Below are 85,341 nucleotides of genomic sequence, written 5' to 3' on the forward strand. Positions count from 1 at the left end.
TGAGTACATGCAGTTTAAATTCAAAGGTGTAAGGCAATTGCTTATGGATAAAACTATCAAAGCCGTTGATGCGATAGACTTGAGACCAGTAACGAATAAGGTTAGGTCGTACTTTAAACTTTCTACCTAAGGCTCCTGAACTCTCTTCTTGCGCTAGTCGCGCTAGCTTTAACTTAAATGCTCTGTGATGTTTTGACATAAAAAGACCCCCAGTAATTGGATAGTCCAACTATTGGGGGTCACTTCATTAGCGGCCTTTTTTCTTATTTAGCAAAACGTTATGAACGTTTCATGCGTCTACGTAGGTAAACTGCTGGAGCTAGTAACAATGCAATCCAGCCCATTGAACCACCACCTGATGTATCGTTAACACGAATTGTCACGGTTTCTGTTGTAGTGTCAATGCCGTCAGTTGCAGTTACTTCTACTGTTACTTGCTTCGCCTGTTCATGACTTGGCGCAGTACCAGTAATTGAAGATGTTTGCATACCATTTACGGTAATGGTTACATCGTCGCCGTCAGCATCAGTTGCTGTTGCAGTTACAGTGTAAGATGCACCCTCATCTACACTTGTTGGTGCAGAGATCGAGATTATTGGCGCGTCTTGTACACCCGCAACCGCGACGGTTACTGTACCTTCACCAACAATTTCACCTTCAACTGGCTCTTCGTTTTCATCAGTTGTGCCTTCTACACGCACTGTGTATGTGAATGAATCTTCACCGAAGAAGTCAGTATTAGGTGCGTAGGTTACTGTACCATCGTCATTCACTGTTACTGTGCCATTTGCAGGCTCAGTAGTTACTACAACTGTCGATGGGTCTATTTCATCTTTTGCAATTGTGATTGGCGTGAACGTGCGGAACTCACCAGATAGAGAGTCCATCGTGAATTTATTGATGATAGTGCTGTCCATTTCGTTAGCAAGAATGTTAGCCGTTACCGACGCATCTTCGTTAACTGTCAACATGTCATCCATATATTCGCTTGATGGAATTACCGTACCAGCGTAGCTGATAGTTACTTCATCACCTGCGTTTGCAGTAAGAACAAACTCATCACCTTCTACTGGAAGCGTACCTTGTAGGCCTGCAGATGTAAGTGACGCGAACGTAGTACCTACGCTACCAGAAACGTTTTCAGCACCAACTACAGTGGCGTAAACAGGCGAGTCCATTGGGCCGTAAACGTAGTTTACGTTACCTGTTTCATACTCAAACCATAGCTGGAAGTTAAAGCTTGTACCTTCTTCGTTCCAAATCTGCGCGTTTTCCCACTCAACAACAAAGTGACCTGTAGTTAGGCTAACAGCATAAACGTTACCTGTTCCAGCGCCGCCACCTGCTAGATCGAAATCTGTCCAGTAAGGTGCTACAACGTTGTTAGGCTCGCTTAGGCTTGGTAATACTTCAGCAAACGGTGTTGTAATATTGCCTGAGCTAGTACCAAGAGATACAAAACCATTAGATGAAATCTGCATGGTCGTGTATTCGCTACCTAGATAGGTAATAGTGCGTGGTAGGCTAACTTCAATTGATGCATCGTCACAAGAACCAGAACACTCTAGAGGTGTAACACCAATCGCTGACATTGGAAGGTAACGACCTAAACCAAAGCCTTCTAGCATGTCACCGATAGACGTATCTGGATTCATTGAGAATGATGCCGTATTTAGCGCGCCTTCCCAGTAAACTGTACCAGATTCTGCGTCATAGCTGATTGGCTCTTGGTTACCATTCTTAACAGCAGAAATTGTAGAAGGATTGATTGCATACTTATGGTCGATTTCACCTGTGATGCTGATCATGCCTGTAACGTCAGTGTTTGTTGCAAACGCTTCAGTTACTACCAATTCACCTTCAGCCGCAACTTGAGTGCTCACATCACTGTCAAACAATGATGGTTCGTCACTGCTAATAGGGTAAATTGCTACTGGAATGAAATAGTCAGTAGTTGTGTCGTCAGTATCAGCCCAGTTAATACCACCGAACGACCATGAACCTGTAGATGCTGTCGTTACGTCTACCGCAACCATTATCTCAGCAGATGCTCCAGCTGGAAGCGTTGCCATTTGTGGCGTAACTGTCGCAGAGATAGCTGGGTCGTTAAACATAGCTGTGGCATCAACAGTAACTTCTTCATCGCTAGTATTTGTTACAGTGATAGACATTTCACAGTTCAAATAGCAGTTACCGTCAACCAAACTTAAGTCGCTATACGTAAGCTCAACTGTAGTTGCACGAGGTAGATCTAAACGACCCGCACCCATGTCAAAGTTGTCTGCTGGAGTAGACGCGTCTTCTTTCAAAATATCGCGAATTGAAGAAGTAACAAGTGCACTCTTAATTTGTTGTGCAGTCCAATCAGGATGCATTTGTTTAAGAAGTGCAGCTGCACCAGCAACGTGAGGCGACGCCATTGAAGTACCGTTCTTAAACGAGAAGTTCTGGCCTTCGTGTCCAGGTGCATCTGGTGATTCACCAGAGAAGATACGAGTACCCGGAGCGGCAATGTTAGGCTTAAGGAACGTTGGATCGCCATTAGGACCACGAGAGCTGCTTTCGTTCATGATGTCAGCAAGGCTGTCTGAAACAACACGAACAATATCGCTGCCAATAGTTACATTTAGCGATTCATCTGTTGCTTCTGCAAGGCTAGCTAGCGCTTGACCTGGCGTTGCAGGTAGCATTAGTGAAGGAATAGTTTGTGCTTCACTTAGTCCGCCCATCAAGATTGGTGCTTCACCGCGTCCATCAACGTTGTGAATAAGTACCGCTTGTGCGCCCGCCGCTTCAGCATTTTCAATTTTGGTCACGAAACCACATGTGCCACGGCTGATAAGTGCGATAGCACCTTCAAATGCACCTGCAGCAAATGGCTCACAGCCTTCAACGTTTGAAGGATCAAGTTCACCAGCATAAACAACAGGCGCTGTAATTGGGCTGTCAAATACAATAGCAGGGTTACCTACCGAGTATAGAGCAGGAATAGAGCCAATTGTCGTATCGCCTTCAATCGTTACTTCGTTAGCAAACAATCGACCTGTTGTCGTATTGGCAACAGTAATTACGTCTTCTGAACAGCCTGGGCAGCCAATTGTTCCAGCACCTGGGCCATCGTTACCTGCTGCAAATACTGTAACCACACCCGCATCGTGCATTGCTTCAAGTACATCTTCATAAATAGAACCGTTCGGGTTGCCGCCAGCGCCGCCGCCCCAAGAGTTATTTACGATATCAGCACCGTCTGTAAGCGCAGCTTCAAGCATTGAAAGCAACATTGAAGACGCACCGCTTGAAGAAGCAGGGTTAGCTGGAGTGGCATAAAGGCCTTTATAAACCATTAGGTAAGCTGCTGGCGCAACACCTGAGATTTCAGCTTCTGCACCATCGCGCTCAGCCATTACACCGTAATTACCAACAGCAGTACCGGCAACGTGAGTACCGTGACCGTTAAAACCTAGTGGGCTTTCATATTCTTCTTCTACAACTGAGAAGCCTTCTACGATATCGGCTGCACGAGCTACGATAAGTTTGTTGTTACAAAAATCAGGAACTTCTGAACAGTAGTCATCAGTAGGAAGCGTTTCAGCATCTGGGGCTGTGAAGTTTTCACCACTGAATAGCGGGTTTTCTGGGCGAATACCGCTATCAATAATCGCAACTTTTACACCTGCGCCTGCACTTTCTTTACCACCAAGCTGTTCCCACGTTTGCACTGCACCGATAAGGTCCAAGCTCGCATCCATTTGGGCGTGATGAATAAGATCAGGGTACACAGCTTTTACAGTTGAAAGACTGGATAACTTATCAAGTGCACTTTTTGAGATGATACCCGCAAAGCCGTTGAAAGCCGCAGTATAAGACATGTCAGCTTTGAATGACTTGTCGAAAGACTTGATAGATTGAATAACCGACTGCTGTTGTGCTTCAAGGAAAGATTGATATTCCTTAGCTGCGTTAGATTTAAAGTTTACTTTTTGACCCTTGTGAGCCGCCATGCTGCTTACATTTGGGTTAACAGCGCTGAATTGCGCCATGGGTACATCGGTTAGCTGAACGATAACGCGTACACTATCATTGTTGGCTTGAATCGAGTTAGCAAGAATGTTCTTCTTGTCGAATGACGCCTCAATGGCATTGCGCTGTTCTACGCTATGGCCAGAAATCTGATTTGAAATTGCAAATGCACCGAAGGCAGAACCTGCTAGCGCCGTAGCAACAACTGTACTAAGGATTGTTTTTTTCATAATTATTCTCGTGTGAATAGTTCCCTGGAGCCCAACGATTTTTTTGTTTGCTTTAAAGGTCATTCGCCTTTTTTTAAATGCAACTTATCGTTGTGACTATCTATTACTAGCACACTTTTATTCCTTTTGTAACGAGTGTTTCTGCAATACACAATTTACACATTTTGTTACATTTACAGTCAAATATGCGTTGCCTACCTAACTTCTTTTTTTATTTGCAATTTCTTGTGAATACATACAAGAAGCGTTGCCGTCTAAAATAAAAGTAACCATATTTAAATGGGTGATGGAGAAATGAATGTCCTACGTGATTTTCATATTTTTTACATGAACTTTACGTTTTTAGGACGAATATCCTTTTCAATTCGACTAATTGAGTATGGCTATTTCACCCATCGAAAAAAACGCCCACGAATAAGTAGGACACTCCTGCATTTTCTCAACTAGCATAATGTAATCTCTATAAGTCGCTATTAACCCTCATATTTAAGGGGATCAAACGTGAAAGACAGAAATCATTTGGCCGAAGTAAAAACAACAAATAAGGTCGAAATTATTACTAAAGGGGTTGTTGACATCCCAATGCTGCAAATCCTTTCTGCCGAAGGTGAACTCATTGAAAAAGCAGTTGAACCTGACCTCAGCAAGGAAGAAGCATTAAAAATATTTAATACCATGCATTACATTCGGGTATTGGATGAACGTATGGTGGGTGCACAGCGTCAAGGTCGTATTAGTTTTTACTTGGCAAGCACAGGTGAAGAAGCGGCTTCAGTTGCAAGTGCTGCAGCACTATCAGACGACGACATGATCATGTCTCAGTACCGTGAGCAAGGCGCATTAGCGTACCGCGGATACACCACAGAACAATTCATGAACCAAATGTTTAGCAATAAAGACGACCCGAACAAAGGACGTCAAATGCCTATCCATTATGGTGACAAACCACTTAACTTCATGACGATATCTTCACCACTAGGCACACAGATCCCTCAAGCATCTGGATATGCCTATGGCCAAAAAATGTCGGGTAAAGATGTGGTTACTATCTGTTACTTCGGTGAAGGTGCAGCCTCAGAAGGGGACTTCCACGCAGGGCTAAATATGGCCGCTGTACTAAACTGCCCGGTAATCTTCTTTTGCCGAAATAATGGCTACGCCATTTCAACACCAGCAGAAGAGCAATTCGCGGGTGACGGCATTGCGTCTCGTGGCTTAGGTTACGGTATTAAAACCATCCGAGTTGACGGCAACGATGTGCTAGCTATTTATGCTGCTACCAAAGAAGCCCGTCGTATTGCCATTGAAGAAAAATGTCCTGTGCTTATTGAAGCGATGACTTATCGCTTAGCGGCACACTCTACATCAGACGACCCAACAGGTTATCGCTCTCGTGAAGAAGAAGATAAATGGCGTGCAAAAGACCCTATCGCTCGTATGGCGAAATGGTTAGAAAGCAAAGGCTGGTTCGACGAAGCTGAGAACCAAAAGCGCGTTGATAAAGCAAGACAAGATGTATTAGCAGCTATGAAGAGTTGTGAAAAAACAGACGTATGTGCCATTGAAGATATTGTTGAAGATGTTTACGACACACCACCATGGCATCTAAAAGAACAACTTAATGAATTGAAAGCGCATATCAAAAAGTACCCGAAGATGTACCCTAAAACAGCAGGGAGAGTAAAATAATGGCTAAGATGAATCTACTTCAAGCGATTAATAATGCACTCATCACAGCCATGACCGAAGATGAAAAAGTAATGGTCTTTGGCGAAGACGTTGGCCATTTTGGTGGCGTATTCCGTGCGACCAGCCATCTTCAGGAAAAATTCGGCAAAGCACGTTGCTTTAACACGCCGCTTACTGAACAAGGCATTATCGGCTTCGCAAACGGATTGGCATCACAGGGCTCTGTACCTGTTGCTGAAATTCAATTCGGTGATTACATTTTCCCTGCGTTTGACCAAATCGTGAATGAGACGGCTAAATGGCGCTATCGTTCAGGCGGTCAGTTCGACGTTGGTACGCTAACAATTCGTACACCTTATGGCGGCGGTATTGCCGGCGGCCACTATCACAGTCAATCACCAGAAGCATTTTTCGCTCACTGCCCTGGATTAAAGATTGTTATTCCTCGTGACCCTTATCAGGCGAAAGGTTTGTTGCTTGCGTCAATTCGCGATAAAAACCCCGTATTGTTTATGGAGCCTAAACGTCTTTACCGTGCTTCTGTATCGGACGTGCCAGAGGAAGATTACGAGTTGCCGCTAGGTAAAGCGGATATTGTTCAAGAGGGTAGCGATATTACCTTACTTGGATGGGGCGCCCAGATAGAAATACTGCAAAAAGCAGCAGAAATGGCCCTTGAAGATGGTGTGTCATGCGAAATCATCGATTTGCGCAGCATATTACCGTGGGATGTAGAAACCGTTATGCAATCTGTTATGAAAACAGGTCGCCTATTGATAAACCACGAAGCACCGCTAACGGGTGGCTTTGCGAGTGAAATTGCGGCAAGCATTCAGGAACGTTGTTTCTTATACCTAGAAGCGCCTATTGCAAGAGTATGTGGCTTAGATACGCCATACCCATTGGCACATGAAAAAGAATATATGCCAGATGAAACAAAGACGTACGAAGCCATAAAACGTACGCTTCACTACTAAACCGGGGGACGATGAAATGACTATTGAATTTATCTTACCGGACATTGGTGAAGGTATTGTTGAATGTGAACTTCTGGAGTGGTTAGTCTCTGAAGGCGAACACATAGAAGAAGATCAGCCCGTCGCGGAAGTAATGACCGACAAGGCTACAGTGCAAATTCCTGCAATGCATGCGGGTGTGGTTAATAAACTGCATTACGCGGTAGGCGATATCGCTAAAGTGCATGCACCGTTATTTTCTATGACGCCAGATGATGCCGACGCTAACTCAGATACTCAAGAAGACGCGCAAGCGGAAGTAAAAGATAATGCGGCTGAAACAGCGACAGCGAATGTCAGTGCTTCTTCAAGCGCTTCAAACGGCAAACACATTGAAGACTTTATTCTACCAGATATTGGTGAGGGTATAGTTGAATGTGAGATTGTGAAATGGAACGTAGCTGAAGGCGATGAAATAGAAGAAGACCAAGCCGTTGTAGAAGTGATGACCGATAAAGCAGTGGTAGAAATACCTGCTAAAAACGCGGGCACAGTGCATCGTCTTTATTACGCGCAAGGTGATATAGCAAAAGTGCATAGCGCATTATTCGCACTAGAAGTTGTCGGCGAAGCCTCGGCGACTAACAGCACAGATGACGCTTCACCATCGTCAGATACCGGTTCATCAAACGTTGCTTCACAAAGCTCAGTGCAAACGCAAACAACCGGTTTAAGCCAGCAATCAATGCAAGTGGCACCGTCAAAGTTCAGCGACGGCGAGTACGAGCCACCGATTGCTATAGAAGGTAAAGTGTTGGCAAGCCCCGCGGTAAGGCGCGTTGCGAGAGAAAAGAATATTGACCTTTCTTCGGTGAAAGGCTCGGGTAAAAAGGGGCGAATTCTTAAGTCTGACGTGCTGAATTTACAACAGCCTAGCGTTGGTAGTTCAACTCAAAGTGCACCGTCTTCTTCAAGCTCATCTACGTCACAAAAAGGCGATTCGAGTAGTGTAAACACTGTAGTTAAAGGCAGCGTTAGAACGGAAAAAGTACGCGGTATTCAGGCCGCTATGGCGAAGCAAATGTCGGCTTCGGTCTATACTATCCCTCACTTCACAGTAAGTGACGAGTTGGTAATGGACAACTTGATGTCACTACGCAAGCTGCTTAAACCTGAATTTGAAGCGAAAAACGTAAAACTCAGCTTTATGCCGTTTTTCGTTAAAGCAATGTCATTGGCACTTAATGAGTTCCCTGTAGTTAACAGTCAGCTTAACGAGGACGCCACTGAGATAAGCTACTTCGCAGACCATAATATTGGTTTTGCAGTTGACTCTAAAATTGGTTTGCTTGTACCGAATATTAAGCGCGTACAAGACCTCTCGCTTTTAGATATTGCTGTTCAAATGCAGGATATTATCGAACAAGCCAGAGCAGGACGCGTGGCTGGCGAGCACCTTAAAGGCGGTACGATTAGTATCTCTAATATTGGTGCGATAGGCGGTATTACCGCAACGCCAGTAATCAATAAGCCAGAAGCTGCCATTGTTGCTCTTGGTAAAACGCAGAAACTTCCGCGCTTTGACGACGAAGGGAATGTTAGCGCGCAAAATATCATGGCGGTTAATTGGTCTGGTGACCACCGTATTATTGATGGTGCGACTATGGTGCGATTCAATAATCTATGGATGAGTTACCTAACTCAGCCAGAAAAAATGTTGATGCATCTTAAGTGATATCATTCAAAGCAATTTGATTTGCAGTAGCAATATTTTAAAAGGGCCAATAGCAAAACTATTGGCCCTTTTTGTTTTGTATACCTCAAAGCGCGTTGACGTTATTATAGAGCACTATAAACAAACGAAAATTTTACTGAGGTTTTGTGCTTAGTTATCAACATGCCTTTCATGCGGGCAACCACGCTGATGTCATCAAACATCTTTGTTGGATTGGCGTTATCAACGCATTAAAGAAAAAAGATAAACCTTTTACGCTTTTCGACACCCACGCAGGCGCGGGCGCGTACGATCTAACCGACGCCATGTCATCAAAAAATAAAGAATATGAGACGGGTATTTCTCGTTTGCTTTTAGATGATAAAGGCGTTCAGGACTTGCCAAATTTGTTGGCCGACTATCTATCGTTGTGCGAACCATTTTTAGCGCAGCAGCAATATCCGGGCTCGCCTGCAATAAGCGCAAGAGCGAAAAGGGATGGTGATAACTTACACCTAATGGAACTTCATCCTGCGGAATTCGATAAACTAGACAACAACGTGTACCGTTTACGCACCCGTAATAGCCACGTACATAAACGAGACGGATATGAAGGTCTTCGCGCACTCACGCCACCTAAACCCAATCGCGGTGCTATTTTAATCGACCCTCCTTATGAGCGCGTGAATGAATATAGCGACCTTGTTAAGGGTGTGGAACAGGTATTTCAACGCTGGCAGCAGGCACAAATCGTAGTGTGGTATCCACTATTGTCAGAGAGGGCTGGCGCCAAAAGTGGTGCAAGTGAAGCTATGTGCGAGAAGCTTGCAGCATTAGGTAAACCCTGTTTTAAAGCAGAAATACATGTGGCAGAAAATACCCCAGATGCTGGAATGTATGGTTCTGGCGTATTCGTGTTAAACCCGCCTTGGCAATTAGATGCTAATTTAGAGAGCGCGCTAGAAAGCGTTGTTGATATGTTAGGTGCCGATGAAACGGGTTATCACGCTACAGCGCATGTTTCTTGGATAAACGAAGATAATTGATTGCTGTGCAGTTTAACAATGGTAAGCGTATCGCTGCTGATTAATCTGTTTCAAAAAGTCACTAAAAGTGTGAAGTAAAAAAATATGTCGCAACTCAAAGGCCTTAAACATTTCTATATACCTGATGAGCAGTCGATATATTTGCTATCCCATGCGGATGCGAAAAAACTAAAAGACTGGGTAAACCTTTGCATTTCACAGTTAGAAGGGTTGGGTTACAGTGACATCGAACTTTTAGGGAAAGGGGCCTTTGGTTTTGCGTTTGCAGGGAATGCACCAAGCGGTGAATCACGGGTATTTAAGTTCTCGCGTATAACACTACCGCAGCACGTGCAGGATAGATTAGAAGAGGAAGCATTTATGCTTTCTCATGTTAATCACGAGTTTGTGCCACGATTTATTGAATATCAACAAATACGTAAACAATCCATCTTAGTCATGGGGCGAGCGCCTGGCGAAGACCTAGAAAAAGTCAGCTTGAAAACAGGCCCACTATCGCCCCGTATTATCGTCAAAATCGCAGTACAAGTAGGCGAACTTTTATCAAGCTTTCGGCAATACAGTGAGAATGGCGAGATTAAACCCATCGTTCACGGAGACATCAAACCCTCGAACTTGGTTTGGGATACTGAAAATGAAACTGTAGGGTTGATTGATTGGGGCTCTTCAGTGTTCGCACAGACTGACATTAGCGGGCAATATGTGGGTAACAATGTCATGGACTTAATGTCGGGTGAACTGCATCAAACCAACGCCCGACTTGGTGATGTTTATTTTATTGGAGAAGAGCAACTTAATGGCGCACTTTCCAGCCCACGCTTTGATGAACAAGGCCTGGCGAGCACCCTGTATGCTTTGGCTTCAGGACAGTCGTGCCGTTATGGCAGTAAAGTTATTACGCCGTCATCCCTTGGACTACCCAAAATGCTCGCGAATATTTTGGAGTATATGCTTAGTGAAGATCCAGTAAAGAGAAGGCAGGGCGGAGATTACCTGTTTAATCATCTCCACGTTTTAAAGAATATGGTTTTCACACAAGACAAGCCACCGCAATACACTCCTCTAATACCTACGTGGCTGGCCCACTCTCAAAACCGTGCTGATATTGAAACCGTTGTTTACAGCTCTCGAAAATCTTACCTACGCCAACAGGCCAGATTGTCTGACTCATTAGATGAGAAAGACGTAGAGGAACTTCGCTATATAGACGACGCGCAATTCGACCGTTATTACAAAAATTACTTACAGGGAATGGGCGATACCGAAAAAGCTTTTGTTTCCGCAATCAGTAGACTGGGCCGTTACCCTGTGGTTGGCGGGATGGCTGTGCGCTGGGAGCCAGAAGGTATATATGTCGATTCAAGCCTGAACCTGTATGATGAATCGTTGAAAACTGCGTTTGATTTAGCAGTAAATAATGTCATTAACTTAGCAAGAGCTATTCATAAGCCCGCCGTGTTCAAATGCTGTATGTTCAACGCCAAAAACACGCTGCACATTGAACGCGAAAGTGAAGATGAAGACTTTAAACCTGCCAGCGGCATGTTTATTCCTTACGAATTATCAAGGGTTTCTGCACAAAAAGATGAAAGCCGTACTCACTCATATTTTGAAGATGGAGACGATCCAGACGAGTTGTTGAAGCTGCCGCAAGATATTATAGACACTATTGTTCAGCTAAATACCATTCACCATACGGGCTGCATCATTTTTGAAGCGCTACCTACCCATTTGAAGATACACAACTACTACACGCTGCTCGACCATAGCCTTGAAGAACGATTCAAAGCGTTGCTAGCACAACTTGTCGAGCAAATTCCCAAAATAAAAGGGCTAGGCATTTCAGGGTTTATGAAGTTACCCTATAAAGATACGCGCTTTTTCGAGCACAAAGCAAAATTGCCTGAGAAGTATTATCCGCGAAACCCAAAAGCAGTAATTGAAGAGAAAGTACAACATGTCTGAGATTAAACTATCATCACTTTTTGAACTCGAAACAGTGGAAGCTGGCATTTATCGAGGTCAAAGCTGGGATTTAGGCTTCCGTGCCTTATTTGGTGGACAAGTTCTGGGACAAGCGCTAGCAGCAGCATACGAAACCGTGGAAGCCGGTAGAGTGGCTCATTCATTCCACACGTATTTTTTACTTCCCGGCGATGCAAAAAAGCCTGTGGTCTATGATGTAGAGATTGTACGAGATGGACGCAGCTTTTCTGCTCGCCGTGTTAAAGCTATTCAAGATGGCAGAAATATCTTTTACATGACAGCGTCATTTCAAGTACCTCAAGACGGAATGGAACATCAAAACCCAACGATGCCTGATGTACCTGCACCGGAAGATGTACAATCTGATATTGAATTCTATGAAGCTAACTTCAATAAAATTGCGCGCCCAATGCAAGAAGCGCTGAGTTATCATAAACCGGTAGATATCCGTACTGTGGATGCAGCTAATTCATATCAGTCAGCCAAGCGCGAGCCAACCCGTTACATTTGGTTAAAAGCAAGAGATACCATGAATGCGCAGCTTTCTGTGCATCAAGCTGCGCTTGCTTACGCGTCAGATTATCATTTTCTTAGCACTTCATTACAGCCACACGGCGTAGCAGTAACTGATAAATCGCTTCGTATAGCCACTATCGATCACGCCATGTGGTTTCACCGCCCAATTAATATGAATGAGTGGTTGTTGTATGCAATGGAGAGCCCATTTAGCGGAGGCTCTAGAGGGTTAGTACGCGGACAAATATTTAACCAAAGTGGTGAACTTGTCGCGTCAACCATGCAAGAAGGATTAATGAGAAAAGTAGACGAATAGGGAGACAGTTATGCGCTACAAGTTAGGTTCAACATCGCCACAGGTTCACGACAGCGTTTTTATAGCACCCGGCGCCCACGTTATCGGTAACACTGAACTCAAAGCGGGTTCAAGTGTTTGGTTTAATGCGGTTATACGTGGCGATATGGATAAAATCACCATAGGTGAAAACACAAATATTCAAGACGGCAGCGTATTACACACCGACGCTGGCATTCCTTTAGTGTTGGGTAAAGGGGTAACAGTAGGGCACAAAGTTATGCTGCATGGCTGTGAAATAGGTGACTACTCTTTGATTGGCATTAACGCTGTTGTTTTAAATGGTGCAAAAATTGGCAAGTATTGCATTATTGGCGCCAATGCATTGATCACTGAAAACATGGAAGTTCCAGATTACAGCCTAGTTGTAGGAGCACCGGGTAAAGTCATCAGAACAATGGATGAGAGCGTTGAACCGAAACTTCAGGCGTCGGCTGACCATTACGTAGAAAATGGGAAGACCTATAAATCTACATTGCTTCCAATAGATAGTTAACATTGAACGTAGAAGCGTGAACTTAAAATCTTGTTTCCCCATAAAAAATGCCCAGAACATACGTTCCGGGCCTAGGGGAATGGCTCATTGCTGAGCCGTGCGCTAACTTTTACAGGGAGAGTTTAAATAAAATCTTTTAAACGGACAATGATTATAGAATACATTTGTTTATTTTATAAACAATTTCTGTGTGAATTTTATCTTACACTCTAAACGATAGTTAAATTGTAGAACTATTACGTTAGTTATCAATGAACTAAATACTGGTCGGATGTGATAATTTTAACTGCTAAAACTGTCCAGATAATATCCACATGTTGATCACAATTTATACACCCACAATTAAACGCTAGGTTATAGACGGGTTATATTAATCTAGATGCTTTCATTCATATTGATTATGTTCAGTACAGATGGTTGTTCCTTTCCGTTATCCTTGTAGTATGTCGTGATTCTACATGCTAAATAAGCATGATACTGACCATAAAAACAGGCCCTTACATTAATACGAGGATGGATTATGCACTCATTTTCTACTTTTATTCCCCCTGAACGTACCTTGATGGGACCGGGACCATCCGATGTTAACCCTCGAATTTTGAATGCGATGGCAAGACCTACGCTGGGGCATCTCGACCCATTGTTCATTGAATTAATGGATCAAACCAAACAGCTTCTGCAATACGCATTTAAAACCGAAAACGCACTGACTATGCCAATCTCAGCCCCGGGTTCAGCTGGCATGGAGGCGTGTTTCGTCAACTTAGTCGAGCCAGGCGATAAAGTATTAGTTTGTATAAATGGCGTGTTCGGCAATCGTATGGTTGAAAACGTTGAGCGCTGTGGTGGTGAGGCGATCACCGTTAACAATACATGGGGAGAACAAACGGATCTTAACGCCGTTGAAGATGCACTTAAAGCCAACCCTGATGTAAAAGTGCTTGCTTTTGTACATGCGGAAACATCAACGGGTGTTCGAAATGACGCAAAAGCACTTTGTGAACTAGCACAAAAATACAACTGTTTAAGTATTGTTGATGCGGTTACTTCACTAGGCGGCATCGAACTGGATGTAGATGGGTGGGGCATTGACGCAATCTATTCTGGTTCTCAGAAATGTTTGAGTTGCGTACCAGGAATCTCGCCGGTTTCATTTAGCGAAAAAGCGGTGCAGGTAATCCAAAATCGTAAAACAAAAGTTCAAAGCTGGTTTTTGGATATGAACCTAATTGTCGGTTATTGGGGTCAAGGCGCCAAACGTGCTTACCACCATACAGCACCAGTGAACAGCATGTACGCTATGTATGAAGCACTTCTAATCTTAAAAGAAGAAGGGTTGGAAAATGCATGGCAACGTCATGCTTCAGGCCATCAATCCCTTGCACAGGGTTTAAGCGATCTTGGTTTAGAGCTGACAGTAGATAGTGCTTATCGTTTACCACAGCTTAACGTGGTCAAAATCCCAGAAGGGGTTGACGATGGTGCCGTTCGCAAGCAATTACTTGAAGAATTCAATTTAGAAATTGGCGCAGGCTTAGGTGAGCACGCGGGTAAAGTGTGGCGAATTGGACTTATGGGCTATGCGTGTAAGCCACGAAATATCGATCACTGTCTTGCTGCATTGCGTACCGTACTTAAGTAAACAGCACAAATATTGCCACCTAATCTTATTCCATTATCGGAAAACCCGTGCACTCAAGGGCAATCGCCCTTGAGTGAACCTGTCTAAAATCCTTCATTACCTTAATCCCCATATAAGCTTTACCGCACTTCATCCTTGCCGTATAAAAACCGCAGTTCAGCGAACTTCTATCTTCTTTTCTCACCGTTCGATGCTAGTATTTTGTTCATGGTTTACATTCATAAACTATTCAGTATTAAACACTTATCCTTGCTACAACGTATCAGTGTTGTCACTAAATAAAGGAATCTCTATGAAATTGTTCACCCGTGGAAAGTCTAGTGAGTTGGCAAAAAGTGTTTTTGCAAAAGTAATGATAGCTTCAACGGTAGTTGTTTTATCAACATCAATATTTTCAGTACAAGCTGCACAGGACGCCGTAATTAATGTGCAGGGTGTAGGGGCGGTAGAAGTAACGCCCAATGCTTACTCGGTGACGTTGGTTGTTGAGGAAGAAGGAAATACCGTAGGAAAGCTGAATAACCAGCTCGACTCAGATTTACGTTCCATTGTTAAATTTTTACTTAGTGAAGGCATAGAAGAAAAGCATATTCAAAGTATGCAGGTACGACTGCAGCCTCGCTACATCAATACCCCCCAAGGGCGTGTGCAAGAAGGCTTTACGCTTTCTCGTGATATCACTGTAACTTCGACTGACCTCGATACTTACGACAAAGTACTTGATGGTGTGCTTAAAAGAGGTGTCGATCGTATCCAACAGTTTAATTTCATTTCTATAGGTGAAGGCGATGCTTATCAAAAGGCGCTTATTGCTGCTGTGAAAGACGCAAAGCAACGTGCACAGTTATTAGCGAAAGAATTGGGTATAGAAGTAGGCGAAGTTGTTGCAATCTCAGAATCTGGTGGCAATATGCCGATTCCAGTAATGCGCGCAGAGGCTTTTGCCAAAGACATGTCTATGTCTCTACCAGGGCAAGAGCGTGTAGAAGCGCGGGTTAATGTGTCTTTTAACATTGTTCAATAGCAGGAAATACGATTGAAAGAACAACAGTATGGCCAGTTAATTAGCCAAGCTAAGAGTTTGGTATCTGGCGAGCACGATCTTATCGCTAATATGGCAAATATAAGTGCGCTGCTTTTCAATAGCCTCGAAGAGGTGAATTGGGCAGGTTTTTATTTGTATAAAGAAGACCAGTTAGTACTGGGGCCATTCCAGGGGCAACCTGCATGTATTCGCATTCCTCTTGGAAAAGGTGTTTGTGGTACGAGTGCAAGTACAAGAACGGTACAGCGTATAGCAGATGTGCATCAATTCGAGGGACATATCGCTTGTGACGCTGCATCAAACTCTGAGATAGTTGTTCCTCTGGTGTTAAACGATACGCTTATTGGCGTATTGGACATCGACAGTCCTGTTTTTGAACGCTTTACCGAAGAAGACGAAAAAGGGCTAATTGAGATTGCTCAAATTCTTATGGATTCGCAGAAATAATTATGAAGTCCAGTGTTGATATTCACGTTGTTTTATCCACCTTTGAAGATATGGAAGACTTTCATGATGACCCAGATGAGGCATCTGAACGTTTAAATTTCATTCTTCACGGAATATATGACAATGCGGAAGAAGATATTGAAACACAGCGTTTAGAGCAAATTTTGCACTACGCATGGGAATCTTGGCAACAAGATAAGCATTTATTAGAAATAGATGACGACGAATTGCTTGATTGGGTTGACCACACGCTGGCAACTTGGGATGATGCAAGTAACGATGAAATCTCCTGAATAATTTAGAAAGTTAATGGAATCACCAGAGAAGTTTAACAACAGTAAGGAAGTAATAGCTTTCCTTGCAGAGACCTTTCCGAAATGTTTTAGCATTGAAGGCGAGGCCCGCCCACTTAAGATCGGTATTTTTCAAGATCTTGCCACTCGTTTAGAAGAAGAGGAACGTGTTAGTAAAACACTTCTTCGCTCTACGCTTCGTCATTACACCAATAGTTGGCGCTATCTTCATAGCATCAAAGAAGGTGCACATCGTGTAGATTTAGACGGCGTTGAAGGCGATGCAATTGAAAAAGAACACGCTGATCATGCTCAGCAGCAGTTGGAAGAAAGCAAAGCGAAAGCCGCTGAAAAGCGCAAAGCAAAGCTAGCCCAACAGCCTAAGCGAAAAGATAAACGTCAATTTAACCGTCCAAAAGGTGAAAAATCTGCAAATTCGGACCATGCTGATAGTAAGCGCGGAACTAAACCGAAAAATAACAGACCAAACAATACACCGCCTGCAAAATTGACGGACAGTGATTTACAGCAAGGTACTCAAGTTACCGTTAAGTTAGGTAAAGCACCTATGCCAGCAGTAATTACAGAAGTTGCTAAAGATGGCATTCACGTTCAATTAGACTCAGGCATGGTAGTTAAAGTAAACGCAGACGCTTTACGTTTGGCACGCTCCAAGAGGTCGTAAATATGAGAGACATCCTTCGAATTTCCATCGCCAGTGCTTTTCTTACCGTTGGGGTAGGAGCGGGCGCAGTTACGTCAACACCTGAAGTAGACGAGCTTCCTATCTTACAGCAGGAATCTCAACATAGTGTTGCGGCTAAGCGAGTAAGCGCACTCTTTACCAGAGCGCACTACAAGGAAATATCGTTGGATGATGCACTCTCAGCTCGAGTTTATCAGCGCTTTATCGATTCACTAGATCACAACAAGCAAGTGCTTTTGTTATCAGACGTAGTTGGTTTTGAGAAATACCGCACGTTATTTGATGACGCGCTGAGCAAAGGCAACCTTTCAGTTGCTTATGATATGTACAACGTTAGCGCTAAACGACGTATCGAACGTTATGAGTTTGCGTTAGAGTTGTTAGAAAAAGGTCCGTTCGACTTCGAAAAAGAAGGCGATAAGTTTTTTTATGACAGAGAAGATGCTGAATGGCCTGCTAACAAAGCTGAGTTAGATGAAATTTGGCGTCAACGCGTTAAGTACGATGCGTTGAATCTTATACTCGCGGACAAAACGTGGGAAGAAGCAAAAGAGCTACTTTCAAAGCGCTACACGCGCGCTATTAAACGCACTAAGCAAGCAAAAAGCGAAGACGTTTTTCAAACAGCTATGAATGCTTTTGCCCGCACAATTGAAGCTCATACCAGTTATTTATCGCCTCGTAACGCTGAACGTTTCCAGATGGACATGAATTTGTCATTCGAGGGAATAGGCGCTGTACTTCAGAGCGAAGATGACTACACCGTCATTAAAAGCGTAGTGCCTGGCGGTCCAGCAGATGAGTCAGGTGCGATCAAGCCAGAAGATAAAATTGTTGGTGTAGCGCAAGATGACGAAGAATTTGTAGACGTTATCGGCTGGCGATTAGACGAAGTGGTCGAGTTAATTAAAGGCCCTAAAGGCAGTACCGTCCGTTTGCAGGTTGAAAAAGGCGCGACTGACGCAAAAACAACGTCAGTAGTCAGCCTAACTCGCGATAAAATTAAGTTAGAAGACCGCGCAGCCAAGTCGGAAGTTTATATACCTGAGACCGGTCCTCACGCAGGTGAACCGCTAGGTGTCATTACTATTCCAAGCTTTTACAACAACCTAAGTATGGATGTTGCGAAAGAAATTGAAAGCTTGAAAGCGCAGAACGTTAAAGGCGTAATTGTTGATTTACGTGGCAACGGTGGTGGTTCTTTGACTGAAGCAACACTGTTAACGGGTCTATTTATCGAAAAAGGCCCAGTGGTACAAATCCGCTACGGTCAAAGCAAAGTTAGTGTTAATCGCGATACAGACGGCGAAGTAGCCTACGATGGTCCGCTAACGGTACTTGTGGACAGATACAGCGCATCGGCTTCAGAAATTTTTGCAGCTGCAATGCAAGACTATAATCGTGCACTAATTGTTGGTGAACAAACGTTTGGTAAAGGTACAGTGCAACAGCACCGCGGCTTAGGCAAAATCTACGACCTTTACGATAACCCATTAGGTAGTGTTCAGTTTACTATTGCAAAGTTCTATCGTATCGACGGTGGTAGTACACAGCATAAAGGCGTAATTCCAGATATTCTATACCCTTCTGCAATAGAACCAGCAGAGTGGGGTGAAAGCCAAGCAGAGAATGCGTTGCCATGGGACAGCATCAACCGAGCTAACTACACCACGTTTGCGGATGGTACTGCAGCCCTTGACGTACTCACTGCAAAACACAATAAACGTATTCTTCAGGACCCTGAGTTCTCTTATATTCAAGACGATATTAAAGAGTACAAAGAGAATAAAGATAAGAATTTCATCTCGTTAGTTAAGTCGGTACGTGAAGCTGAAAAGAAAGAAGCGGAAGCAAAATCGCTCGCACGTGCTAACGAACGTTTACAGCGAATGGGAATGGAAACAGTCACAACATTGGACGACTTACCTGAAGATATGGAAGAATTAGATCCATTCTTGGATGAGGCAGCCAACATCACATTCGATATGATCGAAACAGGCCGTTACGCTATCACAAGAAACTAAGTGATTAGAAAAAAGGGCTGGTCTAGGGCCAGCCCTTTTTTTGTGTCTATAAATTATTAAAACAATAATAAAGGGAAATAACATGGCTATCAGAGGCGAATTTTCCTCTCGTATAGGGTTCGTGCTAGCAGCGGCAGGCTCAGCAGTAGGACTAGGTAATATCTGGGGCTTTCCCACAAAGGTAGCAAGTAACGGCGGTGCAGCGTTTGTTCTCGTTTACTTATTACTTGCTTTCGTACTTGCTTATCCCGTACTTATGGCTGAACTCATCATTGGACGTAGCTCACGTTCAAATATGGTAGACGCTTTAGGTAAAATCTCAGGTAACTTCATTGGAAGGCTAACCGGGATATGGGGCTGTGTTACCGTATCGCTTATCCTGGCTTTCTACGCCATTGTTGGTGGGTGGATGCTGGTTTATTTCGCTGATGCTGCTGTAAGTATGGTTGGATTAACAAGCGCCAGCGACTGGTTACTTACATCCTCAGTTACGCGTAACGTTATTTTCTGCTTTTTATTCATGGGGTTAACTGCATTCATCGTAGTAGGTGGCGTAAAGTCGGGAATTGAAAAGTGGTCAGTGCGACTTATGCCTACTCTGGTCATTCTTATCCTTGCATTGATTGTTTATGTAAGTCTTCAACCGGGGGCGGTAGAGGGCTGGTCAGCGTATCTAGTACCTGATTTCTCCCGTGTTTTAGATCCAGACTTGCTTATTAATGCAATGGGACAAGCATTCTTCTCTATGTCATTGGGTGTAGGTACGATGCTGGTTTATGGGTCATACCTAAGCAAGAATGAAAACTTACCGAGTATTGGTGCTTCTGTTGCTCTAGTAGATATTGGCGTAGCGGTTATTGCAGGTATGTTAATTATTCCCGCTATGTACGTTGCGCTAAATAATGGTGTTGAAATCTTCACACCGGAAGGCGCATTGATTCAAGGCGACACACTTATATTCAAGGTCTTACCCGCACTGTTTGATACAATCGGAACAGTAGGGCTTTTCGTTGCGTTTACCTTTTTTGCCCTAATGGCAATTGCAGCAGTCACGTCGTCCATTTCAATGCTAGAAGTACCCGTTGCATTTATGGTAGAGAGTAAGGGCCTTCAACGCAAGAAAGCCGTCTTGCTGATGTCATCAGTAATTTTCGCACTTAGCTGCATCATTATTTTAAATTTTGACGCGTTGTTTGGTTTCGTGATTGCACTTACTACTGAATACAGCCAGCCTTTACTTGGCTTTGCACTTTGTATTTTTGCTGGTTGGGTTTGGCGCAGAGACGCGATATTAGAAGAACTTAAACAAGGCGACCAATTTGCTGAACACAGTATTTTCTGGAAGATTTGGCCTTGGTATGTTCGTTTTGTGTGTCCAGTGATTATTGCGCTAATGTTCTATCGCTCAGTATTCTAGCGCTAGGCTCAAAGATAATAGCTCAATCGTAGTCAGCACGCTCAACGCGTTAAAAATACAATAATAAGGTTTTTGAAATCGACATGACGAACAAAGAAATAAAAACACCGTCACTTCTTGATGCATTACTTCCTATTCTTGCATTAGTCGTAATGATGGGAAGCGCAGTTTATCTTTTTGCAGATAACTCTTCATATGGTCCTAACCAAATTGCTCTTCTTTTAGCTATGGGCTTGGCTGCCATTATCGGTATGAAAAATGGTTATAGCTGGAAGACAATCGAGAAGGGCATCGTTGACGGTATCTCTATGTCTTTGGGCGCCTGCTTAATTCTACTAGCCGTGGGTTCACTCATTGGTACGTGGATGCTTGCTGGAACCGTACCCACGCTTATTTATTTTGGTTTAGAGTTGCTTAACCCTTCGTTTTTCTATGCTGCTGCTTGTTTAATTTGTGCAGTTGTTGCAATGAGTATTGGCAGTTCATGGACCACTGCCGCTACAGTGGGTGTTGCGTTAATGGGCGTTTCTGCAGGCATGGAAATGTCGGCAGCAATCACGGCTGGGGCAGTGGTGTCTGGCGCTTATTTTGGCGATAAAATCTCACCTTTGTCAGAGACAACTAACTTGGCGCCAGCTGTTGCGGGTACCGATTTATTTGAGCATATTCGCTACATGCTTTGGACAACCATTCCAAGCTTTGTTATTGCACTTATTCTATTTACGATTCTAGGCTTTAGCGAAGTCGGTGAAGCCAAAGCAGAGCGCATTGAACAAATGCAGCTGCTGCTAAATGAGTCTTTTGATTTGGGCTGGCACTTACTTGTTCCATTAGTAGTTCTGCTAACGTTAGCCATTAAAAAAATGCCTGCATTCCCGGCAGTGTTCATGGGTGCCTTGCTAGGTGGCATATGGGCTGTTGTGTTTCAGTGGGACGTAGTTACCTCTATGGCAAGTAGCGACGATTCAGTGAATGTTGGCGCGCTGAAAGTGGTCTGGACTGCGCTATTTGATGGCGTAAGCTTTTCAACGCCCGACGAGAACTTAAATAGCTTACTTTCTCGTGGCGGTATGTCTTCCATGTTAAATACCATTTGGTTGATCATTTGTGCTATGTCGTTCGGTGCCGTATTAGAGCGTGTTGGACTATTAAAGCGTGCAGTTTCAGCCATACTCATTGGCGCTAAATCTGCCGGAGATATGGTGAGCCGAACTATTCTTACTTGTTTTGGTACTAACTTGGTTACTGCCGACCAATACATCTCAATTGTAATGCCTGGTCGTATGTATAAAGAAGAATTCAAAAAGCGTGGCTTAGACCAGCTGAATCTTTCTCGCAGCCTTGAAGACGGCGGCACGCTAACGTCACCACTTATTCCTTGGAACACGTGTGGTGCTTATATGCACAGCGTTTTATTAGTAAATCCATTTGATTACGTTTTCTATGCATTCTTCAACGTAATAAACCCGATCCTTGCTGTTGTTTACGCGTATTTAGGTATTAAGATTTTACGTATTACGCCACCGCATGTTGAAGTAAACAGCAAAGGTACGGTTTAACAACACGTTCCAACTAACCCCACGTAGGCTTTCTTCTAGGAGGATCTATGTCAGTTCAAGCTAAACGCCGGGCGGATTATCAGCCGCCCGCTTTTTCAATAGCGACAGTTGACCTACATATAACGCTTCACCCAACTCAAACTAAAGTTATTAGTACATTAGCGGTAACTCGCAGCGGCGAGCATAATAATCCTTTAGTCCTCGATGGCGATAATTTATCGCTAGATTCCATTGCTATTAACGGCACGCCTTTATCTACCAGTGAATACACAGTAACAGATAGTTCACTAAGCATTGTTACTGACCTGGATGACTTCGTATTAGAAATTACCAATACGATTGCCCCTGAACAGAATAAAGCACTGGAAGGTTTGTATTTATCAGGTGGTGCTTATTGCACGCAGTGTGAAGCGGAAGGTTTTCGCCGCATTACCTATTTTCTAGACCGTCCTGATGTTTTATCGGTCTACACAGTAACCGTGGTTGCCGATAAATCAGTGCCTATGCTGCTAGCAAACGGCAACCCTGTAGAGAAAGGCGATATAGACGAGAACACACACTTCGTTAAATGGCACGACCCACACCCGAAACCTTGCTACCTATTTGCACTTGTCGCCGGCGACTTTGATTTACTCACCGATAGCTACACGACTACGAGTGGAAAAAAGGTTGCACTAGAACTTTATGTTGATAAGGGTAAAAAGTCTCAAGGTGTCTTCGCATTAGAATCGCTCAAGCGGGCGATGAAGTGGGACGAAGATGTTTTTGGTTTAGAATACGACCTTGATATTTACATGATTGTTGCCGTTGACTTCTTCAATATGGGAGCGATGGAAAACAAAGGGTTAAATGTATTCAACAGTAAGTTTGTATTAGCTGATCAAAAGAGTGCGACTGACGATGACTTTTTTAATGTGGAGTCGGTAATCGCGCACGAATACTTTCACAACTGGACAGGCAACCGGGTTACCTGTCGCGATTGGTTCCAGTTAAGTCTTAAAGAAGGCTTAACCGTTTTTAGAGATCAACAGTTCAGCGCTGATATGACTTCAGCATTGAGCAACCGTATAAAACATGTTCGTGTCATGCGTGAACACCAATTTGCGGAAGACGCAAGCGCAATGAGCCATCCGATTCGCCCTGAAGAAGTTATTGAGATGAACAATTTCTATACGGTGACGGTTTATGACAAAGGCGCAGAAGTTATTCGCATGTTCCACACATTGTTAGGGGCTGATGGCTTCAGACGCGGAATGGATGAATACTTTAGACGGCACGATGGTCAGGCAGTAACGTGTGACGATTTCATTGCAGCTATGCAGTCTGCCACTGATTTAGATTTAACCCAATTTGCGCGCTGGTACAGTCAATCTGGTACGCCAGTAATTTCAGTTGAGCATAGTACTGAAGATGCTGAAAATGGCGCAGTGAAGCATACTTTCACACTGTCACAGCACACACCGGCCACCTCCGATCAAAGTGAAAAGCTTCCGCTGTACATACCAGTTAACATCGAAATTATCGACGAGAAGGGTCATACCTATACAGATAATGAGTCGGTCATTCAAAACGGAATGGTTATTCTCAAAGACGCCTCCATGCACTTCACTGTCAACGCAGAGACTGACCAATTGACGCCCGTAGTATTGGGTAATTTTTCTGCTCCAGCAAAGGTGGAAAATCCGCTGGGAATAGGTTCGTTACTTACTATCTTTAAATATGCTCAAGACCCGTTTAATCGATGGGACGCAATGCAAACTTTGTATGACCGCTGCGTTAAACAACTAGAAGAGTCACCTGGTTCTGCCATTAGTAATGACATCTGGGACGGTATCAAGCATGCGATAGCACAAGAGCAAAACAATCTTGAGTTGCTAGGTGAGTGTTTAGTTATCCCTTCATTTGAAACCTTATGTCAAAGCCGCAGCAATATTAACGTTTCTGCACTTTCGAAAGCGAGAAAGGCATTTTGCGACCAGTTTGCTCGTGCACTAGAGCAAGAATTATTACAAGTTTTCAACAACATCGAGAAAACGGCTTATCAATATAACCAAGAAGCTGTCAATCAACGACGTTGTAAAAATGTGGTGCTCGCTCACTTGGCGAGATTGTCACAGCATGAAAACCTCGTTGTGTCTCAGTTCGACACCGCCGATAACATGACTGACACACTAGGTGCATTGCGAAGTGCCCAGCACTGTAGTGCATCCACCTTTGATAGGTTAATGGAAAGATTCGAAGAAACATGGAATCATGATCCTCTTGTGTTGGACAAATGGTTCGCGCTTCATGCGACACAAAATCGAGACGATATTTTCGCAACTATCACTATGTTGTGCGAACACCCACAGTTCGCGATGAGTAACCCTAACCGCGTTCGTTCTGTTATAGGTAGTTTTGCATTCTATAATAGTGAAAGGTTCCACGCGCTCGATGGCAGCGGATACAAATTCGTTACCGACTATTTACTTAAGCTAGACGCAGTAAATCCACAGGTAGCGGCGCGTATTGTGACACCTTTAACCCAATGGCGAGGCTTTGCAAGCGAACACCAAGTTCACATGAAGCAGCAGCTTGGGCGCTTGCTTAATCACAAAGGCCTAAGTAAAGACGTGTTTGAAAAAGTAAGTAAAAGCCTTGCTTATGACAAGCATTAGACCGTCTGACTCCGTCTTTTATTTTTCTATAAACGCACCTTATCAGCAATGTGAGGTGCTCTATGTTCCGTCAATGCCGGACGTGGTAATGGTTAGTGAGTCAGGAATTAGCGTTCAGGTTCCCACTAATCGGTTGCGCCAGTTTGTGACATCGGATGGCATCAAAGGTCGTTTTAGGATGATTGTCGATGCGAACAAAAAAATTAAATCTTTCGAAAGGCTCGCTTAGGGCCTTTCTATTCCAAGCTCACCCTCCACATAGTTTTGGTTCTGAAATTCTCTTAAAAAAGCTTTAGTCAGTTAAAACTTCGAATCCCTTCGCTAATACGAAATTTGCCTCAACATTCCTTTACAACAAATTTGTACAATTTTCCTGCAAGTTTATAAATGCCTTTTATACTGACAATAAAGCAATAACTATTTGATACGACTAATGTTGTAAATTTTGTTAACTGGTAGGATTAGTTCTTGCGGTTATGGCAAAATGATGTAATGATTTTGTTAATCGTTATGGTTGGTCATGATGTCACGTATTAAGTCACATCGACTTGGGAGTATAAAAATATGAAAAACGGGCCTAGCGCTTTTAAGATATCACCGGTAGCAGCGGGAGTTCTCTCACTGCTAGGTGCTGCTGCAGTACCAGCACACGCTGCAAATTGGCAAGTAGGTGATGTAAGTATTTCTTTAGATTCAACATTTACATTAGCTACAAGTATTCGAACAGAGGCACGAGATTACAGCCTTATTGGTAACAGTAACCACCCTCAATTCGACTGGAGCGGTTATCACGCAGCTTTCAACCCTATATACCCAAGTGCCGATGTGTGGGCGCTGGCAGATGGCGGTTACTCAACTAACGGTGATTTGGGTAACCTTGCGCACGATCCAGGTGACGCATTTGCAACGCAAATTTCAGGAAGCCATGAATTAGACGTTAATTTTGGTGACTATGGTTTCTTCGCCCGTGGCTTTTGGTTCTACGACTTCGAGCAAATGGACGGCGATCGCCCATATTCTAACCCGATTACGGGCAACCAATACGACCTGTGCCAAGATCCTGAAGCAGAAGACCTACTTTGTACCGATGTACGTTTATACGATGCATTTTTCTACGGCGATTGGTGGATTGGTGACAAGCCGCTTACACTTCGCGTAGGTCGTCAGGTAATCAGCTGGGGTGAGAGTACTTTCATTCAGCATGGTATTAACACTACTAACCCTGTAGACGTTACCCGTGCACGCGCACCAGGCGCAGAACTGAAAGAAGTATTCCTTCCTGTAGGTATGGTATACGCGTCATTAGGTTTAACAGATACTGTTAGTATTTCTGGTTACTATCAATACGAGTGGGAACGCAGCTGGCTTCCAGTATCTGGTAGCTACTTTGCCGGTAACGATTTTGCGGGTGAGGGCGGTCAACGCCAGAATATTCAGCTTGGCTTCAGTGGTAACCCTGATATCGACTTAGATCACCTATTAAGTGCTTTAAATGGCTACGGTGACTTACTTCGTTCAGGCGCAAATCCTGCTGATATTTCGCAAGCTTACCTGGCTTATCCTACAAAGGTAGCTATTCGTGGCTTCTCGGATGAAGCGCACAACGATGCAGATGATCAAGGCCAGTATGGTTTGCGTTTAACCTGGTTTGCTGAAAACTTGAACGAAACTGAATTCAGTTTCTATCACATTAATTATCACAGCCAACGTCCGCTTATTTCTGGTAAAACTTCAGACTTTACTGCTGAAGGCATTGGTGCTGACTTAGCATTCTTAGCTACTAATACCGTAACTCGCGATAACATTACTGAACTGGGTGCATTTACTCAATCAGAGTTCTATTACCCTGAAGACATCAAACTTTACGGTATGAGTTTTAACACTAACATTGGCACTACAGCCCTCGCTGGTGAATTCGCTTACCGTGTAGACGAGCCACTTCAAATCGATGATGTAGAGTTGCTTTATATGGGTATGCCAGAACAGCTAGCAAACGCAGGCCTTCGTCCTGATTTAGCAGGCATCTCTCAACTAAACAATATCGGAAGAGCAGTGGGCCCAGGCGAAACAGCTGACGGCTACCTTTTCTCTGATACATGGCAAATGCAGTTTACCGCCTCTCATGTATTTGGCCCTAAATTCGGCTCTGACAACTTCGTGTTACTAGGCGAAGTAGGTTATGTAAACGTTGTTGATATGCCAGATCCAAACGTAATTCGTTTAAATGCGCCAGGTACATCGCGTACTCCTTCACTAGAGCCTATCAATGGCAACAATCGTGAAGGCCTACACCAGGCGTTATCTGACGGACCAGAGACAAACCCGTTTGCTACTAACGATGCGTGGGGTTACCGCTTACTTGCTGTCGCTGATTACAACGACATCATGGCCGGCATTAACCTACGTGCTCGTGCAACGTTCTCTCACGATGTAGAGGGTACAACACCAGATCCTCTATTCCTTTTCACAGAAGATGTTAAGTCTGCTGCAATTTCATTGACGTTCGACTACCTAAGCAAGTGGTCAGCAACGGCGTCGTACAGCGCTTTCTGGGGCGGCATTGGTACTACTAATGCGTTATCAGACAGAGACTTCGTTTCATTTAACATCAAATATGCAATCTAAGAGTGGTATTTATGATTAGAAAAGTAGGAATTATCGCTGCGGCTTTGTCACTTGCTTTGTCAGGTGCGAGCGCGATGGCAAAGGTGTCTGATGCAGATGCCAACAAACTAGGTAACGAGTTGACGCCACTGGGTGCTATGAAAGCAGGTAATGCGGACGGCAGTATTCCAGCGTGGACTGGCGGTATTACCTCTGCTCCAGCGGGTTATACGGTAGGTGATCATCACCCAGACCCATATCCTGAAGATAAGGTGCTGTTTGAAATTACTGCACAAAACTACAAAGAGTATGCAGAATTCTTATCTGAAGGTCAGAAAAAGCTTTTCGAAGCTTACCCTGAAACCTTCCGTATGCCGGTTTACCCAACGCGCCGTTCTGCGTCTAACCCGCAGGCTGTTTACGACGCAACTAAGGTAAACGCAACTAATGCAGAATTATTAGACGGCGGTAACGGAATTAAAGGTGCAGTACTCGGTATTCCTTTCCCAATCCCTCAAAACGGTCTTGAGGCAATTTGGAACCATATTCTACGCTATCGTGGTGAAGCGGTTCAGCGTAACGGTGGTCAAGCAGCAGTTACCACTGGCGGTGATTACAACGTAATTGGTTTTGATGAACAATTATTAATTAAGTACGCGGAAGAAGGTGCTACACCAGAAAAGCTAACTGACGAAAACGTACTTTTCATGTTCAAGCAAAAAGTAACTAAACCTGCACGTTTGGCTGGAACTGCATTACTTGTTCATGAAACGGTTGACCAGGTTAAAGAGCCACGTAAAGCATGGACATACAACACAGGTCAGCGCCGTGTTCGTTTGGCGCCAAACATTGCTTATGATACGCCAGGAACAGCGGCTGACGGCCTTCGTACTACTGATGACTTTGATATGTTTAACGGCTCTCCAAACCGCTACAACTGGAAGTTAGTAGGTAAAAGAGAAATGTTTGTAGCGTATAATAACTACGCGCTACATTCAGATAATGCTAAGTACGATGATATCTTAAAGCCTAACCACGTTAATCCAGACTTAACACGTTGGGAAAAACACCGTGTTTGGGAAGTGGAAGCTACCTTGAAAGACGGATTCCGTCATATTTATCAGAAACGTGTTTTCTTCATTGACGAAGACAGCTGGCAAATTCAAGTTGCTGATATGTATGATAATCGTGGCGAACTTTATCGCGTTGGTGTAGCGTATGGTGTGAACTATTATGAAGTTCCAACTCAGTGGTCAACGTTAGACGTTTACCATGACTTGAACTCACGTCGTTACCTGGCCATCGGCCTAGATAACGAAGAAGAGATGTACGACTTCACCGTACGTCCTCGAGATGTGGAATTCACACCTCAGGCGTTACGACGAGAAGGTATGCGCTAATCGCCTTACACAACAAACGGTTGGCAATTGCCAGCCGTTTTTGTATGCAGACAATTATAAATAGGGGGAATGGTTAATTATGAAAAAAACCATTGCAGCGTGCATTGCCGCCACTTTCGCAGTTAATTACTCTACAACTGCATTCGCCGAAGAAGCATTCATGGCACCATTGGTCGAGCAATCAGTTCTTTTGGACATAGACGCTGATAAATTTGTCGTTATTGTCGGTGAACGCGGTCACGTGTTAGTTTCAGAAGATGGTGAGGCATTTAATCAAAAAGCCGTACCAACACAGTCAACGCTTACAGCGACTACCGTTGTGGGTGATAATATTTGGGCAGTAGGTCACGACGCTGTCATTCTTCATTCTTCAGATAAAGGCGAGACGTGGGAGATTCAAAATTTCCAACCCGAACTCCAGCGCCCATTTTTAGACGTATTATTCTTTGACGAAAAGCAAGGTATTGCTACAGGCGCATACGGCTTGTTCTACCGCACATTAGACGGAGGTAAAACCTGGAATGCTGAGCGTCATGCCAGTTTACTTGACCCAATGGATCAAGAGTATCTAGAAGACATCCGCAAAGAAAACGAAGAATTCTATCAGCAAGAGCTTGAGTCTATTTTACCCCATTTAAATCGAGTTACCCTTGACGGTGATACGCTTTACCTAGCGGGTGAAGCTGGACTGCTAGCAAAAAGTAACAATATGGGCGAATCGTGGGAGCGATATTACGTCGACTATACTGGGTCTTTTTTCGATATTAAGCCGCTTGATGAAAATACCGTACTCGCCGTGGGCCTTCGCGGAAACATATTTGTAAACAGAAATGAAGGTGAGTGGGAGTATGTACAAACCTGTTCCACTAGCACACTTAATTCAATTCTAATTGGTTCTGAGTCTAAGGTTTATGCATTAGGCAACAACGGCATGATGGTTAGCGCACAGCGACCGCTTCCTACGAGTATGCGAGACCCTTACGCATCCGTTTCGGATTGCGAGGCAGACGAGGGCATTGTAGTTTCTCAAATTAAAGACAAAGCCGCGCTTCTTAATGCAACACAGTTTAATGGTAAAAACATAGCCGTAACTGCAAATGGCATTAAAACGTTGAATTTAAAATAGGGCAGTATAAGAACAATGACCCATTTTCTTGAAAAATTAGTATTTGGAAACCGCAAGATTGTCGTGGCCCTGTTTGCCATAGCGACAGTGTTCTTAGGTTACCAAGCTTCTCAAATGCGCTTAGACGCAGGGTTTGAAAAGAATATACCGTTAAATCACGAATACATGAAAACCTACATTGAGCACCGCCAAGATTTTGGTGGAGCCAACAACATCTTGGTTTCTGTGTGTGATAAAAACGATAATATCTATAATCAAAACTTCTTCGATACCTTAAAGAATGTTCACGACCAGCTCTTCTTCATAAATGGGGTGAACCGTTCGTTAGTTATTTCACTATTTTCTCCGTCAACTCGATTCACCGAAATAGTAGAGGGCGGTTTTGCGGGCGGACCAGTAATTCCTGCTGATTTTAATTCGGCAAGCCCTGAAGCGTTGGAATTAGTAGCTGCTAACGTTGAAAAAGCGAACATCGTTGGAAGACAAGTATCTAGTGATTACAGCTGTGCGATGGTAACCGCGCAACTTTTAGATATAGACCCCCAAACAGGCGAACCGCTTAATACCTTGGCGCTAGCCGCTGAGTTAGAAGAGCAGCTTCGCGGTCAATATGAAAACGAAAATACGTCTATTCATATTATCGGCTTTGCGAAAATGATCGGCGATGTGGCAGATGGTGCAAAAGATGTTCTGCTGTTTTTCGCTATTGCTATCGCCATCACTGCCATCATGGTTTACTTCTTCTCTAGAAGCATCATGCTAACGCTATTACCCTTGGTTTGCTCCATCATAGCGGTTATCTGGCAGCTTGGTCTGTTAACCTCAATCGGCTTTGGTATGGACCCCATGTCGATACTTGTGCCATTCCTTGTGTTTGCCATAGGTGTTAGCCACGGTGTGCAAATGATTAACGCGGTAGAAAAGCAAGCGGTGACAGGCATTGGTGCAAAACGGGCATCGATGGCTGCTTTCAGAAACTTGTTGGTTCCAGGCGGAATTGCGCTGCTATCTGATACGGTTGGCTTCATGACGCTGTTGGTTATCGACATCGGCATTATTCGTGAATTAGCCATTACAGCAAGTATGGGTGTTGCGGTAATCATTCTTACCAACCTATTATTGCTACCTGTTTTGATGAGTTTCTTGAAACTTGACCAGAAGTACGTAGAGAAATTCGCAGGCAAAGAGAATGCTAATTCTAAGTTTTGGCAAGTCATTGCGGCTTGTTCGCGCAAAAAGCCTGCTGCAATAATTTTAATCGTTACAGCCATCTTGTTCGTGTTTGGGCACTTCCAAGCTCAGAATATGAAAATAGGGGACCTGCACGCAGGTGCACCTGCACTACATGAGACGTCACGCTACAATCAGGATACTTTCCTTATCACCGACAAGTACGAAGTGACGGTAGACTACATTTCAATTCTGGTTGAAACCACACCAGAGGCCTGTACGTCACACAGCGTGATGAAAGCCATGGACGACTTCCAGTGGAAAATGGAAAACGTACAAGGTGTTCAATCGGCAGTTTCGTTGGCGTCTGTAGCCAAAATCGTTAACGCAGGTTACAACGAAGGTAATGTTAAATGGCAAGTACTTCCGCGTAACCAGCAAACTTTGGTGCAGGCTATTTCCCGCGTACCGACATCGTCAGGGTTACTTAACGGCGATTGCTCAGTCATGCCGATTATTCTGTTTATGGAAGACCACAAGGCGGAAACCATTTCTCGCGTTGTTGATGCTGTTAAAGCTTATCGCGATGAGTATCAAACCGACGATATGAAGTTTAGTCTTGCTTCTGGTCCGGTAGGTGTAATGGCAGCAACTAACGAAGCAGTGAGTGCAGCGCAAGATCCTATGATGCTATATGTGTTTGGCGCTGTTATTGCTCTGTGTCTAATTAGCTTCCGTTCTGTGCGAGCCACATTGGTAGTGGTCATTCCGCTGTACGTAGTGTCTGTACTAGCGCAAGCACTGATGACATACCTGCAAATTGGCCTCACCGTTTCTACGTTACCAGTTATCGCACTTGGCGTGGGTATCGGTGTGGACTATGGTATTTATATACTTTCTACCAAGAGCTTAATGCTGAAGAAAGGCGCGACCGTTCAGGAAGCATATTTTGCTGCGTTGAAAGAGCGTGGAAGCGCAGTGCTATTTACCGGTATTACGTTAGCAATCGGCGTAAGCACATGGGTGTTCTCTTCACTTAAGTTCCAAATGGATATGGGCATTTTGCTTACATTTATGTTCGTAGTGAACATGCTTGGAGCAATAATTGTACTGCCTGCACTAGCAAGATTCCTATGGTGGAACAAGAATGACCCTGATGCATAAAATATTTTTGCATAGCTAAGCATAAAAAAGGGCCTTTAGGCCCTTTTTTTTGGGTGTTTTCTGCATACTTATCTATGCTGTTAATATAAGGTTAAAAATGGGCTTTCATTAGCATCATTTATTAGGGAAAATAGTTAGGTACTCGGCACTTATACCAAGTCGGATTGGTATTACGACATTCAAAAAAGGTTAACAAATGACAGTCACCTCACAGCGACACTCAGTACTGCTAGACAATGTATTTGCACTTATCGACAAAAAGGTGGATACCAAGCAGAAGTCTCTTGTGCAGCAATTCGGACGTCTGTTGTATAAAAATATATCAAGCGATGACTTAGAAAATCGCAACGACAGCGACCTTTATGGTGCAACACTTAGTTTATGGAATGGTTTGGCGAAGTTTGAACATACAACGCCATACATTCGCGTTTTCAACCCTGAAATTGCCAAACACGGCTGGCACTCAAGCCACACAATCGTAGAAATTATTGTGTCGGACATGCCTTTCTTGGTTGATTCTGTGCGCATGTTACTAAACCGATTAAACATCACCGCACACTTGTTCCTTCATAGTCCCATTGGCATTAAACGCGACGGTGCGAATAAAGTTGAAGCGTTTGCAGAGCCAGGTAAATCTATCGAAGGTGCTAAAAAAGAAACGGTTATCTTTATCGAAATTGATACACAAACATCGAAAAAAGATATTGATGCATTAACTCAAGAGCTCCATTCTGTCGTTGATGAAGTCTCTTTAGCAGTGCAAGACTGGCAAGGTATGACGAACACCCTACAGGACGTCATTAAAAACAACGCAAAATTTAACTGGCCAGTATCTGCAGAAGCGAAAAAACAAACTAAAGCGTATCTTGAGTGGTTAGGCGATCACAACTTCACAATGATGGGTTACCGTTATTATGACGTTAAAGCGATTGAAGGTGACCATAGATGGATCCCTCAAAACGATACCAGTTTGGGTTTGCTCAAGAACTCAGTAAACGATCGTGAGCGTTTATTATCTCGCTTGCCTGCGTCGGCCCGTGCCGAAGCGTTGAGCAAAAACCCATTAATTCTGACCAAAACAAATTCACGCGCGCGAGTACACCGTCCTGCATATATGGACTATGTAGGCGTGAAGGTGTTTAACAAAGAAGGTCAGGTTGTTGGTGAGCACCGCTTCTTAGGCCTTTACTCTGCATCTTTTTATAACAACAGCGTAACTCAGCTTCCGATTTTACGTGAAAAGATCAAACGCATTTGTGAACTGTCTGGTTTTGAGCCAGGAACTCACGCTTATAAAGCCTTCGCGAATATTATCGAAACTTACCCGCGTGACGAGTTATTACAAACGCCAGCGGAAGAGCTAGCGCAAATCGTGATGGGTATTTTCCAAATGCAAGAGCGAGGTATTTCTCGTTTATTCATTCGAAAAGATATCTTTGGTCGCTTTTTCTCTTGTATGGTATTTGTACCAAGAGAACGCTATAACACCCAGTTACGCAAAGAGACCCAAGCGCTACTTAAAGCGTCATTAGGCGCAACAGAAGAAGTTGAATTTACTACGTTCTTCTCAGAGTCTGTGTATGCCCGAACGCATTACATTGCCAGAGTCAACGACAACAACGCGGAATTCGATGTGAAGGAAATAGAGCAAAACATTATTGAGTTGACGAAAACCTGGAATGACAGACTGGCGTCAGCTATTTCAGCGGCGCATGGTGAAGCATCAGGTAAAGCGTTAGAGCGTAAATATAACAACGCTTTTTCTCGCAGCTACATGGAGCACAACCTGCCATCAGCAGCGCTAGTAGATATTGGTAAATTAGAAACGTTAGACGACAACCACACACTGGATATGTTGTTCTATCGCCCTCAAGAAGAAGACGCAGACAGCCAAGTCGTTAAGCTTAAGCTATTCCACCGTGCAGAGCCTATTCATTTGTCAGACGTGTTACCCATGCTTGAAAACTTTGGGTTACGCGTAATCGATGAGAGCCCATATAAAGTCACGTGTTCAGAGGGTGAACGCAATTGGGTAATGGACTTCACCATGTTACATAAAAGTGGCCAACACTTTGACATGGAGAACGCTCAAATTCTCTTCCAAGATGCCTTTGCTAAGGTATGGTACAAAACGCTAGAAGACGACGCATTTAACCGTCTTATTCTTGGTGCAAATATGACTGGCCGCAAGGTAACGGTATTGCGCGCCTATGCTAAATATATGCGCCAGACTGGTAGTTCATTTAGCCGTGACTATATCGCGAACACGCTAGCTAACTATCCAGACATTGCTCGTTTACTTGTAGACTTTTTCGACCAGCGCTTTAATCCTAAGAAAAAGCGTAATGAGAAAAAAGAAGAGGCTTTACTGGAGACCATCAAGGAACAGTTAGATAACGTAAGCAACCTTGATGACGACCGAATTATCCGTCGTTACCTAGACATGATGTCTGCAACGCTACGTACAAACTTCTACCAGGCGGACGCCGCGGGCAACGAGAAGTCATACGTATCGTTTAAGATGATGCCTGAACTCATCCCAGACATGCCGCTGCCGTTACCAAAATTCGAAATCTTTGTGTACAGCCCTCGCGTTGAAGGTGTTCACCTTCGCGGCGGTAAAGTTGCACGTGGTGGTCTGCGTTGGTCTGACCGTCAGGAAGACTTTAGAACAGAAGTGCTTGGCTTGGTGAAAGCGCAGCAGGTTAAGAATACGGTAATTGTTCCAGTAGGCGCCAAGGGTGGATTCGTTTGTAAGAATTTACCAGTGGGTGAAGGCCGCGCGGCGATTCAAGCTGAAGGTCAAGCGTGCTACCGCACCTTTATCACAAGCTTGTTAGACATTACTGACAACATCGTAAATGGCGAGATTGTTCCACCGAAAGATGTGGTTCGCTTGGACGATGACGACCCTTACTTGGTTGTTGCTGCAGATAAAGGCACGGCGACTTTCTCTGATATTGCAAATGGTATAGCAGAAGAGTTTGGTTTCTGGCTAGGTGATGCATTTGCATCTGGCGGAAGCATTGGTTACGACCATAAGAAAATGGGTATTACTGCACGCGGCGGATGGGAATCAGTTAAGCGTCACTTCAGAGAAATTGGCATCGATTGTCAAACCACTGATTTCACTTGCGTGGGTGTGGGCGACATGGCCGGTGACGTATTTGGTAACGGTATGCTGCTTTCAAAGCACACGCGACTCATTGCGGCATTCAACCACTTACACATTTTCTTTGACCCAAATCCAGACGCGGCGGCCAGTTATAAAGAGCGTCAACGTCTGTTTGAAAATCCTAGCCTAAGCTGGGAAGACTACGACAGTAAGCTTATTTCAAAAGGCGGCGGCGTATTTAGTCGCGCGTCAAAATCTATCAAGCTTACGCCTGAAATGAAAAAGTGGTTGGGTACACGTCAGTTAACCATGACGCCTAACGAGCTTATTCACAATATATTGAAAATGCCTGTCGACCTACTGTGGAACGGCGGTATTGGTACGTATATCAAGAGCAAGAAAGAATCGCACTCAGACGTAGGCGACCGCGCTAACGATGATCTGCGCGTAAACGGTCGTGACGTACAAGCTAAAATTGTGGGCGAGGGCGGTAACTTAGGTCTAACTCAATTAGGTCGTATTGAGTATGCATCTAACGGTGGCCGTGTTAACACTGACTTTATTGACAACGTTGGTGGTGTTGATTGCTCGGATAACGAAGTTAACATCAAAATCTTGCTTAACAGTTTAGTTAACGACGGTGAGCTTACGCTTAAACAACGTAACAAGCTGCTTTACGATATGACTGACGATGTAAGTCGCATTGTACTGAAAGACTGCTACCGTCAAACCCAGTCTATCTCTATTACGGAGCTAGCTGGCGTGAAGCAACTTAAAGAACAGCTTCGCTTTATTCACGGACTTGAGCGTGAAGGTCAGTTAAACCGAGAGCTTGAATTTATACCGAGCGACGATGAAATTTCTGATCGCGTGGCCACAGATCAAGGTTTAACGCGCCCAGAATTAAGCGTACTTATTGCCTATGGCAAGATGGTGCTTAAAGATGCGCTTAATATCCCGGAAATTACTGATAACCCTTACCACGGTAAGTTGTTGGTAGAAGCGTTCCCTAAAGTGCTTCGCGAAAAGTTCGCAACACATATGCAACAGCACCCGCTTAGAAGTGAAATTATTGCTACTAAGTTAACCAATAACATGGTTAATGACATGGGCCTTAACTTCGTGTTCAGAATGCAAGAAGAAACGGGCGCAAGTGTGAGCGAAATTGCTGACGCCTATGCGATTGTTCACGGTATCTTCAATATGAAGACGCTGTGGGAGCGCATCGAACAGCTTGATAATGTAATTCCAGCGCAGCTACAACTTAAAATGCTGGATGAAGCGCGCAGAATTATGCGACGAGCGTCCCGTTGGTACATTCGCCACGGCAATAAAGCACAGTCGATTGAAGAAGCTATAGCAAGCTATCGCGGCACCTTCGATATCTTATCGAAGAACCTGCAAAACTATCTTGTTAAAAGTGAATATGCTCAGCTTGAAGCTGTAACGCAGAAATATATCGACAAGGGCGTTCCTGAAGATATCGCTTACCAGGTAGCAAGCTTCTCTAATATGTTCTCAAGCTTCGACCTTGCGCAAATTGTAGAGTCTGATAAACATGATACTGATGTTGTTGCTAAGCTTTACTATCAGCTAGGTTCTCGTTTAGAGCTACACTGGTTCCTAGATCAGATAAACAATCAAGCGGTAAGCAACCACTGGCAAGCACTTGCTCGTGCTTCATACCGTGAAGAGTTAGATTGGCAGCAGCGTTCAATTGCGGCAAACCTTTTAGCTTCTCGTGAAGACATTAATAATGCAGATCAAATTCTGGATGAGTGGATTGAAAGCAATCAAGTACTGCTTAAGCGTTGGTATCACATGATGTCAGAGTTTAAGACCAGCACAACACACGAATTTGCGAAATTTTCTGTCGCTTTACGTGAATTGATGCTTTTAAGCGTGAAGTCTAACCATTAGAATACACGCACCTTAATGATTTAAGCCCTGTTTATCAGGGCTTTTTATTGGCTGGGTGATTAATGCTGATGATTATTTCAGCAACGTTTGTGCAAGACAGCGCCGGCAACAATCACCCAAGCCCTTAATTAGCGAGCGTTAACACAACCATGCAATCTCTAGTGCAAAAATTCTTACTTCAGTGTGAGCCTGAAAAAAGTCACGATTTCACCATTAACTGGTTGAACAAGACCCAACATACCCCGCTGAAATGGATGTACAGCACACCAACCATCAAAAAGCCCGTTACTGTCGCTGGAATGACCTTTGATAATCCTGTGGGACTAGCGGCCGGACTTGATAAGAACGGCGATTGTATTGACGCATTTGCTAGCATGGGATTTGGTTTTGTAGAAATTGGTACGGTCACACCTCGTCCGCAGCCAGGTAACCCAAAACCCCGTTTATTCAGAATACCTGAGAAGCACGCCATTATTAACCGCATGGGATTTAATAATAAAGGTGTTGATCATCTCGTCGAGCAAGTAAAAAAAGCCCAGTTTAAAGGGCCGATTGGCATTAACATTGGTAAAAACAAAGATACCGAAGAAGCGAATGCGCTTGACGATTACCTGATTTGCCTAAATAAGGTTTATCCTTACGCCAGTTATGTCACGATTAATATCTCATCGCCTAACACGCCAGGTCTTAGAAACCTGCAATACGGTGAAGCGCTAGATAAACTATTAGTCGGGTTAAAGGCAGCACAAGAAACGCTAACGCAGACCCACGGTAAATATGTGCCGTTATTTATTAAAATTGCGCCAGATTTAAGCGATGTTGAAATTGACAGTATTGCAGCTTCGTTAATTAACAGCAAAATGGATGGCGTGATTGCTACTAATACCACGCTATCGCGTGACGCTGTTGCAGGGTTAAAACACGCTGAAGAAATGGGCGGCTTAAGCGGTTCTGTTATGACTGATATGAGCTTGGAAGTAACCCGAAGACTAAGTAAAGCGTTAGACCGTGCTATTCCAATTATCGGCGTTGGCGGCATTGATTCACCAGAAGCGGCACAAGCCCGTTTAGACGCTGGCGCGTCTTTGGTGCAGGTCTACTCGGCTTTTATTTATCAAGGCCCATCTCTCGTTAAACGCATTGTAAACGCGTTATAATACATCCGAAACCAATCTCTCGTGTACGTACTTTTATTGTTAAGTACGTACATCAAAAACAGGTACATGAATGAATACTATTCTGGTTACGACCAGTCGCGGTCTTGACGAACTATTAAAACAAGAAGTGCTAAGCCTATGCCCTGATGCGCAAATTAAACAAGGGCCTGGCACTATTCAGTTTGAAGGCTCAAAGGAAGATGCGTATAAACTTTGCTTATGGTCACGGCTAGCCAACCGCGTAATTTGGGTGCTTGCATCAGGTAAAGCAGGCGATGCAGATGCGCTGTATAACACGGCTATGGGTATTGACTGGCAAATGCAGATGGATTCACGTCATACCTTATCTGTGCAGTTTATCGGCACAAACTTCGCTATAAAAAATACCCAGTTTGGTGCTGTAAGGGTAAAAGACGCCATTGTCGATTCTTTCGTTGAGCAGGGCTTACCACGCCCTTCAGTAGAACGTAAAAACCCTGATATCTCTGTATATGCAAGGCTACATCGCGATAACGTAATTTTAGGCATCGACTTAGCTGGCGCCAGCTTACACCAGCGTGCATACCGACAAGAAACGGGTGACGCGCCACTTAAAGAGCATATCGCAAGCGCAATGTTAATGCGTAGCGGTTGGACCGAGAATACCGATGCGCCATTAGTTGACCTAATGTGCGGCTCGGGCACCATTGCTATTGAAGCAGCCTACATCGCACGCAATATTGCGCCAGGTATTAAGCGCGTTTACTGGGGCTTCACTAAGTGGCTCGGCCACGAAGCAAAGCTTTGGGATAACTTAGTAGAGCATGCTATTTCCGTTCAAAAGCCAAGCTGCGGCGGTATTTATGCGGGTGACTTCAGCCGTAAAATGGTCGCCATAGCGAAAGCAAACGCTGATTTTGCTGGTGTGTTTAACGATATTTCGTTTTCACAACAAGACGCGACAAAGTCTTCTCCTCCTGTTTCTACACCAGGCTACGTTGTATCAAACCCTCCTTACGGTGAACGTTTGGGCGAGCTAACATCGCTAATACCACTGTTTAGTGATTGGGGTAAACGCTTTAAAGAAGCGTGGAAAGGGTGGCATGTGTCACTGCTTAGCAGTAATCGCGATTTGCTGCGCGTGCTTAAACTACGCGCCACCAAAGACTACGCTATGAATAATGGTAAGTTGGAGTGCCGTTTAGCTAATTATGTGTTAAATGAAGAAAACACGGTTCAGTTTAGTGAAGACGCAAGTAATCACGAGTTTGCTAATCGTTTGAAGAAAAACCTTAAACGCATGAAAGGTTGGATCAAGAGCGCTAACACGAACTGCTACCGCATTTACGATGCTGACTTGCCGGACTATAACGTGGCCGTAGATAGGTATGGGGACTGGCTGGTCGTTCAAGAATACGCGCCACCAAAAACCGTGTCTGAAGACAAGGCACGAAAACGTCTGCAAGAAGTGTTACTACATTTGCCTGCCGTAACCGGTGTGTCACCCAAACACATTGCGCTTAAAGTGCGTAGTCAACAAAAAGGTACAAAGCAGTACGAGAAAATTAACCAGTCTGGCGAAATGATGGAAGTGTTTGAAAATGGCGCTCGTTTCTTGGTTAACCTTACTGACTACCTAGACACAGGGCTTTTCTTAGACCACCGTAATACTCGTCAAAAAGTAAAAGCTTTGTCTCAGGATAAAGACGTGCTGAACCTGTTTTCTTATACGGGTAGTGTGTCGGTTTTTGCTGCTATGGGCGGCGCAAAGTCTGTAACTACTGTAGATATGTCTAATACCTATTTAGAGTGGGCAAAGAAGAATGTGGCGCTAAACAAATTGACCTGCCCACACGCCTTTATACAGGCTGATTGCACCACATGGTTGGCTGCGCATAAAGGTAAGTACGATTTAATTTTTATCGACCCACCTTCATTTTCAAACTCAAAGCGTATGCAAAATACGTGGGATGTGCAGCGCGACCATGTGAAAATGCTGACCGATGCTAAAGCCTGCTTAAAAGAGCAGGGGATCATCGTTTTCTCTAACAACAAGCGTGGCTTTAAGCTAGACGAATCAGCCATCAATGAACTGGGCTTGTCAGTAGACAATATTACTAAAGACACTATTCCAGAAGATTTTGCACGCAAAGGCAATATCCATCAGTGCTGGGTGCTAGGCTCATGAAAATTTATTTCTACACCGGGCCGCAATGTAGCCTGTGCGACTTAGCTGATGTTGAGCTTCAACAAACGTCCGTGTTCTCATCGCTTCATATTGAAAAAGTTAACATTCGCACAAGCACCGAGCTTTACCATTTGTATGGTGCAAGGATCCCCGTTTTGAAACGGGCAGATAACAAAAAAGAAATTGGCTGGCCTTTTAGTACCGCCGATTTAGAGGAGTTTCTTCAGTGAGCATTTTGCAGTTAAAAAACATCACTGTAATTTATGGAAATCCACCGCTTTTAGACGGTGTCGAGTTGGTTGTTCAGCCTAAAGAGCGCGTTTGCCTAGTAGGTCGCAACGGTAGTGGTAAATCAACACTGATGAAAGTGATCGCTGGCGATATTATTGCCGACGATGGTCAGCGTATTATTGAAAATAATACGGTCATTGCGCGCTTAGAACAGGATCCACCTCAAACCACAGATGTGACACTTTTTGACTATGTTGCCGAAGGCCTATCTGACGTTGGTGAAACACTTAAAGCCTATTTCCACCAAACTCGTATCGTTGGTGAAGACCCAAGCGAAGCAAATTTAAATAAACTTCAGCTACTACAAGAACAGTTAGAAGCAAGAGACGCGTGGCAGTTTGAACAGCAAATTGAACAAACGCTTACCATGCTAAAGCTTGACCCTGAGATATCTTTATCAACGCTTTCTGGGGGATGGCGCAGAAAGGCTGCGTTAGCCCGTGCGCTTGTTAGACAGCCTGATTTATTATTACTGGACGAACCGACTAACCACCTTGATGTTGAGATGATCCGCTGGCTCGAATCAAGTTTAAGCAACTATCAGGGTGCGATTGTATTTGTGAGCCACGACCGTGCATTTATTCGCGCCATGGCCACCCGTATAGTAGACCTAGACCGAGGTACTGTCACAAGCTACCCCGGAAACTACGAAACCTACCTTGAGAAAAAACAACACGACCTAGAAGTTGAGGCTTCTCAAAACGCTGAGTTTGATAAGAAACTTGCGCAAGAAGAGGTATGGATTCGCCAGGGAATTAAAGCCCGTCGTACTCGCAACGAAGGTCGCGTTCGCGCACTTAAAAAGTTACGCGAAGAACGCAGAGCGCGAAGAGCGGTTCAGGGCAATGCGGTGGTTAGCCAACACCAGGGCGTGCGCTCAGGTAAGATGGTGTTTGAAGTTAAAGATCTTAGCTACAGCATTGAAGGAAAGCCTATTGTAAAAGGGTTAAACTTGAATGTTCTGCGTGGTGACAAGCTTGCACTTATTGGCCCTAACGGTAGCGGTAAAAGTACGCTTATCAAACTATTGTTAGGCGAATTACAACCCGACAGCGGGAACTGTAAGCAGGGTACCAACCTTGAAGTTGCTTACTTCGACCAACATCGCCACGGCTTGGATTTAGAAAAGTCTGTGATAGACGCGGTAGGCGACGGTAAGCGTGACCTGATGGTAAACGGCCACCCGCGCCACGTTATTAGCTACCTACAAGACTATCTATTCACACCTGAGCGCGTCAATGCGCCAGTTAAGTCGCTATCTGGTGGTGAGAAGAACCGCCTAATGTTGGCCAAACTCATGCTTAAGCCTAGCAATGTTCTGGTACTGGATGAGCCAACTAACGATCTTGATGTTGAAACCTTAGAGATGCTCGAAACCTTACTCAACGAATATACCGGTACCGTGCTTCTAGTAAGCCACGATAGGGAATTTGTTGATAACGTAGCAAATAGTAGCGTGGTTTTTGAAGGTAATGGTTTGCTAAGGGAGTTTATTGGGGGTTTCACCGACGTAGAAAACTGGTATAAAGAGCAACAGGAAAAACGTCAGCAAATCGAAAAGGAAGAAAAAGCCAAGGTAAAGAATGAAACTAATTTAGCTTCAGGCAGTCCTAGTGCTAAGTCTTCTCCCCGTAAGACGAAAAAGCTATCATACAAAGATCAGCGTGAACTTGAGTCCTTACCCAAAGAGCTTGAAAAACTCGAGGAAGAACTTGAGGCTATGCAAGAGAAGGTCAACGACCCTGACTTTTTCAAACAAGACAGCGACATCACTGCCAAGGCTTTAGCTGAACTGGCAGATAAAGAAGAATTACTTTCCCAGAAATATGCGCGCTGGGATGAACTAGAAAGTATGCTGGAAGATAATCAGCAGTAAATAGGATTTTAAATGAAACGAACTCAGCTTGCCGCCGCCGTTCTGTTGGCAACAGGAAGTGTTTCGGCATTCGCCGCGACCTATTCAGTGACGCCTCTTCCTTTACAGGATACCGCTAGAAACAACTTTGCTCGCTCGATCGATAACTCAGGCAAAATGTTGTCTGTAGCACAATTGGAATTCAATCCACCAATCGATGCAGAACAACTAGAAAACGACACGACATTTTTCGACCAGTATGGTGAAAAATTAGAAAACGAAGAAGACGCGCGACAAGGCGTTTTTACCGATAAAGATTACACCACTATTGTGAACTACCTTCTGACCAACTCAAACAATACAACAGGTCAGAAGTTAGCGTCGTACAGAACTTATATAACCGATACACAAGACATTGCTTTAGTACCAGGTTTAGATCAAATCACAGAAAAGTTTGACGACTATACACAGTCAGTTGAATCGACAGGCCGCGATAGTTTAAACGGTAACTTCATTGTGGGTGATTCGACTGGTTTAGTGGTTCTTGACCCATACGAAGATGAAGATGGCGAAACGGTAAATTACACCTACCCTGAGTCGGCGCAGCAAGCTTTTGTTCAAGCTTCAGGAGAAACAAAAGTTCTACCTGCGGTTGATACAACGGCAGGAGGTTTTTCTTCGGCTCGCGCAATTAACGCAAATCTTCAGGTTGCAGGCTTCAGTACGGTAAGCTTTAGAGATGACGTGGCTGACGCTGTTGAAACCTGTGCAGACGAAGAAACCCGCGGTGACAGGTCTGAAGGCCGTTGTTTATATACGGTGTATAACGGCGAATTTGCTGTTCCTCGTATTTCTAGCTACTTCATTAACTCGACATCCGCTTACCTGCCTAGCTTTGTACTTTTATCTGAGGTTAACGCCACTATTTGGCAAATTGACGTAAACGGCGACGTAATAAGCACCGAAACTTATCCATTGTTGTTCGAACCGGATGAAGACAATACGCTTCACCATTTCACTTATGCTTATGATATTAACAACCAAGGCATTGCCGTAGGTGAGGGCCTTACCGGTAATCGTATTTCAATTACTCGTCCAAACTCTAGAGGCAGAACAGAAAGCGAGCGTGTCGCTACAGTGTTTAGAGATGGTGAGACAATTGAGCTTCTTCCGCGAGAAGAAAATATCATTAGCCAAGCAATTGCAATTAACGACGAAAACTGGGTAACCGGTGCTGTGCTTCGCTCTCAAAGCGATGTCGCACGTTCGCGTTTATTTGTTTATAACCTAGACACACAAGAGCAACATTATCCAGATGGTTTCTTTGTGAGCGCAGGGGTAACTGCAAATGCCATTAATAACAATAATATTGTTGTTGGTAAGGCAGATGTAGTCGCTACCAGTGAAACGCTACGTGAAACTGCCGCGTTCATGTACAACATCGATACGGAAGAGTTTATTGACTTAAATGATTTAGTGTCGTGTGATAACCCGTACGAACTTATTGAAGCGGTAGATATCAATGACAATGACGAAATCATTGCGAATGCGAGAATTAAAGCCACTAACAAATACGTAACGGGCAATGACGTTATTAATTCTGACGGTGAAACTGAAGAAATTGACACAATTGTAGCAGTCAAACTTTCTCCGTTAGCGAATGGCTCGATAGAAGAATGTGAAATTCCAGAAGACGAACAACCCTATGAGCGCAAGGGCGCTTCCACAGGATGGTTAGCATTTTTCGGTCTGTTTGCAGGTGTATTTATGCGCAGACGGTTGAAAAAATAACTGACCATTTGGTTATTATGTGATCACATTTCAAAAAGCCACACACCCGTGGCTTTTTTTATGCCTAAATAATGTAAAAATTTACATATTTATGCATAAAAAATGTAACAAAAATTTCATCGAAACTTCATTTATTTAAACTTTGTCAAGCCCTTTTATTTTTTATTTTTCTTGAACCATTTAGTTAATTGCACTATCAAAGTAGTGTACGCAATCACTTTTCCGGCACTATCAACCGAAATGATGTAGAGCGCTCGAGAAAATGATTTGTTGTACTTTCAACAAACAAAAGAGGCTAATCAATGAAAAGACAAAAAAGAGATAAACTGACACGCGCCCATTCTAAAGGCTATCAAGCTGGCATTAGCGGTCGTTCAAAGGAAAATTGTCCATTTCAGCAAAACGATGCACGTTCACAATGGTTAGGTGGATGGCGTGAGGCAGTAGAAGACAGACACTTAGGTTTAAGTGTCAAATAACACTTCTCTTTTATGAACTGATTATGCAAAAAGGAAAGCCCCTGAAAAGGGGCTTTTTTGTAGGTCGAGATTATTTGACCGTAAAGCTCAATAAAGACAGCTTAGAAGTTTGACGTATCTTGGAACAAGCCAACTTTCAAATCTTTCGCTACATAAATCTCACGGCCATCAACTTCTACTGTACCATCAGCCATGCCCATGAACAGTTTGCGCTTAATCACGCGCTTCATAGTGATTTTATAAGTAACTTTTTTAGCTGTTGGCAGTATTTGCCCGGTAAATTTAACTTCACCTACGCCCAGTGCACGACCTTTACCTGGGCCGCCGCTCCAACCTAAGAAGAAGCCAACCAGTTGCCACATCGCGTCTAGGCCTAGGCAGCCTGGCATTACCGGGTCGCCCGGAAAGTGACAGTCAAAGAACCATAAATCCGGGGTAATATCCAATTCGGCGATGATTTCGCCTTTGCCATGTTCGCCGCCATCTTCTGTAATTGAAACTACACGGTCCATCATAAGCATGTTAGGGGCGGGAAGTTGACTATTACCTGGTCCAAACATTTCACCACGGCTACACGCCAATAAATCTTCTCTATTAAAACTGTTTTTCTTCTCTGACATTCCCAACTCGTTGCTGTTATTTAAGTGACGGTGCTAATTTAGCGAACAGTTGTACGCCAAACAACTCTGAACAGTCATTTTTCTGAAGAAAAACGCGTGCTAATATAGCTTAAGTTACTTGGGCCTGTATAAATATCACGCTAGGAGTATGAAATATGTGCAGACCCTAACTTTTTAGGCTCTACCATAACGTAACTTTATGTGAAAACTATGACAGAACAAACGACGAAAAAGATCATTAAGAAAAGTGCAGCAGATAGAGCTAAAGCCAATGCAGATAAACAGCGACGTTTCAGAGAAAGACAAAAAGACGCGGGTAAAAAGCTAGTAAGAGGCTATGTAAGCCCAGAAGCAAAAGCGTGTTATGACGAAATACGCGACAAGACGGGTTGGACAGATAGTGAAGCAATGTCGAACGCCATGAGACTTATGTACGCGGCATACAAGTGCGGACAAATTAAACTTTTAAACGAGTGGCTTCGAAAAAATAACCGCTAGGCCTAATGGTCTAGCTTAGTTTTAAGCCATGCTCGACTGGGGCTATTTTGCATGGTGTGACGTTTCACTATGCGCTGCGCTTCTTTAACCACATCATCTCTGTCTCGAAAGTCCCATAGTCGCTTAGCCGTGCTCTGGCTATGAATAGCAATGTTAGTAATGGGCGCGACATAGTCTCGCTCTAGGTCAAAGTCGAGCATTTGAGCCTCTAGAGGAGGCAATAGATACGGCGCGTGTATTGCGTCGCCAGGCAATGATTTAAGCTCTGGCACCCACTTTCTTATGAATAGACCCTCTGGATCTAATTTTTTTGATTGTGTAGCAGGATTGTACAACCTCACGGTGTGGATACCTGTTACGCTGGCTTGCATTTGAATTTGTGGATAGTGAATACCTGGCTCGAAATCTAAAAACTGCGTAGCTAGGTAATGCGCAGCTTTTAGCCAATGAACATTTAAGTGATGGCACAGAAAACTAGTGATCATAGCGCGCATGCGAAAATTTAGATAACCGGTATACTTCAACGCTCGCATACAGGCGTCAACCAGTGGATAGCCAGTTAGGCCGGTTTTCCAACGATAAAAACGACGCTCAGCTTCAGGGCCGTCAATAAAAGGGTAGTTCTCATAGGCACGGTTCATTGGGCGCCATTCTATACTGTGTTCGCTTTCAAATTTTTGGATGAAGTGGCAATGCCAGTGAAGTCTGGAAGTTAATGCAGAAAGGGCACGCCCCCATTGTTTTCCTTCGTCGGCCGTTAACGTCTTCTTCACTTGTTTTTGCTGCAAAACACTTTGGTAAACTTGCTTGATTGATATATTGCCCCAAGCCAAATATGGACTCAATCGAGAGCATGCTCGCCTCGCATTCTCTGGCATCGATATATGCTGATGGTAAAACTTCCCCCGACTTTTAAAAAAGTCTTTCAGCACATGCCATGCACGTTTTTCACCGCCAGGTTGCATAGCTTCAAGTTCACTTAGGTGCGCGATGACCTCGGGACGAAGGTTGGTTTCGTAGACTGAGTTAGGGTCAAATTGGCGGCTAATAGACGCTCTATCACCGGCGATGTCGTCGAAATTCTTTTCAGCATCTTTTATCGCAGCATGCTGCGTCCAAGCGACCCAGTTGGCACTGTTTATATTAAAATCGTAAGTGCTTGTTGTAAAATGGTGCTCCCAATTCGACTGCCATTGAGCTCGATGGGGCAAACCTCGAATTACTGCTCCAAACTGGCTTTCTTTCAAAGCAATATTTTTATTATTCAGATAGTTAGCCACTCTCATATCACGGTTATGCGTAACCTTTAGGCCTATTTCCTGGTAACTCCTAACCGCAGAAATGGTGTAATACCGAGCAATAAATTTAAATGCATCTATCACTTCACAGTGCAACGTCAAAATACGGGCAGGTGCAGGAAGCTGGTTGTTAATATCGTCGATACTTTGCTGAACAAATCGCCAATGGCGAACGTCCATATGTGGGTCTTCAATAAGCGATGGTTCCCAGCAAAAAAGCGGCAATATATTTTCTTTCGCTTCTACAGCTCGAAAAAGTGGCTCATGATCACGCAGGCGAAAATCTCGCTTAAACCATATAATCGTAATGGACGGTTTAGGGTTATCTGGCACCATAGAACATGTAACCTATAACCACTTTTTACGGAATTGGCCCTTGGGGTCGTAAATCTCTGTTTGCTTTATCAAGTTGAATTGTCTGTGTCCGCGAGGGTCACTGCCAACACCAGCAAGGTAGAGCCAATTTCCCCAATTACTTCCCACATCGTAATCAATGAGTTGATGCTCAAACCACGCTGCGCCATATCGCCAGTCTTGACGAAGTTCGTGCACAAAACAACTTGCTACTAGTTGTCTACCGCGGTTAGACATGTACCCCGTTTCCGCAAGCTGTCGCATACACGCATCTACAATTGGATAGCCTGTTTTACCTTCACACCAAAGTCTAAACGTTTCTGGACAATGTTGTGTAGATGGCGTTTTCCCCTGAATCCCACTGAAGTGAAACCATTTTGCTCCATATTTATACTGCAACCAGTGAAAGAATTCTCGCCACAGTAGCTCAAAGTAAATCCAATAAGTGGAATCGTTTTTCTCGACTGTTGCTTCAAACAGCTGTACCTGCCGAACGACTTCTCGCGCAGAAAGTGAACCGTTAGCTAACCAGGCTGAGAACTTAGTACTGTCTTGCCAAGAATCAAGCGCATTTCGCGTTTCTTTATATGAAGACGCCGACTGCCAGTCAAAGAGGTAAGTGCCTAAGTGGGATAGCGCCGCTGTTTCACCTCCTACAAATGATGTTTCTGATGGCGCGGGTAAATCAATATCAAGGGTTAAATGAAATGACTCATCCAACGGGGGCGTAAATGCGTCGGGTAAAGACGCTAGCGCATCTTGAACCGGTAATGGTTCACTATGCTTCTCTACTTTTCTGCGGAACGGACTGAAAACATCAGGCATATCTTCAATGCTGAATGGTAATGTCGAAACATCAAACAACCCGAACGTTGGGGTTTCAACCACAGTCAATGAATTAGAGAAACGCTTTACTGCGTTTAATTGAGCAGTTTCATCATAACCGCAATGTTGACTAACACCTATATGGGTATATTGGCCCGCCTGTAAAAGATTCGCTAGGCACTCTTCCGTCTTGCCTTTTAGTACGAGTAGCTCATGACCTAAGCCAGCCAACTGGCGTTTTAAATCTTCTAAAGTCTGCAACAAGAATGTATGCCTGTGTTGTCCCATTGGAGACAATCCGAACTCATTTGGGCTGAAATTCTTATCATCTAAGATGTAGACAAAAGTAATTTGAGCAACTTTTTTACAAAGCGCGGCGATGGCGGCTTGATCGTGAAGCCTTAGGTCATGTCGAAACCAGAACAAACCTCGTTGATTAAGGTTTGAACACTGTTGTTGAGTGTGATTGTTTATCATACTAATTTAGAGCACTTTTTTACTGTTTATACGGATCCTGAACCCGTTTATTACCGTAATACATGCAATACGAATAATATAAAAATTTGGCGCAACGCCTGAGGAAAAAAAGTGACCGTTCCTGTTAGTATCATGTGGTTTAGACAAGACCTTCGTGTAAAAGACAATCCGGCATTAAACGCTGCTTGCGACATGGGAAAAATAGTTCCCATCTACATCTACGATGACACAACGCCTAACGGAAGAGAACCAGGAGGCGCCAGCAAATGGTGGCTTCATCATTCGCTAGTGTCGTTGAATAAACGCCTGAACGGGCATCTACAAATATTTAAGGGTGATCCTCAGAAGCTTATTCCCAAGTTAATGGCGTCATTTGATGCCAAGGGTATTTTCTGGAATCGGTGCTACGAACCGTGGCAAATAAATCGGGATAAAGGGATTAAGAAAACACTTATCGATAGTGATTACGAAGCTCACAGTTTTAATGGTAGTTTGTTGTGGGAACCCATGAAGGTTCTAAAGAAAGACGGTACACCGTACCGAGTCTTTACCCCATACTACAAAAAAGGCTGTTTACAGATTGAAGAGCCTCGTTACCCCAAAGCACCGCCAGCACGTATTACTTATGCCGATGTATGTAATGAAGGTGATGATTTAGCATCTTTACGATTGTTACCCACTATCAAGTGGGATGAGACCATCGCCAAAACGTGGGCTCCAGGTGAAGACGGCGCCGCTGATAACCTAGCTGACTTTATTCAGAATTCAGCGCGAAAGTATAAAGATGGAAGAGATATACCATCTGCAAAAGGTACATCTCGCTTATCTCCCCACCTACATTTCGGGGAAGTGTCGCCAAATCAAGTTTGGTATGCGATTAAAGACAAGTTTGGTAATAGCGAAGACAAGAGCATTGAAACTTATCTAAGTGAACTTGGTTGGCGGGAGTTTAGCTATTACTTATTGTTCCATTTTCCGACCCTGCCTAATAAAAACTTTAATGATAAATTTGACAAGTTTCCCTGGCGTACTGACGCTAAGGCACTTAAAGCATGGCAAACAGGCAAAACTGGTATTCCTATCGTCGACGCGGGTATGCGCGAACTGTGGCAAACAGGCTACATGCATAACAGAGTACGTATGATTGTGGGCTCGTTTTTGGTCAAAAACTTACTGCTCAGCTGGCACGAAGGCGAGCGGTGGTTCTGGGACACATTGTTAGATGCCGACCTTGCCAGCAATAGCGCCAGCTGGCAATGGGTAGCGGGCTCAGGTGCCGATGCAGCACCTTACTTCAGGATATTTAACCCAATTCTGCAAGGTGAGAAATTTGATAGCAAAGGGCAATACGTTCGCAAGTACTGCCCCGAGTTGAATAAGTTATCAGATAAATACATTCATAAGCCTTGGGAAGCTCCAAACGCCATATTGAAAGAGGCAGGCATCGAGCTTGGCAAGGAATACCCAAAGCCTATCGTTGATTTGAAAGCGTCGCGTCAGCGTGCACTTGACGCTTTTCAACAAATAAAAGAGTAGGGTATGGCGGCACTTATTTTAGTTTTAGGCGACCAGCTTACCGAAACATTACCGGCAATAGCTAATGCAGTAAAAAGTAAAGACACCATATTAATGGCGGAAGTGCGTGAGGAAGCCACGTACGTAAAACACCATAAAAAGAAGATAGCATTTTCGTTTAGTGCTATGCGTCATTTTGCCAAAGCGTTGCGCGGCGACAATTTTAACGTTAACTACGTTCATTATAACGACGAAAACAATCAAGGCGGTTTACTCGCCCAGGTAAAATACGCGCTTAACGAAAACACGTTTGATGAAGTAAGAGTGACCATGCCCGGTGAATACCGCCTGCTTAAAAGCATGGAGCAATGGGAAAATACCCTTGGGGTTCCTGTTACAATTTGCGATGATAATCGTTTTTTATCCACCCCTCAGGAATTTACCGACTGGGCAAACGGCAAAAAACAACTTCGTATGGAGTTTTTTTACCGTGAGATGCGCCGCAAGCACAACATACTAATGGAAGGTAAGAACCCCATCGGGGGTAAGTGGAATTATGACGCGCAAAATCGCGAATCTATGCCTGAAACTCATAAGGTTCCTAAACACTCGACGTTTGAAATTGACGACATAACAGCAGATGTTATCGGCCTTGTGAAAGAGGAGTTCAACGATCACTTTGGCGATATAGATAACTTCCATTTTGCGGTAACTCGAAAAGGCGCACTCAGCGTCTTAAATACTTTTATAGAAGAAAGATTACCTAATTTTGGTCAGTATCAAGACGCCATGGTGGAAGGTAAGCCTTGGCTTTACCACTCTCATATAGCCTTTTATCTGAACTGCGGTTTGTTAACGCCTAGCGAAGCTATCCACGCTGCTGAGCAAGCCTACCACGCAGGACAAGTACCTCTAAATTCTGCCGAAGGGTTTATACGTCAGATCCTAGGCTGGCGCGAGTATGTTAGAGGTTTCTATTGGCACTTTATGCCAAATTTGAAAACTGATAATTACTTTAATAACAGCCGCGCACTACCTTCGTTCTTCTGGAACGCACAAACGAATATGAATTGCATGCGGCAATGCATTAAAGAAACGCAACAAAACGCTTACGCCCATCACATACAGCGTCTCATGGTAATTGGTAACTTCAGCTTGTTGACCGAACTTAACCCAGAAGAGGTTCAAGCATGGTATTTGTTGGTATACGCCGATGCCTACGAGTGGGTTGAGCTTCCTAACGTAGCAGGCATGATTCTGTATAGCGATGGCGGCAACTTAGCGAGTAAGCCTTATGTCGCGAGCGGTAGTTATATCAACAAAATGAGCAACTATTGCAAGAACTGTGGATACCAGGTTTCGAAAAAAACGGGGCCGAAAGCCTGTCCATTCAACTATTTGTATTGGCACTTTATTGATAAGCACAAAGAAAAACTGAGTAACAATCATCGAATGGCCATGATTTACAAAACCTATGGACGGATGAAGGAAGAAAACATCGAGACCATGAAGCAAGATGCTGCAATATTTCTATCAAAGCTAACCAAAAATGAAGAAGTCTGATTTACCCACAAAGATATGTCCGGTTTGCCAAAGGCCATTTACGTGGCGTAAAAAATGGGAAAAGAATTGGGAAAATGTACGTTATTGCTCCAAGCGTTGCGCCGGAAATAGAAAAAGCGCTACCGATGAGTAAAGCGCGATATGGCGTGTGGGCAAAACTAGAAACATAGATCGCTAAGGCATCATTACCGCTAAATAAAAACTATAGTTAATCATTCGCCGCTACTGTTGCGTATGAAATAAAGTGAAAATACAAGGAGTGTGTTGTGGAAGCACCGATAACCGTAGATAGGCTACGTTTTCTTTTATACAGTCTAAAAGAGAAGCTTTGGGTGAAGCCTCTTGGCTTTTGTTTGCTTTCTATCTTCGCGGTTTTTATAGCTAAAGTTGCTGACGGTACATCACTTGCCGAACATATCCCTGAAATAAAGCCCGATTCCGTTGAAACGCTACTTTCAATAATGGCATCAAGTATGATGGTTATTGCTACGTTTTCCGCAGGCACTATGGTCAATGCTTACGCGTCAGCGAGCCAATCATCTACACCTCGTTCTTTAAGCCTTATAATATCAGACGACGTCTCGCAAAATGCGCTCTCAGTTTTTATAGGCGCATTTATATATAGTGCTGTTGCACTTACTGCAATGACTCAGGCGTTCTTCGATGAAGCGGGATTGTTCATTTTATTCTGTCTGACCTGTGTGGCTTTCATCATTGTTATCTTAACATTCATACGATGGGTAGACAGCGTAGCACGCTTAGGGCGCGTAGGCTCAACACTACTGAAAGTGGAGCACGCAACCACTCGTGCCATTAAAAACAGAATTGATATGCCTTGCTTGGGCGCAGTCCCACAGGGACAAGTAAAAGAGCAGGGGGCTCACGCTATTTTTACCGAGCAAGTAGGCTACATTCAGTTAATAGATATTGCAAAACTACAGCGCTGGGCTGAAAGTAATGACTGTTTTATAAATGTTGCCATGCTGCCGGGTGAGTTTGTGACACCAGAGCGCCCCATAGCCTACGTTAATAAAGATGAACAAACCAAGGATGTAATTAGCGCGTTCACTATTGGAGAAGCCCGCTCCTTTGAGGCAGACCCGCGCTTCGGCTTTATCGTACTGGCTGAGATAGCATCAAGAGCGTTGTCGCCATCCGTCAATGATCACGGTACGGCAATAAATACTATTAGCATCATTACACGATTAATGCTTATGTGGCGAAAGCAATTCGAAGACAGCCCGAAAACACAAAAGGAAAAAAAGAGCGAGACTGCAAAGTATGATCGTATTTCTGTTCCTGAGTTGAACGTTGCCGACCTATACGACGACGCATACACATCTATAGCGCGAGATGGTGGCGCCAATATAGAAGTCGCTATAAGAATTCAAAAGTCGTTAACCACCCTAAAGACATGCTTCAATAACCTAAACGATGATTTTAAATCAGAGGCGATACGCATGGCAGAGCACAGTTTTGAGAGAAATAAGTTATTGATGAACTATGACAATGATATAGAGCGAGTAAAGCACTTCCATCAAATCCTTAAAGAGGACTGATATACCTAGTCAGTAAGATACAAGAGCCAGCTAAATGGTGCACTTCACTTAGCTGGCTATTTACAGAGCAGTTAAATAATAATGGTGCTCTAGGCTTGTTACATATGCTTATCGATAAGTTTAGCTAAGCTTTTGCCATGCTTTCATCGAGCCTTCCATCACATCCACGGTTTTTATGCCTGCTTGTCTAAGAACGCTGGCCGCTGTCGTAGCCCTGACACCCGACCCACAATAAACCGTATACTTAAGGTTTTTGTCAAAATCTCCAATTGACGAACTAAGATGACCCAGATAAACGTGCGTCGACCCGTCGATTGCCACACTGTCACGTTCATCTTGTTTTCGAACGTCCAATAAAACCCAGTCACTTTTATTACTACCAAAGTGTTCTTTAACGGCTTTGGCACTAGTGAGACTTAAGGAACACAATCCTTTATCGACGTTAGCGTCGCCGGTTAATACAGGCAAATTGATAATATAGCCTTTAACGTTATTAAAGCCCATCCGACGTAGCTGCAACACCGTTGAACTGGCGTGTTCACCACTATTAGCGACTACAATGATTTTGTCGTTATCCTTTAGAAACCAACCTGCATATGATGAAACCAAACCTTCACCAAAGAACAAACTGCCATCTATATGAGTGCTACAAAACTCATCTTTAGTCCTTACATCTATTATCTTTATTTCGTTGTTATAACATTGATTTGAAAGTTCAAAAGGATCGAAATTACCAATGAAAGCAGGAGAGGTGATATCTATAGTACAAAGCTCACCTTTAACGTTGCATTTTTCCATTTTTTCGAAGTAGGGCGCATAGTAATGTGTTTCCTGTACCTTTTCTTCAATGAAGCGTTGCTTGTCTTTGATTGAGAACTTGGGGTTATTCCTACGCTCATATCCGATAGTCGAGAACTCTCTGTCTGCCATACCTCCACCACAAACTGAACCTGCACCATGCGCTGGATAAATAACAGCCGATTCGGGTAAGCGTGACAACTTCTGAAGACTTTCGAATAAGCGTCCCGCCATTTCATGTTCTTCATTAGGATAAAAGTCAGTTCTACCTACATCATTTACAAATAATGTATCGCCGGTGAACACCGCAATAACTTCGTCGCTTATAGCAGTATCAGAAACGGCTAGACAGATACTGTCTTTAGTATGACCAGGCGTTTCTAATACGGATACAAGTAAATCTCCAACGTTGAATTTATCACCATCACTGGTGTAAGAAGCATATTTAACATTTTCGTCAGCGTTCGGACCGTGATAAACAGGTATATCAAGACGCTGTGCCAACGCTGCAGCGCCTGATATAAAATCTTCGTTACGGTGGGTCTCAAATATGCAGTCTATTTTTACATTAAGACTTGTTGCAGCATCGATATAGGTCGATATATCTAATTGTGGGTCAACTACAAACGCAAATTGTCCACTTGAAACTAAATATGACAACTGCGCTAAACCTTCAGCCTTAAAACTTTGAATTTTCATAACTTTCCTTAGCGGTGCGTTTACTAGTAGCTAGCGCTTTATATGCACAGAAACGTATATAAGATCACATAGTAATTTGGTTTGCGTTGCCACCAAGACAATAAGGAAAAGCTACGTAAAGAAGATTGTGACTGCGATTTCGCATTAGTGATTTGCCACAGTTGAATTACATTCTTTGCATAGCCGTTATGGATAGACGTGCTGCATTGAGAACGCAGGTTTATAAAAACCTCAAATAGCTGTTAATGGTGATTACGATGATTAACTTAAACGTCAGGTAATCAAATACCTCTAGATTAAGAAGAGTATCTAAATAAGCTATGAGCATAAAACATTTATAGTCATTTGCGGCATAGATAATAGAGATGAAATCACATATTAAATAACGCAGTAAAAAGCTAATAAGCAAGATAGAAACATCGATATCAAGAAAGTAATGAGCTTTTATAAAATGCTCAGTTGTTTAACCTAATAATAAATGCCTCAAAATAGTTTAACTTTTTTATCAAAAAAACGGCGCAAAAACATACCGTGCGCTACGTGAATGAAATTAAAAAATCAGGGGCATAGTACTGCAGATTTTACGTAGCGTACGATTCGCATAATTACATCCAAATCAAATTAACTGAGCAGTTTTAAATTAAAAGTACAGACGCATGTGAGATGTAAGCGCACAAACTCCAGTACCGACAATAAGCCAACACAGCAGCCACGCATAAAAGTCTGTAAGTAATCACAGCCAACAAAGCATCCGAATAGAGCGACATCATCGCCCTAATCTTCCACATACTTAATTACGCATAATGTATATTATGTTAAATAGAGTATTAATATGGTTATCAATTAGCGCGTACGATGTGTTGCTAAGGCTTGCCTACTCTAAATTGGTAGCCAGGTATTTTCTTTCCAGATAAGAGCTGCTGTTAATTAAAAAGCGTTACATTACTAATTTATAGTAATTACGCTCTTTGCTTTACATAGATTAATTTGAAGTTCGGCACTTTATTATCTAGTTAATTACCACTATAAAGAGAATTAAACACGTGTTTCCAAAAGTATATGTCGCTCCTTAATACCGTAGGTATACTAGTTTTGAATAGACATGAATTCACAGTTAGCGCTATTAGATGAAAATTACTGGATAAGTTTATGTGCAGAGCTTTTATCTAATCAGGTTGAATGCTTGAAGCTATTTGGTCATCAAAGTACTGATTAAAGGCATTGATAAAGTTGGCTGAAATTAACGATTATTAGAAGAACTAAAGCGCAACATAGGGTTTTATCTATCACGTCTAAAATTAAGAAGTATGGTTCGTTATATCTCGCTAATTACTAGATTTCGCATTGCCAGTGTAGTTATGATTAGGAGTAGTTATTTACTAAAAGTAATTTTCTAAACATAACTTGCTAAAGGTGACTTAGATATCACCTATTCTTCTCATAATGAAGTTATAAGAACGCAATGGTTGAATGGAAATCTCCACTAGAACTTTGAAGAAGATAATAGCTAAAGTACAACCCGATACTCTGAAAATCACCCAATCAATCTGTATATTATTCAGGCGACGCTACGTGAAATCTGAAGCTCATTTAGGGGTGTAGCCTTGCAGATTTTACGTAGCGCGCGATTTTAAATGACTAAAAAACAAGCTAAAACCCCGTGATTTCGCTAATAATGAATATGCCACTCAGTTAGGGCGGACGTTTATTAGTTGCAAGTATGATAGACACTACAACTGTCTATATATACAGTTATGTGGTAAGGTGTCGTTTAACAGCTAGTTTGAAACGTTTTGAGCGTGTAGATGAAAGAAATATATCTCATTAACTCGGTCATTAACGGCTAAGTTCACGCATGATAATTACAGTTATCATGCGTGAATATCCAATAATATCAATACTTTACAATAACACCCAGTATCTTACATAATTCTAGCAAATGCTCTAACCAGGTTAACACATGTCTTCTAAGCTTAATAATTCGCATACCTCATCTGTTGGTAAGTATGAAGATGAAGAGTGTGTAAATTCAACATCACAAATTTCTAATAGATACATTGGCACGGTTACGGGAGGCCTCAATACCAAGGGCCCCGGTGATAATAGTAATACATCGCAACACTCGTTAGTGTCTAACGAGACCGTGTCATCTTCGAAAAGCTTCGAAAGTTATTACCGCGATATTTTTACTAAGTTACCTTACAACACCCAACGTGCTTATATTAGCGACTATAACGAGTTCGCCATATTTTGTAAGCAAACAGGCTTATCTGGTTTCTCTAATAGCTTCGAACATAACGAGACATGTATAAAACGATATGTAGAAGAACTGTGTCGTTCTCCCCTAGCCTATAGAACCATAAAACGCCGACTCTCAGCGCTGAGTAAATTCTTAGGTGTGGCGAAGCTGCCAAACCCAATAATAAGGTCGGCTTATTTGAGGGACTTCATTCGTCTTTCATTAATTGAAAACAAAAAGTTTAGGCTATCGCATAAGCAAGCTGTGCCACTCACCATTGATATGGTTGAACAGATCAATAATGCGATCATTCCCGATTCATTATTAGAACTTCGTGACCTTGCAATTATCAATTTGATGTTTGACGCATTACTTCGCGCAGATGAACTTGTGCGCGTTTGCGTTGAGGATATATCCGCACGAAATAATACTTTACTCGTTGTATCCTCGAAAAGTGACCAGTCCGGTCAGGGTCAATACCGCTACGTGTCTGCTAGCACTATTTCCATGGTACAAGAGTATATTAATGAAGCGAATATCGATCCAAAAACTAAACAGCAACGTCTTCCTTCAGATTTACGTGGCCTACATAAGGGCATTCTTTTCAGGCGGCTTACGAACCATAAAACGGCACTTTTGCCATTTGACGAACATATTCCAAGTCACCAAGCTAACGTTTTAAATTACTCTAGTGTTTACAGAATTTGGCAACGAATTGCTCAACGCGCAGGTATTAGCGAAAACATTACCCCTCATAGCGGTCGAGTTGGTGGCGCTGTTTCTCTTGCCGAAGACGGTGCAACTTTACCTGAGCTCCAACTTGCTGGCGGCTGGCAGTCACCAGAAATGCCCGGACATTATACAAAACAAGCTAATGTAAAAAGGGGCGGAATGGCAAAACTATCGGCAAAAAGAAAAAGATAAACTACATATAAATCAATGCAATAAGAAAATAAAAGTTACGCATAACCATTATTTTAAATATTACATACAACTCACCTACTCTATTCACACATTTTTAAATCTGAAACGTTTTTTCGTGCGTAGTAATTGCGTATATTTCACAAATTGTCTCTCAAACGAGAGTCTTCTTCTATGTAGATTAAGCTCTTTCGCATAGTTGAGTGAACGCTTTAATGAAGGGAGTTTTATATGAGCAGCGCAATCGATACTAAGCACGGAAAGTTACTTGCAGAAATGGTGGTTCAATCTTCTTCTTGGAAGATTCAGCCTGAAAAACAGGACCCATTCAAATCACAGGAAGCGGCAGTTGAGTACTTAAATTCTCACAACGAGCCTCTTTATCTCCATGTTCCGCTAGCCCAATCCGACGACTACGTAAGAATTTGTGTTACGTCGCGAGACGATTATGTGGTGTTCACGATTAAAGATATAAATAATGGCGGTGAAACTTCACTGCACTATTCTCATATCAAAAATTTAGATAGCACCATTCGAACATTAGTCTCTGAAACCTGCGATCAAAAGATAAAAGCCCTATAGCGGCTTTTTTAGCATTGAGCTTGAAAGACGTTATTTTGGTTATTGTTGGTAATGTTTTAGCCTAAAGCATGCTTGCTTTACCAAAGAATGGTAAGCCAGGTAAAACATGCCAAGACTAAACTAACAAAAACAGCAGCGGACCCAATATCTTTCGCTCTGCCAATAAGCAGGTGAATATCTGTACTTACATGGTCACAGAGCTTTTCGACAGCAGTGTTGAGCAGCTCTGTTATCAGTACAATCATAAGTGACATGATAAGCAAAATTCGCTCAATACTTGTAACTTCTAAGAGAAAAGTGACTGGTATTAAAATTAACATTGTGAAAACTTCTTGCCGAACCGCTGCTTCGCTTAAGAACGCTGCGCGCAAACCCTTCAACGAATAGTAAGTTGCGTAAAGAAGCCTAGTTAATCCCTTTCGTTTTACCATCATGTTTAGCATTCACAAAAAACAATACGCTAGCGAACAATCATTACATCTACATGACGATTAAAGGTTTTCTTCCAGTTACTTCCTGCTTAGATCTTTAACTTAGTCCAATTACACCTTAACGGCTAACACATCTGTTTTTACACCGTGTAAAACCGCATTTGCCGTCGAGCCCAACAACAAGCGAAGACCACTCTGACCATGTGTACCTACAACAATAAGATCCGCGTTAATTTTCTCAGCCATGTGGTGTATTTCATCGGCAGGTGAGCCAATCTCTACGTTTACGTGGCTGTAAGGAATGTCGTGTTTAGACGCAACATCTTTTAATTGTCTTAGCGCCTGCTCTCTAACTTCTTCCGAAAAATCACGTTCTAAAAATAACCCATAGGGCTCTACGTTGGTTTGCGGATATGCGACATAAAGCAAATGAATTTTGTGGCTATTACCAGCGATGGCGATGGCTTTTTCTACAACTAGTTCATAGTCAGAATAAACATCGATAGGTACTAAAATCGTATCGTAGCCTTGCATTGTGGCTCTCCTTAACAGTTTAGTTAGTAATGGTTTTAACATACCGCTTATTATTCGTACTACATAGTAGAACCACGAAAATTATTATACTTTGCGCTAGGTCAATGTTTACTCCTCAAAATTATCCATACTTGATTTATGTACTACATTTCGTAAATAGTAAAAATTTAGTGAGGGATATAAATATGAGAACCATAATAATAGTAATAGTGTCGCTTCTACTTTTTGCCTGTGATCAAGGGCCACAATCGCCACGTGGATTCAGCCTGCCCGAAGGTGATATGGAAAAAGGTTATCAGGTTTTTAAAAAATATCAGTGCCAGGACTGCCATAGAATTGCAGGAGAAAAAGAGCGTGAAAATGCACAGTATTTAGTAGCAAAGCCCATCCCATTAGGAGGCAGCAGCGGAAGAATAACCACGTATGCAGAACTGGTTACCAGCATTATTAACCCTTCACATAAGCTTACCCCACGTCAGCCAGCTAGCTTTACCAGTGAAGACGGTGTCTCATTAATGCGAATAGTAAATGACGAACTTACGGTATCTGAACTTATTGATTTAGTGGCTTACTTGCAACCCAAATATAAAGTAACACCATATAGAACCAGTGATTACCGCCTTTATCAATTGCGTATTCCTGAGAAAAAAGTGGAATAGAGGTTGAATCTCACTGAGCCTAACTCCTAATTACTAGTTTCAAAGAGAGTTAGGCTTTTTATTTATCATCACCCTAGTTAGAGCTGCACTATACGGCTTTCGTTTCTTTCTCAATTTCAGCCAGTAAACTGCACGGCATAAAACTTCCCGCGTTAGCTTCTTTTAAATGTAGCTTAAATCGCTCAGGTACTTCATCAGTCAAGAAGCTTCCGGTTTTTACAAGTGGAAAAATCTCGTCGTAACGAGCAATGTGGCATTGGTCGACCCGTCTAAATATGTGTGTGCGATTTAATTCACTGGTTTTGATATGACCCGTTGACGATAAGATATCCATAAGCGCGTGAATGGTCTTTTTATGAAAACGGTACACTCGTTCGTACTTATCTTCCACGTTTAAGCCTTTCTCAAGCTTTGGATCTTGTGTTGCCACGCCTGTTGGGCACTTATTGGTATTGCACGATAATGACTGGACACAGCCAAGTGCCAGCATCATGCCTCTGGCACTGTTACATAAATCAGCACCCAAGCTTAAATTTTTAGCTAGCTGAAACGCCGTAATGATCTTACCCGAGGCGATGATTTTAATTTTGTCTCGTATTCCAAAGCCAGTGAGACAATCATCAACAAATGCCAGCGCTTCTCGAAGAGGAAAACCAATCGAGTTGGTATATTCTAGCGGCGCGGCACCGGTACCGCCTTCGCCCCCGTCTACCGTTATAAAATCTGGCGTTACGCCCTTCTCTACCATGGCTTTGCACATGGCAATAAACTCACTTTTTCTACCAAGCGCTAGCTTTATACCTACGGGTTTATAGCCGCTCAATTTGCGCAATTGACTGATAAAGTCCACCATTTCTAATGGCGTGGAAAAGGTTTTGTGTCTTGGCGGTGAATCGACTTGCGTACCAGGCTCTACACCTCTAATTTTGGCAATTTCTGGGGTATTCTTGTAAGCAGGAAGAATACCTCCATGTCCTGGTTTAGCACCCTGGCTCAATTTAATTTCTATCATTTTTACATTGTCGAGTTTCGCTTTCTCCTCGAAGAGTACAGGGTCAAACCCGCCATCTTTGTTTCGACAGCCAAAGTAGCCTGTGCCGATTTGCCAAACAATATCGCCGCCATTTTCCAAGTGATACGGGGTTAAGCCGCCCTCGCCCGTATTGTGGTAAAACCCACCTTTAGCCGCCCCTTTATTTAGCGCTAAAATGGCATTTTTAGACAAGCTTCCAAAACTCATAGCGCTTATGTTCAAAATGCTTGCGCTATAGGGCTTTTTGCAATGTGGACCACCTACGGTAATGCGAGGATCTTCATCCATGTCTTCTACCTCACGGGCAGACAATGAATGTCCAATCCATTCATAGCCATCTTTATAGGTATCTAGCTGGGTACCGAACGGGACAGTTTCTCTACTGTTTTTAGCCCGTTGATAAACAATTGAACGAAACATGCGAGAAATAGGCGCACCACTGGTGTCGGTCTCGATGATATATTGCTGAATGTAAGGCCGAAGCCCTTCAACGGTCCAGCGTACCCTGCCGATCAATGGGAAATTCTTTAATATGGCGTGCTTATTTTGAAAGGCATCGTAAAGACCAAAAACTAGTAGCGTTACTGACAGCAGTAAGAACCACCACACGGGTGTCCACAACAAACCAATAACCAGATTAAAAGCGACCAGTAAAATCAGTACAGTAAGTATTGTAAAACGCATTCAAAGTCCTTCTCTATTTTGGCCATATTTAAATAAAATAATATGCCTACAGCCTTGTTCAATACATCTAAAAACGGGAACTAGATTTATATCTATGCTAATTAGTTGATATAAATCAAAAAAACAAAATTTAGGCTTAACGGTTAAATTGGTTACGCGTTACCATGAAATGCTAAATTAGACCTTTTTTAGCTGCGAAAACAAGCCATTACATGCTAATCTATTAATTCTATTTTAGCGAGTTAACCTCGTGATGTATGAGTAACACGAGGTTAATTTATGATGTAACCTGCGCTGGGTAGCGGATTTCACGTTCAACATTTTTGAAAGGTAATTCATGGAGTATGCATTTCTTCTTTTCGCATTTGTATGCGGTTTAACGGTTAAGCTTATCGGCATTCCTCCTTTAGTTGGCTATCTAGTGGCGGGCTTTTTACTCAATTTCGCAGGCTACACTCTCACTGAAGATTTAACTCAAATCGCTAATCTTGGTATTACCATAATGCTGTTTACTATCGGCTTAAAACTCAATATAAGAGATTTAAGCCGACGTGAAGTTTGGGCTGGCAGCGTATCTCACACATTAGTATGGGTGGGCGTTATCACATGTTGTGTTTATGCAATAGGCGCTGTTGCAGCAAACTTTGTTGATGGACTTACCTGGAAGAGTGCAGCTCTTATCGCTTTTGCTTTAAGCTTCAGTAGCACTGTTTGTGTAGTTAAAGTATTGGAAGAAAGCGGCGAGAGCAAAACACGCCACGGTCGACTGGCCATTGGCATTTTAGTTATGCAAGACGTTTTTGCCGTAATCTTTCTTGTAGCTGCAACAGGCAAGCTACCGTCGGTATGGGCACTTGCCCTTCTCGCATTATTCCCGGCAATGCCAATTATCAACAAGATGATTAATAAATCAGGCCACGGAGAATTGTTGCCTCTTACAGGTTTCATTCTTGCTTTGGGTGGTTATCATTTATTTGAGCTGGTTAATATTAAAGGCGACCTAGGTGCACTTATCTTTGGAATCATGTTGGCGCAACACGAAAAGGCCTCAGAACTTGCCAAGTCACTACTTAGTTTCAAAGATTTATTTTTAATTGGCTTCTTCCTTACCATAGGCCTAACAGCGCTTCCCAGTCTGAGTATGGTTGTTCTCGCCATTGTATTCTGCTTATTTATACCGTTAAAAGCTGCGCTGTTTTTCGGTTTGTTTACATCGCTTCGTCTTAGAGGACGTACTGCGTATTTAAGCAGCCTGGTGCTATCAAATTACAGTGAGTTTGGGCTTATTGTTGGGGCGCTTGCAGTTTCTTTAGGATTATTGGCAAATTCATGGTTAGTAGTCATTGCCCTTGCCGTCTCAATCTCATTCGTAATTACCAGCGTGCTCTATCGGAACTCACATTCACGTTATCACAAATATAAGCATGCCATTAAACGCTTCGAGAAAAAGGAACGTTTAAAAGAAGATATTTACCCTACTCTCCACAATGCAGAATTTTTAGTCTTGGGAATGGGGCGTGTTGGTCGCGGTGCTTTTAATGCGCTATCGAAGTTGAGCGATGTGAGCGTGTGGGGTATGGATGCTGATCGGGTTAAAGTTAAGGAACTCGCTGAGGAAGGACTCGATGTTATTTGCGGCGATGGCGAAGACGTGGATTTATGGGATAACCTAGATATTAAGCAAATACAGCTCGTTTTGCTTGCTCTACCATCTATCCAAGATTCGATTAATATCACTCGCCAGTTAAAGAACGCTGGTTATACCGGAAAAGTCGCTGCCATAGCTCGTTATGAAGATGAAGTGTCCAGTTTACTAGACAATGGCGTCGACAAAGTATTCAACTTCTTTACTGAAGCAGGACTTGGTTTTGCTGAAGAAAGCTTAGCCTACGCCCATGAACAACAGTAATGCTGTTCTAAATGCGAACAATGGATGAATTGAGAAACGTTATCGTTTGTAAACAACTGTTTTACAAAGACTTTTTTGACACAACCTCAAATCTAGACTAAACTTCACGCAAATACGTTAATAGGGTTTTCACAATGCAAGGTGATAAACAAGTTGTTGCAAAATTGAACGAAGTGCTGACAAGTGAACTTACTTCGATAAATCAATACTTTCTGCACGCTCGTATGTTCAAAAACTGGGGTTTTTCTGAACTTAACGAAAAGAATTATAAAAAATCGATCAAGGACATGAAGCAAGCGGATGATCTTATCGAACGCATTCTGTTTCTTGAAGGCCTTCCTAATCTTCAAGCTTTAGGTAAGCTTTATATCGGTGAAGACACCGTTGAAATGCTGTCATGTGATGCGCGCTTTCAAAAAGAGCAGCTTCCACTACTTCGTGAAGCTATCGCGCTATGTGAAGAAAAGCAGGATTATGTGTCTCGTGATTTACTTGAAGACCTTCTTGAATATGAAGAAGAGCACTTAGACTGGATTGAAACGCAAGAATACCAAATTGATGCAATGGGTATTGAAAACTACCTACAAGCGCAAGTTATGGGAGATGACTAATGAAAGGTAACCAAGCAATCATCAAAGGCTTAAATGAGCTTCTCTCTTATGAGTTGGCTGCCATGGATCAGTATTTCATTCACTCTCAGATGTATCTTGATTGGGGTTTGAATAAACTTTACGAACGCATCGATCATGAATTTGATGACGAGCGTGGGCATGCAACTAAGCTAATTGAACGCATGCTGTTTTTAGAAGGTACGCCTGACATGACGAAGCGCACAGGCTTCAAAGTGGGTAAAGATGTACCTGAAATGCTTGAAAGCGATTTACGTGTTGAATATGAAGTTGACGCAAAATTGCGTGAAGTGATAGCGCTATGTGAAACCGAGAAAGATTATGTAACCCGTGACATGCTAATCGTGTTATTAGACGATACTGAAATGGACCATGCACATTGGCTAGAACAACAGCTTGGCCTAATCAAGCGTATCGGTCTTCAAAACTACTTACAGTCTCAAATGTAAGATAAAGCGTTCACGCTTCATCACAGCTAATTAATAAAAGGCCGCTCTTTAATTTAAGAGCGGCCTTTTTCATGCTTGTTTGCAACCTGTTCTTTAGTGAGCATCATCTTGCTTTATGAAACAATTACTGCTGCGTAACAAAATACAAATAGCTAGGGCTGTCTTTATCTTTAATGTTCAGGCGTAGCTGCCATTTCATTATTGGCTCACTACAACTTCCTAACATAAACCAACCTGACCACTCACCTTTGCCATTGTCATCTAACAGTACGGGAATTTTGCCCATATACATGTTTACGCCTTCAATCCATGCGCTTTCTATTACCTCGCCCTCGGGAACTAAAAGCTTAACCGTTACCGACTCTTCGGCTTCAGGTATGGCTGAAAAAGTGGCAATTGCCAACTTGTCATCAATTAAGAATTCGCAAGTTTCATTGACAAAGTTGCAGCTGTTTCCTATTCCATTAACTACGCTCGTGTCTTTCAACACCGAAGACTGGAATTTATGTGCAAGGTATACACACACGGCTACAACAATAATAGCCACTAATGGAAGCTGGGAATGTAAAAATTTTGATCGTTTATTGTTATCGTTATTTAGCATTTCTTAAATTTTGTGTATTTCTTCATTGACGGAGATCAAGCTTAGGTAGTTTATGGTATCTTTTTGTAATTAAAAACCTTATCATCCGCGTACCAACTGGCTTGGAGACAATAATTATTACTCTTTCCGAGCTCGGTGTGAAGCGTTATTCCTTAGCTGATACACGTCTCGACCGTACTATTCCGGCAGTTGGAGACCATAGTTCATTTGAAGTGGAAGATTCATTAAAATGAGTGAAATAAGCCAAGCACAACCTGACTACAATTATAAAGTAGTTAGGCAATTTACCATCATGACCATAGTCTGGGGTATCATTGGTATGGGCCTAGGGGTATTTATTGCCGCGCAGTTATTTGCACCTATGCTTAACTTTGACACACCATGGCTAACATTCTCACGTTTGCGTCCGTTGCACACTAACGCCGTTATTTTTGCCTTCGGCGGCTGTGCGCTATTTGCAACGTCGTACTACATCGTTCAGCGTACCTGCCAGGTAAGACTGTTCAGTGACAAACTTGCCGCATTTACCTTTTGGGGTTGGCAAGCCGTTATTGTTTTAGCTGTTATCACCCTGCCTATGGGTTTGACCAGCTCAAAAGAATACGCTGAACTAGAATGGCCAATTGATATCCTTTTGGCACTGGTTTGGGTCGCTTATATCATTAACTTCTTCGGAACCCTAGTAATCCGTAAAGTTTCGCACATTTATGTTGCAAACTGGTTCTTAGGCGCGTTCATGTTAACTGTTGCAATTCTTCATATTGGTAACAGCATGGCTATTCCGGTATCTTTCACTAAATCGTATTCACTGTATGCAGGCGCAGTAGACGCTATGATGCAGTGGTGGTACGGCCACAACGCGGTAGGCTTTTTCCTAACTGCGGGCTTCCTTGGTATGATGTACTACTTCGTACCTAAGCAAGCTGGTCGCCCGGTTTATTCATACAGACTTTCAATTGTTCACTTCTGGGCACTTATCTCTCTGTATATCTGGGCTGGTCCTCACCACCTTCACTACACTGCCCTACCAGACTGGACTCAGTCGCTAGGTATGGTGATGTCTATTATCCTATTCGTTCCATCTTGGGGTGGTATGATTAACGGTATTATGACGCTATCTGGCGCGTGGCATAAACTTCGCACCGACCCAGTACTGCGTTTCCTAATTGTTTCGTTGTCTTTCTACGGTATGTCTACCTTCGAAGGTCCAATGATGGCAATTAAGACCGTTAATGCACTGTCTCACTACACTGACTGGACAATTGGTCACGTACACTCTGGCGCTCTAGGTTGGGTTGCAATGGTTTCAATTGGTTCAATTTACCACTTAATTCCAGTGCTATTCGGTCAGCGCGCTATGTATAGCACCAAGCTAGTTAACGTACACTTCTGGTTCGCAACTATCGGTGTTGTTCTATACATCGTAGCAATGTGGATGTCTGGTGTACTACAGGGTCTAATGTGGCGTGCAGTAAATGCTGACGGTACGTTAACCTATAGCTTTGTTGAGTCATTAGAAGCGTCTAAGCCTTTCTATGTGGTTCGTTTCATTGGTGGTTGTTTCGTGGTAGCAGGTATGCTTGTTATGGCATACAACACATGGAAAACCGTTCGTGCACCTAAAGGCAGTATCGCTGCAGATCCAGCGACTCAGCCGGCGTAGTAAAGGAGACGAATAATGAAAAACGCACATGAGTTAATTGAAAAGAACGTCGGTCTGTTAACGGTATTAATCCTTATCGCTATCAGCTTCGGTGCCATGGTTCAAATTACGCCGTTGATGTTTCAACAGCAAACCATGGAACCGGTAACAGGCTTACGTCCATATACCGCGCTTGAGCTTGAAGGCCGTGATATCTACATCCGTGAAGGTTGTGTAGGTTGTCACAGCCAGATGATCCGTCCATTCCGCGCTGAAACAGAGCGTTATGGTCACTACAGCGTTGCTGGCGAATCAGTATGGGAGCACCCTTTCCTATGGGGTTCTAAGCGTACTGGTCCTGACCTAGCACGTGTTGGTGGTCGTTACAGCGACGAATGGCACCGAGTTCACCTGCTTAATCCTCGTAACGTGGTACCAGAGTCGAACATGCCAGGTTTCCCTTGGCTTGCGGAAAACACGCTCAATGGCGAGTTAACAGCTGAAAAAATGGAAGTATTCCGTGGATTTGGCGTTCCGTATACCGACGAAGATATCGCGGGAGCGAAAGCGGCAGTACAGGGTAAAACGGAAATGCAAGCCCTTATTGCTTATCTACAATCTCTTGGCACACATTTGAAATAATATGGACCAGGGAATTGTAGGCAGCATTTTTACTGTCATCGTCTTTGTAAGCTTCATCGGTGTTGTGTGGTGGGCATTTAGCAGCCGCAACAAGAAAAAATTCGATGAAGCTGCAAACCTAGTGTTTGCAGACGAAGAAAAAGAAAAATCAAAAGAAGATTAGCAGGAGTCTCGAACTCATGAGTATGTTTTGGACAATTTGGATTTCAGTGATAACCCTAGGGTTGATCATTGGTTGCTACTTCCTTCTTCGCTGGTGCCTTTCTAACAAGACCGGCGTAGCTGAAGGTGAGTCAATGGGCCACGAATTTGATGGTATTGAGGAGTTGAACAATCAACTTCCTCGCTGGTGGACAATTATGTTCTACATGACCATCGTTTGGGGCTTTTTATACCTAGCGCTTTATCCTGGCCTAGGTGCGTATGAAGGTATTTTAGGTTGGAAGAGCTCTAACCAAAATATTCAATCGCTAGAAGAGTCAGCTCAAGCGCGTATTGAAGCTAAAGAGCAAGGCTACCTAGTAGAGTATGACCGTGAACTAGATTTTGCTGCCGAGAAGTTCGACCCGATCTTTGAAGCGTATGCAAAAGTTCCTGTTGAAGAACTGGCTAAAGACCCAGAAGCAAATAAAGTAGGTCAGCGTTTGTTCCTACAAAATTGCTCTCAGTGTCACGGTTCTGATGCACGTGGTCAAAATGGCGGCTTCCCTAACCTAACGGACAACGACTGGTTGTACGGTGGTTCAGGTGCGAAAATCGTTGAAACTCTTACGCTTGGTCGTAAAGCAGCTATGCCAGCATGGCTAGATGCTATGGGTGAAGACGGTATCGAAGAAGTGGTTAATTACGTACTTAGTTTAAGCGGTCGCGATGTGGACCCTCAACTTGCAGAAGCAGGTAAAGCACGTTTCGCAGCGTGTGCGGCTTGTCACGGTATGGACGGTAAAGGTAACCAAGCACTTGGTGCACCAAACCTTACTGACAATATCTGGCTATACGGCGGCAGCCACAGAGCGGTAACAGAAACGCTTACTTACGGTCGTAACGGTGTAATGCCTTCATTCAAGAAAACCTTGGGTGATGACAAAATTCACGTTGTTGCAGCGTATGTTTACAGCCTTTCAAATGATTAATGATTTAAATCATTAAATATCTTAAAAAGCCTCGTTACTACGGGGCTTTTTTTATGAGAAAATACAGCGATATAGAGAGTGCTGTACGAACAATCTTTGTTCACATTTAGTATGTCTCGTAAACATTATATTTATTCTTATTTCCCGGCTAAACATGTCGTTGGGGCAGTGAAAATAAATATGTTGTTAGCGAAGTAAACACGAGAAAAGATTTCAATGAATAGACCCTGGTATAAAGAGTTCTGGCCCTGGTTTTTAATTGCCGTTCCTATTATCACGCTCATTATGGGCGGCGTATTATTAAAGCTTGCTATTAGTACTGAAGATAGCCTGGTGGTGGACGACTACTACAAGGAAGGAAAAGCAATTAATGCGCGATTGGATAAAGAAGCCGTAGCCCGTCGCATGAATATCACTACCGATTTAACCATTGAAGATGGCAGCATAGCGCTAGAGTTTCATTCAGGTATTCCACAAGAAGGTAATGCGGTTAAACTAAGTTTTTATCACGTAACGCTTGAAGAGCGTGATGTCAGCGTTTTATTAAGCCGCGATGCTAAGGGTATTTATCGCGGTTTTGTCGAAGAAGATCTTGATGGTAAATGGCGCGTATCGCTAACCCCTATTGATGATAGCTGGAAAATACAAAATACCATCTATCTGCCCCACTCTGGCAAAATGAAATTCAATCCATAATGGCCAAGCACGACTGTTACCATTGCGGCTTGCCTATTGCGGGCTCAGACGATGGAAAATTTACTACCGTCATATTAGGGCAGCAACGCGACATGTGTTGCCCTGGATGTTTAGCCGTGGCCGAAGCCATCGTAACCAACGGTCTTGAAGACTATTACCAGTTTAGAACCGAACCAGCGCAAAAATCAGACGATGGCATTCTAGAGACACTCGACAAACTCAAAGTGTATGACGACCCTGCTCTTCAAGAAGAATTCGTTTTTGATGAGGGGCAAGATAAGCAGATTCAATTAACCCTTGAAGGTATCACGTGCGCTGCGTGTGGATGGCTTATCGAAAAGCAGTTGTCAAAAGTAGAAGGGATAAAGCAAGTCGCGGTAAACGTCCAAGAGCGCCGCGCTTTAGTTACTTGGTCACCTTTTCAAATCAAGCTTAGTCAGATTCTTTCTACACTAAAACGCATTGGTTATGTTGGGTCGCCATTTCACCCCGATGAACACGAAGCCAGTTATAAACGCGAACAAAAGACCTTTCTGAAAAAGCTTGGCCTAGCAGGCATTATGACCATGCAGGTGATGATGCTGATGACGGGGCTGTATTTTGACTGGTTTGGCGCTATTGAATTAGAAACCCGACAGTATTTTTACTGGGTTGCCCTTACGCTTACTACACCTGTAGTACTGTACTCAGGCAGCACTTTTTATGTGGGCGCCGCTAAAGCGCTAAGCGCAAGAACGGTTAATATGGATGTGCCCGTTACGCTCGCCATATTCGGTACTTACATTGCAGGAATTCGCTCTACAGTATTAGAGCAAGGCGAAGTGTATTTTGAATCTATTTGTATGTTCATTTTCCTGCTGTTACTCAGCCGCTTTTTAGAACATCGTAGCCGTCATCGCGCCGCACAGATCTCTGCCAATATGATGCAGTATGTACCCGTTTCAGCCACCAAATTGATGCCTGATGGCAGCCTAACCGAGTGTCTGGCAAAGCAGTTAAAAATTGACGATGTGGTGCTGGTTAAGCCTGGTGAAACGATCCCCATTGATGGGGTGGTGACTGAAGGGAACGCAGCGGTTGACGAATCTATGCTTACCGGTGAATTTAACCCGGTGCGCAAGTCAAACAATAGCACCGTATATGGTGGTACTGTATGTCAAGACGGCAGCCTGACCATTAAAGTGACACAAACTCTCAAAAATGCGCTGGTAAATCAAATTGTAAGGCTGCAAGCAAGTGCTATGGCGAATAAGCCTAAAGCGGCACAAATAGCTGATAACTTTTCTCGATATTTTGTGACAGCTGTCTTGCTGATTTCTGCCTTAACTTATGGGTTTTGGGCATATCAGGGGAGCGACGACGCGTTTTGGATCACCATATCAGTATTGGTAGCAACCTGCCCTTGCGCATTAGGGTTGGCTACACCATCAGCGTTAACCTGCGCTATGGCGAAGTTAAACAAGCAAGGTATTTTGCTTAAACGCGCCGATGCGCTCGAACAAATCACTGATATCGACACCATCGCACTGGATAAAACTGGTACGCTTACACAAGGCAAATTTACCATTTCAAATGCCTGGTATGCTGACGGTGTAGACAGTGACAGTGCACTTACAATTGCCCGTGCTCTAGAGTCGCGCTCTGAACACCCTATTGCAAAAGCCTTTAGCGATAGTAACGTCCATGGTACGGATAATGCTTTAAGCAGACCTACTATCCACAATGTGGTTAATTTTACCGTGACGCCAGGAGGCGGCATTAGCGGTGAGATTAACGACACCTTGTTTTCAATGGGCTCTGCCCAATTTTGTGTCCACGAATCACAACAAAAGTTTCTTAAAGATTATCCGTCAGCCAATGTCTTTCTCACCGTGAAGGGCCGTATTATGGCGGCGTTTGAGGTAAGCGACACGTTGCGAGAGGATACTCAAGAAACCTTAAATATTCTGGCAAAAAGTCACACCCTTGCAGTATTAAGTGGCGATACACAACAAAACGTGGACGCTCTTACCGCTTCCTTGCCAATAGCAACAGCTAAAGGTGGGCTCACACCAGAGCAGAAATACGATGCTGTACAGGCTATGCAGCAATCGGGAGCAAAAGTAATGATGATGGGTGATGGTATTAATGATGCACCTGTGCTCGCCAGTGCAGATGTGGCTATTGCAGTAGGCAACGCTACAGACGTTGCTAAAACTGCTGCTGATGTCATATTACTTGGCGATCAGCTACTTTCTGTACCTGAACTGATTAAAACCGCTCACCAAGTGAAGCAAAAAATTAGACAAAATATAGGATGGTCGGTAGGTTACAACGTTTTGATTCTGCCTTTCGCCGTGTCTGGCCTACTTTCACCGTGGATGGCTGTTGTTGGTATGTCGTTAAGCAGTATTATTGTAGTCACAAACTCAACGCGACTTTTGAGCAAATAGCATGAGTATTATTTACGTATTAATTCCAATCGCCATTATCATAGTCGCTGTCGCTATCGTGATATTCTTTTGGGCGGTGAAAACTAATCAATTCGAGGATCTAGACCGTCAGGGGTACAGTATTCTATTTGACGATGACCTTCCTCCTGAAGAGAAAAAGCTTGCTGAACAACGCAAGCAACTTCAAGAAAGTAAAATAGATAAAAGCCAAGCGCCTCATGGCAGAGATTAATTACTTCTCTGCATTTCTTATAGGCTTAGCTGGCGGTGTTCACTGTGTGGGCATGTGTGGTGGAATAGTTGCAGCGCTTAGAATGGTATCTCCAAAAGGCGCTTCAGCTGTGCCCTATACCCTTGCCTATAATATAGGTCGCGTAACTAGCTATACGCTGGCTGGCGCCTTAACCGGGGCTCTTGGTAAAATCGCCGCAGACTACATACCGCTTGCCAACTATGCGCTGTCTTTAGTTAGCGGCATTATGTTATTTCTACTGGCCTGTTATTTGGGCAAATGGTGGACAGGATTAACAGTGCTGGAAAATGCAGGTAAAGGACTATTTTCCAAACTACAACCTTTATCAAAACGTTTTTTGCCATTTAAAACCCCTTTTAGCGCAATACCTTACGGATTCATTTGGGGCTGGCTGCCTTGTGGCTTAGTGTATTCAACACTAACATGGTCGTTAGCGGCAGGAACTGCAGTTGAAGGCGCAGCTCTTATGTTTTTCTTTGGTTTAGGTACTCTGCCCACCTTACTCGCCGCTAGTGCTGGTAGTCAGTATCTTATTCGAAGTTTTCAGCACACCTATTTTAGACAAGTTATTGCCATAATAATGGCCATATATGCAGCTTATCTTATTTGTGGGGCAATCATTTAAAATTCGGTGTATTATGGTGGGGTATTCTTTAAAAGAGCATGCATTATGAGCAAAGGAAGCCAATTTTCTATTCACTGTCAAAACTGTAGTTTCAGCCACCTGTGTTTACCAGTGGCGCTGAACAAAACAGAAATTGAATCTCTTGACGATATTATTGAACGTAAAAAGCCGCTTCATAAGGGCGATACGCTAATTCAAACCGGCGATAAATTTCGTTCGCTATTTGCAGTGAGAACAGGTTCATTTAAATCCTTTGTGACCAATACCGAAGGTGAAGAACAGATTACCGGCTTCCACTTTCCTGGTGACATTATCGGCTTTGATGCATTAAGAGAGAACAAACACCAAAGTTACACGTCTGCGTTAGAAACAGCCATGGTGTGTGAGCTTCCCTACGAAACTCTTGATGAAATGTCGGTACAATTTCCAAAGCTTCGCCATCAAATCATGAGCTTTATGAGTGCAGAGATAAAACAAGATCACGATATGATCATGCTTTTAAACAAACGCACCGCCGAAGAACGCTTGCTGTACTTCATTTCACACCTGTCGCAACGCTTTGAAGAGCGAGGCTTCTCGCACAGAGAATTCCATCTGACAATGACGCGTAATGAAATCGGAAACTACTTAGGGTTGACCATTGAAACCATCAGTCGTCTTCTAAGCCGCTTTCAAAAAGACAACATTATTAAAGTAGACGGCAAACTTATTACCATATTGGATTTCGAGCGCCTAAATACCAAACTCGCGGCACTAAATGGCCCTAGCGCGGTGTGTAACGGCTAAAATTCTTGATCTAAAACAACTTACGTTTTTCTTAATGTCGTTTATAGTTAGTATGAATAACTGTTAAAGAGCTTCGATTTCGACAGCCGCTACACAGCTTCGTACTAAGGGGACGTTATGATTGAATGTAAACGAATTCTTGCCGTGGTAGATGCCGAGCGCGATAACCAACCTGCGCTTAGTCGCGCCTATGAACTTGCTTCAAAAACGGGCGCCTCAGTCACCGCTATGATGGTCGTATACGACTTGTCTTACGATATGACTACCATGCTAAGCCCTGATGAACGAGAAGCCATGCGCGATGCTGTCACTAAAGAGCATGCTAAATGGCTTGCAACACACCTGCAAGAGCAGGGTTTCACAGAAACCGATATTGTTGTTGAGTGGAACAACCGCTCGTATGAATCTATCATCTACTACACGCTGAATAACCAAATCGATTTAGTAGTAAAGGCAACCAAGAAACATGACGATCTTGCCTCTGTTATATTTACACCTACAGATTGGCATTTAATGCGAAAATGCCCTCGCCCCGTGTTATTAGTAAAAGAGCATGGCTGGCCTGAAGGTGGTGAGATCATTGCTGCAGTGAACGTAGGAAGTGAAGATGACGAGCACGCTGCACTTAACGACAAACTGACTGTCATTGCTAACGATTACGCCTCTCTTTTGAAAGGTAGCGTTAATTTGGTGAACAGCTACCCTTCTACTCCCCTTAACATTGCCATTGAAGTTCCAGAGTTTGACCCTGATACCTATCACGATGCCGTGAAAAATCACCACTTAAAAGAAATGCGACGTCACGCGTTAAAATACGGCATTCCGGAAGATAAATGCGTGGTTAGAGAGGGACTGCCAGAAAAAGTCATCCCTCAAGTGGCGAAAGCACTGGACGCTGAACTTGTTGTTATTGGTACCGTTGGCCGGGTGGGCATTTCAGCAGCCCTTATTGGCAATACCGCCGAGCATGTTATTGACGAGCTAAATTGTGATGTACTTGCTATTAAACCAGATGGATTTGTTTCTCCGTTATCCGTTTAGTCACACCCTAGCTAACTTATAGAAGAGTGTTTGCCGCTAAATTGCGGCAGCACTTTTTGCTACTCTGCAAATTTAACCACACAGGCATGGTCTCGAAAAGGCGCTTTATTGTATAATGGCCGCTTTATCACAAACCAAGCTAGTTAATTATGAGTTTAGGCACAAGCAGTGCTGACGCGTCGCCTTTAAACGCTGCGCAAAGTAAGCAAAAGTACAACTTCAACAAACTTCAGAAACGTCTTCGCCGTAATGTGGGTAAAGCCATAGGTGATTTCGGCATGATTGAAAACAACGATAAAGTTATGGTGTGTTTATCTGGCGGTAAAGACAGCTATACCATGCTTGATATTCTATTGTTTTTAAAGAAGATTGCGCCTATTCATTTTGATATCGTTGCGGTTAATCTTGACCAAAAGCAGCCTGGTTTCCCAGAACATATCTTGCCTGAATATTTAGAAAGCATTGGTGTTGATTACAAAATTGTAGAAGAAGACACCTACTCTATTGTTAAAGACAAAATTCCAGAGGGAAAAACGACCTGCTCGCTTTGTTCTCGCTTGCGCCGTGGTATTTTGTATCGCACAGCAAAAGAACTGGGTGCTACTAAAATTGCGTTAGGCCACCATCGCGACGACATGCTAGAAACGTTTTTCCTCAACATGTTCCATGGTGGCAAACTTAAGTCCATGCCGCCAAAACTGGTCAGCGACAACGGTGAACATATCGTTATTCGTCCATTGGCGTACTGTACAGAAAAAGACATCGAGAAATATTCTCAAGCCGCTGAGTTCCCAATTATTCCTTGTAATCTTTGCGGGTCACAAGAGAACTTACAGCGCCAAAACATAAAGGCTATGCTTCAAGACTGGAACCGACGCTTCCCAGGTCGTATAGAGTCGATGTTCCGTGCTCTCCAAAATGTGGCGCCTTCACATTTAGTAGACAGTAATTTGTATGACTTTAAGGCGATCACAACTCAAGATGGGCCTGTTGAGGATGGTGACATTGGATTTGACCAACCCACTTTTACTACTGAAAATAGCGCAAACTTCAGCGATGAAGACAACGCTATTGAAGTCGTTAACATCATGGAACCGAAGTAAATGAAAATTGGACTTGCGTTAGGTGCCGGTGCCGCGAGGGGCTGGACTCACATTGGTATAATTGAAGCACTGGAAAAACTAGGCGTTAAAATTGACGTGGTGGCGGGTTGCTCTATTGGTGCTTATGTTGGTGCTGCCTATGCAAGTGGAAAGCTTGAAGGTTTAAAAGAGTGGGCCTGTTCGCTTAGCGACTGGCAAGTACTCGCGTTGATGGGCGTTGGTCTTAGGCGAGGTGGCATTGCAAGCGGTCAGAAAGTTTTCGACAAGCTAGCCAATGAGTTTTGCGCATCCACTTATGAAGATATGATTAAGCCGTTTGCAGCTGTGGCCACCGACCTTTATACCGGCCGCGAAGTGGTGTTTAACTCTGGTCCCATCGGAGACACCATTCAAGCGTCTTGCGCTATTCCCGCACTTTTTGCGCCCGTAGCGCACGGTGATCGCTGGCTGGTAGATGGTGCCGTTGTTAACCCTGTTCCGGTTAACTTGTGTCGTCAATTAGGGGCCGATTTTGTTATTGCGGTTAATCTTAATGCCGACTTCCGACCACTTCGTCTTGAAAAGTTGAGGCAAGATCATGAAGAAAACCAGCGCAAAACTGAGGATTTCTTTACGAAAAGCCAAAATGTACTGCGTCAATGGTTTTCACCCGACAGTAAAGATGAAAAAGCATTAGATAAGAAAGGCGAAAAAGATAAAGAAGCGTCAGCTGAAGGTGTAAAAACTGAAGAAGGCATTGCTTCAGAAGTAATTGAAAAAGTGGAAGAAGAGTTCACCGAAGTGCCAGCTAAGGTGAACAAACGGAACCCGCCTGGGATCATGAGCGTGATGAGCAGTTCACTTGAGATTCTTCAAGCACGCGTTACTCGCTCAAGACTAGCGGGCGATCCGCCAGACATCCTTATTGAACCTCAGCTTACCGATGTGGGCATTATGGAATTCCATAGAGCCGAAGAGCTGTGCGCGAAGGGTGAAGAAACCATCGCGCGTCTAGCAGAGCAAATTAGGTATCAGCTACTTACCTAATCGCGAACATAACAAGCGCTTAACTTGAAGCCATAGCAGTGACACGTAACGGCGCATGAGGCAGCGTTAGGCCTTTTGCGTCGTTGATCCACGCTTGATCTAAATGCAACACACCATTATTGATTTGCACACCTTGTGGTGTGATGAAATCTAGATTCTTGTCATCAAACTGAATCATCAAGCCCTTTACTGAAGGCATCATGAAAGACAAGAAGCTTCCCATTTCATTAAAGAACGCCTCATACTGAGCATACAGAAATGTTAGATCTTCTTTGGTGTAGTGCTGCTTTAAATACTCTGGCTTCGTTTCTAATTGAACCGACATATCACACACATTTGCGCGTTCGTTCAAATCAATGCGAACCAGTGCATTGGCAAGCTTCAGGGCTTTTTCAGTTGGCACAGTAAAACGCCCTTCTTCACTTATCGTAAGCGGCATGGTTTTCTTGTCAGTAACGATAGACGCTCCGTTCACTTCGCACAAACGCCCCTCACCTACACGGACAAATCCAAAAGCAAACTGCAAAGCTTGAGTATCCTCGTTATCTAGCTTTTTAACATGGCTATAAAAACGGCTGTACTCTACATCTATCGTTTCAGCAGCAACGTTTGTACTAGCTACACCCACAAATAGTGATGAAGCAAAAAATAAGGCCGCGCGTATCATTCGGATAAAAACTCCTCGTTAAATTGGATCATAGTTTGAAGCTCTTCAACATAAGCGGCTCCACGTTCAGAATAATTCATAAGCCCTTCAGCGAGCGCCACACCAGTAATCGGTATTTGATTAGCGCGCAGTCTACTGCGAATCTCACGTAAATCCGCGTACGCATCGTGGCGGTTTAAATTTCGCATATAGGTGTACGTTGCCCGGGACAGGCTATCAAACTTGGCTACTTCGTGAGACGCCCCATCGTTTCGACGATTTGGAACAAAGCCACACCCTTTAGAAAAGCACCACAATCCAAAAAAGTTATAGCCTTTTCTCGCAAAGCGACTGGTTCCCCAAGCCGACTCGTTTGCAGCCTGAACAAGTACAAGTTCGACTGGTAAAACATCGATTTTTTGTAGCAGCGCCAGCAATTTCGTTTTAAGTGGCTGTGTTGGCTTAACTCGATATTCTTCTTCAAGCCATTCAAGTCTCGCCATATCTTCTTCAGAGAGCGACTCGTTAGCTAACGCCTTTCTATATAGGGTTTGTACGTAATGCCTTAGCGTAAGCAGGTAGGCATTTTGCTTCTCTACTTCAGGGCGTAAATAGTTAAAAAATGCCTCTTTTTTCTCTTTTACATCGGTATAAGTAGAAAAATTAGGCACCGGTTTTTTAGCTTCTACCGTTTGCGGTATGTCTAAAATATCCGGTTCGTCCTCAGTAAAAATAATGGCGTTAATGACGATAACCGCCAGTACACCTAAGGTTATGAGAACAATTTTGAAGGTTTCTCTTTTATGCATCGAAGCTAGACTCTTTCACATCGTTTTCAGATGCTTCCGTGCTTACTCCTTGCTCACCAATCAGTTCCTGATAGAGCAAGCCCATCATACAAAAATAAAAGGGTAATACCCAAATAAGAGAAAAGCCTAACGTTAGCGGCACCGACGCAAATAATAGAAGAAACACACCGAATATGCTGGCTATTTGAGCCCAGTATGCGTTAAATACGCGGCACGAGAGAATGATCGCGCTAATTGGCGTTAGCTTTCTGTCAGCAACCAACATAAGTGAAAAAGACGACGCTAAATAAAAGTACACGCCAGGTATAATAAGCAGCACCATACCTAGCTGAACAAGAATACTGTTTACTAGCTGGGTTAGCGCCAGCAAAAATATCAGTGGGAAAAACTGGAAAACGGTAAATACTGAAGTTTTAGTGCCACGGGCAACAAAAACGCCCATCATATACAACCCCGTCAATAGCGGGGCAACGATGCAGATTGCAACAATTTCAATGATCGACTGATGCTCGAATACGTAGCTCCCGTCGTCATTTATTGTGATGTACTGCTGAGCAAATACACCTAACACGACAAACGTCAAAAATAAAACAACACTTCCCTGCAGCAATGATGAAAAGTTTGATTTTGTTAAACCGGCAGCGCGGCGCAAGAGACCCATGGCATCAAAGCGATACTGTTTAGACAACGTATTGTTTAGGCGGTCAGGGTTTACGTCTTTCACACAACTCTCTTATATATTTTTGAAAAATCGGCGCGATTATACCAATTCACAAAAACAAATGCCTGTTTGTATGGTAAACAAAAGTTAACCTAGCACTAACTTTGCTGCCAAACCGACCAATAGCACGCCCATAGCACGGTCTAGCCAATACCCCTTCTTACCTATAAGATCAGCCACTTTGCTAGTGCTAAGTAGATAGGAAAGGAAACAAAACCATAACCCAGTAGCAAATGCTAAATAGATACCGTAGCCCAATTTTACGCTAAAGGGAGTATCAATACTGATAATAGCGGTAAACAGCGACAGGAAGAACAGCGTTGCTTTCGGATTAAGGCCGTTTGTCAAAAAGCCCATCCAAACCGCGCGCTTTATCGATATTTGGGATGTTTTCTTTTCAGCGTTAACGGCCTGTTCTTGCTTCACAGGCCCGCTTCTAAGCGCACCAAACGCAAGGTACAGTAAATATGCGGCGGCGGCATAACTAAAGGTAGTGAATAGCCAAGGCGTAGTTGCAATAACTACACTTAACCCCACTAGTGAGTAAGCCACATGCAGTAAAATAGCCAAACCAATACCTATACTGGTGTACATGGCAATACGTCTGCCATAGGCCACGCTGTTTCGAACAACCACGGCGAAATCTGGCCCTGGACTGGCGACAGCCACAAGGTGCACTAACGCAATGGTAAGAAATTCATTCATATACTGCATGTTTTGCGCCTCCTACAGCGCATACTTTGAAATTAAATCATCCACCCATTTGGGTACGATGTGAGAAGCAAGCCCAGTCATTGATTCGTCGAACAAGGCATTTGTTACGCCTGGTTCCAAATTCGCCTCTATCGTATGTGCGCCGCTTTCTTTCGCAACTTGAACAAAGCCTGCAGCCGGATAGACATTGCCTGATGTACCAATAGCAATAAAAACATCAGCCTTTGAAAGCGCCCCGTAAATTTCTTCCATATACATAGGCATTTCACCAAACCAAACAATATCAGGTCGTAAGGTTACTCGATTACAACATGGGCATTTTGTTGTGTGATCGAAACTATCATGACAATCGAAAGCCTGCTGGCTAATAGCGCAGCGAGCCGACAGAAGCTTACCATGCATATGGTAAACCGACTTGCTACCTCCTCTCTCATGCAAATCATCCACGTTTTGCGTAACCAGCATTAAGTTGCTGCCGAAAGCATTTTCAAGTTTAGCAAGTGCTTCATGTGCTGCGTTAGGCTTAACCTCATCTTGCCGAAGTTGCGCGCGCCGTGCGTTATAAAAGCGATAGACTAAACTGGGATTCTGCTCAAAAGCTTCTGGCGTGGCCACTTCTTCTACGCGATGGTTTTCCCACAGACCGTCGCTATCGCGAAAGGTTTTTAATCCAGACTCTGCGGAAATTCCCGCTCCGGTAAGAATAACAATATTTGGTAACGAACGATTGGCTGACATCAGGTTGTTTTTACTCAGTTGCTATCAAGCTAAATACACTAGAAGCGATGAAGTGATCTACACTTAGCGTCTATCGCCTTCAACGTGTTTCCGCGCTTTTTATTTTAAAAATCTTTAACTACAGGATATTGGGTATTTGCGCCCCACTCTGACCAAGAGCCATCGTATACCGCGACCTGTGTAGCACCGCACATCAAAGCAGCAACGCCAATGATACAGGCTGTAACGCCAGAGCCACACGTACAAATGATGGGTTTGCGCAAATCAATATTGGCTTGTTCAAATACAGCGTTGAGCTTATCTGTAGAGAGAAAGTGCCGGTCTTTTAACAATGAATCGAAAGGAATATTAAATGCGCCCGGCATATGACCAGACCTCACCCCTTCGCGAGGCTCAGGTACTTCACCTTTAAATCTAGGGGTACTTCGCGCATCAATAAGTTGTGTTTCAGTTTCCAGCGCTTGTAACACATTGCTCGCGTTTACAAACCATCCCTGCCGTGGCGTAGCCTGATAGGTTAATTTTCCATAATGCTGCTGTTCTGAAACCGGTAAGCCTGCTTTTTCCCACGCTGGCTGTCCACCATTAAGTATGGAAACATCTTGGTGGCCTAACGCTTTTAACATCCACCACACTCTTGGGGCGGAATAAATACCACGTGTATCATACACTGCTATCGGCGTATTAGCGGTGATCCCCTGATTACCAAGATAGATCGCCATATCTTCGGCGGATGGCATACTGTGAGGAAGGCCGGTGGTGTGATCGCTGCCTTCATTATCTAAATCGAAATCGACCGACGCAGGTAAAACCATTGCTGTTCGCGAGTCCGGTGTTTTTGAAACGGGGTCGTCCATTAATGCTCGAACAAGCGTTACAGGCTTCTGTTGCATTGTATTGGCTAATTCACCAACCGAGAGCAAAACCGGTGCCATTACATCCTCCTATAAGACACCCACATTGATGGGTGCCTTGTAATACCGCGCTAAAAATGAATCGATACCAATAAATTCACAATATATATTTAGCTAGTTAATATGCGGACTTTTTATTTCAACGCGGCAATAGCTGCGTCGTAGTTCGGCTCTTCTGTTGTTTCTGCTACTTGCTCTGTGTAAACCACTTTGCCTTCGGTATCGATGACAACTACAGAACGAGATAGAAGCCCGGTAAGCGGCGCAGATTCAAACGTAACACCATAGTCGTCGCCGAAGCTTGAGCGGAAAGTAGAGCCTGTAAGCACGTTTTCAATACCTTCAGCACCACAAAAGCGACCCGCTGCAAACGGAAGATCTGCCGATACACAGATAACTGTAGTGTTATCCAATTTTGCCGCTTCTTCGTTGAATTTGCGCACTGACATCGCGCACGTTCCGGTGTCAATAGAAGGGAAAATATTCAACACGACATTTTTTCCTGCAAGCTCAGACAGCGTTACTTCACCCAAATCTGCTTTTACTAATGTAAAGTCTGGTGCAGAAGTACCCACTTCAGGAAGCTGACCCTTTGTCGTAACTGTATTGCCTTGAAAAGTAACTGATGCCATTCGCTTTCTCCGTGTTTTGTTAATATGAAATAGTGGATGTAAAACAATACTTTCGCAAATTAAGATGACGCTTTTTAGACGTTGCTTTTAACCTGCGACTGGGCAAATGCAAGCTTGTGCTGCAAGTGCGGCTTTCCCTTTAAATATTCCCGCCTAAACACACTAAAATAGTGCGCTAAGGTTTGTGCCCCTTGCTTCTGTTCTGCAAGATCTAAAACGCTAATGCCAACTTCAGCAGTACAGTGTTGAAAGTCATGGGTAGATTCACGTAGTAAATAGTCTGACGCTACGTCCATACTGACGCCCAACACAGGAAAGCCATGTAAGTAAGCGCTCTTACTAAACATCTTTTTTGCTTCACGCCATGTTCCATCCAAGAAAATAAATAGTAACGTTTTACCAGTATTCAATGGTGGCGTGTCAATACAGCGTTCAGCTGTGGCATATTCGTGAGGAAACACCACGATAGGAAAATATTTTTCGTCACGCAGTAACGCAAGTAGCGCCTCTTCTGGCTCGGTGCGTTTCCATAAAAATGCGTGGTTATCTTTAACTACATCCGCAATTAAACGACCTGTATTGGTGGGTTTATAATATTCGCCTTTGTACATTAAGAACAAAACAGCCACGTCTGTGCCAGCCTCAGGCTTAAACTCACAAATACAATTTTGCATTGGAAGCAGGCACGCCTCACAGCGAACTACTTTACTACCGCGGGCGTGGAATGGTCGTTCAGCGCGAGATAACTCGTCTAAACGAAGTGACATAACAGAATTCAAAAGTGGCGCCTAGGCAATAGTCTCAATGGCTGAGAATTTATCATATCTGAGGGTCATGAATAATATAATGTGAGAATATTTATTTAAATAATCTTTGTATAGCCGAGTTACGTATTAGGTTTGTCTAATTTTAATAGGTAAACCTTGATGTATTGTGCAGATTGTGAATCGATTGATGATTACTTTTTTAAGGTCACTCATTTTTGGATCTTTGTTCCAACCGTTGAAACATTCGGAAAGCTCGCAGGTTTATGTGGTTCATTAGAACTAAAAGCAAATCAAGAATCCTCACATTGTATCTCTTGCGCTGTAGAGCAAAGCCAAATTCAGAAGTTTCTTACCTCGGTGAATGGCGCCTTAGAATCAAAGGAATTAGAAAATACAAAAGTGACAACCACCGAATCGTACCAAATCCCGCACCTAGCGGAAATGGGTCGAATGGCAACAATGGCAGTGCTCATCAATCGTTTTCAGGCACGCTGGCTTATAGAAAGTGTAGAGAAAGAACGGTATGAATCATGGTACCAACCAATCATAAACGCTAAAACTAAACGTCTTTATGCACATGAAGGCTTATTCCGTATAAAAGACGAGCTCGACAATATTGTCCCTCCTGCTCTAGCATTTAAACTAGCAGAAGCATCGGATCTACTATTTTCACTTGATTTGGTTGCAAGGCGTTCTGCAGTAGAATGCGCAGCAAAAGCACGACTTGAGGGTAAACTATTTATAAATTTTAATCCCTCAAGCATCTACGACCCGTCTTATTGCCTACGCGCAACAGCTTCATCCATATATGAAATTGGACTTCGTCCTGAAGATGTTGTGTTTGAAGTTACTGAAACCCATCGCGCGACAGATCTCAATCAATTAAAGGGCATTTTATGCTTTTATCGCAGCGCTGGGTTTAAAGTAGCGCTTGATGATATTGGTTCGGGCTGGTCGGGCTTAAATTTACTTCAGTCGCTGCGCCCCGATTACGTAAAAATAGACATGGAATTGGTGCGTAACGTACACAATGACGAATATAAACAAAACATCGTTACTAATCTGATTCGAATTGCTAAAACCAATGGCATTGAAGTCATTGCTGAAGGGATTGAAACTGAGGAAGAAGCGCAGTGGCTCACTGACGCCAACGCTGATTACTTACAGGGGTATTTATACGGTAAACCAGAACCCGCCAAAATAGATATGTCATACGAAGAAAAGGAAAAAATAGAAGCATCCCTTAAGCCGCTCGATAATGCTGCAAAGGCGTAAAACCTTATTAAAAACATTGCTGTTATCTAACGTCTAAAATGGCAAATAAGCGACATGGCGCTATTCACTTAGCGCTGCTTTCGCTTAGCTTATAGTCTGTAATTAACACTGAAGATATTCATAAACCAAATGACTTTTAAAAGCCTATTATCGCAAATACGCTTAAACTGGTTTGGCATGCATATATGCAATACGAGAGTAAGGTTTAGCGTTTTGGGCTCTTCATCATTAACGGGGGACATCCGCATTCATTAAACTGATTTTGCGAAGAATCATTTAATGGAGAGTACAGATGTCCCACGCAGGTACTATTTTAGGCATAAGTGAGTTAGAAATAGAACGTGTTCATCGACATGATTTTATTGAAGTGTGGGCAAAGCCCACTAAAAAGCCGCAATGCAAGCATTGTGAGAGTCGACATTTACGCATAAAAGCCACACATAAGCGTACTGTGAAGCACACGCGCCAAGGTAATCAGGTGCTAACGCTACATTTAAAGGTGCCCAAGTATCATTGTCGATGCTGTGGGCGTTATTTCAGGCATCCTTTTGTTGGAATTCGGCCACGCTATCGGGCGTCGGAGTGCTTTCGCTTGGAAGTCTTTGAGGCGCATCACGGTGGTGTGACGCAGCGTGGTATCTCACGCACACATCGCATTAGTCCGACTACGGTAGAGCGATGGTACCAATCTCACATCAGTCAAAAATATAAAGAGATTATCAGCCGTCCCTGCCCTGAGATGCTAGGCATAGACGAACACTTTTTCACGCGCAAAAAGGGTTACGCCACTACGTTAGTGGATTTACGTAACCGCAGCGTCTTTGATGTG

The 85,341-nt window shown here is 43.4% G+C and carries 69 protein-coding genes and 2 pseudogenes; 53 read left to right on the top strand and 18 right to left on the bottom strand.

All coding sequences use genetic code 11. From position 1 onward, the window contains the following. Together BGK61_RS17440 and BGK61_RS19835 are read right to left on the bottom strand one after the other, a co-directional pair. Positions 1–199, bottom strand: a pseudogene (locus BGK61_RS17440) (transposase); the annotation flags it as partial. A 79-nt stretch (positions 200–278) separates the two neighbouring features. Further along, positions 279–4,250, bottom strand: a complete 3,972-nt coding sequence (locus BGK61_RS19835) for a S8 family serine peptidase (RefSeq protein ID WP_076011658.1) — start codon at positions 4,248–4,250, stop codon at positions 279–281. Between the two features lie 501 nt (positions 4,251–4,751). Between BGK61_RS19835 and BGK61_RS17450 the strand changes: the two genes are divergently transcribed. The 28 genes from BGK61_RS17450 to rmf all read left to right on the top strand — a co-directional run bounded on the left by BGK61_RS17450 (position 4,752) and on the right by rmf (position 45,037). Continuing rightward, positions 4,752–5,939, top strand: coding sequence for a thiamine pyrophosphate-dependent dehydrogenase E1 component subunit alpha (locus BGK61_RS17450; protein WP_039233012.1), 1,188 nt, complete (start codon positions 4,752–4,754; stop codon positions 5,937–5,939). Further along, positions 5,939–6,916: an alpha-ketoacid dehydrogenase subunit beta gene (locus tag BGK61_RS17455; protein WP_014998387.1), complete on the top strand. Its 978-nt coding sequence runs from the start codon at positions 5,939–5,941 to the stop codon at positions 6,914–6,916. The genes BGK61_RS17450 and BGK61_RS17455 overlap by 1 nt, the downstream gene beginning before the upstream one ends. A 16-nt stretch (positions 6,917–6,932) precedes the next feature. Continuing rightward, positions 6,933–8,630, top strand: a complete 1,698-nt coding sequence (locus tag BGK61_RS17460) for a dihydrolipoyllysine-residue acetyltransferase (protein WP_076011643.1) — start codon at positions 6,933–6,935, stop codon at positions 8,628–8,630. A gap of 146 nt (positions 8,631–8,776) precedes the next feature. Continuing rightward, positions 8,777–9,655, top strand: a complete 879-nt coding sequence (locus tag BGK61_RS17465) for a 23S rRNA (adenine(2030)-N(6))-methyltransferase RlmJ (RefSeq protein WP_076011644.1) — start codon at positions 8,777–8,779, stop codon at positions 9,653–9,655. An 84-nt stretch (positions 9,656–9,739) separates the two neighbouring features. Continuing rightward, positions 9,740–11,620, top strand: a complete 1,881-nt coding sequence (locus BGK61_RS17470; protein WP_076011645.1) for a protein kinase domain-containing protein — start codon at positions 9,740–9,742, stop codon at positions 11,618–11,620. After that, the gene (gene tesB / locus BGK61_RS17475; protein ID WP_076011646.1) at positions 11,613–12,473 is read left to right on the top strand and encodes an acyl-CoA thioesterase II; all 861 of its coding nucleotides are present in this window, start codon (positions 11,613–11,615) and stop codon (positions 12,471–12,473) included. The genes BGK61_RS17470 and tesB overlap by 8 nt, the downstream gene beginning before the upstream one ends. A 10-nt stretch (positions 12,474–12,483) precedes the next feature. Then, a complete protein-coding gene (locus tag BGK61_RS17480; RefSeq protein WP_076011647.1) occupies positions 12,484–13,008 on the top strand; it encodes a gamma carbonic anhydrase family protein in 525 nt (174 codons plus the stop codon). A 520-nt stretch (positions 13,009–13,528) separates the two neighbouring features. Next, complete coding sequence (locus tag BGK61_RS17485; protein WP_234349472.1) at positions 13,529–14,650, top strand: pyridoxal-phosphate-dependent aminotransferase family protein; 1,122 nt, start codon at positions 13,529–13,531, stop codon at positions 14,648–14,650. A gap of 292 nt (positions 14,651–14,942) precedes the next feature. After that, a complete protein-coding gene (locus BGK61_RS17490; protein ID WP_076011648.1) occupies positions 14,943–15,674 on the top strand; it encodes an SIMPL domain-containing protein in 732 nt (243 codons plus the stop codon). A 12-nt stretch (positions 15,675–15,686) separates the two neighbouring features. Then, positions 15,687–16,142 (top strand): GAF domain-containing protein, encoded by a 456-nt coding sequence (locus tag BGK61_RS17495; RefSeq protein ID WP_014998395.1) that lies wholly within the window; start codon positions 15,687–15,689, stop codon positions 16,140–16,142. A gap of 2 nt (positions 16,143–16,144) precedes the next feature. After that, on the top strand, positions 16,145–16,435 hold the full coding sequence (locus BGK61_RS17500) for a hypothetical protein (protein WP_014998396.1): 291 nt from the start codon (positions 16,145–16,147) through the stop codon (positions 16,433–16,435). Between the two features lie 16 nt (positions 16,436–16,451). Further along, positions 16,452–17,120: an RNA chaperone ProQ gene (proQ, locus tag BGK61_RS17505; RefSeq protein ID WP_076011649.1), complete on the top strand. Its 669-nt coding sequence runs from the start codon at positions 16,452–16,454 to the stop codon at positions 17,118–17,120. Positions 17,121–17,122: 2 nt separating this feature from the next. Further along, positions 17,123–19,165, top strand: coding sequence for a carboxy terminal-processing peptidase (prc, locus tag BGK61_RS17510; RefSeq protein WP_014998398.1), 2,043 nt, complete (start codon positions 17,123–17,125; stop codon positions 19,163–19,165). Between the two features lie 82 nt (positions 19,166–19,247). Next, the gene (locus tag BGK61_RS17515; RefSeq protein WP_076011650.1) at positions 19,248–20,582 is read left to right on the top strand and encodes a sodium-dependent transporter; all 1,335 of its coding nucleotides are present in this window, start codon (positions 19,248–19,250) and stop codon (positions 20,580–20,582) included. Between the two features lie 83 nt (positions 20,583–20,665). Further along, on the top strand, positions 20,666–22,141 hold the full coding sequence (gene nhaC, locus BGK61_RS17520; RefSeq protein WP_014998400.1) for a Na+/H+ antiporter NhaC: 1,476 nt from the start codon (positions 20,666–20,668) through the stop codon (positions 22,139–22,141). 47 nt (positions 22,142–22,188) lie between these two features. Next, positions 22,189–24,798: an aminopeptidase N gene (gene pepN, locus BGK61_RS17525; protein ID WP_076011651.1), complete on the top strand. Its 2,610-nt coding sequence runs from the start codon at positions 22,189–22,191 to the stop codon at positions 24,796–24,798. Then, complete coding sequence (locus BGK61_RS19840; RefSeq protein ID WP_044556800.1) at positions 24,785–25,027, top strand: DUF2835 family protein; 243 nt, start codon at positions 24,785–24,787, stop codon at positions 25,025–25,027. Before pepN ends, BGK61_RS19840 begins: the two co-directional genes overlap by 14 nt. Before the next feature lie 335 nt (positions 25,028–25,362). Then, positions 25,363–27,423 carry a DUF1302 domain-containing protein gene (locus tag BGK61_RS17535; protein ID WP_076011652.1) on the top strand — a complete coding sequence of 687 codons (2,061 nt, stop codon included), beginning with the start codon at positions 25,363–25,365 and terminating at the stop codon, positions 27,421–27,423. A gap of 11 nt (positions 27,424–27,434) precedes the next feature. Continuing rightward, a complete protein-coding gene (locus tag BGK61_RS17540) occupies positions 27,435–28,802 on the top strand; it encodes a DUF1329 domain-containing protein (protein ID WP_014998404.1) in 1,368 nt (455 codons plus the stop codon). 79 nt (positions 28,803–28,881) lie between these two features. After that, on the top strand, positions 28,882–29,928 hold the full coding sequence (locus BGK61_RS17545) for a WD40/YVTN/BNR-like repeat-containing protein (protein ID WP_014998405.1): 1,047 nt from the start codon (positions 28,882–28,884) through the stop codon (positions 29,926–29,928). 15 nt (positions 29,929–29,943) lie between these two features. Beyond that, positions 29,944–32,262 carry an efflux RND transporter permease subunit gene (locus BGK61_RS17550; protein ID WP_076011654.1) on the top strand — a complete coding sequence of 773 codons (2,319 nt, stop codon included), beginning with the start codon at positions 29,944–29,946 and terminating at the stop codon, positions 32,260–32,262. Positions 32,263–32,458: 196 nt separating this feature from the next. Beyond that, positions 32,459–37,297 (top strand): NAD-glutamate dehydrogenase, encoded by a 4,839-nt coding sequence (locus BGK61_RS17555; protein WP_076011655.1) that lies wholly within the window; start codon positions 32,459–32,461, stop codon positions 37,295–37,297. A 149-nt stretch (positions 37,298–37,446) separates the two neighbouring features. Then, a complete protein-coding gene (gene pyrD / locus BGK61_RS17560) occupies positions 37,447–38,454 on the top strand; it encodes a quinone-dependent dihydroorotate dehydrogenase (protein ID WP_076011656.1) in 1,008 nt (335 codons plus the stop codon). A gap of 70 nt (positions 38,455–38,524) precedes the next feature. Beyond that, the gene (gene rlmKL, locus BGK61_RS17565; protein WP_076011657.1) at positions 38,525–40,621 is read left to right on the top strand and encodes a bifunctional 23S rRNA (guanine(2069)-N(7))-methyltransferase RlmK/23S rRNA (guanine(2445)-N(2))-methyltransferase RlmL; all 2,097 of its coding nucleotides are present in this window, start codon (positions 38,525–38,527) and stop codon (positions 40,619–40,621) included. Then, positions 40,618–40,851: a glutaredoxin family protein gene (locus BGK61_RS17570; RefSeq protein ID WP_014998410.1), complete on the top strand. Its 234-nt coding sequence runs from the start codon at positions 40,618–40,620 to the stop codon at positions 40,849–40,851. The genes rlmKL and BGK61_RS17570 overlap by 4 nt, the downstream gene beginning before the upstream one ends. Next, a complete protein-coding gene (gene uup, locus BGK61_RS17575) occupies positions 40,848–42,788 on the top strand; it encodes an ATP-binding cassette ATPase Uup (RefSeq protein ID WP_076026120.1) in 1,941 nt (646 codons plus the stop codon). The genes BGK61_RS17570 and uup overlap by 4 nt, the downstream gene beginning before the upstream one ends. Before the next feature lie 12 nt (positions 42,789–42,800). Continuing rightward, positions 42,801–44,558: a DUF3466 family protein gene (locus BGK61_RS17580; RefSeq protein ID WP_076012790.1), complete on the top strand. Its 1,758-nt coding sequence runs from the start codon at positions 42,801–42,803 to the stop codon at positions 44,556–44,558. Between the two features lie 302 nt (positions 44,559–44,860). Beyond that, the gene (gene rmf, locus BGK61_RS17585; protein WP_014949558.1) at positions 44,861–45,037 is read left to right on the top strand and encodes a ribosome modulation factor; all 177 of its coding nucleotides are present in this window, start codon (positions 44,861–44,863) and stop codon (positions 45,035–45,037) included. A 101-nt stretch (positions 45,038–45,138) separates the two neighbouring features. On the opposite strand, the gene fabA is transcribed toward rmf, so the two are convergent. Continuing rightward, entirely contained in the window at positions 45,139–45,657 is a 519-nt protein-coding gene (fabA, locus tag BGK61_RS17590; protein ID WP_014998413.1) for a bifunctional 3-hydroxydecanoyl-ACP dehydratase/trans-2-decenoyl-ACP isomerase, read from the bottom strand. A gap of 210 nt (positions 45,658–45,867) precedes the next feature. Between fabA and BGK61_RS17595 the strand changes: the two genes are divergently transcribed. Next, positions 45,868–46,155, top strand: coding sequence for a hypothetical protein (locus BGK61_RS17595; protein ID WP_014998414.1), 288 nt, complete (start codon positions 45,868–45,870; stop codon positions 46,153–46,155). Between the two features lie 2 nt (positions 46,156–46,157). Here the strand turns inward: BGK61_RS17595 and BGK61_RS17600 are convergent, their stop codons facing one another. Continuing rightward, positions 46,158–47,789 (bottom strand): cryptochrome/deoxyribodipyrimidine photo-lyase family protein, encoded by a 1,632-nt coding sequence (locus BGK61_RS17600; RefSeq protein ID WP_076012789.1) that lies wholly within the window; start codon positions 47,787–47,789, stop codon positions 46,158–46,160. Positions 47,790–47,801: 12 nt separating this feature from the next. Beyond that, a complete protein-coding gene (locus BGK61_RS17605; protein WP_076012788.1) occupies positions 47,802–49,109 on the bottom strand; it encodes a DASH family cryptochrome in 1,308 nt (435 codons plus the stop codon). Between the two features lie 111 nt (positions 49,110–49,220). Between BGK61_RS17605 and BGK61_RS17610 the strand changes: the two genes are divergently transcribed. The 4 genes from BGK61_RS17610 to BGK61_RS17625 all read left to right on the top strand — a co-directional run bounded on the left by BGK61_RS17610 (position 49,221) and on the right by BGK61_RS17625 (position 53,746). Beyond that, on the top strand, positions 49,221–50,645 hold the full coding sequence (locus BGK61_RS17610) for a cryptochrome/photolyase family protein (RefSeq protein WP_076026121.1): 1,425 nt from the start codon (positions 49,221–49,223) through the stop codon (positions 50,643–50,645). Positions 50,646–50,648: 3 nt separating this feature from the next. Then, complete coding sequence (locus BGK61_RS17615) at positions 50,649–52,187, top strand: cryptochrome/photolyase family protein (protein ID WP_076011788.1); 1,539 nt, start codon at positions 50,649–50,651, stop codon at positions 52,185–52,187. Next, positions 52,174–52,320, top strand: coding sequence for a DUF2256 domain-containing protein (locus BGK61_RS17620; RefSeq protein ID WP_014998419.1), 147 nt, complete (start codon positions 52,174–52,176; stop codon positions 52,318–52,320). The genes BGK61_RS17615 and BGK61_RS17620 overlap by 14 nt, the downstream gene beginning before the upstream one ends. Before the next feature lie 133 nt (positions 52,321–52,453). Next, entirely contained in the window at positions 52,454–53,746 is a 1,293-nt protein-coding gene (locus tag BGK61_RS17625; RefSeq protein WP_061485913.1) for a DUF2254 domain-containing protein, read from the top strand. Between the two features lie 120 nt (positions 53,747–53,866). Here BGK61_RS17625 and BGK61_RS17630 read toward each other — a convergent pair whose 3' ends face one another. Next, on the bottom strand, positions 53,867–55,243 hold the full coding sequence (locus BGK61_RS17630; protein ID WP_076011789.1) for an MBL fold metallo-hydrolase: 1,377 nt from the start codon (positions 55,241–55,243) through the stop codon (positions 53,867–53,869). 1,960 nt (positions 55,244–57,203) lie between these two features. Here BGK61_RS17630 and BGK61_RS17635 point away from each other — a divergent pair. Together BGK61_RS17635 and BGK61_RS17640 are read left to right on the top strand one after the other, a co-directional pair. Continuing rightward, the gene (locus tag BGK61_RS17635) at positions 57,204–58,406 is read left to right on the top strand and encodes a tyrosine-type recombinase/integrase (RefSeq protein WP_014998422.1); all 1,203 of its coding nucleotides are present in this window, start codon (positions 57,204–57,206) and stop codon (positions 58,404–58,406) included. Positions 58,407–58,634: 228 nt separating this feature from the next. Next, positions 58,635–58,985 carry a hypothetical protein gene (locus BGK61_RS17640; protein WP_076011790.1) on the top strand — a complete coding sequence of 117 codons (351 nt, stop codon included), beginning with the start codon at positions 58,635–58,637 and terminating at the stop codon, positions 58,983–58,985. Positions 58,986–59,062: 77 nt separating this feature from the next. Here BGK61_RS17640 and BGK61_RS17645 read toward each other — a convergent pair whose 3' ends face one another. Together BGK61_RS17645 and BGK61_RS17650 are read right to left on the bottom strand one after the other, a co-directional pair. Then, positions 59,063–59,419, bottom strand: coding sequence for a diacylglycerol kinase (locus BGK61_RS17645; protein ID WP_014998424.1), 357 nt, complete (start codon positions 59,417–59,419; stop codon positions 59,063–59,065). Positions 59,420–59,527: 108 nt separating this feature from the next. After that, the gene (locus BGK61_RS17650; RefSeq protein WP_014998425.1) at positions 59,528–59,950 is read right to left on the bottom strand and encodes a universal stress protein; all 423 of its coding nucleotides are present in this window, start codon (positions 59,948–59,950) and stop codon (positions 59,528–59,530) included. Positions 59,951–60,135: 185 nt separating this feature from the next. Between BGK61_RS17650 and BGK61_RS17655 the strand changes: the two genes are divergently transcribed. Continuing rightward, the gene (locus BGK61_RS17655; protein WP_014998426.1) at positions 60,136–60,609 is read left to right on the top strand and encodes a c-type cytochrome; all 474 of its coding nucleotides are present in this window, start codon (positions 60,136–60,138) and stop codon (positions 60,607–60,609) included. 88 nt (positions 60,610–60,697) lie between these two features. Here BGK61_RS17655 and BGK61_RS17660 read toward each other — a convergent pair whose 3' ends face one another. After that, entirely contained in the window at positions 60,698–62,326 is a 1,629-nt protein-coding gene (locus BGK61_RS17660) for an FMN-binding glutamate synthase family protein (protein ID WP_014998427.1), read from the bottom strand. Positions 62,327–62,663: 337 nt separating this feature from the next. On the opposite strand from BGK61_RS17660, the gene BGK61_RS17665 reads away from it, so the two are divergent. The 3 genes from BGK61_RS17665 to bfr (BGK61_RS17675) all read left to right on the top strand — a co-directional run bounded on the left by BGK61_RS17665 (position 62,664) and on the right by bfr (BGK61_RS17675) (position 65,313). Next, positions 62,664–64,235 carry a cation:proton antiporter family protein gene (locus BGK61_RS17665; RefSeq protein ID WP_014998428.1) on the top strand — a complete coding sequence of 524 codons (1,572 nt, stop codon included), beginning with the start codon at positions 62,664–62,666 and terminating at the stop codon, positions 64,233–64,235. A 134-nt stretch (positions 64,236–64,369) separates the two neighbouring features. Next, positions 64,370–64,846 (top strand): bacterioferritin, encoded by a 477-nt coding sequence (gene bfr / locus BGK61_RS17670; RefSeq protein WP_014949586.1) that lies wholly within the window; start codon positions 64,370–64,372, stop codon positions 64,844–64,846. Beyond that, positions 64,846–65,313 carry a bacterioferritin gene (gene bfr, locus BGK61_RS17675; protein ID WP_076011791.1) on the top strand — a complete coding sequence of 156 codons (468 nt, stop codon included), beginning with the start codon at positions 64,846–64,848 and terminating at the stop codon, positions 65,311–65,313. The genes bfr (BGK61_RS17670) and bfr (BGK61_RS17675) overlap by 1 nt, the downstream gene beginning before the upstream one ends. Before the next feature lie 124 nt (positions 65,314–65,437). On the opposite strand, the gene BGK61_RS17680 is transcribed toward bfr (BGK61_RS17675), so the two are convergent. After that, positions 65,438–65,917, bottom strand: a complete 480-nt coding sequence (locus BGK61_RS17680) for a hypothetical protein (RefSeq protein WP_076011792.1) — start codon at positions 65,915–65,917, stop codon at positions 65,438–65,440. A gap of 229 nt (positions 65,918–66,146) precedes the next feature. Between BGK61_RS17680 and ccoN the strand changes: the two genes are divergently transcribed. The 12 genes from ccoN (at position 66,147) to BGK61_RS17740 (ending at position 77,296) form a co-directional block, all read left to right on the top strand. Next, a complete protein-coding gene (gene ccoN / locus BGK61_RS17685) occupies positions 66,147–67,580 on the top strand; it encodes a cytochrome-c oxidase, cbb3-type subunit I (protein WP_014949589.1) in 1,434 nt (477 codons plus the stop codon). Between the two features lie 15 nt (positions 67,581–67,595). Beyond that, positions 67,596–68,201 (top strand): cytochrome-c oxidase, cbb3-type subunit II, encoded by a 606-nt coding sequence (ccoO, locus tag BGK61_RS17690; protein ID WP_014949590.1) that lies wholly within the window; start codon positions 67,596–67,598, stop codon positions 68,199–68,201. A 1-nt stretch (position 68,202) separates the two neighbouring features. Further along, positions 68,203–68,364 (top strand): cbb3-type cytochrome oxidase subunit 3, encoded by a 162-nt coding sequence (locus BGK61_RS17695; RefSeq protein ID WP_014949591.1) that lies wholly within the window; start codon positions 68,203–68,205, stop codon positions 68,362–68,364. A 16-nt stretch (positions 68,365–68,380) separates the two neighbouring features. Further along, positions 68,381–69,334: a cytochrome-c oxidase, cbb3-type subunit III gene (ccoP, locus tag BGK61_RS17700; RefSeq protein WP_076011793.1), complete on the top strand. Its 954-nt coding sequence runs from the start codon at positions 68,381–68,383 to the stop codon at positions 69,332–69,334. A gap of 216 nt (positions 69,335–69,550) precedes the next feature. Continuing rightward, entirely contained in the window at positions 69,551–70,030 is a 480-nt protein-coding gene (locus BGK61_RS17705) for a FixH family protein (protein WP_014998432.1), read from the top strand. Continuing rightward, positions 70,030–72,462 (top strand): heavy metal translocating P-type ATPase, encoded by a 2,433-nt coding sequence (locus BGK61_RS17710; protein ID WP_076011794.1) that lies wholly within the window; start codon positions 70,030–70,032, stop codon positions 72,460–72,462. Before BGK61_RS17705 ends, BGK61_RS17710 begins: the two co-directional genes overlap by 1 nt. 1 nt (position 72,463) lies before the next feature. Continuing rightward, positions 72,464–72,694, top strand: a complete 231-nt coding sequence (ccoS, locus tag BGK61_RS17715; protein ID WP_076011795.1) for a cbb3-type cytochrome oxidase assembly protein CcoS — start codon at positions 72,464–72,466, stop codon at positions 72,692–72,694. Beyond that, a complete protein-coding gene (locus BGK61_RS17720; RefSeq protein WP_076011796.1) occupies positions 72,681–73,340 on the top strand; it encodes a sulfite exporter TauE/SafE family protein in 660 nt (219 codons plus the stop codon). Before ccoS ends, BGK61_RS17720 begins: the two co-directional genes overlap by 14 nt. A 45-nt stretch (positions 73,341–73,385) precedes the next feature. Continuing rightward, positions 73,386–74,126 carry a fumarate/nitrate reduction transcriptional regulator Fnr gene (gene fnr, locus BGK61_RS17725; RefSeq protein ID WP_076011797.1) on the top strand — a complete coding sequence of 247 codons (741 nt, stop codon included), beginning with the start codon at positions 73,386–73,388 and terminating at the stop codon, positions 74,124–74,126. Between the two features lie 117 nt (positions 74,127–74,243). Next, a complete protein-coding gene (uspE, locus tag BGK61_RS17730; RefSeq protein WP_076011798.1) occupies positions 74,244–75,167 on the top strand; it encodes a universal stress protein UspE in 924 nt (307 codons plus the stop codon). A 149-nt stretch (positions 75,168–75,316) separates the two neighbouring features. Then, positions 75,317–76,270, top strand: a complete 954-nt coding sequence (gene ttcA, locus BGK61_RS17735; RefSeq protein ID WP_076011799.1) for a tRNA 2-thiocytidine(32) synthetase TtcA — start codon at positions 75,317–75,319, stop codon at positions 76,268–76,270. Continuing rightward, positions 76,271–77,296: a patatin-like phospholipase family protein gene (locus BGK61_RS17740; protein WP_076011800.1), complete on the top strand. Its 1,026-nt coding sequence runs from the start codon at positions 76,271–76,273 to the stop codon at positions 77,294–77,296. 19 nt (positions 77,297–77,315) lie between these two features. On the opposite strand, the gene BGK61_RS17745 is transcribed toward BGK61_RS17740, so the two are convergent. The 8 genes from BGK61_RS17745 to BGK61_RS17780 all read right to left on the bottom strand — a co-directional run bounded on the left by BGK61_RS17745 (position 77,316) and on the right by BGK61_RS17780 (position 83,237). Beyond that, positions 77,316–77,963 (bottom strand): DUF2987 domain-containing protein, encoded by a 648-nt coding sequence (locus BGK61_RS17745; RefSeq protein ID WP_076011801.1) that lies wholly within the window; start codon positions 77,961–77,963, stop codon positions 77,316–77,318. Further along, complete coding sequence (locus tag BGK61_RS17750) at positions 77,960–78,751, bottom strand: glucosaminidase domain-containing protein (protein ID WP_014998441.1); 792 nt, start codon at positions 78,749–78,751, stop codon at positions 77,960–77,962. Before BGK61_RS17750 ends, BGK61_RS17745 begins: the two co-directional genes overlap by 4 nt. After that, positions 78,744–79,475 (bottom strand): YciC family protein, encoded by a 732-nt coding sequence (locus BGK61_RS17755; protein ID WP_014998442.1) that lies wholly within the window; start codon positions 79,473–79,475, stop codon positions 78,744–78,746. Before BGK61_RS17755 ends, BGK61_RS17750 begins: the two co-directional genes overlap by 8 nt. Before the next feature lie 84 nt (positions 79,476–79,559). Continuing rightward, on the bottom strand, positions 79,560–80,186 hold the full coding sequence (locus BGK61_RS17760) for a LysE family translocator (RefSeq protein ID WP_076011802.1): 627 nt from the start codon (positions 80,184–80,186) through the stop codon (positions 79,560–79,562). 12 nt (positions 80,187–80,198) lie between these two features. Continuing rightward, on the bottom strand, positions 80,199–80,924 hold the full coding sequence (cobB, locus tag BGK61_RS17765) for a Sir2 family NAD+-dependent deacetylase (protein WP_076011803.1): 726 nt from the start codon (positions 80,922–80,924) through the stop codon (positions 80,199–80,201). Positions 80,925–81,028: 104 nt separating this feature from the next. Next, positions 81,029–81,859: a sulfurtransferase gene (locus tag BGK61_RS17770; protein WP_076011804.1), complete on the bottom strand. Its 831-nt coding sequence runs from the start codon at positions 81,857–81,859 to the stop codon at positions 81,029–81,031. A gap of 113 nt (positions 81,860–81,972) precedes the next feature. Then, positions 81,973–82,470: a thiol peroxidase gene (gene tpx, locus BGK61_RS17775; RefSeq protein ID WP_014998446.1), complete on the bottom strand. Its 498-nt coding sequence runs from the start codon at positions 82,468–82,470 to the stop codon at positions 81,973–81,975. A gap of 74 nt (positions 82,471–82,544) precedes the next feature. After that, entirely contained in the window at positions 82,545–83,237 is a 693-nt protein-coding gene (locus BGK61_RS17780; protein WP_044556802.1) for a tRNA-uridine aminocarboxypropyltransferase, read from the bottom strand. Between the two features lie 159 nt (positions 83,238–83,396). Between BGK61_RS17780 and BGK61_RS17785 the strand changes: the two genes are divergently transcribed. Beyond that, positions 83,397–84,512: an EAL domain-containing protein gene (locus BGK61_RS17785; protein ID WP_014998448.1), complete on the top strand. Its 1,116-nt coding sequence runs from the start codon at positions 83,397–83,399 to the stop codon at positions 84,510–84,512. 292 nt (positions 84,513–84,804) lie between these two features. Continuing rightward, positions 84,805–85,341 (top strand): annotated as a pseudogene (locus BGK61_RS17790) (transposase family protein); the annotation flags it as partial.

Origin of the sequence: Alteromonas abrolhosensis (genome assembly GCF_001953635.1) — a bacterium.
In the GTDB taxonomy this organism is placed as follows: domain Bacteria; phylum Pseudomonadota; class Gammaproteobacteria; order Enterobacterales; family Alteromonadaceae; genus Alteromonas; species Alteromonas abrolhosensis.

Bases quoted from the DNA above. Each gene is read 5' to 3' on its own strand.
- BGK61_RS19835 (WP_076011658.1), bottom strand. From the start codon at position 4,250: ATGAAAAAAACAATCCTTAGTACAGTTGTTGCTACGGCGCTAGCAGGT.
- BGK61_RS17455 (WP_014998387.1), top strand. From the start codon at position 5,939: ATGGCTAAGATGAATCTACTTCAAGCGATTAATAATGCACTCATCACA.
- BGK61_RS17460 (WP_076011643.1), top strand. From the start codon at position 6,933: ATGACTATTGAATTTATCTTACCGGACATTGGTGAAGGTATTGTTGAA.
- BGK61_RS17470 (WP_076011645.1), top strand. From the start codon at position 9,740: ATGTCGCAACTCAAAGGCCTTAAACATTTCTATATACCTGATGAGCAG.
- tesB (WP_076011646.1), top strand. From the start codon at position 11,613: ATGTCTGAGATTAAACTATCATCACTTTTTGAACTCGAAACAGTGGAA.
- BGK61_RS17480 (WP_076011647.1), top strand. From the start codon at position 12,484: ATGCGCTACAAGTTAGGTTCAACATCGCCACAGGTTCACGACAGCGTT.
- BGK61_RS17485 (WP_234349472.1), top strand. From the start codon at position 13,529: ATGCACTCATTTTCTACTTTTATTCCCCCTGAACGTACCTTGATGGGA.
- BGK61_RS17490 (WP_076011648.1), top strand. From the start codon at position 14,943: ATGAAATTGTTCACCCGTGGAAAGTCTAGTGAGTTGGCAAAAAGTGTT.
- BGK61_RS17500 (WP_014998396.1), top strand. From the start codon at position 16,145: ATGAAGTCCAGTGTTGATATTCACGTTGTTTTATCCACCTTTGAAGAT.
- proQ (WP_076011649.1), top strand. From the start codon at position 16,452: ATGGAATCACCAGAGAAGTTTAACAACAGTAAGGAAGTAATAGCTTTC.
- prc (WP_014998398.1), top strand. From the start codon at position 17,123: ATGAGAGACATCCTTCGAATTTCCATCGCCAGTGCTTTTCTTACCGTT.
- BGK61_RS17515 (WP_076011650.1), top strand. From the start codon at position 19,248: ATGGCTATCAGAGGCGAATTTTCCTCTCGTATAGGGTTCGTGCTAGCA.
- nhaC (WP_014998400.1), top strand. From the start codon at position 20,666: ATGACGAACAAAGAAATAAAAACACCGTCACTTCTTGATGCATTACTT.
- pepN (WP_076011651.1), top strand. From the start codon at position 22,189: ATGTCAGTTCAAGCTAAACGCCGGGCGGATTATCAGCCGCCCGCTTTT.
- BGK61_RS19840 (WP_044556800.1), top strand. From the start codon at position 24,785: ATGACAAGCATTAGACCGTCTGACTCCGTCTTTTATTTTTCTATAAAC.
- BGK61_RS17535 (WP_076011652.1), top strand. From the start codon at position 25,363: ATGAAAAACGGGCCTAGCGCTTTTAAGATATCACCGGTAGCAGCGGGA.
- BGK61_RS17540 (WP_014998404.1), top strand. From the start codon at position 27,435: ATGATTAGAAAAGTAGGAATTATCGCTGCGGCTTTGTCACTTGCTTTG.
- BGK61_RS17545 (WP_014998405.1), top strand. From the start codon at position 28,882: ATGAAAAAAACCATTGCAGCGTGCATTGCCGCCACTTTCGCAGTTAAT.
- BGK61_RS17550 (WP_076011654.1), top strand. From the start codon at position 29,944: ATGACCCATTTTCTTGAAAAATTAGTATTTGGAAACCGCAAGATTGTC.
- BGK61_RS17555 (WP_076011655.1), top strand. From the start codon at position 32,459: ATGACAGTCACCTCACAGCGACACTCAGTACTGCTAGACAATGTATTT.
- pyrD (WP_076011656.1), top strand. From the start codon at position 37,447: ATGCAATCTCTAGTGCAAAAATTCTTACTTCAGTGTGAGCCTGAAAAA.
- rlmKL (WP_076011657.1), top strand. From the start codon at position 38,525: ATGAATACTATTCTGGTTACGACCAGTCGCGGTCTTGACGAACTATTA.
- BGK61_RS17570 (WP_014998410.1), top strand. From the start codon at position 40,618: ATGAAAATTTATTTCTACACCGGGCCGCAATGTAGCCTGTGCGACTTA.
- BGK61_RS17580 (WP_076012790.1), top strand. From the start codon at position 42,801: ATGAAACGAACTCAGCTTGCCGCCGCCGTTCTGTTGGCAACAGGAAGT.
- rmf (WP_014949558.1), top strand. From the start codon at position 44,861: ATGAAAAGACAAAAAAGAGATAAACTGACACGCGCCCATTCTAAAGGC.
- fabA (WP_014998413.1), bottom strand. From the start codon at position 45,657: ATGTCAGAGAAGAAAAACAGTTTTAATAGAGAAGATTTATTGGCGTGT.
- BGK61_RS17595 (WP_014998414.1), top strand. From the start codon at position 45,868: ATGACAGAACAAACGACGAAAAAGATCATTAAGAAAAGTGCAGCAGAT.
- BGK61_RS17600 (WP_076012789.1), bottom strand. From the start codon at position 47,789: ATGGTGCCAGATAACCCTAAACCGTCCATTACGATTATATGGTTTAAG.
- BGK61_RS17605 (WP_076012788.1), bottom strand. From the start codon at position 49,109: ATGATAAACAATCACACTCAACAACAGTGTTCAAACCTTAATCAACGA.
- BGK61_RS17615 (WP_076011788.1), top strand. From the start codon at position 50,649: ATGGCGGCACTTATTTTAGTTTTAGGCGACCAGCTTACCGAAACATTA.
- BGK61_RS17620 (WP_014998419.1), top strand. From the start codon at position 52,174: ATGAAGAAGTCTGATTTACCCACAAAGATATGTCCGGTTTGCCAAAGG.
- BGK61_RS17630 (WP_076011789.1), bottom strand. From the start codon at position 55,243: ATGAAAATTCAAAGTTTTAAGGCTGAAGGTTTAGCGCAGTTGTCATAT.
- BGK61_RS17635 (WP_014998422.1), top strand. From the start codon at position 57,204: ATGTCTTCTAAGCTTAATAATTCGCATACCTCATCTGTTGGTAAGTAT.
- BGK61_RS17640 (WP_076011790.1), top strand. From the start codon at position 58,635: ATGAGCAGCGCAATCGATACTAAGCACGGAAAGTTACTTGCAGAAATG.
- BGK61_RS17645 (WP_014998424.1), bottom strand. From the start codon at position 59,419: ATGATGGTAAAACGAAAGGGATTAACTAGGCTTCTTTACGCAACTTAC.
- BGK61_RS17650 (WP_014998425.1), bottom strand. From the start codon at position 59,950: ATGCAAGGCTACGATACGATTTTAGTACCTATCGATGTTTATTCTGAC.
- BGK61_RS17655 (WP_014998426.1), top strand. From the start codon at position 60,136: ATGAGAACCATAATAATAGTAATAGTGTCGCTTCTACTTTTTGCCTGT.
- BGK61_RS17660 (WP_014998427.1), bottom strand. From the start codon at position 62,326: ATGCGTTTTACAATACTTACTGTACTGATTTTACTGGTCGCTTTTAAT.
- BGK61_RS17665 (WP_014998428.1), top strand. From the start codon at position 62,664: ATGGAGTATGCATTTCTTCTTTTCGCATTTGTATGCGGTTTAACGGTT.
- bfr (WP_014949586.1), top strand. From the start codon at position 64,370: ATGCAAGGTGATAAACAAGTTGTTGCAAAATTGAACGAAGTGCTGACA.
- bfr (WP_076011791.1), top strand. From the start codon at position 64,846: ATGAAAGGTAACCAAGCAATCATCAAAGGCTTAAATGAGCTTCTCTCT.
- BGK61_RS17680 (WP_076011792.1), bottom strand. From the start codon at position 65,917: ATGCTAAATAACGATAACAATAAACGATCAAAATTTTTACATTCCCAG.
- ccoN (WP_014949589.1), top strand. From the start codon at position 66,147: ATGAGTGAAATAAGCCAAGCACAACCTGACTACAATTATAAAGTAGTT.
- ccoO (WP_014949590.1), top strand. From the start codon at position 67,596: ATGAAAAACGCACATGAGTTAATTGAAAAGAACGTCGGTCTGTTAACG.
- BGK61_RS17695 (WP_014949591.1), top strand. From the start codon at position 68,203: ATGGACCAGGGAATTGTAGGCAGCATTTTTACTGTCATCGTCTTTGTA.
- ccoP (WP_076011793.1), top strand. From the start codon at position 68,381: ATGAGTATGTTTTGGACAATTTGGATTTCAGTGATAACCCTAGGGTTG.
- BGK61_RS17705 (WP_014998432.1), top strand. From the start codon at position 69,551: ATGAATAGACCCTGGTATAAAGAGTTCTGGCCCTGGTTTTTAATTGCC.
- BGK61_RS17710 (WP_076011794.1), top strand. From the start codon at position 70,030: ATGGCCAAGCACGACTGTTACCATTGCGGCTTGCCTATTGCGGGCTCA.
- ccoS (WP_076011795.1), top strand. From the start codon at position 72,464: ATGAGTATTATTTACGTATTAATTCCAATCGCCATTATCATAGTCGCT.
- BGK61_RS17720 (WP_076011796.1), top strand. From the start codon at position 72,681: ATGGCAGAGATTAATTACTTCTCTGCATTTCTTATAGGCTTAGCTGGC.
- fnr (WP_076011797.1), top strand. From the start codon at position 73,386: ATGAGCAAAGGAAGCCAATTTTCTATTCACTGTCAAAACTGTAGTTTC.
- uspE (WP_076011798.1), top strand. From the start codon at position 74,244: ATGATTGAATGTAAACGAATTCTTGCCGTGGTAGATGCCGAGCGCGAT.
- ttcA (WP_076011799.1), top strand. From the start codon at position 75,317: ATGAGTTTAGGCACAAGCAGTGCTGACGCGTCGCCTTTAAACGCTGCG.
- BGK61_RS17740 (WP_076011800.1), top strand. From the start codon at position 76,271: ATGAAAATTGGACTTGCGTTAGGTGCCGGTGCCGCGAGGGGCTGGACT.
- BGK61_RS17745 (WP_076011801.1), bottom strand. From the start codon at position 77,963: ATGATACGCGCGGCCTTATTTTTTGCTTCATCACTATTTGTGGGTGTA.
- BGK61_RS17750 (WP_014998441.1), bottom strand. From the start codon at position 78,751: ATGCATAAAAGAGAAACCTTCAAAATTGTTCTCATAACCTTAGGTGTA.
- BGK61_RS17760 (WP_076011802.1), bottom strand. From the start codon at position 80,186: ATGCAGTATATGAATGAATTTCTTACCATTGCGTTAGTGCACCTTGTG.
- cobB (WP_076011803.1), bottom strand. From the start codon at position 80,924: ATGTCAGCCAATCGTTCGTTACCAAATATTGTTATTCTTACCGGAGCG.
- BGK61_RS17770 (WP_076011804.1), bottom strand. From the start codon at position 81,859: ATGGCACCGGTTTTGCTCTCGGTTGGTGAATTAGCCAATACAATGCAA.
- tpx (WP_014998446.1), bottom strand. From the start codon at position 82,470: ATGGCATCAGTTACTTTTCAAGGCAATACAGTTACGACAAAGGGTCAG.
- BGK61_RS17780 (WP_044556802.1), bottom strand. From the start codon at position 83,237: ATGTCACTTCGTTTAGACGAGTTATCTCGCGCTGAACGACCATTCCAC.
- BGK61_RS17785 (WP_014998448.1), top strand. From the start codon at position 83,397: ATGTATTGTGCAGATTGTGAATCGATTGATGATTACTTTTTTAAGGTC.